General features: G+C 41.5%; 113 protein-coding genes, 7 tRNA genes and 1 pseudogene (2 of these 121 running past the window's edge). 69 read left to right on the top strand and 52 right to left on the bottom strand.

The features are described 5' to 3' along the window. Positions 1-589, top strand: partial view of an AraC family transcriptional regulator gene (locus RCZ04_RS02965; protein ID WP_460484474.1) — the 3' portion only. It extends 218 nt beyond the left edge of the window; 589 of the gene's 807 nt are visible here — the last part of the coding sequence; the start codon falls outside the window, past its left edge; the stop codon is at positions 587-589. A gap of 130 nt (positions 590-719) precedes the next feature. Further along, complete coding sequence (locus RCZ04_RS02960; protein WP_460484473.1) at positions 720-1,280, top strand: sugar O-acetyltransferase; 561 nt, start codon at positions 720-722, stop codon at positions 1,278-1,280. An 81-nt stretch (positions 1,281-1,361) separates the two neighbouring features. On the opposite strand, the gene RCZ04_RS02955 is transcribed toward RCZ04_RS02960, so the two are convergent. Further along, positions 1,362-1,811: a hypothetical protein gene (locus tag RCZ04_RS02955; RefSeq protein ID WP_460484472.1), complete on the bottom strand. Its 450-nt coding sequence runs from the start codon at positions 1,809-1,811 to the stop codon at positions 1,362-1,364. Positions 1,812-2,023: 212 nt separating this feature from the next. On the opposite strand from RCZ04_RS02955, the gene RCZ04_RS02950 reads away from it, so the two are divergent. From RCZ04_RS02950 to RCZ04_RS02935, 4 genes are all read left to right on the top strand, one after another. Next, positions 2,024-2,347 carry a DMT family transporter gene (locus RCZ04_RS02950; protein WP_460484471.1) on the top strand — a complete coding sequence of 108 codons (324 nt, stop codon included), beginning with the start codon at positions 2,024-2,026 and terminating at the stop codon, positions 2,345-2,347. Positions 2,348-2,386: 39 nt separating this feature from the next. Further along, positions 2,387-2,971 carry a Crp/Fnr family transcriptional regulator gene (locus RCZ04_RS02945; protein ID WP_460484470.1) on the top strand — a complete coding sequence of 195 codons (585 nt, stop codon included), beginning with the start codon at positions 2,387-2,389 and terminating at the stop codon, positions 2,969-2,971. Between the two features lie 94 nt (positions 2,972-3,065). After that, entirely contained in the window at positions 3,066-3,713 is a 648-nt protein-coding gene (locus tag RCZ04_RS02940) for an NADPH-dependent F420 reductase (RefSeq protein ID WP_460484469.1), read from the top strand. Between the two features lie 109 nt (positions 3,714-3,822). Continuing rightward, the gene (locus tag RCZ04_RS02935) at positions 3,823-5,016 is read left to right on the top strand and encodes a dipeptidase (protein ID WP_460484468.1); all 1,194 of its coding nucleotides are present in this window, start codon (positions 3,823-3,825) and stop codon (positions 5,014-5,016) included. A 191-nt stretch (positions 5,017-5,207) separates the two neighbouring features. Here the strand turns inward: RCZ04_RS02935 and RCZ04_RS02930 are convergent, their stop codons facing one another. After that, entirely contained in the window at positions 5,208-6,137 is a 930-nt protein-coding gene (locus RCZ04_RS02930) for a DUF4421 family protein (protein WP_460484467.1), read from the bottom strand. Positions 6,138-6,264: 127 nt separating this feature from the next. Here RCZ04_RS02930 and RCZ04_RS02925 point away from each other — a divergent pair, with 127 nt between their 5' ends. The 8 genes from RCZ04_RS02925 (at position 6,265) to RCZ04_RS02890 (ending at position 11,921) form a co-directional block, all read left to right on the top strand. Beyond that, positions 6,265-6,588, top strand: coding sequence for a MoaF-related domain-containing protein (locus tag RCZ04_RS02925; protein ID WP_460484466.1), 324 nt, complete (start codon positions 6,265-6,267; stop codon positions 6,586-6,588). A gap of 5 nt (positions 6,589-6,593) precedes the next feature. Next, the gene (locus RCZ04_RS02920; protein ID WP_460484465.1) at positions 6,594-7,166 is read left to right on the top strand and encodes a flavin reductase family protein; all 573 of its coding nucleotides are present in this window, start codon (positions 6,594-6,596) and stop codon (positions 7,164-7,166) included. 245 nt (positions 7,167-7,411) lie between these two features. Next, entirely contained in the window at positions 7,412-8,230 is an 819-nt protein-coding gene (locus RCZ04_RS02915; RefSeq protein WP_460484464.1) for an oxidoreductase, read from the top strand. A gap of 1 nt (position 8,231) precedes the next feature. Next, positions 8,232-8,729 carry a hypothetical protein gene (locus RCZ04_RS02910; protein ID WP_460484463.1) on the top strand — a complete coding sequence of 166 codons (498 nt, stop codon included), beginning with the start codon at positions 8,232-8,234 and terminating at the stop codon, positions 8,727-8,729. A gap of 1 nt (position 8,730) precedes the next feature. Continuing rightward, entirely contained in the window at positions 8,731-9,651 is a 921-nt protein-coding gene (locus RCZ04_RS02905; protein WP_460484462.1) for a helix-turn-helix domain-containing protein, read from the top strand. 145 nt (positions 9,652-9,796) lie between these two features. Beyond that, the gene (locus RCZ04_RS02900; RefSeq protein WP_460484461.1) at positions 9,797-10,558 is read left to right on the top strand and encodes an SDR family NAD(P)-dependent oxidoreductase; all 762 of its coding nucleotides are present in this window, start codon (positions 9,797-9,799) and stop codon (positions 10,556-10,558) included. A gap of 74 nt (positions 10,559-10,632) precedes the next feature. Beyond that, a complete protein-coding gene (locus tag RCZ04_RS02895) occupies positions 10,633-11,118 on the top strand; it encodes a hypothetical protein (RefSeq protein ID WP_460484460.1) in 486 nt (161 codons plus the stop codon). Further along, the gene (locus RCZ04_RS02890; protein WP_460484459.1) at positions 11,118-11,921 is read left to right on the top strand and encodes a helix-turn-helix domain-containing protein; all 804 of its coding nucleotides are present in this window, start codon (positions 11,118-11,120) and stop codon (positions 11,919-11,921) included. Before RCZ04_RS02895 ends, RCZ04_RS02890 begins: the two co-directional genes overlap by 1 nt. A gap of 69 nt (positions 11,922-11,990) precedes the next feature. Here RCZ04_RS02890 and RCZ04_RS02885 read toward each other — a convergent pair whose 3' ends face one another. After that, complete coding sequence (locus RCZ04_RS02885; RefSeq protein ID WP_460484458.1) at positions 11,991-12,644, bottom strand: NAD(P)-dependent oxidoreductase; 654 nt, start codon at positions 12,642-12,644, stop codon at positions 11,991-11,993. 129 nt (positions 12,645-12,773) lie between these two features. On the opposite strand from RCZ04_RS02885, the gene RCZ04_RS02880 reads away from it, so the two are divergent. Beyond that, the gene (locus RCZ04_RS02880) at positions 12,774-13,592 is read left to right on the top strand and encodes an alpha/beta hydrolase family protein (protein ID WP_460484457.1); all 819 of its coding nucleotides are present in this window, start codon (positions 12,774-12,776) and stop codon (positions 13,590-13,592) included. A 40-nt stretch (positions 13,593-13,632) separates the two neighbouring features. On the opposite strand, the gene RCZ04_RS02875 is transcribed toward RCZ04_RS02880, so the two are convergent. Then, on the bottom strand, positions 13,633-14,268 hold the full coding sequence (locus RCZ04_RS02875; protein WP_460484456.1) for an NAD(P)-dependent oxidoreductase: 636 nt from the start codon (positions 14,266-14,268) through the stop codon (positions 13,633-13,635). A 115-nt stretch (positions 14,269-14,383) separates the two neighbouring features. On the opposite strand from RCZ04_RS02875, the gene RCZ04_RS02870 reads away from it, so the two are divergent. From RCZ04_RS02870 to RCZ04_RS02800, 15 genes and pseudogenes are all read left to right on the top strand, one after another. Next, complete coding sequence (locus tag RCZ04_RS02870; RefSeq protein ID WP_460484455.1) at positions 14,384-14,716, top strand: winged helix-turn-helix transcriptional regulator; 333 nt, start codon at positions 14,384-14,386, stop codon at positions 14,714-14,716. Between the two features lie 138 nt (positions 14,717-14,854). Next, positions 14,855-15,964, top strand: coding sequence for an MBL fold metallo-hydrolase (locus RCZ04_RS02865; protein WP_460484454.1), 1,110 nt, complete (start codon positions 14,855-14,857; stop codon positions 15,962-15,964). 173 nt (positions 15,965-16,137) lie between these two features. Continuing rightward, positions 16,138-16,563, top strand: coding sequence for a MarR family winged helix-turn-helix transcriptional regulator (locus tag RCZ04_RS02860; RefSeq protein WP_460484453.1), 426 nt, complete (start codon positions 16,138-16,140; stop codon positions 16,561-16,563). Between the two features lie 9 nt (positions 16,564-16,572). Beyond that, complete coding sequence (locus tag RCZ04_RS02855; RefSeq protein ID WP_460484452.1) at positions 16,573-16,995, top strand: organic hydroperoxide resistance protein; 423 nt, start codon at positions 16,573-16,575, stop codon at positions 16,993-16,995. A gap of 153 nt (positions 16,996-17,148) precedes the next feature. Then, on the top strand, positions 17,149-17,673 hold the full coding sequence (locus RCZ04_RS02850) for a TetR/AcrR family transcriptional regulator (protein ID WP_460484451.1): 525 nt from the start codon (positions 17,149-17,151) through the stop codon (positions 17,671-17,673). 9 nt (positions 17,674-17,682) lie between these two features. After that, a pseudogene (locus RCZ04_RS02845) lies at positions 17,683-18,515 on the top strand (CPBP family glutamic-type intramembrane protease). A 169-nt stretch (positions 18,516-18,684) separates the two neighbouring features. Continuing rightward, complete coding sequence (locus RCZ04_RS02840; protein WP_460484450.1) at positions 18,685-19,671, top strand: alpha/beta hydrolase; 987 nt, start codon at positions 18,685-18,687, stop codon at positions 19,669-19,671. A gap of 142 nt (positions 19,672-19,813) precedes the next feature. Beyond that, positions 19,814-20,593, top strand: a complete 780-nt coding sequence (locus tag RCZ04_RS02835; protein ID WP_460484449.1) for an AraC family transcriptional regulator — start codon at positions 19,814-19,816, stop codon at positions 20,591-20,593. A gap of 74 nt (positions 20,594-20,667) precedes the next feature. After that, complete coding sequence (locus tag RCZ04_RS02830; RefSeq protein ID WP_460484448.1) at positions 20,668-21,048, top strand: VOC family protein; 381 nt, start codon at positions 20,668-20,670, stop codon at positions 21,046-21,048. 123 nt (positions 21,049-21,171) lie between these two features. Beyond that, on the top strand, positions 21,172-21,744 hold the full coding sequence (locus tag RCZ04_RS02825) for a Crp/Fnr family transcriptional regulator (protein WP_460484447.1): 573 nt from the start codon (positions 21,172-21,174) through the stop codon (positions 21,742-21,744). A 108-nt stretch (positions 21,745-21,852) separates the two neighbouring features. Then, entirely contained in the window at positions 21,853-22,722 is an 870-nt protein-coding gene (locus RCZ04_RS02820; RefSeq protein WP_460484446.1) for a pirin family protein, read from the top strand. A 79-nt stretch (positions 22,723-22,801) separates the two neighbouring features. Further along, positions 22,802-23,299: a GNAT family N-acetyltransferase gene (locus RCZ04_RS02815; protein WP_460484445.1), complete on the top strand. Its 498-nt coding sequence runs from the start codon at positions 22,802-22,804 to the stop codon at positions 23,297-23,299. Between the two features lie 100 nt (positions 23,300-23,399). Continuing rightward, on the top strand, positions 23,400-23,714 hold the full coding sequence (locus RCZ04_RS02810) for a pirin family protein (protein WP_460484444.1): 315 nt from the start codon (positions 23,400-23,402) through the stop codon (positions 23,712-23,714). 117 nt (positions 23,715-23,831) lie between these two features. Continuing rightward, a complete protein-coding gene (locus RCZ04_RS02805; protein WP_460484443.1) occupies positions 23,832-24,254 on the top strand; it encodes a DoxX family protein in 423 nt (140 codons plus the stop codon). Positions 24,255-24,259: 5 nt separating this feature from the next. Beyond that, positions 24,260-24,910 carry an FMN-dependent NADH-azoreductase gene (locus RCZ04_RS02800; protein ID WP_460484442.1) on the top strand — a complete coding sequence of 217 codons (651 nt, stop codon included), beginning with the start codon at positions 24,260-24,262 and terminating at the stop codon, positions 24,908-24,910. Between the two features lie 74 nt (positions 24,911-24,984). On the opposite strand, the gene RCZ04_RS02795 is transcribed toward RCZ04_RS02800, so the two are convergent. Further along, positions 24,985-25,575 (bottom strand): LysE family translocator, encoded by a 591-nt coding sequence (locus RCZ04_RS02795; protein WP_460484441.1) that lies wholly within the window; start codon positions 25,573-25,575, stop codon positions 24,985-24,987. A 161-nt stretch (positions 25,576-25,736) separates the two neighbouring features. Between RCZ04_RS02795 and RCZ04_RS02790 the strand changes: the two genes are divergently transcribed. The 8 genes from RCZ04_RS02790 to RCZ04_RS02755 all read left to right on the top strand — a co-directional run bounded on the left by RCZ04_RS02790 (position 25,737) and on the right by RCZ04_RS02755 (position 32,389). Beyond that, on the top strand, positions 25,737-26,588 hold the full coding sequence (locus tag RCZ04_RS02790; RefSeq protein WP_460484440.1) for an AraC family transcriptional regulator: 852 nt from the start codon (positions 25,737-25,739) through the stop codon (positions 26,586-26,588). A gap of 105 nt (positions 26,589-26,693) precedes the next feature. Next, on the top strand, positions 26,694-26,984 hold the full coding sequence (locus RCZ04_RS02785; protein ID WP_460484439.1) for a hypothetical protein: 291 nt from the start codon (positions 26,694-26,696) through the stop codon (positions 26,982-26,984). Positions 26,985-27,068: 84 nt separating this feature from the next. After that, positions 27,069-28,160 (top strand): DoxX family protein, encoded by a 1,092-nt coding sequence (locus RCZ04_RS02780; protein ID WP_460484438.1) that lies wholly within the window; start codon positions 27,069-27,071, stop codon positions 28,158-28,160. 422 nt (positions 28,161-28,582) lie between these two features. Further along, entirely contained in the window at positions 28,583-29,092 is a 510-nt protein-coding gene (locus tag RCZ04_RS02775) for a cyclophilin-like fold protein (RefSeq protein WP_460484437.1), read from the top strand. A gap of 1 nt (position 29,093) precedes the next feature. Further along, entirely contained in the window at positions 29,094-30,236 is a 1,143-nt protein-coding gene (locus RCZ04_RS02770; RefSeq protein WP_460484436.1) for an NAD(P)-dependent alcohol dehydrogenase, read from the top strand. Between the two features lie 94 nt (positions 30,237-30,330). Further along, positions 30,331-31,170 carry an alpha/beta hydrolase family protein gene (locus RCZ04_RS02765; RefSeq protein ID WP_460484435.1) on the top strand — a complete coding sequence of 280 codons (840 nt, stop codon included), beginning with the start codon at positions 30,331-30,333 and terminating at the stop codon, positions 31,168-31,170. A 77-nt stretch (positions 31,171-31,247) separates the two neighbouring features. Then, complete coding sequence (locus tag RCZ04_RS02760; RefSeq protein WP_460484434.1) at positions 31,248-31,376, top strand: hypothetical protein; 129 nt, start codon at positions 31,248-31,250, stop codon at positions 31,374-31,376. Positions 31,377-31,414: 38 nt separating this feature from the next. After that, on the top strand, positions 31,415-32,389 hold the full coding sequence (locus tag RCZ04_RS02755; protein ID WP_460484433.1) for an alpha/beta hydrolase: 975 nt from the start codon (positions 31,415-31,417) through the stop codon (positions 32,387-32,389). 221 nt (positions 32,390-32,610) lie between these two features. On the opposite strand, the gene RCZ04_RS02750 is transcribed toward RCZ04_RS02755, so the two are convergent. The 4 genes from RCZ04_RS02750 to RCZ04_RS02735 form a co-directional block, all read right to left on the bottom strand. Next, entirely contained in the window at positions 32,611-32,796 is a 186-nt protein-coding gene (locus RCZ04_RS02750) for a hypothetical protein (RefSeq protein WP_460484432.1), read from the bottom strand. A gap of 51 nt (positions 32,797-32,847) precedes the next feature. After that, positions 32,848-33,354: a 3'-5' exonuclease gene (locus RCZ04_RS02745; RefSeq protein ID WP_460484431.1), complete on the bottom strand. Its 507-nt coding sequence runs from the start codon at positions 33,352-33,354 to the stop codon at positions 32,848-32,850. A 55-nt stretch (positions 33,355-33,409) separates the two neighbouring features. Beyond that, positions 33,410-33,643 (bottom strand): hypothetical protein, encoded by a 234-nt coding sequence (locus tag RCZ04_RS02740; protein ID WP_460484430.1) that lies wholly within the window; start codon positions 33,641-33,643, stop codon positions 33,410-33,412. 472 nt (positions 33,644-34,115) lie between these two features. Beyond that, complete coding sequence (locus tag RCZ04_RS02735) at positions 34,116-34,892, bottom strand: SDR family NAD(P)-dependent oxidoreductase (RefSeq protein WP_460484429.1); 777 nt, start codon at positions 34,890-34,892, stop codon at positions 34,116-34,118. Positions 34,893-35,215: 323 nt separating this feature from the next. Between RCZ04_RS02735 and RCZ04_RS02730 the strand changes: the two genes are divergently transcribed. The 3 genes from RCZ04_RS02730 to RCZ04_RS02720 all read left to right on the top strand — a co-directional run bounded on the left by RCZ04_RS02730 (position 35,216) and on the right by RCZ04_RS02720 (position 37,877). Continuing rightward, positions 35,216-35,536, top strand: a complete 321-nt coding sequence (locus tag RCZ04_RS02730) for a MerR family transcriptional regulator (RefSeq protein ID WP_460484428.1) — start codon at positions 35,216-35,218, stop codon at positions 35,534-35,536. 12 nt (positions 35,537-35,548) lie between these two features. Then, the gene (locus RCZ04_RS02725) at positions 35,549-36,619 is read left to right on the top strand and encodes a winged helix DNA-binding domain-containing protein (protein ID WP_460484427.1); all 1,071 of its coding nucleotides are present in this window, start codon (positions 35,549-35,551) and stop codon (positions 36,617-36,619) included. Between the two features lie 286 nt (positions 36,620-36,905). After that, a complete protein-coding gene (locus RCZ04_RS02720) occupies positions 36,906-37,877 on the top strand; it encodes a ketopantoate reductase family protein (RefSeq protein WP_460484426.1) in 972 nt (323 codons plus the stop codon). Positions 37,878-38,333: 456 nt separating this feature from the next. On the opposite strand, the gene RCZ04_RS02715 is transcribed toward RCZ04_RS02720, so the two are convergent. The 4 genes from RCZ04_RS02715 to RCZ04_RS02700 form a co-directional block, all read right to left on the bottom strand. Then, the gene (locus RCZ04_RS02715; RefSeq protein WP_460484425.1) at positions 38,334-39,266 is read right to left on the bottom strand and encodes a hypothetical protein; all 933 of its coding nucleotides are present in this window, start codon (positions 39,264-39,266) and stop codon (positions 38,334-38,336) included. A 17-nt stretch (positions 39,267-39,283) separates the two neighbouring features. Next, complete coding sequence (locus tag RCZ04_RS02710) at positions 39,284-40,231, bottom strand: hypothetical protein (protein ID WP_460484424.1); 948 nt, start codon at positions 40,229-40,231, stop codon at positions 39,284-39,286. Positions 40,232-40,248: 17 nt separating this feature from the next. Continuing rightward, positions 40,249-41,169: a hypothetical protein gene (locus RCZ04_RS02705; protein ID WP_460484423.1), complete on the bottom strand. Its 921-nt coding sequence runs from the start codon at positions 41,167-41,169 to the stop codon at positions 40,249-40,251. 464 nt (positions 41,170-41,633) lie between these two features. Further along, the gene (locus RCZ04_RS02700) at positions 41,634-41,873 is read right to left on the bottom strand and encodes a MoaF-related domain-containing protein (RefSeq protein ID WP_460484572.1); all 240 of its coding nucleotides are present in this window, start codon (positions 41,871-41,873) and stop codon (positions 41,634-41,636) included. Positions 41,874-42,356: 483 nt separating this feature from the next. Between RCZ04_RS02700 and RCZ04_RS02695 the strand changes: the two genes are divergently transcribed. The 10 genes from RCZ04_RS02695 (at position 42,357) to purL (ending at position 60,055) form a co-directional block, all read left to right on the top strand. Continuing rightward, positions 42,357-43,352: a porin family protein gene (locus RCZ04_RS02695; RefSeq protein ID WP_460484422.1), complete on the top strand. Its 996-nt coding sequence runs from the start codon at positions 42,357-42,359 to the stop codon at positions 43,350-43,352. 6 nt (positions 43,353-43,358) lie between these two features. Further along, the gene (locus RCZ04_RS02690) at positions 43,359-44,177 is read left to right on the top strand and encodes a carboxypeptidase-like regulatory domain-containing protein (protein WP_460484421.1); all 819 of its coding nucleotides are present in this window, start codon (positions 43,359-43,361) and stop codon (positions 44,175-44,177) included. Positions 44,178-44,318: 141 nt separating this feature from the next. Next, a complete protein-coding gene (locus tag RCZ04_RS02685) occupies positions 44,319-44,858 on the top strand; it encodes an RNA polymerase sigma factor (RefSeq protein WP_460484420.1) in 540 nt (179 codons plus the stop codon). Between the two features lie 2 nt (positions 44,859-44,860). Then, positions 44,861-45,541: an anti-sigma factor gene (locus RCZ04_RS02680; protein ID WP_460484419.1), complete on the top strand. Its 681-nt coding sequence runs from the start codon at positions 44,861-44,863 to the stop codon at positions 45,539-45,541. Between the two features lie 14 nt (positions 45,542-45,555). Next, positions 45,556-46,623, top strand: a complete 1,068-nt coding sequence (locus RCZ04_RS02675) for a TonB-dependent receptor (protein WP_460484418.1) — start codon at positions 45,556-45,558, stop codon at positions 46,621-46,623. A 780-nt stretch (positions 46,624-47,403) separates the two neighbouring features. Next, the gene (gene glgP / locus RCZ04_RS02670; RefSeq protein WP_460484417.1) at positions 47,404-51,645 is read left to right on the top strand and encodes a glycosyltransferase family protein; all 4,242 of its coding nucleotides are present in this window, start codon (positions 47,404-47,406) and stop codon (positions 51,643-51,645) included. Positions 51,646-51,849: 204 nt separating this feature from the next. After that, the gene (locus RCZ04_RS02665) at positions 51,850-53,220 is read left to right on the top strand and encodes an OmpA family protein (RefSeq protein WP_111972921.1); all 1,371 of its coding nucleotides are present in this window, start codon (positions 51,850-51,852) and stop codon (positions 53,218-53,220) included. A gap of 91 nt (positions 53,221-53,311) precedes the next feature. After that, complete coding sequence (gene uvrC, locus RCZ04_RS02660; protein WP_460484416.1) at positions 53,312-55,102, top strand: excinuclease ABC subunit UvrC; 1,791 nt, start codon at positions 53,312-53,314, stop codon at positions 55,100-55,102. A 467-nt stretch (positions 55,103-55,569) separates the two neighbouring features. Next, complete coding sequence (locus tag RCZ04_RS02655; RefSeq protein ID WP_460484415.1) at positions 55,570-56,358, top strand: Fic family protein; 789 nt, start codon at positions 55,570-55,572, stop codon at positions 56,356-56,358. Between the two features lie 31 nt (positions 56,359-56,389). After that, on the top strand, positions 56,390-60,055 hold the full coding sequence (gene purL / locus RCZ04_RS02650; protein ID WP_460484414.1) for a phosphoribosylformylglycinamidine synthase: 3,666 nt from the start codon (positions 56,390-56,392) through the stop codon (positions 60,053-60,055). A gap of 1,309 nt (positions 60,056-61,364) precedes the next feature. On the opposite strand, the gene RCZ04_RS02645 is transcribed toward purL, so the two are convergent. From RCZ04_RS02645 to RCZ04_RS02625, 5 genes are all read right to left on the bottom strand, one after another. After that, positions 61,365-62,615, bottom strand: coding sequence for a hemolysin family protein (locus tag RCZ04_RS02645; protein ID WP_460484413.1), 1,251 nt, complete (start codon positions 62,613-62,615; stop codon positions 61,365-61,367). 59 nt (positions 62,616-62,674) lie between these two features. Next, the gene (locus RCZ04_RS02640; RefSeq protein ID WP_460484412.1) at positions 62,675-63,346 is read right to left on the bottom strand and encodes a YceI family protein; all 672 of its coding nucleotides are present in this window, start codon (positions 63,344-63,346) and stop codon (positions 62,675-62,677) included. A 68-nt stretch (positions 63,347-63,414) separates the two neighbouring features. After that, positions 63,415-63,915, bottom strand: coding sequence for a c-type cytochrome (locus tag RCZ04_RS02635; RefSeq protein WP_460484411.1), 501 nt, complete (start codon positions 63,913-63,915; stop codon positions 63,415-63,417). A gap of 8 nt (positions 63,916-63,923) precedes the next feature. Continuing rightward, positions 63,924-64,910, bottom strand: coding sequence for a porphobilinogen synthase (gene hemB, locus RCZ04_RS02630; protein WP_460484410.1), 987 nt, complete (start codon positions 64,908-64,910; stop codon positions 63,924-63,926). A 14-nt stretch (positions 64,911-64,924) separates the two neighbouring features. Further along, positions 64,925-65,431 carry a YqiA/YcfP family alpha/beta fold hydrolase gene (locus tag RCZ04_RS02625; protein WP_460484571.1) on the bottom strand — a complete coding sequence of 169 codons (507 nt, stop codon included), beginning with the start codon at positions 65,429-65,431 and terminating at the stop codon, positions 64,925-64,927. Positions 65,432-65,794: 363 nt separating this feature from the next. Between RCZ04_RS02625 and RCZ04_RS02620 the strand changes: the two genes are divergently transcribed. Beyond that, positions 65,795-67,756 carry a M3 family metallopeptidase gene (locus tag RCZ04_RS02620; protein WP_460484409.1) on the top strand — a complete coding sequence of 654 codons (1,962 nt, stop codon included), beginning with the start codon at positions 65,795-65,797 and terminating at the stop codon, positions 67,754-67,756. Between the two features lie 118 nt (positions 67,757-67,874). Next, complete coding sequence (locus RCZ04_RS02615; protein WP_460484408.1) at positions 67,875-68,411, top strand: hydrolase; 537 nt, start codon at positions 67,875-67,877, stop codon at positions 68,409-68,411. A gap of 56 nt (positions 68,412-68,467) precedes the next feature. Here RCZ04_RS02615 and RCZ04_RS02610 read toward each other — a convergent pair whose 3' ends face one another. Next, the gene (locus RCZ04_RS02610) at positions 68,468-69,295 is read right to left on the bottom strand and encodes a universal stress protein (protein WP_460484407.1); all 828 of its coding nucleotides are present in this window, start codon (positions 69,293-69,295) and stop codon (positions 68,468-68,470) included. Positions 69,296-69,764: 469 nt separating this feature from the next. On the opposite strand from RCZ04_RS02610, the gene rimP reads away from it, so the two are divergent. The 3 genes from rimP (at position 69,765) to infB (ending at position 74,430) form a co-directional block, all read left to right on the top strand. Then, positions 69,765-70,232 carry a ribosome assembly cofactor RimP gene (gene rimP, locus RCZ04_RS02605; RefSeq protein ID WP_460484406.1) on the top strand — a complete coding sequence of 156 codons (468 nt, stop codon included), beginning with the start codon at positions 69,765-69,767 and terminating at the stop codon, positions 70,230-70,232. 10 nt (positions 70,233-70,242) lie between these two features. After that, positions 70,243-71,475, top strand: a complete 1,233-nt coding sequence (gene nusA, locus RCZ04_RS02600; protein ID WP_460484405.1) for a transcription termination/antitermination protein NusA — start codon at positions 70,243-70,245, stop codon at positions 71,473-71,475. 132 nt (positions 71,476-71,607) lie between these two features. Then, the gene (infB, locus tag RCZ04_RS02595) at positions 71,608-74,430 is read left to right on the top strand and encodes a translation initiation factor IF-2 (protein ID WP_460484404.1); all 2,823 of its coding nucleotides are present in this window, start codon (positions 71,608-71,610) and stop codon (positions 74,428-74,430) included. A 53-nt stretch (positions 74,431-74,483) separates the two neighbouring features. On the opposite strand, the gene RCZ04_RS02590 is transcribed toward infB, so the two are convergent. The 5 genes from RCZ04_RS02590 to RCZ04_RS02570 all read right to left on the bottom strand — a co-directional run bounded on the left by RCZ04_RS02590 (position 74,484) and on the right by RCZ04_RS02570 (position 77,939). After that, entirely contained in the window at positions 74,484-74,648 is a 165-nt protein-coding gene (locus RCZ04_RS02590; protein ID WP_460484403.1) for a hypothetical protein, read from the bottom strand. Between the two features lie 272 nt (positions 74,649-74,920). Beyond that, positions 74,921-74,996, bottom strand: a tRNA-His gene (locus RCZ04_RS02585). Between the two features lie 237 nt (positions 74,997-75,233). After that, positions 75,234-75,794, bottom strand: a complete 561-nt coding sequence (rfbC, locus tag RCZ04_RS02580) for a dTDP-4-dehydrorhamnose 3,5-epimerase family protein (protein ID WP_460484401.1) — start codon at positions 75,792-75,794, stop codon at positions 75,234-75,236. After that, entirely contained in the window at positions 75,775-77,019 is a 1,245-nt protein-coding gene (locus tag RCZ04_RS02575; RefSeq protein ID WP_460484399.1) for an alpha/beta hydrolase-fold protein, read from the bottom strand. Before RCZ04_RS02575 ends, rfbC begins: the two co-directional genes overlap by 20 nt. Before the next feature lie 95 nt (positions 77,020-77,114). Continuing rightward, positions 77,115-77,939, bottom strand: coding sequence for a thymidylate synthase (locus tag RCZ04_RS02570; protein WP_460484397.1), 825 nt, complete (start codon positions 77,937-77,939; stop codon positions 77,115-77,117). Between the two features lie 1,198 nt (positions 77,940-79,137). Here RCZ04_RS02570 and RCZ04_RS02565 point away from each other — a divergent pair. From RCZ04_RS02565 to purB, 5 genes are all read left to right on the top strand, one after another. Beyond that, positions 79,138-79,797, top strand: a complete 660-nt coding sequence (locus tag RCZ04_RS02565) for a porin family protein (RefSeq protein ID WP_460484395.1) — start codon at positions 79,138-79,140, stop codon at positions 79,795-79,797. Between the two features lie 83 nt (positions 79,798-79,880). Continuing rightward, positions 79,881-81,743, top strand: coding sequence for a M1 family metallopeptidase (locus RCZ04_RS02560; protein ID WP_460484392.1), 1,863 nt, complete (start codon positions 79,881-79,883; stop codon positions 81,741-81,743). Between the two features lies 1 nt (position 81,744). After that, positions 81,745-82,116 (top strand): hypothetical protein, encoded by a 372-nt coding sequence (locus RCZ04_RS02555; protein WP_460484390.1) that lies wholly within the window; start codon positions 81,745-81,747, stop codon positions 82,114-82,116. Between the two features lie 31 nt (positions 82,117-82,147). Then, entirely contained in the window at positions 82,148-83,260 is a 1,113-nt protein-coding gene (locus RCZ04_RS02550; RefSeq protein WP_460484388.1) for a DNA polymerase III subunit, read from the top strand. Between the two features lie 46 nt (positions 83,261-83,306). Continuing rightward, positions 83,307-84,638, top strand: coding sequence for an adenylosuccinate lyase (gene purB, locus RCZ04_RS02545; RefSeq protein WP_460484386.1), 1,332 nt, complete (start codon positions 83,307-83,309; stop codon positions 84,636-84,638). 79 nt (positions 84,639-84,717) lie between these two features. On the opposite strand, the gene sufD is transcribed toward purB, so the two are convergent. The 8 genes from sufD to RCZ04_RS02505 form a co-directional block, all read right to left on the bottom strand. Further along, positions 84,718-86,022, bottom strand: coding sequence for a SufB/SufD family protein (gene sufD, locus RCZ04_RS02540; protein WP_460484384.1), 1,305 nt, complete (start codon positions 86,020-86,022; stop codon positions 84,718-84,720). Between the two features lie 24 nt (positions 86,023-86,046). Continuing rightward, a complete protein-coding gene (locus RCZ04_RS02535; protein WP_460484382.1) occupies positions 86,047-86,910 on the bottom strand; it encodes a hypothetical protein in 864 nt (287 codons plus the stop codon). A 233-nt stretch (positions 86,911-87,143) separates the two neighbouring features. After that, positions 87,144-87,884 (bottom strand): ABC transporter ATP-binding protein, encoded by a 741-nt coding sequence (gene sufC / locus RCZ04_RS02530; RefSeq protein WP_460484380.1) that lies wholly within the window; start codon positions 87,882-87,884, stop codon positions 87,144-87,146. Between the two features lie 161 nt (positions 87,885-88,045). Further along, positions 88,046-88,354, bottom strand: a complete 309-nt coding sequence (locus RCZ04_RS02525; protein ID WP_460484378.1) for a hypothetical protein — start codon at positions 88,352-88,354, stop codon at positions 88,046-88,048. Further along, positions 88,351-88,680: a DUF6794 domain-containing protein gene (locus RCZ04_RS02520; protein WP_460484376.1), complete on the bottom strand. Its 330-nt coding sequence runs from the start codon at positions 88,678-88,680 to the stop codon at positions 88,351-88,353. Before RCZ04_RS02520 ends, RCZ04_RS02525 begins: the two co-directional genes overlap by 4 nt. Positions 88,681-88,853: 173 nt before the next feature. Then, entirely contained in the window at positions 88,854-89,228 is a 375-nt protein-coding gene (locus RCZ04_RS02515) for a hypothetical protein (protein WP_460484374.1), read from the bottom strand. Then, entirely contained in the window at positions 89,228-90,010 is a 783-nt protein-coding gene (locus RCZ04_RS02510; protein ID WP_460484372.1) for a Rossmann-fold NAD(P)-binding domain-containing protein, read from the bottom strand. Before RCZ04_RS02510 ends, RCZ04_RS02515 begins: the two co-directional genes overlap by 1 nt. 56 nt (positions 90,011-90,066) lie before the next feature. Next, the gene (locus RCZ04_RS02505) at positions 90,067-90,552 is read right to left on the bottom strand and encodes a hypothetical protein (protein WP_460484370.1); all 486 of its coding nucleotides are present in this window, start codon (positions 90,550-90,552) and stop codon (positions 90,067-90,069) included. An 87-nt stretch (positions 90,553-90,639) separates the two neighbouring features. Between RCZ04_RS02505 and RCZ04_RS02500 the strand changes: the two genes are divergently transcribed. Next, on the top strand, positions 90,640-91,005 hold the full coding sequence (locus RCZ04_RS02500; RefSeq protein WP_460484368.1) for a hypothetical protein: 366 nt from the start codon (positions 90,640-90,642) through the stop codon (positions 91,003-91,005). Positions 91,006-91,179: 174 nt separating this feature from the next. Here RCZ04_RS02500 and RCZ04_RS02495 read toward each other — a convergent pair whose 3' ends face one another. Genes RCZ04_RS02495 through RCZ04_RS02485 form a run of 3 tightly spaced genes read right to left on the bottom strand, consistent with a single transcriptional unit; the run spans position 91,180 to position 93,424 of the window. Further along, entirely contained in the window at positions 91,180-91,872 is a 693-nt protein-coding gene (locus tag RCZ04_RS02495; protein WP_460484366.1) for an SMI1/KNR4 family protein, read from the bottom strand. A gap of 46 nt (positions 91,873-91,918) precedes the next feature. Then, positions 91,919-92,623 carry a hypothetical protein gene (locus tag RCZ04_RS02490; RefSeq protein ID WP_460484365.1) on the bottom strand — a complete coding sequence of 235 codons (705 nt, stop codon included), beginning with the start codon at positions 92,621-92,623 and terminating at the stop codon, positions 91,919-91,921. A 15-nt stretch (positions 92,624-92,638) separates the two neighbouring features. After that, positions 92,639-93,424 carry a TerC family protein gene (locus tag RCZ04_RS02485; protein ID WP_460484364.1) on the bottom strand — a complete coding sequence of 262 codons (786 nt, stop codon included), beginning with the start codon at positions 93,422-93,424 and terminating at the stop codon, positions 92,639-92,641. A 1,051-nt stretch (positions 93,425-94,475) separates the two neighbouring features. Here RCZ04_RS02485 and RCZ04_RS02480 point away from each other — a divergent pair. The 6 genes from RCZ04_RS02480 (at position 94,476) to RCZ04_RS02455 (ending at position 98,884) form a co-directional block, all read left to right on the top strand. Continuing rightward, positions 94,476-94,547 (top strand) — tRNA-Arg (locus tag RCZ04_RS02480). Positions 94,548-94,645: 98 nt separating this feature from the next. Further along, entirely contained in the window at positions 94,646-96,016 is a 1,371-nt protein-coding gene (locus RCZ04_RS02475; protein WP_460484363.1) for an HU domain-containing protein, read from the top strand. Positions 96,017-96,019: 3 nt separating this feature from the next. Further along, positions 96,020-96,547, top strand: coding sequence for an acyl-CoA thioesterase (locus RCZ04_RS02470; protein ID WP_460484362.1), 528 nt, complete (start codon positions 96,020-96,022; stop codon positions 96,545-96,547). A 57-nt stretch (positions 96,548-96,604) separates the two neighbouring features. Next, positions 96,605-97,258, top strand: a complete 654-nt coding sequence (locus tag RCZ04_RS02465) for a metal-dependent transcriptional regulator (RefSeq protein ID WP_460484361.1) — start codon at positions 96,605-96,607, stop codon at positions 97,256-97,258. 131 nt (positions 97,259-97,389) lie between these two features. Beyond that, complete coding sequence (locus tag RCZ04_RS02460) at positions 97,390-98,175, top strand: DUF3298 and DUF4163 domain-containing protein (RefSeq protein ID WP_460484360.1); 786 nt, start codon at positions 97,390-97,392, stop codon at positions 98,173-98,175. Between the two features lie 4 nt (positions 98,176-98,179). Beyond that, on the top strand, positions 98,180-98,884 hold the full coding sequence (locus tag RCZ04_RS02455) for an adenylyl/phosphoadenylyl-sulfate reductase (RefSeq protein ID WP_460484359.1): 705 nt from the start codon (positions 98,180-98,182) through the stop codon (positions 98,882-98,884). Between the two features lie 59 nt (positions 98,885-98,943). Here the strand turns inward: RCZ04_RS02455 and RCZ04_RS02450 are convergent, their stop codons facing one another. The 5 genes from RCZ04_RS02450 to RCZ04_RS02430 all read right to left on the bottom strand — a co-directional run bounded on the left by RCZ04_RS02450 (position 98,944) and on the right by RCZ04_RS02430 (position 105,493). Then, a complete protein-coding gene (locus RCZ04_RS02450) occupies positions 98,944-99,747 on the bottom strand; it encodes a TrmH family RNA methyltransferase (protein WP_460484357.1) in 804 nt (267 codons plus the stop codon). Positions 99,748-99,783: 36 nt separating this feature from the next. Then, a complete protein-coding gene (locus tag RCZ04_RS02445) occupies positions 99,784-100,368 on the bottom strand; it encodes a sugar O-acetyltransferase (protein ID WP_460484356.1) in 585 nt (194 codons plus the stop codon). A 48-nt stretch (positions 100,369-100,416) separates the two neighbouring features. After that, positions 100,417-100,614: a hypothetical protein gene (locus RCZ04_RS02440; protein WP_460484355.1), complete on the bottom strand. Its 198-nt coding sequence runs from the start codon at positions 100,612-100,614 to the stop codon at positions 100,417-100,419. A 94-nt stretch (positions 100,615-100,708) separates the two neighbouring features. Next, positions 100,709-102,481, bottom strand: a complete 1,773-nt coding sequence (gene sppA / locus RCZ04_RS02435; protein WP_460484354.1) for a signal peptide peptidase SppA — start codon at positions 102,479-102,481, stop codon at positions 100,709-100,711. Positions 102,482-102,766: 285 nt separating this feature from the next. Beyond that, positions 102,767-105,493, bottom strand: coding sequence for a cation-translocating P-type ATPase (locus RCZ04_RS02430; protein WP_460484353.1), 2,727 nt, complete (start codon positions 105,491-105,493; stop codon positions 102,767-102,769). A gap of 909 nt (positions 105,494-106,402) precedes the next feature. On the opposite strand from RCZ04_RS02430, the gene RCZ04_RS02425 reads away from it, so the two are divergent. Continuing rightward, complete coding sequence (locus tag RCZ04_RS02425; RefSeq protein WP_460484352.1) at positions 106,403-107,119, top strand: LytR/AlgR family response regulator transcription factor; 717 nt, start codon at positions 106,403-106,405, stop codon at positions 107,117-107,119. 32 nt (positions 107,120-107,151) lie between these two features. On the opposite strand, the gene gldA is transcribed toward RCZ04_RS02425, so the two are convergent. From gldA to RCZ04_RS02365, 12 genes are all read right to left on the bottom strand, one after another. Further along, complete coding sequence (gldA, locus tag RCZ04_RS02420; RefSeq protein WP_460484350.1) at positions 107,152-108,051, bottom strand: gliding motility-associated ABC transporter ATP-binding protein; 900 nt, start codon at positions 108,049-108,051, stop codon at positions 107,152-107,154. A 129-nt stretch (positions 108,052-108,180) separates the two neighbouring features. Then, complete coding sequence (locus RCZ04_RS02415) at positions 108,181-109,950, bottom strand: aminopeptidase P family protein (RefSeq protein ID WP_460484348.1); 1,770 nt, start codon at positions 109,948-109,950, stop codon at positions 108,181-108,183. A 12-nt stretch (positions 109,951-109,962) separates the two neighbouring features. Next, positions 109,963-110,439, bottom strand: a complete 477-nt coding sequence (locus RCZ04_RS02410; protein WP_460484346.1) for an S-ribosylhomocysteine lyase — start codon at positions 110,437-110,439, stop codon at positions 109,963-109,965. A gap of 141 nt (positions 110,440-110,580) precedes the next feature. Then, positions 110,581-111,042, bottom strand: coding sequence for a hypothetical protein (locus RCZ04_RS02405; RefSeq protein ID WP_460484345.1), 462 nt, complete (start codon positions 111,040-111,042; stop codon positions 110,581-110,583). A gap of 156 nt (positions 111,043-111,198) precedes the next feature. Beyond that, positions 111,199-111,269, bottom strand: a tRNA-Trp gene (locus tag RCZ04_RS02400). Between the two features lie 79 nt (positions 111,270-111,348). After that, entirely contained in the window at positions 111,349-112,536 is a 1,188-nt protein-coding gene (gene tuf, locus RCZ04_RS02395) for an elongation factor Tu (protein WP_460484344.1), read from the bottom strand. 64 nt (positions 112,537-112,600) lie between these two features. After that, positions 112,601-112,672, bottom strand: a tRNA-Thr gene (locus RCZ04_RS02390). Between the two features lie 12 nt (positions 112,673-112,684). After that, positions 112,685-112,757: transfer RNA gene (locus tag RCZ04_RS02385), tRNA-Gly, on the bottom strand. Positions 112,758-112,778: 21 nt separating this feature from the next. Further along, positions 112,779-112,860 (bottom strand) — tRNA-Tyr (locus RCZ04_RS02380). A 40-nt stretch (positions 112,861-112,900) separates the two neighbouring features. After that, a tRNA-Thr gene (locus RCZ04_RS02375) sits at positions 112,901-112,974 on the bottom strand. 750 nt (positions 112,975-113,724) lie between these two features. Next, entirely contained in the window at positions 113,725-114,648 is a 924-nt protein-coding gene (locus RCZ04_RS02370; protein WP_460484342.1) for a M48 family metallopeptidase, read from the bottom strand. A 153-nt stretch (positions 114,649-114,801) separates the two neighbouring features. Beyond that, positions 114,802-115,343, bottom strand: partial view of a LemA family protein gene (locus tag RCZ04_RS02365; protein WP_009410846.1) — the 3' portion only. 22 nt of this gene lie beyond the right edge of the window; 542 of the gene's 564 nt are visible here — the last part of the coding sequence; its start codon lies beyond the right edge, outside the window — the gene reads right to left on this strand; the stop codon is at positions 114,802-114,804.

The raw sequence follows: 115,343 nt of genomic DNA, 5'->3' as shown, positions 1-115,343 counted from the left end.
CCCTTATAAGGGTATTAGCATTACCTTGAGTAGAGAGCTACTCAAAAAATACTTTACAGAGCACCAAAACAGCTTTCCTAAAAAGGAAATAGCCCGTACGGAGATTGACCTCTGTGCGCTACCCTTCTCTACGAATGAGGCGTTGCAAGTGCTATTTGCCGAAGCTCAAAGTTACGAAAACCGACCTCCTACTGAGGCTGAAGTACAAGCGCTATTGTACCGCACTATTAGGTTGTTACTCAATCACGACGAGGCGTTTTACCCTACGCTGTTTGATTTCTCAGCTCCTTGGAAGATTGACCTAATGGAGTTTATGAACCACAATTACCAATACCCGCTTTCGCTGACTGAGTTTGCTAAATATACAGGTAGGAGCTTAGCTTCGTTTAAACGCGATTTCGCGAAACTCAGCAACCTTACCCCCCAAAAATGGCTGATACAACGCCGGCTCAAGGAAGCCTATCACCGCATTTTTGACCGCAACGAGAAGGCTAACGAGGTGTATTTGGAAGTGGGATTTAAGGATATTGCGCACTTTTACCATTCGTTTAAAGATTTTTACGGATTTGTTCCATCAAGTAAAAGGTGAGGTGTCAGCGACACAAGGAGGAGTGAGCTACATAGGCAGGTGTCAGCGACACAAGCAGGTAAGAAGGTAAGGGGATAAATTGCTGATTATTTTATTACTTTTATCACATAAAACTTAAAATAGAAACCTTATGGAAAATATTTTTACTCGTCTTCTATCAGGGGAGACCGTCTCTTTCTTTGACCCTGATTATCATTTTATTCCAGAAGCTTGTGCCGAAAGCAAAAAGATTCTTGTGCGACTAAACACCACTGGCGACGCTACCGAAGCTAAAGAGCTGTTGCATCAGCTTTTTGGCGACAGGCTACACGAAACGGCTATGATTACCACGCCCTTGCACACTAATTACGGGCGGAATCTCAGCATAGGGGCGTATACTTTTATCAATCACGATTGCTCTTTCCTCGATTTAGGTGGTATCAGCATTGACGAGAGCGTGATGATTGCTCCGAAAGTAACTATTTCCAGCGAAGGACACCCTGTGAATGTAGCCGAGCGCCAGAGCTTGAGCGTGGGGCACGTGCATATCTGCAAAAATGTATGGATAGGAGCAGGAGCCGTGATTACGGCGGGTGTTACTATTGGGGAAAACTCGGTAGTAGCGGCGGGTGCTGTTGTGACTAAAGATGTCCCCGCCAATGTGGTAGTAGCTGGGGTACCTGCTAAGGTAATTAAAGAATTAACAAATTAGCAAATTTGAAAATCAGTAAATAAAAACTCCCCGTGTGGTAGGATTACCATACGGGGAGTTTTTGTATTTGTTTATTAGCTACTATTTCTTCAATCGTTTAAATACAAAGCGGGTGATGAAGAGCCCAGTAGAATCATCTTTACCCGAGTTGCTTTCAACGCCACTGGTAACGAAAGCTAATTCCCAACCCTCTTCACTCATCGTGTTGAGTTTAGAGGTGATAAGAGCATCGTTTGCCGCAATGTTTTGGAAGCGAATACCACCAATATTAAAGAAGTTCAGCAATTTAGTCTCGTCAAAACCTTTTACGCGAATATCATCGCGGTCACTTTTGTTGCGTTCATCGCCTTCTTCTGAGCGTGTAGTAGTAAAATCCTTATAATTGCGCTCATCGTTAGCCGAAATAAGTCGTGAACGCCCCATTCCTGAGGGGACTACCGATTCAACCGCTGTTACTACTTTAAATTCGTACGTTTGTGCTGTAGCTACAAAGCTCACAAGTACAAAACAATAAAATAAAATTCTTTTCATTTTTATACTATTTTAAAATTTCGGAGCAAAGGTATAAAAAAACTCACAAATAAAACAGAGGTTTTCTACACTAAAAGGCAAATTTTAATCGCCAACTTGCCCTCAAGGGGAGAGATGAAACAAAGCTTGAGACAGGCGTTACGCTTGTTACCTGAATTAAAACGGTGTCATTTGTATTAATTTTGTATCTTTGTCGCCCTAAACCCTAAACAATGGCTTGGATATATCTTATTTTGGCAGGGCTTTTTGAAGTCCTCTTTGTATTTAGTATGGGCAAAGCCCGTGAAACCGCAGGCAAGCAAAGTCTTGTGTGGTATGCGGTCTTTGCTTTGGCTATCACCCTGAGTATGTGGCTGATGATAAAAGCTACCAAAACCCTCCCCTTGGGCACTGCTTATGCGGTGTGGACGGGCATAGGGGCGGTAGGCTCAGTGACTATGGGAATGATTTTCTTCAAAGAACCCATCACCGTATGGCGCCTTGTGTTTATCACTACCCTTATTAGCTCCATCATCGGACTCAAACTCACACATTGATCGATTGTCATTTGGTTATACCTATATAATAACTGAAATATGCTCACCCCTCTTATCAACACCATAGAACAGATACTCCCGCTCACAGCTGAGGAGAAAGACTTATTAGCCGAGAGCTTTTCACCCCGCCTATACCGCAAGAAACAATACATACTGCAAGAAGGCGATACCTGTCATTACTCTTATTTTGTAGTCAATGGCTGCCTGCGTATGTACACTATCGACGAGAAAGGCAATCTTCATATCATTAGTTTTGCTGCCGAAAACAGTTGGATTAGCAGTATGAACAGCTTTTATACCGAAACCCCTTCCGCTTTTGCGATTGATGCCCTTGAGGATACTACCCTCTTGCGCATTCACCGCGACGATCTGTACACCTTATACCGCAAAGGCAGCAGGTTCAACCGCATCTTCCGCGTGCTTATTGAGCGCGCTTTTATGGCTTTGGAGCAACACGTAGTGCACACTGTGAGCACCTCGGTAGCACAGCGTTATGAGTACTTTGCCCAAAGCTACCCCCAACTCATCAACCGACTGCCACAAACCCAGATAGCGGCTTATTTGGGTATTACCCCCGTATCGCTCAGCAATGCCAAAGCCGATTTCTTAAGAGGAAAAAAATAAATTGCCTGTGCGGCTCGCACTTCTTAAAATATTTTATGGCAATGCCCCTGCCGTTTGTCGTACCTTTGCACCAGAATTTTAAAGGACATTAAAAATGAAAAACACACAGAAAATTGCCGTTATTGGCTTAGGAAACATTGGTAAGGCAGTAGCCGAAAATCTTAACAAAGGCGGTCGTCCTTTCATCGTTGCGGGGTGCGACCTCGCTAAAACAACTGAAACCGCTAAAGCGTGGCAAAATGCTGAGGTAGCCACTATTGATGCTGCCGTGAAAGAAGCCGACATCATTATCCCTGCTGTTTGGTTTGCAACAATAGCAGAGTTTATGGCGCAATACGCTGCCGACCTCAAAGGTAAAATCATCGTAGATGTATCCAACCCTATCGCTCCCAATGAGAATGGTGGCTTTAAGAAAATCATTGCCCCTGAGGCTTCAGCAGGCGAAATCAACGCCAGCAAACTGCCCGAAGGTGCTTATTTAGCCAAAACCTTAGGTACTTTAGGCGAAGCTTCTTTGCGCAACGAGGCCTTTGCTACCCCCCGCAAAGTACTCTTCTACGCTACCGACGAGCAAAGTATCAACCCTGCTGTAGAACAGCTCATCAAAGATTGTGGTTTTGAACCTGTACGCGTAGGCGGACTCAATCAGTCTATTCGCATTGAAGTATTCGGCGACCTTCACGAGTTTGGTGCTCTTGGCAAAACCATAACTTTAGACGAAGCAAAACAATTAGCAAATTAGCAAATCCCTGTGGTGAAGCACTCACTACGGGGATTTTTTATTTTCAAATGAGAAAATTACCAAATTATCACTATCTTTGCCCTCAGAAACTTAAAAACATATTATAGCAATGAACAAAACTTATTCAAGGCGTGAGTTCGCCAAAACACTCTTAGGGGCAGGGGTGGCTGCTACATTGCTACCTCATATTGCTTGGGCTTTGCCTGAAAAAGTAGACCCTAAAACAGCGCGCCTCGTAGCCCGCACCATAGGTATTGACACCCATAATCACGTTGATGTGCCTATGTTGGCCCAAGAAATGGCTGGCTATAACGTACCCTTAGCTGCCGAGCTACAGAAGTCAGGACTTACAGCTATCGGTATGACTTTTGCCGTTGATTACGTAAAACTTACCGAAGAAGGACAGGCTTACCAAAGATTCCTGAACGGTTTGGAAGTGATGGACAACATCCTAAAGACAAATGGTATGACCCGTGCCCTAACCCTTGCCGATATTAAAAAAGCCCACAAGCAGAAAAAGCCCACCGTTATACAGTCGGTAGAAGGGGCTCATTTCTTAGAGGGAAAGATAGAACGCCTGCAAGTAGCCTACGAGCGCGGACTGCGCCACCTTACCCTCTTGCACGACAATGATGCTTCCGTGCCCTTAGGCGATGTGTTTACCAATCCACCTCAATGGGGAGGTTTGACTACCTTTGGAGCAGAAGTGATTAAAGAGTGCGAACGCCTTGGCATATTGGTAGACCTTGCGCACGCTGCTAATAAAACGGTAGATATGGCATTGGAGGTAGCTACCAAGCCTATCATCTTTTCGCACACCAGCTCCAACAAGAGCCTGAGCAGTAACGAAATGCTGAACAAGATGATGATGCCTCGCCTTATGAGCGATGAGCAAGCTAAGAAAATAGCTCAAAAAGGAGGCGTCATAGGCGTGTGGGCAAACTTAGCCGAGAGCCCTCTTGCTTACGCCGAAAACATCAAAACCTTAGCCAATATAGTAGGGACTGACCATATTGCTATTGGCACCGATAGCAAGCTCACTCCTGAGTACAATTCGCCTAATGAAGTAAGACTCTTGCCTGAACTTCCTAAAGAAGGAGAAAAAGGCAAAGGAGATTTCCCTAAAAACGACAAACGTCTTAAAAAAGGAAAGACTACTAATGCGCTTTGGGAAGGAGAGACAGCAGGCTTTTACTACACCGTAGTAGATGCACTGCTAAAAGTAGGTTTCTCCGATAAAGACATTGCCAAGATAGGAGGCGAAAACTACTGCCGTATCTTTGATATTGCTACAAAAAAGTAAGGTTATAAAACAACAAATCCCCGTAATGCGGTTCGCACTACGGGGATTTTTCGTCATTTGTCACTCGTCATTCGTAATTATTCACTACCTTTGCTCCCGATAAACTTAAAAATAAATACCAATAAAAAAGAACATCATCATTGAAAGAAGTAACGGCCTTTATAAAGAAGCATTGATAACAAACCGACTAATTACTTTAGCGATGGTAACTTATACAGAAAGTGCTCCTTTTTCAGGTGAAAATGCTTAACGAACGACAATTGTATATCAGGTGTTATGATGCGAATAGGGGCTGCTTTATTGTTCAAATACACTGTCTTGGTATTAAAAATTGATAGCACACTCACAGCCCAATCTTTCTTTAAATAGGTAAATGAAAAACGTGTATTGATAGAAGGATATACTTTGAATTTCAACTTCTGTAAATCCTTTGTTTGATTGCCAAAGTTAAGTCCCATCATCAAAGCCCCTGTAAGTAGCCAATGCTCAGCAGGCACCCACGAGTAAGCATAACCAACATTCACCCCCCATTGTAGGTTTTCAAAATCTTTATCGGCTACACCTTCTTGGAGTATGCGATGCCAATAAAGTCCGCTACCTGAAAGCCAGCTTCCTGCTGATTTGAGTTGGCGTTCGCTCTGTTCAAAAGCAGCTTTTGCTGAGAATTTTTTAGTATTCCACACATAAGTGCCCTCTATGCCTATCTGTTGGGTTGAGAGATTAGGGAAAAGAGTGTATTGTTTTTCTTTTTTTTCAGTGTAAAAACCTGTGTATTTCTGATAGTAAAGGTCGATGAGAAAGCGATTGCCGTGGGTGTGCAATTGGAAGTCGGTGATGCTTGTTTTGAGGTTTACTTTATCTTTGAGGTGAAATAAATTTTGGGCATACTGAATGTTGAAGCCTAATACTTTGCTAAGCCCTAATCCTACCCCTAAACTGTAAGAATTATTAGGCGAATAGGTTATATCATCTTGGCTGAGCATTAGGGCTTTGGTGTCGGTAAAAACCCTAACCCATACAGGCTGTTCATAGGCTTTTACATAAGTGCTATCGCGCTCTTGTGCTAATATATTAAGGCACGAGAACAAGAAAAAGCTATATAATAACAAACGTTGATTCATTACTTTACTAATTAAAACAGTTGCAAAGGTAATAATATTTTGTTATTATTTTACTATCTTTGCCCCAACTAACACCTAAAACCTAACACCTAATGCCCACCCTGACGCTGGCGCGAGCTTGCAGCTCGTGTCGCCCCAAGTACAGCTCGTAGGCAAGCAGGCACTCCTAAAATACCCCGCCCTTACGGCAGAAGTACAGTACCTCAGCGACACTCAAATTCACTGGAAAACTACTGACGACAAAGGGCAAGTAGCCGAACAGACGAACGCTCTTACCCTCAAATCAATCAACCCAACACAGTACTTTCTCAGTTGGGTAGAGAACGACGGCACTACCGTAAGTCAGGTGGTGGATACTGAAAAAGGTACCGTTACTGCTTTTCTTACTTACGATGATAACGGCAAACGCGTAAGCCAACTCTTAGAAGGCTCTTTTGAACTGAAAAATTAAAAATTATGAGTATACAAGCTGTTGAAACACAAAAAGTCCATCGCCTTTTCAATGTAGGTCCCACTACTATGGTTTCGGCTAAACACGATGGCGTAGCAAATGTAATGTCGGTAGCGTGGGTTACTCCCTTAGAGTACGACCGACTAATGCTGATTATAAGCTACGAGAACTTCACCCGCAAGCTGATTGAGAAAAATGGTTATTTTGCGGTACAAGTACCCGTAGCCCAGCAAGCGGAGTTGGTGCTAAAAGTAGGCACTATCAGCAAGAACGACCACCCCGATAAGATTGACAACGTGCCTTTGTTCTATCAAGAAGGTTATGATGTGCCCTTGGTAGAAGGCTGTGCCGCTTGGGTGATTTGCAAACTCATCGATGAACCCGAAGTACGCGAGAAATACGACCTTGTAATGGGGCAAGTAGTAGCAGCGTGGAGCGACGACCGTATCTTCCGCAAAGGGCATTATGAGTTCGACGAAGTTCCCGATGAATTGCGCACCCTGCACTATGTAGCAGGCGGTCAGTTCTACACCATAGGTAAAGGAATGAAGTTCGACAAAGGTCTTGAATTACCTTAATCAATAGGCTACAAACTGTACAATAACAAAATCCCTGTAGATGCTATTCACATCACAGGGATTTTTTTACTCTTAAAACAGGCTATCTATGATTTGTATACAAATTTCTGTAATTTGTATTCTTCTGTTTTACAAAACCGCCGTACTTTTGCCCCCGAAATCAGATGTTAGGTTTTAGGTCATAGGCATCAGGCCACAGATTATAGCTTTTAGAATAATAACTAAACACTAAAAATAAATCAAATATGAAAAAAGTAATTGTAATTACAGGAGCAAGCTCTGGAATGGGCAAAGAAACAGCTAAAAAACTTATTGGCGAAGGGCATACCGTTTATACCCTTGCTCGTCGCGTAGAACAAATGGACGACCTCAAGGCCTTGGGCGGACATCCTATCAAAATGGATATTGCTAACGAAGAAGAGGTGAGCCAAGCAGTACAGACAATCATCAACAAAGAAGGCAAAATAGATGTGTTGTGGAACAACGCTGGCTTTGGGCTCTACGGTTCAGTAGAAGATGTGCCTTTAGAGGAAGCACGCAAACAAATGGAAGTGAACGTGTTCGGTCTTGCCTTGATGACGCAAAAAGTAGTACCTTATATGCGCGAAAAGCAATCGGGACTCATCATCAACACCTCGTCAATGGGCGGTAAAATGTACTTCCCGATGGGGGCTTGGTACCACGCCAGCAAGCACGCTGTTGAGGGACTGTCCGACTGTTTGCGTTTGGAACTCAAACCTTTTGGTATCAACGTAGTAGTACTTGAACCTGGCTTTATCGCTACTGAGTTTGGCAGTGTGCTATTAGAGCAATTCGGCAAAATCAAACAAGATTCAGCCTATCGCCCTATAATGGACAAGATTGTAGAGGGTACTAAAAAATCAGCAGAAGCAGGAGGCTCGTCTTCCCCCGAAGTTATTGCTGAAGCAGTGTCAAAAATCATCCGCAGCAACAAACCCAAAACCCGTTACCGTGTGGGTAAATTCGCCAAACCTATGGTGTGGATGCGCACTTACTTAGGCGATGAACTATTCGATAAAATTGTAATGTCTCAAATGAAATAATATGAATCTATTTGAATACACACAAAACTGGCTTAAAGGCGAGCTTTTTGAAGGAAAGCTCGTCCTTGCCTTTGCTATTATTACAGCCCTCTTGGGGGTAGCTTTTTGGAAATTCGGCAATACCCCTACTGCCAAAGCTCTTTTGTTGCCCTTACTCGTCATAGGGGCTATTTACGCAGCTGTGGGTACTACCCTTATCACTTCCAACGGTAAATATCGCACTACTTTCGAGGCACAATACCAAGAGAGCCCTACTGCTTTTGCCGAAAGCGAAAAAGCACGCGTAGAAGGCTTCCAATATCAGTATGTAATTTCAAAAGCAGTGGCTACCGCTTGCTTTATCATTACCTTACTCATCTTTTGGTTTAGCAAAAGCTATATGTGGCAAGGGGTGGGCATAGGGCTTACCTATTTCGGCTTAGTGGGCTTAGTGGTTGATTATTTCTCACAACACCGCGCCGAGAGCTATTACCAGCATATTTTACAAGCGTTGAATTAATATGAACAATATCATTCATTTAGACCGTATCAGTCAAATTTACCAGTGGTTGCCCAAAGACTCTATGCAGCACCCTTTGGTAGCGGTAATTGATTTCTCTAAATACCAAGAACCTTTCCCTCAGCATTTGGAATTTACCTTTGGTTTTTACGCCTTGCTTTTCAAAAACCACTGCACTAACCGAATGAAATACGGGCAGCAGTCGTGTGATTTTGACAGTGGTAACCTGGTATGTATTGCCCCTAACCAAGTAGTGAGTTCTGGCGAAGCCAACATTTCATTAGCTGAAGAAGTATCGGGCTGGGGACTCTTCTTCCACCCAGACCTGCTCAAAGGTACCCCCTTGAGTCGCACTATGCGCGAATACACTTTCTTTGACTACGAGATAAATGAAGCGCTCCATCTCTCAGACAAAGAGAAAAACCGACTTAACAGCATAGTAGCCCAGATTACAGGCGAGCTTTCCGAGAATATCGACAAACACAGTCAGCGGCTTATAGTGAGTAACATAGAGCTACTGTTGAACTACTGCAACCGCTATTACGACCGTCAGTTTATTACCCGCAAGGTAACCAATAGCGATACCGTTAGCAAGGTGGAAGAGCTGCTCAGCACTTATTTTGCTACACCAGAACTATCAAGTAAAGGCTTGCCTACCGTAAAATACCTCGCTGCTGAGGTATGCCTATCGCCCAATTACCTCAGCGACCTGCTGAAAAAAGAGACAGGAATGAGTGCGCAAGACTACATCCATCATCATCTCATCAACGAAGCCAAACACCTGCTCACCACTACCAATAGGACGGTAAGCGAGTTAGCTTTTGATTTGGGGTTTGAGTACCCTCAGTATTTCTCACGTCTCTTCAAACAAAAAGCAGGCGTAAGCCCTAATGAGTTTAGGAGTCTGCAACATCAAGCATAAAACTAAAACAAAATCCCCGTAGTGAGAGCCATACCTACGGGGATTTTTATTGCTTTTTCGTCAGAACAATTATTTGAACCTTACAGAAAAACAAGCTGACCCAAATCGGCGTAATTTTGCACCCAGAAATTTAAATATAAAGAAAATGAGTAAAACAGCTCTTATTACAGGCGGTGCTACTGGCATCGGAAAACAAACCGCTATCAGGTTATTACAAAAAGGTATCAACGTGGTGATTACAGGCAGACGTAAAGAAGTAGGCGAAAAAGCTGCTGCCGAATTGGCTCCTATCGCTACCAATGGTGCCAAAATTAAATTCGTACAGAACGATGTGAGAGACGAACAAGCTGTAAAACAACTTATCGCCGACATCGTTAGCGAGTTCGGTTCATTAGATTATGCTGTGAACAACGCGGCTGTTCCTTTAGAAACTGCACAGCTCCCTCAATCAAATACCGATTTGTACAAGGAGATGGTAGACATCAACATCTTAGGGGTGTATTACTGTATGAAGTACGAAATCGCCCAAATGCAACAACAAGGGGGTGGAGCGATTGTGAACCTTTGTTCTATTGCAGGACTTAACGGCATTCCTTACGCCAATACCTACGCTTCTACTAAGCACGCCGTTGTAGGACTTACCAAATCGTGCGCTCTCGACCACGCTACTGAAGGTATTCGCATCAATGGGGTAGCCCCAGGTGCTACGCGTACCGAGATTATCGCTAAGCAAATTTCAGGTGAAGACGAAAATATTGACCCTGAAGAACTCAATCGTATGCACCCTATGAACCGTATGGGGCTACCTGAAGAAATAGCTGGCGGTATCGCTTGGCTCCTTTCTGATGAAGCTTCATTTGTAACAGGTCATATCCTCAGCATTGACGGCGGTTTCCAAGCTAAATAATCTTAAATAAAACAACAGATTGCCAAAATAATCGGCAGTCTGTTGTATCTTTGCACTTTAAAAACAATTAAAAAATGATACAAAACACATTAAACTGGTACAATGGCGAGCTTTTTGAAAGCAAATTTATCTTCGGCACAGGCGTTGTCCTTATCGTTATCGCCTTATTATTTTATTATTTAGGCACTACTCAAGGGGCTAAAGCTCTCCTTATTCCCTTAGTAGCTTTAGGTTTGCTATTTGGAGTGATAGGTGCTTCAGGATATATTGGCAACTCCAAACGTATAGTAGTAGCCCAAGAACAATACCAAGAAAACCCCAAAGCTTTTCAGCAAGCCGAAATCAAGCGCGTAGAAGGCTTTATGTACCTCTACCCTATGTCGGTAACCATTAGTTTGGTTTGCTTCCTTATAGCGGTAGGACTATTGTATTTCGTAAAAAATATCCATTGGCAAGCTGTTGCTATGGCTCTCATTATCTTAGGCAGTGGTTTTGCAGTGATTGATTACTTCTCCAAAGAAAGAGCCCTACACTATTACGAAACCTTAAAAAGTAACTAATGCTTACCGATAGAACTCGCAGTAAAATTCTTTTCTCTTGCACTGGTAGTCCCGAAAAGAACTATGACAGTTTTGTGGAAGACCACGCCATTTGCTATGTACTCAACGGAATGATGACCATACACGACGGCGTTGAAACTACCGATTTTCGTACCGGTGAAATTGCCTTTATTGCTAAAAATCAACTGCTAAAAGTACAAAAGCACCCCGATAACAACCAGCCTTTTATGTCGGTTACGGTGTTTTTGCCTAAGGAAATGCTCTTTTCTTACAGCAAAGAAAACAACTTACAGCGACAAGGTATTTATACGGGAAAACCAAATTTTGTACTGCAACGCAATCCTTTTTTAAAAGGCTATTTTCAGTCGATGACTCCTTATTTTGAAGATGAAAAGGCACTCAATGAGCGATTGGAGAAACTCAAAACCTTTGAGCTTATTGAGCTGCTTATCCGAGACATTCCTCTGCAAAATCTTTTGTTCAACTTTGAGGATACTTATAAAATAGACCTTGAAGCCTATATGAACCGCTATTATGCACATAATATTCCCTTAGAGAAATTCGCTCAACTTACGGGCAGAAGTCTCTCTACCTTTAAGCGTGATTTTCAAGAGATTTTTGGTGAAACGCCTAATAAATGGTTAGTAAAAAAACGATTAGAATTGGCTTACTATCTCCTTTCTTCACAAAAGGCAAAACCTTCTGATGTGTATTTAGACGCAGGCTTTGTAAACTTCTCACATTTCTCGCGTATTTTCAAAGAAACCTTTGGTAAAACGCCTTCTGAAGTAGTAAATAATTAAACACAGCAAACTCCCCGTAGGAGTGTGCCGCTCCTACGGGGAGTTTTTTATTTGCTTGTGCGGCTCGCACTATTCTGCGGCGGTAAAGCGTTCAAATAGGTGTGCTTTTTGCTCAGTAACATCAGCTAATACTATCGCTAAATCGGGTACTGAAATATTAGCAGGACTACCATCGGCGTTGGTAAGCACATCGTCTTTGCCTATGCGATATTTACCAGTCTTTTCAAAAGTTAAAGGCGCTACGGCAAACATCGCAGCAGGCGAGAAGAACGCCCAGTTTACATCACGACGCGGTTTGAGTTCATTGAGCAATACACGCGCTGCATTGGCACCAGGGTACACCTCTTTAGGAAATTCAGGAGTGTCTACCAACTGCACTCCTGGGGCTATGTATAGGCTACCTGCACCGCCTACTACCAATAGATAAGGCACTTGCGCCTCCTTACTCGCTTTGAGGATTGCCTGGTAACCTTTGGTGAAATCTTCAGCAAGGTTAGGGTTCGTCCACCCTGCATTGAAAGCTGAAACAACCGCATCACAACCTTTAAGCGTTTCGGCAAAAGCGGGTGAATGCACATCAGTCGCTACTGCTTTTACGTTAGGGGCTGAAAACACTTTTTCAACATTGCGGGCTACGGCAATCACTTCGTGTCCTCTGCTTGACAATTCTTTTACGGTAGCGTCACCTACCAAGCCTGTGGCTCCTATGACTACAATTTTCATATTTTTGTTCTTTTAAAAATTAAACTCGGTGGCAAAGGTAGAAATAAATCAGCAAATTAGCAAATTGGTTGATTGACAAATTATCACTACCTTTGCCCCGAGAAACTTAAAAATCTTATTAGTTTTATTATGCAAAAAAACATTATCACTTTAGTAATCGCTTGTATGACACTTATGTACACTGCCAACGCACAAACTACTGAGAACCTTACCCTTGAGGGGAGTAAAGGCAAACTGGCTGCTACCTTGCAAATGCCTAAAATAGAAAAAGGCAAAAAGGTGCGAATGGTCATCATCTGTCACGGCTTTAAGGCAGATAGAGAACGCTCCCTATTGCGCGCTATTGCCGATGAACTGCAACAGGCAGGTATCGCCAGTATCCGCTTTGACTTCAATGGTTGCGGTGAAAGTGAGGGTAGGTTTGAAGATATGACGGTACTGAACGAAATTGAAGATGCTAAAAAGGTTATCGCCTACGCCCAGCAACTGCCTTGGGTAAGCGGTATTAGTCTTGTAGGGCACTCGCAAGGAGGGGTAGTAGCCTCAATGGTTGCGGGCGAACTGAAGAAAACGATTAAAAGTTTGGTGCTCTGTGCTCCCGCTGCGGTATTACGCGACGATGCTTTGCGCGGCAATACCCAAGGGGCTATTTACGACCCGCACAATATCCCTGAGTATGTAGATCTCATCCAAGGTTATCGTATGGGGCGCGACTATGTAGCTACGGCACAAACCCTCCCTATTTACGAAACGGCACGCCAGTACAAAGGTGCTGCCCTCGTGATTCACGGCACTTACGATGTGGTAGTGCCTTACACTTATGGCGAGCGTTACCACCAAGGGTACAAAAACAGTCAGCTGATTTTGCTACCTAAAGTAGATCACGGTTTTAGAGGTGCAGAAGCTACCACTGCCAAAGAAGTAACCGCCTTTATAAAGAAACACTAAATAATTTGCTAATTGGCTAATTTGCCAATTGGCAAATTAACTAACTCCCTATAATCGGCATTCGGTGGATGTATTTTTTGTTCTCTACTTGTGCCACCATAAAAGCTGCAATGTCTTCACGTGAAATAGCAAACCTTATAGAACGCTCGCCAAAAGTTACTTTTACCTTTCCTTTGTAGGGTGAGTTTTTAGGAGCAAGGAACCGAACTATCGTCCAATCGGTATGGGATTCTTGTATGAGTTTGCCAATGGCTATCAATTGCTTTTTGCCTTTAGGAAAGAGTATTCCTGCCATAAAAGCAGGCAACACTGTAGCAACCGACCTTTTGTCTTCTTGGGTTTTAACACTTGGCGTAGCCCAATCTACAAGGCGTTTTATCCCATTGGCACGCATCGCACGGAGCAAGATTTCGTGTCCTCTTAGCTCTTCATCGCCTACAAGGCTATCTTTCATACTAATGCCTACGCACCATATCACTGCATCAACGCCTTTAAGCGCAGTAGTCATAGCAGCTTCGTCTAAAATTTCACCTTTTACCACTTCTAAGCGTTCGTGTTTTTCTTGTATTTTCTGCGGGTTACGCACGTAGGCTGTTACTTCATAACCCTTTGCTAAGGCGTGCTTTACTGCCCATTTGCCGATGCCTCCTGTGGCACCAAATATAACTACTTTCATTGTTTTTTACGTTTAAATTAGGGCGCAAAGATAAAACCTTTTTCAGCAGAAAATTAGCAAGTTACCTCAATGTAAGTATTTTTGCGTATCTTTGCACCGAAAAAAACAATACCTAATGACTTCAACTGCCAGGTGTAACCTATCTCTTTTGCAAGTGCGCGATGCCTTAGATATTATCGGAGGGAAATGGCGCATCCCTATCTTAATGGCAATAGCCGATGGCAACTATAGGTTTAAAGATATTTTAAACGCTATCCCCAAGCTCTCAGCTAAAGTACTTACTGAAGAACTAAAAGTGTTAGAAATCAACTTACTTGTAGAGCGTGTTTACGACGACAATACCTCTGTAACCACCTATCATACTACCGAACACGCTCGCAGTTTATCAGCAGTAACCCAAGCCCTTGAGCACTGGGGCAACATTCACCGCGAGAAGATAACACAATAGTGTTGAAAAGCAAAAACTCCCCATAATGAAAGCCGCATTTATGGGATTTTTATTAACTGCTTGTGCGGCTCGCACTTAATCACTACCTTTGCCCCCCCAATCCAATTTGCTAATTAGCAAATTTACAAATTTAAAAGAATGCTTAAACTTAAAAAAATCCTCAAGCGTATGCTTTACACTATCCTTATTCTCGTTGCTATAATAGGCATTGGGGCTGCTATTGTGCTCAATCTGCCTAACTTTGGGGCTATCCCTTCGGGCGAACGCTTGGCACGCATTGAGCAATCACCTAACTACCGCGATGGGCAATTCCAAAACTTAGAGCACACTCCACAACTCACCTCCCGCAACTCATTTTGGCAAACACTGTACGAATACTTTTTCCCCGATGTAAAAGATCTATCGCCTGCTGAGGTGTTGCCCGCCGTACAAACCGACCTCAGTACCCTGCCCGACAACAGTATGGTATGGTTTGGGCATTCTTCTTATCTGCTCAATCTCAACCAGAAAAAGATATTAGTAGACCCTGTTTTTTACTCAGGTTCGCCTTTTTGGTTTATGGTAAAACCTTTTAAGGCGACTTACAACTATTCCTCAGCCGATATGCCTGCTGTTATTGATATACTTGTGCTCACCCACGACCATTGGGATCACCTTGATTATACCGTGATGAAAGAACTAAAAGACCGTGTGCAACACGTGGTTTGTCCGCTGGGCGCAGGAGCTCATTTGGAGTATTGGGGCTTTGACCCTGCTAAGATTACCGAACTCGATTGGCAAGACGAAACTACAGTGGATAGTCTCAAATTCACCTGCCTGCCTACTCGCCACTTCTCAGGTCGTGGCTTGCGTCGCGCCAAAAGCCTTTGGGGGTCGTTTATGGTGGAAACAGGTACCTATACCGTCTACATAGGCGGCGATGGGGGGTATGGCAAGCACATCGCTGAAATAGGCAAACGCTTCCCTCACATCGATTTAGCTTTGATGGAAAACGGACAGTACAACGAGAATTGGAAATACATTCACTTCCTACCCGAAGACCTCCGCAAAGCCCTGAACGAGATAGGTGCCAAACGCTATTTCACAGGGCACAACAGCAAGTTTGTTTTGGCACAACACCCTTGGTATGAGCCTATGCGCAACGTGCAGGCATACGCCAAAGAGGACAGCCTCAATGTCATTACCCCCAAAATAGGCGAAGTCGTTCACATCGACCAACCCGATGAGCAGTTTGAAGTGTGGTTTTAGATTAGGTAAGAGATAAGAGATAACAAAATCCCTGTAGTGCATTCGCACTACGGGGATTTTTTTATTATACAACCTCCTCATTCCTAACACCTAAAACCTAATGCGAAATTATATTGTGCAAAATTTGTTAGTTTAAAATAAAGTTGTACCTTTGCACCCGAAATACAACAACAATGGCAAACGATCTTTTGAAATTAGAAGCCCAAGTATGCTTCCCGCTATATGCTGCCTCGCGTGAGATTACCCAGCAGTACGCTAAGTACCTCACACCTTTAGACCTTACCTATCCGCAGTACTTAGTGTTGATGGTGCTGTGGGAAACCGATAACCTTACGGTGAACACCATAGGCGAAAAACTGTATTTGGACAGCGGTACGCTCACGCCCCTGCTCAAGCGTATGGAAGCCAAAGAGCTCATCACCCGCACCCGCAGCAAAGACGATGAGCGTGTGGTGCTGGTAAGTCTCACCGAGGCGGGCAAGAAGCTCAAGCGTAAAGCTAAAGCTATCCCTACCCAGTTGCGCGCCGAAACCGCCCTTACCGATGAGGAGCTGGATACCCTTAGAACCCTTGCAAATAAATTATTAAATCACAAATAAAAGAAGACAATGACACCAATGTACACAGCAGTTGCCACCGCCAATGGTGGCCGTAACGGAAAAGTAGTTTCCGATAATGGCGTATTAAGCCTTGAAGTGCGCACCCCTAAAGCCTTAGGCGGCGCCAATGACGATTACACTAACCCCGAACAGCTATTCGCTGCAGGTTATGCTGCTTGTTTTGACAGCGCGCTGAACTTAGTAGCCAAACAAGCTAAAGCCCCTATAGGCGAAACGACTGTAACAGCCCACGTATCTATAGGGAAGAATGACAATGGTGGTTTTGGTTTAGCCGTAACCCTACAAGTGAACGTGCCTGGCGTATCACAACAAGAAGCCGAAGCCCTTGTAGCCAAAGCTCACCAAGTATGTCCGTATTCCAACGCTACCCGCGGCAACGTAGAAGTAAAATTAGAAGTAACGAACAATTAGCAGATTAGAAAATTAGCAAATCCCCGTAGGTGCGGCACGTACCTACGGGGATTTTTTTATTACTTTTTCTCAACAAAACTTGTAGGTTTAAAAAAATATACTATCTTTGCACTACAATATAACAGGTGTTATACAAACAATTGATTAGAGAATATGGCAAAACTGACAACGATAACCCAAGAAGTGATTGTAGCAACTGCTTTTGAAATGGTGCGAAAAGAAGGTTTTGGAGTGCTTTCTGCCCGAAATATCGCCAAACAAATAGGTTGTTCTACCCAACCTATTTATTGGTGCTATAAAAATATGGACGACCTTAAAGCCGAAATCTGCAAAAAGGCGCTCGTATATCTTCAAAACTTGATACTCAACTACTCAAAAACGGGCGATATGCTTTTAGATTTGGGACTGGGGTATGTGCGTACGGCGCATACGGAACCTGCCTTATTTAAAGCCTTTTATATGGATAATATCACCAATGCAAAGCTGAATGATATTTTCCCCGAAAGCAAAAAGGTAATTGAAATTATGAAAAGTAGCGAGGAATACCAACAGTTATCAGAACAAGAAATAAAAAATGCTATCGCCAAAGCTTGGATGTTAGTTCACGGTATCGCTTCGTTAGTAGCTGTAGATATGTTAGTTTACAACGAAGAGAAAATTTTAGAGATTTTAAAATGATTGAATCTTATGAAAACAAACAAAAAAAACTTCGGAATGTCCTCTTATTTAGCTTGGTAGCCATCGGATGTGGATGGGCAGGCATTGGGGTAAACCAATTGCTTGGCGAACCTTCTAACTTAGAGTCGTTAGGCTCAGGGATTTTTATTGCGACTCCGATGCTATGTATGATTTTGCTTCGCCTTTTTGGGGGCGATGGGTGGAGAGATTTCCCTCTAAAACCTCGTTTCAAGCAAAATACGCGTTGGTATCTCTTTGCCATTGCTGTCTACCCCATAGTGGTTGGCACAACGCTATTGATTGGCAAGCTATTAGGTTGGGTAGATATGAGCAAGTTTAGTGTTGGTGCCTGTTTGCCTGTACTTATGGTAGCTTTTTTACCCAGTTTTATCAAAAATATCTTTGAAGAGTCGGCGTTTAGGGGGTATCTCACGGTAAAAATGGAGCAGCTCACTGAAAACGAATGGGTGGTTTATTTGGTGGTGGCAGTGGTGGCGCAAATATGGCACCTGCCCTACAACCTCGTTTTCTTGGACGATGCTTACCAAGCAACTTTTTTCCCTTATAGCAAAGGGTTATTTGTTTTAGTGAGCTTGGCAGTGATTGCTGTTTGGACGATAATGTACACCGAGATTTTCTTCCTCTCGCGTTCGCTCTTATTGGTAGTTTTGTTGCACACGATGAAAGACGTTTTCAATCCTCTTATTTCAGAAGGATTTGTCGTGATTTCGCCCGATAAAACGCTGTTAGTATCGCCTCTTTTTGGGCTTATCCCCACACTGATGTACTTAGCGATAGGGTTGTATTTGAGGCGTGTACGGAAGAAAAATATCATAAAATAACGTGAGTTCTACGTAATCAATTATTTGATAATCAAAAATATTATTAAAAATTTCTCCCGCGAATCTCACGAATTTTCACCTGCCGGTGAATATCTTATGATAAAATGTAAGATACAATTGTTAATCAGTAGTTTATTATATCGAACTCACGTTAAAATAAATAAGTAATATGTATTCAAGCAAAGAAAACCCCGTAAATGCAGCTTCTTGGGACAAGACTTTCCCGAAAAGCAACAAAGTAGAACACAAAAAAGTATCGTTCAAAAACCGCTATGGTTTTACTCTTATCGGCGATTTGTATTTCCCAAAAAACGCTGAAAATAAACAGCTTGCTGCCCTTGCCATTTGTGGAGGATTTGGAGCTGTAAAAGAACAAGCCTCAGGATTTTACGCTCAAACTATGGCTGAAAGAGGCTTTGTAACCCTCGCCTTTGACCCTTCGTATACGGGCGAGAGCAGCGGTGAGCCTCGCAATGTAGCTTCGCCTGAAATCAATACCGAAGACTTTTCGGCAGCGGTAGATTGCTTAGGATTGCAACCTTTTATTGATAGAGAAAAAATAGGTGTGATAGGCATCTGTGGTTGGGGAGGTTTTGCCTTAAGTGCTACGGCTATCGATACGCGCATCAAGGCTGTAGCAACAATGGTAATGTACGATATGACCCGCGTTTTTAGCAAAGGTTATTTTGATGCCAATACCCCCGAAATGCGCAAGGAAATGAAACGTTCGCTCAATGCTACGCGTTGGACGGATGCCGAAACTGGAACCCCTACGCCAGGTTACCCTATGCCCGACAAGCCTTCGGATAAAGTTCCTGAGTTCTTGAATGACTATATTCAGTTTTACAAAACTCCAAGAGGTTTTCACGAGCGTTCGGTTTCCAATAATGTTTGGACAGCAACCACCCTGCTTTCATTTATGAATTTCCCGCTACTTTCGTATGCCGATGAAATTGAGGTGCCTACGCTTATCATTGCAGGCGAAAACGCCCATTCTCGCTATATGAGTGAAGATGCCTACAAATTAGTGGGGAGTGATAAAAAAGAACTGTTGATTGTCCCCAATGCCCGCCACACCGATTTTTACGACAATCAAGCAGGAGTCATTCCGTTTGATAAATTAGAGGCATTTTTTAAAGAAAGTTTAGCAAATTAGAGAATTAGCAAATTAGCAAATTCGTAAATGAAAAATCCCCGCAGTGCGTGCCTCACAGGCAGTTACTACGGGGATTTTTCCTCATTCGCAACTCGTCATTCGTAATTATTTACTATCTTTGCCCCGATAAATAAAAAAACTGATGTTCCCTCTTCACCCTTACTATCACCCCGTACAAGCTCGCATACCTCACACTCAAAGTGAGGTAAGCTATAGAGAGTTTGTGCCTACTGAAGCGTTACAACCCTTCATTTACTGTTATTGGGAACTAAAAACAAATACAAACCTCGCTACTACATTTACTTATCGCGTTATTGCCGATGGTTGTGTCGATATCTTTTTTAATCTCACTAACCCCCAAGAAAGCTCACTAATGGGGTTCTGTAAAAACTACACCGAATTTCCTATGGAGGGAGAGTTTCATTACATAGGTATCCGCTTTTTGCCTGCAGTCTTCCCTTTGTTGTTTGAGCAAGATGCTTCGGAAGTACGCCAGCAAGAAATTCCTTTGCGAGATATTGTCCCCTCATTGGCAACTTTTATTGTGCAGCACTGTTACCAGCATTCGGCTAAAGAGATACGAGAGCAGTTAGACCATTATTTTATAAACTATCTCGCAGGAAAAAATTTGCGTATTGACAATCGCTTCTTTGTAGCATTGAAGACTATTTTGCAGCACAAAGGAACAACTCCTATTCACACTTTAAACACAGGCATCAGTAACCGACAGTTGCGCCGCTTGTTTGATTATTACATAGGCGACAGTCCGAAGACTTTTAGCAAAATCGTACGCTTTCAGCATATCCTAAGTGAAAAAGCCTATCACAATCACTCTTTTTTAGACACTTATTACGACCAAGCGCATTTCATTAAAGACTTTAAAACTTTTTACGGCGATACACCAAGCAAGGTGATTGTTTAAAGAATGTCCGTTTTTTACAATCACAATTGCCAAGCCCATTGTACTTTTGCCCCCAAATTTAAAAGTACATTAAAATGAAATTAAACGCGGGTATTATCACCGAAAAATTAGCAGAAAGCAAAGCATTCTATACTGAAGTATTAGGCTTTGGAGTAAGTTTTGAAAACGACTTTTACTTATTGTTACACACCCCTAATGGGACAGCAGAAATCAGTTTTTTATTACCTCATCACTCTTCTCAGCAACCGCTTTTTCAACCTCCTTTTCAAGGACAAGGGGTTTATCTCACTATAGAAGTTGAAAATGTAGATGAAGTGTACCAATCGCTAAAAGCCAAAGGCGTACCTATCGCTATAGAATTGCGTGATGAACCTTGGGGCGACCGCCATTTCGCTATCACCGACCCTAATGGTATAGGTATTGACATCGTAACCTATTCCGCTCCTGAAAATTAATTATTGACAACAACAAATCCCCGTAGTGAGAGCCTCACAGGCAATTACTACGGGGATTTTTCTCATTGGCAAATTAGCTAATTAGCAAATTATCACTATCTTTGTCGCTTTCAATCCTAATATATGCTTATATCCTATTTTAATCGTCTTTGTCCTCTTACTGAGGAAGAAACAGCTCTTGTGAATCGTCTTTTTACCACTCGCACCTACCGCAAACGTTATTTTGTATTGCAAGAAGGCGATATAGCTACACACTTCCATTTTATAGAAAAAGGTTGCCTCAAGCTCTACAAAACTGATGACAAAGGCAATGAACACATCATTCAGTTTGCTACTGAAAACCATTGGATTACCGATATAAACAGTTTTCAGAACCACACTCCTGCGCGTTTGGCTATCGAAGCCTTAGAAGACACTACTGTGTGGCAAATTACCCACGAAAAATTAGAACAACTTTACACCGAAGTGCCTAAGTTCAACCTCATTTTCCGCAAACTTTCTGAACGCAACCAGCAGGTGCTACAAAGTAGGATTTTGGAGATGCTCAGCGGCAATGCACAGGATTGTTACACCTCGTTTGCCCAGCGTTATCCCGAACTGCTTTTGCGATTGCCACAAACCCAAATAGCCTCATTTATAGGCATTACCCCTGAATTTTTGAGCAAAATGAAAGCTAAAATGCTACGAGAATCTTAATCTACATTAAGTTCATTTCTTAATTTGTTTCAATGCACAAGGTGCCAAACCGCCGTACCTTTGCACCCAGAAAAACAAAGTATTATTTTAAAGAAAGGAAATAAAAAAATGAACACAAAAACTGTAGAATTAGTAGCAATGCCTCGTGAACCTCATTTTGTAGGCGATGGCTTCCGTGTACACAACTTCATCCCCAGCGGTTTCCGTATGGATATGGAGCGTATGAACCCATTTATCCTTTTGGATTACAACTCTAAATACGTATTCCCCGCCAGCGACAAACCCAAAGGCGTAGATGTACACCCTCACCGTGGTTTTGAAACCGTAACTATCGCTTATAAAGGTCGGGGAGCTCACAACGACAGCAATGGCGGGGGTGGTGTGATTGGCGAAGGCGATGTACAATGGATGACCGCCGCCAGTGGCGTACTCCACAAAGAGTTCCACGAAGCTGAATGGAGCAAAACAGGTGGCGTATTCCAAATGGTACAATTATGGGTGAACTTGCCTGCCAAATACAAAATGTCGGCTCCTAAATACCAAGCTATCAAAAATGCCGAGATAGCCCGTTACACTGAAGAGGGTGTGGAAGTGGAAGTCATCGCGGGCGAATACAAGGGCGTAAAAGGCACCGCCAGCACTTTCAGTCCAGTGAATATGCTCAATGTGAAATTGCGCAAAGGGACAAAAGCAACCTTCAGATTCCCAGCTCATTACAACACAGGTGTGTTGGTAGTAGAAGGCAGCGTAAATGTAAACGGCACCGACGATGCTCCTACCGATAACTTCGTGTTAATGGCAAACGATGGTGAAACCTTTACCGTAGAAGCTACCAGCGACGCCGTAGTATTAGTACTTAGTGGCGAACCACTTAACGAACCCATTGCCGCTTATGGGCCTTTTGTAATGAACACTGAAGAAGAGCTTGTTCAAGCCTTTGAAGATTTCAAAAAAGGCAAATTCGGACACTTAGATTGATTGTAAATTAGCCAATTAGCCCAGTTGTTAATTGGCTAATTATTCGTACTTTTGCCTCCGAACACTAAAAATAAAAACAATGAAAGAACACTATTATGCCAACGATGATATTACCATCGTTTGGCGACCTGAACTCTGTACGCACGCAGGTTTGTGTGTAAAAACGCTGCCACAGGTGTACAACCCCAAGGAACGTCCTTGGGTGAAGATTGAAAACGCTACAACGGAACAGCTTATTCACCAAATAGGCTTATGTCCGTCAAAAGCACTCACTTTTAAATACAACAGCGAAATGACAAGATTAGACCAAGAAGACAACGGTAAAAAAGGACGCTTCATCATTTATGAAGGCGACACTTTTGCAGGCGAAATGACCTACGTATGGGCAGGCGAAAACAAAATCATCATCGACCATACAGGGGTAGAACCCGCTTTTGAAGGTAAAGGTTATGGCAAAGAACTTCTTGCCAAAGCCGTAGCTTTTGCTCGTGAAAAAAACATCAAAATATTGCCCCTTTGTCCATTTGCCAAAAAAGGTTTCGACAAAGACCCTAATATTCAAGATGTAAAAGCATAATAAACTTAGTAAATATTCTTACATACCTCCTTTCTAAGAGAGTATGTAAAGAAGGAAGGAAATAAAAAAATGAAAAACATCTTACACAAAGCCGATACTCGTGGACACGCTAACCACGGTTGGCTTAACGCTTATCTACCCTCTCTCTGACGACCCTAATGATGATGGCTTGTGGGTGCATCAAAACACTTGGTTTAACTTAGCTAATTTCGCTGCTGGGAATAGTAAAGAATACCGCTTACACCATCCTGAAAATGGAGTGTACGTGTTCATAATCAGCGGGGAAGCCAAAGTAGGAGATATAGTGTTAAACACCCGCGATGGTATAGGAATCACCGAAACAGAAGCTTTTACCTTAACAGCTACTACCGATAGTGAAATCCTATTAATGGAAGTGCCAATGATAGAATTATAAAAAAATCCCCGTAGTGCGAGCCGCACAGGCAGTTACTACAGGGATTTTTCGTCATTCGTAACTCGTCATTTGTAATTATTTATTATCTTTGCCCTCAGAAACTTAAAAACAAACATTATGATGTTTCAAAAGTATATACGCGTTTGCTTGCGCCTTGCCGTAAGTACCGCAATGCTCTCAGCCGTAGCCGACCGCTTCGGGCTATGGGGAGAAGGGGCTGTTTGGGGCAATATGGATGCCTTCTTAGCCTATACCCAGCAACTGCTCTTCTTCGTACCTGCTTCTCTTGCCAATATAGGTGGTTGGGCAGCTACTATGCTGGAAATTATCTTCCCTATTTGCTTGCTCATAGGCTTTAAAACGAACCTCGTAGCCAAACTCACAGGCTGCCTCTTAGCTTCTTTTGGGCTCTCGATGGTATTAGCTTTAGGCATCAAATCCACCTTTGATTATTCGGTGTGGAATGCTGTAGCGGCTGCCTTTGCCATTGCTGCCATTAATAGCAAATACCTTGAAATTGACACCTTATTAAAGAAATAAAAACAATGGAAAAAAAGAAAATTCTTATCATTAACTGCCACCCGCTGTACCACAACAGCGAGGCTACTACTGTGAAATTAGCTCATTATGCCCACTATTTATTAGGATTGCACGCTGATGTGGAAATAGAACCCCTCGAACTTTACAACCCCAACTGTTTCCTACCGCGTGTAGATGAACAGATGTATGCCGCTTGGTTCTCACAAACCCCTACTGAAGAGCAACAACGCATTGCAGCGCGCCAAAACGAACTCATTGAGCAGTTTATCGCCGCTGATTACGTATTTATCTTCAGTCCGTTACACAATTTTAATGTAACTTCTAAGTTCAAAGACTATGTAGATAACATTTTCATAGCCAAGCGCACTTTCAAGTACACAGCCGATGGTTCGGTTGGATTGCTCAGCAACAACAAGAAAGTAGTGTATGTACAAGTAAGTGGCAGCGAGTACGAAGAAGATTTTAGGTATATTCCAATGGATTTAGCCAGTCGTTATGTACGTTCTGTGCTGAGTATGATGGGTATTACCAAGATGAAGCTCATTCGCGCCCAAGGTATGGACATTGCTGGTGCCGACCGTGAAGCAATTGTAAAAGAAGCTCAAAGCGAAATAGCACAGTATATCTCAAAAATGAGTTTATCACTTAAATCATAAGTCGTAGTATGACAAACTATAAAAATCCCCGTGATGCCTTCACAGCACGGGGATTTTTTTTATGAACGAATGTCTTATTTTTTCGAGAATACTAACAGCAAACCTAAAGCGGATAGCACTCCTATTTTGCTCCATTTGGTAATATTCCAAAAGCGGTCGTTGGTTACGTATTTGGTAAGCCTACTGGCCAAAAGGGCTATTAAGTAGAAAAGCACTAAGGCTTGCAAGGCAAAGATAAACCCTAATAGCAACATCTGCACGGTAATATTAAAGCCTGTTGGACTGATAAACTGGGGTAGAAAAGCGATGAAGAACAACGCTACTTTAGGGTTGAGCACATTCATCAAAAAGCCTTTGCGCACTAAGTAGCCCGCACTTTTAGGTTGCGAGGTAGTCCCCTCAGTAAGGTGCATCTCTAACTTCTTTTCTTTATAGGCTTTGAATGCCAAGTAGAACAGATAAGCAGCTCCAACGTACTTAATCACTGCAAAAGCCGTAGCCACTGTGTGCACTAATACCCCTAACGACAAGCCAATGGCAATAAGTGTACCTTCGCGTTTGCCCTTAGTGATACTTTCGGTAAGTACAAAAAGATTGTCGGGGCCTGGCATAATACTCAAGATCACCGAAGCCATCAAAAATGATAATACAATTTCTACATTCATATTTTACAATTTTCTTTTATTAGGGCGCAAAAGTACGAAATATTTAGCAATTGACAATTAGCAATTAACCGCCTGGTAAATAATATTGATAGTTAGGAGTTTAAACGAATTGCCAATTCACCAATTAGTTGTACCTTTGCCCCAACTAAAAACTAACAACTATGCAAAAATATCACCTCCATAAAGATACGCCTACCGCTTTGCAGTTTGCGTTATTCCCCTTGGGAGAGTACCTTGCCAAGAATGGCGTACATACCCAAAGGGCTCATACTCATAGTTTTTACCAAATACTGTGGTTCACTAAGGGTACGGGGAAACATTTCGTTGATTTTAAGGCGTATAAAGTAGCCCCACAGCAGCTGTTTTTTATCGGGAAAGGACAAATACACGCCTTTGATAGGCAACCTTATGAGGGGTTTATTATTCATTTTAACGAAATCTTCTTGGCAGATAATACGGATGTGATCAATACCTTTCTCAAGCACAATGTGTTCGACAGCTTTTCACAACTGCCTTATTTGCAACTAAGTGAGGCGGAAGTGCCAGTTATTGAAAACCTATTCCATCAGCTGCAAACTGAAATGCAAGTGCCCGACAGCTTTGCACACAGCGAGTATCTCAAGCACTTGTTGCACCTCTTGCTCATCAGTGCACAACGCTTTACACTCAAAGCTAACCGACCCCAACTCTCAATAAGCAACCCCAAGCACCTGCTCTTTGTGCGTTTTCGGGAGGCTATAGAACAGCATTTCAAAGAGGAGCACCAAGTAGCTGCTTATGCCGAGATGCTGAACGTATCGGCTAAAACGCTCACCAACTGCACCAATGAACTCGTACAGCAAACGCCTTTAGAAATCATCAACGAACGGCTTTCGCTCGAAGCCAAACGCCTGCTTACCCATAGCGATAAACCTGTAAGTGAGATTGCTTATACCCTTGGTTTTGAAGATCCTTCTTATTTTATCCGCTTTTTTAAGAGGCTGAATGGGATAGTACCTACTAAATTTAGGTAAGAGGTAAGAGGTAAGAAATGTACCATTTGTTTTCTGTTTTGTGCAGGGGGTGATGCGCAAAACCGCCGTACCTTTGCAGCGTCAAACTTAAACAATATTTAAACGATGAATGCAAAAGCTTTTTTACAAATCACTATGTATGTGAACAACGCCAATCGCCCTGCTGCCGCTGGGGTGTACAACAAGTACAAAGCTCCTTTCTTGAAGGATATTAAAGGAGCCCTATCCAAAGACCTTTTGGTACGCGATGAAGATGTGCAAGTGCTTCACGGTTTTGACAGCGTAGAGAACGCTAAAGCTTACCTCAGCACCGAGCTTTTTAACAACGATGTAGTGAAAGAACTCGCTCCCCTATTCGACAAAGCTCCTGAAGTAAAAATCTACGCAGTAGCTTAACAAATTAGCTAATTAGTCAATGTGTCAATGAGCCAATTGACACATTGGCTAAAACCTAAAACCTAACACCTAAAACCTAACACAATGAAATATCTTATCAATACCCTCCGTATAATCGTTGGGGTTATCTTTATCATCAGCGGGAGTATTAAGCTGAACGACCCCTTTGGATTTTCGTATAAATTAGACGATTACTTTGCCCCCGAAGTGTTGAATATGCCTTTCTTTGTGCCTTATTCTTTGGCATTGGCTATCGTCATCTGTATAGTTGAAATACTATCGGGCGTAATGCTATTGGTAGGCTATAAAAAGAAATTCACCTTGTGGCTACTACTGGCAATGATGGTGTTCTTCGCTTTCCTCACTTTCTACTCGGCTTTCTTTGATAAAGTGAGAGACTGTGGCTGTTTTGGTGATGCTATCAAATTCACCCCTTGGCAGTCGTTTACTAAAGACATTGTGCTGCTGCTACTTACCTTGCCTATTTTCTTTTTCCAAGAGTACGTGCAGCCTATCGGCAAGGGCAACCTACCGCTATATCTCACTTCCGGAGCCTTAGTACTCTGTCTCATAGGGGTGTATATAGTGTATAACCACCTGCCATTTGTTGATTTTCGTCCGTATAAAATAGGGGTACATATCCCCACCGCTATGGCGGTGCCCAATGATGCCCCCAAACCTGTGTACAACTACTATTGGAAGATAAAAGAAGGCGACCAAATAAAAGAATACACCACTCAAGGGCGTTACCCTGATACCCAAGGTGAGTTTGTTGATTTTACTACCGAACTCGTAGAAAAAGGATTTCAGCCTGATATCGTAGATTTTGACATCAACCGCAACGATGAGAGTTTCCTCGAAGAATTTATGCAGCTCGACAAGCTCGTGCTTATCATTGCCTATCGCATTGATAAAGCCGATGTAAAAGCCTTTGAAAAAGTAAAACCTTTTGCCGAAAAAGCGATGGCACAAGGCTATAAAGTTATCGGACTCACCTCTACACTCGATGAAGCCGACAAAGTGAAAACCGCCTACCACCTGCCCTTTGATTTCTATCTGAACGATGGCACCACCCTAAAAACAGTGATTCGTTCCAATCCAGGGATTGTAGTGATTCACAAGGGCACTATCGTCGATAAAAAACACTATAACGATATTGAAAAAGTGAAATTATAAAGTGTATTTAGCGATTTTTCTTGCCAAAAATCCCCGTGATGCGAGCCGCATCACAGGGATTTTTTGTAGCTTATAATTCGTAATTATTCAGTATCTTTGCGCCACACTTATTAACAAATCTCCGTGCAGTAGGCACTGCACAGAGATTTGTTATCCGTATCTACACCGAATCTATAGCGAACCTACACCGAAGGGAGAGTTGCTCATCTGTGGCTCAATACCGAACACTAAGCGAACCTAAATCGAAGCTAAAGTGACTTATATTGGTACTTAGGCAAGCAAACAAATTACTATTTAAAATAATCATTACAAGAGAAAATAAAAATCTTGAAAGCCACAACAATAATTTTTGAGCCTCTCAGACAATAGTATTTTGTAAAGTTGCCGTACCTTTGCAGCGTGAAACTTAAAGATTGAATGATATGAAAAAAATCCTTTTACTTTTAAGCCTTGCTTTTATCACTACAGCAATGGCGTGCAGCAAACAAGAACAGCAGTCTGCTAATCATCAAAACAATGAGCAACCCGCTCCTAAACCGGACGACAACAATACCTCAGGAACAAGTACTAACACCACAAATCAAACAACAAACACTATGAAAATCACCATTGGAAATACTGTTTTTAAAGTAGCCTTAGCCGATAACGAAACGGCTAAGGCTTTCAAAACCAAACTACCCCTTACCCTACAAATGAATGATTACGGCGGGTTCGAGAAAATAGCCAACATCGGTAACCTTACCCGTAACGACAAATTGGAAGCCTCACTCAGCGCTGGCGACCTGATGCTGTACAGCGGTAATACCTTAGTGCTCTTCTATGGCAATCACGGTGGCTACTCCTATACCCGCATCGGGAAGGTGGAAAACGCTGCTGCCCTGCGCAACGCCTTAGGCAGTGGTTCTGTAACTGTAAAATTTGAATTAGAATAATATGAAAAAGAATGCTTTAACATCTGTATTAGCACTTTGCATTGTAACCCTTAGTGCTCAAGAAAACCGCGTGCCTGCCAAAGGTTTAGCCGTTTCAGAAAAAGGAGGTCATTTCCACCACCACAATTTTACTCGCCACGAAGTAGGCGATAATGATATTTTAATTGATATTCTCTACAGCGGGATTTGCCATACCGACCTTCATCAAATAAACAACGATTGGTTCGACAATAAATTCCCAATGGTTCCTGGTCACGAAATTGCAGGTAAGGTAGTGAAAGTAGGTAAGAATGTGAAGAAATTCAAAGTAGGCGACTTTGCTGGAGTGGGCTGTATGGTGAACTCTTGCGGCGAATGTAATAATTGCAAGAACGACCGTGAAATGTTCTGCGAAAGGCAACAAACGGTATTTACCTATGCCTCCGACGATGTATTTCACAACAACGAAAATACAATGGGCGGTTATTCCGATAACATTGTCGTATCCGAGCGTTTTGCTGTGAAAATACCTAAAAATGCCGATATGAAACGCGTAGCACCACTACTTTGTGCGGGGATTACTACCTATTCGCCTATATATTACAGCAAGATTAAAAAAGGTGATAAAGTGGGAGTCGCTGGTTTTGGAGGTTTGGGTCATATGGCAGTACAATACCTCAAAGCTAAGGGGGCTGAGGTTACTGTTTTTGAAATTACAGACGACAAACGCCCTGAAGCTCAAAAACTCGGTGCTGCAAAATACGTGAATATCCATAATGCCAACGAGTTGAAAGAAGCACAAAACACTTTGAGCTTTATTCTCATCACTGTAGCTACTCAATATGACCCACAAATGTATCTAACTACCCTTAAAGAAGATGGTGAAATGGCTATCGTAGGGCAACCTGCTTTGAACGCTCAATCCCCTACACTGAACCTCGTAACTTTGCCTTTTTCAGCACGCCGAAAAGTATATGGCTCACTCATTGGCGGAATGAAAGAAACACAACAAATGTTAGACTATTCGGTGAAACACAACATCTACCCTATGGTAGAGGTTATCAATGCCGACCCCACAGCTATTGAAAATGCTTACAATAATGTAAGAGATGGTAAGGTAAAATTCCGCTATGTGATTGATATGAAAACACTGAAAGATAAATAATTACCTGTACGACTCACTCTTTGAGCCTCTCAGACAATAGTCTTTCACCAAACCGCCGTACCTTTGCAGCGTGAAACTTAAAAACTAAAATTGTATGAAAAAAATCGCACTCTCATTATCACTTATCGTCCTAACGATGACCTCAGCGGCTTGCTCCTCACAAAACGAAGATAACCCTAACCCTGCCGAAGGGGCTACTTATAGTGTAACTACCGAAGAATTAAACACCTCACGCGACGGACTCAATATTTATGGCGTATTGCACCGCCCTCAAGGCGCACAAGGAAAATTGCCCTTGGTGATTGTAAGTCACGGTTTTGGAGGTAATCACCGCGAAGGTGAAACCTACGCACAATTATTAGCAGGTATGGGCTATTTGGCGTATGCTTTTGATTTTGTAGGGGGCTCATCAGGCTCTCGCAGTGATGGTCGCACTACCGATATGTCGGTACTTACTGAAAAAGCCGACCTTGAAGCTATCCTCGCTACCCTGAAAACGCGCCCCGATGTAGACCCCGATCGCATCACCCTATTAGGTGTTAGTCAAGGAGGATTTGTCTCAACTATTACCGCTGCCGATCACCTCAGCGAAATTAAGAACCTTATCCTTATATACCCCGCTTTTAGCTTGGTAGACGACGCTCACAACCGCTTCAACAACAATTACAACAGCATACCTGCTACTTCATCACTTTTTGGCACTACCATAAGTGCAAAATACTACCAAGATGCGTGGAATATCAACATCTACGATATTATCAGAAGTGTTACCAAGCCCGTACTGCTCTTGCACGGCGACCGTGATAATATAGTGAACATCTCTTATGCTGAGCGCACTTCGCAAACCTTTCCCAATGTTACTTATCACCCTATTGCAGGAGGCTCTCACGGCTTTTCAGGCAACGCCCTCCGCAACGCTCATAACTATATATAAGAGAATTTGTAAACTTACAGAAATAAATTTGATAATTAGCAAAATATTTGTATTTTTGCCCCTAAAAATAAAACTATATGAAAAAAATAACTTTAACACTCGCAACCGTTTTGGCTATCGTTTCTTGCCAAAACCCTCAACAGGAAAACAATACGAACACGCAAACAGAAACGCAAACCCCTAACACCGAAAACACTAGACCTTAACACAAGAATGGGACAAGATTTTTCCGCAATCCGATAAAGTGAACCACCGCAAAGTAACCTTCAAAAACCGCTACGGCATTACCCTTGCAGCCGACCTCTATACCCCTAAAAACGCCGAAGGCAAATTAGTTGCTATAGCCGTATCAGGTCCTTTTGGAGCGGTAAAAGAACAAAGCTCTGGCTTGTACGCCCAAACACTTGCTGAGCGCGGCTTTGTAACTTTGGCTTTCGACCCTTCTTATACAGGCGAAAGCTCTGGAGAACCCCGCAATATGCCCAGCCCCGAAATCAATACCGAAGACTTTTCAGCTGCGGTTGATTTCTTAGGCTCTTTGGACAATGTAGACCGTAACCGTATCGGTATCCTCGGTATCTGCGGTTGGGGTGGTTTTGCCTTGAACGCTGCCCTTTCTGATACACGTATCAAAGCCGTAGGCACCAGCACTATGTACGATATGACCCGCGTATCAGCCAATGGGTACGAGATTAAAATGACCCCTAATGCGCAAGGCACTTACGACCGCGCTCCTGGCAATACTCCTGAAGCACGCCGTGCAATGAAAGAGCAAATTAACAATCTCCGCTGGGAAAGCAGCAAAAAAGGTTATGCTACCTACCTCCCCGCTGGCAATATCGACCCTAAAACTATTACTGCTGAAACACCTCAGTTTATTGCCGAATATGCTCAGTTCTACCGTACCCCACGCGGTTTCCACCCACGAGCTGTAAACTCAAACCCCGATGCGTTTTGGGCAGAAACAGGCTCGTTAGCCCTTATCAATATGCCTATTTTGCACTATGCAGCCGAGATGCAAACCCCAGCCCTATTAGTACACGGTGAAAAAGCCCATTCACGCTATTTTGCTGAAGATGCTTACAAACAAATAGGTAGCAAAGACAAAGAGCTTTACATAGTCCCTGATGCCACTCACGTAGATTTGTACGACAACAAAGCAGGTAAAATACCTTACGACAAGTTCGAGGAGTTCTTTAAAAAACACCTAAACAATTAAGAGTTGACAATTAAAAATCCCCGTGCAGTAATTATCGCACGGGGATTTTTTTTGTTTCTACTTAAAGCAAATTTATACTGAACCTATACCGAAGGGACAGTAGCTCATCAGTGAACACTAAGCGAACCTAAACCGAAAGAGCGTTAGTCTTAAAGCAGAAAACAAGAAGGTCAAAGCATTGTTAAAACTATAATATAACCTTTATCTTTTAAATCCTATACTTATCCTAAATCGTCTAAGACTCCCGAAGTTAATAGGGAATTCATCCCATTAATAGCTGCGAGAAAACCTGCATAGATGGTCATTAGGAGCATCCCTTCGGGGTCGGGAGTTTCCTCAAAAATGCCTACGTGTAAGCTGGTATGCGCAGGGGTGCTTAATATGTCGGTGATGTGATAAGTTTGCATTTATATAAACTTTCCGGTGGGAGATAAATTTTCTTTTTTCATTTCTTTGGATTATTCAGTATATTCTGTAAAAACTCTTAAGGCAATAGCAGCACAGGCTTCGGCATCAGCTAAGGCGTGGTGGTGGTTCGTTAAATCAAAGCCTATATGTGCAGCTACAGTCCCTAACTTGTGGTTGGGGAGCGTTCTAAATACCTTGCGAGACTGACGACAGGTGCAGAGAAACTTCTGAGGGTAAGGTGGCAGTCCGTAATAAGCTAAGACTTCACGCAGGCAACCTTCGTCGAACGGGCTGTTGTGTGCTACTATGGGGAGGTTACCTATGCGCGGCAAAAGCTCTTTCCATATTTCGGGAAACTCACGCGCGTTATCAGTATCGGCACGTGTGAGTCCGTGAATTTGAGTGTTGATAGCGTTGTAATAATTGGGTACGGGCTTGATGAGTTCGTAATAGGAATCGACGACAGTGCCGTTTTCTACAAACACAAGCCCTATACTGCACACGCTACTCCAATGGTAGTTGGCGGTTTCAAAGTCTAAAGCAACGAAAGAGGTCATATTAATTTGTCAATTTGCTAATGTGTTAATTCGTTAATGAGATGCGGTTTTCGGTCTAATCAACTAAATCAAAGGAGTTGCGCGAGGTGATTTGCGGGGTGTGTTCTAAATTGTGGAACTTCCCATTACGGTAGTTAGGCGACTGCTCAATGCGCGCCAAGTGTTCGCCCGAAGGTACTTTGCCAAAGTTAGACAAGTTCACTACAATAGCAGTGCCGATACCAATTACGGCAAGAATTATAAGGATAGTGTATAACATACGCTTGAGGATTTTTTTAGTTTTTGACATTTTCTTTTCTATTATTCTGGGGCAAAAATACAAAATAATTACCAATGACAAATGACGAAAATAGCACGAGTTGAGTCGATACTGAGTCTTAAAGGCTATATTCATAAATTCTATTTGCTAATTAACCAATTTGTCAATTGATTTCGGGAGTAAAAGTACGGCTAAAAAGAACATACTTACTTGCTATACGACTTAATTTTATTTGCTGATAGGCTCTTTTCAATTGGCAATTAACAGAAAAACAGGGGCTCTCCGATCGTGTTAGTAGAGGTTTTAGATTCGATGTAACTTCGGTTAAGGTTCGCTTTAGATTCGCTTAGTGTTCGATGTAGAGCCGATGTAGAGCCGATGATAGTTCAGTGTAGGTTCAGTGTAGGTTCGGTATAGGTAGAGATAAACAATCCCGTACAATAACTGCCTATGTGGCTCGCATCGTACGGGAATTTTCCATTTATTGTGCACCGTGCTATCACTAATTTGTAGTGAGCCCTCCGTCAACGGCAATTACTGTGCCCGTAATCCACGAAGCGCGGTCGCTGGCTAAGAACACACAAGCCTCGGCTATATCTTCTGGCGTACCGATGTGCTGTAACGGATAAATTTCTTTTACCATAGTCTCAAAAGCTTCTTGCTTTTCGGGGGTAAGTGCCTGCAAATTGCGATTGAACTGAGGGGTAGAGATACTGCCCGGCGCCACGGCATTCACACGCACGCCCAAATGTCCTACCTCAAAGGCTAAGGCTTTGGTAAAGGAATTCAACGCTCCTTTAGTTGCTGAATAGATGGTAGTAGCACGGTTAGGAAGCATACGATGTGCAAAATACGACGAGATGTTAATTACATTGCCTTTGCTCTTGATAAGTGCTAGTAAGAGCTGTTGTGTAAGAAAATAAGGTGCCTTCACATTCAAGTTAAAATGTGCGTCATATAGGGTGTTATCCACCTGCTCAAAAGGCACAAACTTCCCTAACCCCGCGTTGTTTACCAAAATATCGACTGTAGGCAGTAGCTTTTCAATATTTTTTACTACCTCAGTTAGCGTTTCTGTTTCTGATAAATCGGCAGAGAGGGTATACACCTGCACCGCAAACTCATTGAGAAGTTCCTTTTGGGCTTTTTCTAATTTTTCGGGGTCTTTACCTATCAGTAATAGGTTTGCACCCTCACGAGCAAAGGCTTTGGCGATTCCTAAGCCTATGCCATCACTTCCGCCAGTAATCACGGCGTTCTTGTTGTTTAAGTCTTTCATTTTTATATTTATTTATTGATTTTACATTTTCTTCTCTTATACCATTTTACCAAAGAAACATAGAGTACTGCCTGAGGAAATGATATTGCGTAAGAGGTTAAAAACTTTGTACTCCAATCACTCCAAAGGTTTAACTTATCGCTTGTGATAAAGCTATTTACCAAACAAAGCGGTGTAGCTATAAAAAAGACAAATTGTAGGGTTTGTTTGAGTTCTGTATTCATTTGTTAATAATTGACTGTAATTGTAGATTATTTACAAAATGCAAAAGTAGTATTTTTATTTGTATATTTGCAACCTAATTCGTAATTTATTTACAATTTATGGCTAAAGAAGCACAAAAAGAGTTATTGTTAGACTTTGAATTTCTGCGGAAATTGGTAGTGGGCATAGGGGAAGTATCGCAAATTACGGGTATTCCTACACGGCAAATACGCTATTGGGAAGAGAAGGGTATCCTCACGAGCTTAACAGAAGAGGAAGGCAAAAACCGCCGGTATGATTACCTGAATATCAAAAAAATACTCCTCATCAAGGAACTGCTTGACGAGGGGTATACTTTAGACGCTTCAGTAGAGAAGGTAAAGAAGCGTATGGCAATGATTGAGGAAACACTCAGTAAGATTAGCAAATTAGGTAATTAGATAATTAGAACTATGACTCAACAAGAAGCTATCACTTACCGATTGGTACACCAGCACCTTATCGCTCCTCTGCACAATACCCCTGAGGCAATTGTGGCGTGGCAAGGCGCTATGCAAGCGCAGGATTACAACTATTTCCGCTGGGCAATAGGCATACGCCAATGTGTGCCACAACTAAATCTGCTACAAGAGGCTTTTGCTAACGCACAACTCTTGCGCCTGCACCTCTTGCGCTGTACAGTACAGGTGGTAGCTGCTGATGATATCGCTTGGCTTACTGCGCTCTGCAAAGACCGCAATTTGCGCACCTTGCAATCGTGGTTAAGCACTATAAAGGCACAATTCTCTGAAGCACATTTTGCCGAAGTAGCCGTAGCCTTGCAAGAAATGTTACAAGGAGGCAAATCATTAGCTAAAAAGTCTATTGCCAATGAATTGAGTGCTTTAGGTCTTTTACCTGATGAAAAACATCTCACCTCTTTATTGCTGCGCGCTGAAATTGAAGGTGTTATAGCTTCGGGAGAAATGAACGGCAAGAATGCCACGTGGGCATTGGTGAGCGAGCGCGTACCTGCCACTCCCACACTTATTTATGAAGATAGTTTGACGCTTTTGGCAAGGAAATACTTCAGAAGTCATTCGCCCGCTACGGTAGAAGACTTTGCGTGGTGGTCGGGTTTGCCACTCACCCAATGCAAGAAAGCTATTGAGAATATTGCCACCGAATTAGAAGAAATTTTAGTGGAGAATATCTCAATGTACCTGTATCGCAATAATTTTAAACTGCCTGATTACTCAAAGGCAGTACATTTGCTACCGCCGTACGACGAGTATCTCATAGGGTATAAAAGCCGATGGATAGCCCTTCAGGAGCAGCACGAGGCAAAGGCACATAACAAGAACGGACTGTTCTATCCTGTGCTACTGCACGAAGGCAGAGTCGTAGGCAAATGGAAAGGCTCTATCGACAAACAAAACACTCCTCTTACTACTGAACTCTTTGCTGAAAAAAGCAAAATAAAGAAAACCGCTCTCCGAGAAGCCGAAAAGCGGTTTGAACAATTTAAAACAATTGACAATTGACAATTAGTACTGTTGCATTGTTTTCCTTATAAAGATAAAATAACTTTTTTATGTGGAATTAACATCTATAAATCAATTGCTTAAAAATAGTATCAAACAAATTGATGTTTAGTGTCAATTCAAATGTCAAAAAATAAATTGAGCTAAAAGCTGTTGATTATCAATTATATATGGTTGAAATTTAAAAATCAACGCAACAGCAATAATTGACAATGAACAATTGACAAATAAAAACCTCCCATTTTTAGGAATTATTTTTACTTTTGCATTTGAAAATTAAAATATTATGAACATTTTAGTAATTGGCTTAGGAGTGATAGGCTCTATTTACGGCTATGCGTTTGCTAAAGCAGGACACACAGTAACCCATTATCTCAGAAAAGATAGTAAAAAGAATGCTATAAACGCCTTAAACATCAATATGTTGGACGGACGTACGCACAAGAAGGGACTTTCGTATACCGATACTTACCCTATTGGGCACGCTACTCAAAAGGAATACGACTTTATTTTTGTGGCGGTACCTTCGGGGAAGTTAGGCAGTGTGATTCAAGAACTTAACCGAGAGGGAATTACGGGCTCTTTGCTTATCGCTTGTGGTATTTGGGAAGAAAGAGCCGAAGTAAAGAAGATTTTAGGCAATCGCCCTTACGTGCTGGGCTACCCCGTAGCAGGCGGCAATTTACAAGGCAAAACGCTGAATGCTTGTTTGTTTGACCATTTTATGTTAGAAGGGAAAGCCAAAGCTGGCATTCCTAATTACGATGATTTGGCAAAGCTATTCGCCAGTTGCCAAATACAGCTGGAACACCCTTACGATATGCTGGAATGGATATGGTTGCACATCGCTATTAATGCAGGCGTTATCTCGGTAGCAAGCACTGCAATAGATAGTTATACCAATAACACTCAAACTACTCAGGCAGCCGAGAAACTAATGCAATCTACCCCGTTATTGAGGCAATCCGTACGCTCAATACGCGAAACAGTGAAGATAGTAGCCTCACGTGGGGTAGTACTTAAGCATTACAACAACGAGTTGTTGCCTTACAAAATCCCTACTTTTCTTTCAGCCCCATTAATGAAACGAATGTTTGCCCGCAATATCCTCACCCAAAAGATAATGACCCTCCACAACAACCTCCCCGACTTGCTTTATGTATGCCGCTGCGTATATGAACAAGGCAAACAGAACAACATTCCCGCTCCTTTATTCTACGCAAATTATGAAAAAGTAAAGGCACAACTCAACTTTTAGAACTTAAAAAGCCCTTTCCCCAAGTGAAGAAGGGGGCTTATTTGTTAATTTGTCAATTTGCTATAGCGTCAGTTCTTCGATAGTGGCGGTCAGTAGCGATAGTGGTAACAGTTGTCCCCACAAGCACAGGAAGTAAAGCTTGGGTGTGGTACTGCCACAAGTCATCTACAAGAGTAGCTTCGCCTTCCTCAAGTATTTCGCCCTTACTTAGTAAGTTAATTCAACTTTTGATTTGTATTAATAAATAATATGAATCAAGAGTTGAAAAATAATCATCACTGATATACAGTATATTGTCGCCTTTGCGTCACATCTCCCCCTTTTAAGGGGGCTGGGGGGATGTTTATATTTAGTAAGTTAATTCAACTTTTGATTTGTATTAATAAATAATCAAGTAATAAGAAAAGTAAAAAGCAAACAGTATTTTCACTATTTGCTTTTCATTATATTCTTCACTTATTGATATTCATATTTTTCAGTAAAACTATCATATCTTCCTTCTATTTTGGTAATTTTAGTAGCATACCCTTGCGGATTATTAGCTTCATTTTTATATTCAGCCCTTAAATATATTGCTGTAGTAAGTCCTGAGTTGGGGTCGTTAGCATCTTTTTGTTGTTGGGTTTGTTCAGCTTCTTTCACTACAAGGTTTTTACTGTTAGTAGCTTCATAAAGCTCATAAAAATTGAAATCTTTAGAAGAGTTAGCTAATGTGATAAGTTGTATTTGCAAGTTCCTCTTGGGGTTTTTCTTCTGTAAATCATACTCATATACATAGGTCTTACTAAAAGAAAGTACCCCTTTAGAGAAATATTCATATACTTTCTTTATCAAGTTACCTTCTGGACTAAAAGTATAGATAAATCTATCGTATCCAGATTTACCCTTTGCCACCACAGTATGAGTATCAGGGTGAGTAAGATTGTAAACTTTTGAAGGAATAGGGGCAAATTGGCTTAGCTTCCCATCTTTATAGCCAAAAGTAACAACCTTAGAGATATTTCCATCTTTCATAATTTCAGTAACTTGGTCTTGGTCATTGAATTTAAATGACACAGTTCTTTGATATATACCATCTTTCTCAATATCTATTCTTGCAGGAAGTTTTTTACCTTTTACAGGTTTAATAATCAAACGCTTGACTTCCTTCCGCTCTGTACGAGAGACTTTGAACTCTCTCGCTTCCTTGATAAACCCGTCCTCTATGGTGTAAACCATTTCAGTAATATCATCCTCTGAACGCTCAATGATGTACTTAGTAGGCAATAATGTCTCCTCTTCCCACGGGTCAGGAATGTTATTGTTATTATTGTTATTATTGTCATCATCACTTTTACAGCAAGCAACCCCCATAAGGGCAAGACTTGCTAAAATTAACAGCTTTCTCATAACGGTTTTTTTATTATTTAATATTCGTATTTTTCAGTAAAACTATCATATCCTGCTTCTATTTTGGTAATTTTAGTAGCATAACTTTGCGGATTATTAGCTTCATTTTTATATTCAACTCTTAAATATGGAGTGCCTGTATCAAGTCCTAAACTGGGGTTGTTAGGGTCTTTTAGTTTTTGAGTTAGTTCAGTTTGTTTCACTACAAGGTTTTTGCTATTAGTGGCTTCATAAAGCTCATAAAAAAGGTAGTCTTCTAAAGGAGTGTTTGCTAACGTGACAAGTTGTATTTGCAAGTTTCTCTTAGGGCTTTTCTTCTGTAAGTCATACTCATATACATAAGTCTTTCTAAAAAAAACTACTCCTTCGGCATTGAGTTGATCTATTACTTTCTTTATCAAATTGCCTTCTGGACTAAAAGTATAGGTAATTCTGTCGCGTCCAGATTTACCCATTGCTACCACAGTATAGGCATCTGGGTGAGTAAGATTGTAAACTTTTGAAGGAATAGGAGAAAATTCACTTAGCTTCCCATCTTTGTAGCCAAAAGTAATAGACATAGGAAGCTTTCCTATTTTACCTTTTTTAATTTCAGTAACTTGGTCTTGGTCATTGAAGCTAAATACCACAGTTTCTTGGCGTATACCGTCTTTCTCAATATGTATTCTGGCAGGAAGCTTTTTACCCTCCACAGGTGTAATAATCAAATGTTTCACTTCCTTTCGCTCTGTACGAGAGACTTTGAACTCTCTTGCCTCCTTGATAAACCCATCCTCTATGGTGTAAACCATTTCGGTGATATTACCCCCTGAACGCTCAATGATGTACTTAGTAGGCAATAATACCTCTTCTTCCCACGGGTCAGGGGTGTTGTTATTGTTATTGTTGTTATTATTGCCATCATCACTTTTAGAGCAAGCAACTCCCATAAGAGCAAGACTTGATAAAATTAACAGCTTTCTCATAACATTTTATTTATTATTTAATATTCGTATTTTTCAACTGATCCTTCATATCCACTAATCATTTGGGTAATTTTAGTAGCATTACCTTGAGCATCAGCTTCATTTTTATATTCAGTCTCAAGAGTTTCCCCTTTAAGGAACCCAGCTTTCGGGTCCGAAAAGTCTTTTAATTGCTCACTATGCTGGAGCTCTTTCACTACAAGGTTTCTGCTATTAGTGGCTTCATAAAGCTCATAATAAGAGTACTGATCACTATCTGTAAGCGCCAAAGAGATAAAACGCATTTGCAAGTTACTCTTTGGGTTTTTCTTCTGCAAGTCATACTCATACGTATAAGTCTCTTTAGAAAAAAGTGCCCCGTCAGAAAACTCCTCGTGTACTTTCTTTATCAAATTACCTTCACGACTAAGCGTATAAGTGTATTTACTGTATTCAGGATCCCTTACCACTACAGTACGAGCATCAGGATAGCTAACCTTATAGACTCTTGAAGAAGTGGAAGAGCCATATTGGCTTACTTTCCCATCTTTGTAGTCAAGAATAATCGCATTTGAGAGCCCTCCTAATTGAGCTTTTTTTATTTCCGTAACTTGGTCTTGGTCATTGTAACTAAATTCGATGCGATAATCAAGATACTCCCCCTTCAATATATCTATTTTCGCAGGGAGTTTTTTACCCTCTACAGGAGTGATTTTCAAACGTCTCTCTTCTTTTCGCTCCGAACCTGAGACTCTGTACTCTATTACTTCCTTAATAAATCCGTCCTCTATGGTGTAAACCATTTCAATCATATCATCTGTGGCAGTACTGGCAATGTATTTAGTAGGTAATGCCACCTCTCCTGTATCAGGAGCAGGAGGATTGTTGTTGTCATCATCACTTTTGCAGCAAGCAACTCCCATAAGGGCAAGGCTTGCTAAAACTAACAGCTTTCTCATAACGGTTTTTTTTATTTTTAGAATATGATTCAAAAGTTAAAAATTGATACCACTCGTTTTATAGTTATTTATAATGACCTCCGCCAATCCCTCCTCAGAGAGGTTGTCCGCAACTGCCGAGTAACTCATTAAAAAAAAGAAATCTATAATCAACAAATGAACTCAATCCCTATTTTTGAGTGCAAAGATAGTCCTTTTTAGCGTAATAAACAAAAATAAAAATAAAATCACCCCAACAAATCTCCTCCCTCACTAAAAGTTGTATACTGCATTAAAACGCTTTAGATTCGGTTTAGGTTCGCTTAGTGTTCGGTGTAGAGCCGATGTAGAGCCGATATAGAGCCGATGTATCTTCGGTATAGCTTCGGTGCAAGTTCGTTTTAGATAGTAACAAAAAATCCCTGTGGTGCAAGCCACACAGGGTCTTAGCACCACAGAGATTTTTATCTTTTACTTTTTACCTTTTACCTAAATTCAAAGCTTCCTTCTAAAAGTTGCGCTACGCGTTTGCCACTGCCATCGTCATAAGTAAGAAAAGCAGTAACAGAGCCTTTTTCAGTGTCAATCACCTGACTTACGGTAGTGCCATCGTCTTCCACCCAATTGAGGAAATACTGCGTTGGATTCATTGATTTTAATGTAAGAGCGTTGGTCTGCTCCGCTACTTGCCCTTTATCGTCGGTAGTTTTCCAAAGGAAATCTATATTGATAGTTTATATAATCATATTTTGATAGAATGCATAATTAAATTACATTGCATTTTTTCTGTTAAAATCGCTATTTCACTGCTTTTTGTTCAATAATTTAAAAAGCGCTTATCTCCCATTGAGGTTCAGCTTATTAACACCTTTCCTTCGTCTTAGATTCGTCTTACCTTCGTCTTAGGTTCGTCTTACCTTCGGTTAAAGTTCGGTAAAAGTAAAAGATAAGAAATTATAACATTCATTGATTATCAATGCTTTGTATTTTTAAAGAAGATAAAAGATATAACCATATTATTTTGAATAAAAAACAGCTGTTTAACAAAAATTAGTAATTAAAATAAAGTAATTGCTAATCTACCAATACACAAATCTGCTAATTTTTCTTCGTTTAAAATTCCTAATTTGTAATTATTTCGTACCTTTGCCCTTGTTTTTAATAACTTTTTATCACCTTATTCATTAATTAGCAAGTCGAAATATCCTATGAAACAACTTTTATCATTTGTGATGTTACTTTCAGCACTAAATCTCTTAGCGCAAAATCCTTTTGAAAAAGAAATTTTACAATCGAAGTATGCCATTGATTCTATCGTAGCTACCGAAAAACTACTACTTTACAAAAAAGAAACCGCTATCCAGCAGTTGCTCACTGACAATAGGATTACCAAAGAGCAAAGCACAAAAATGCTCAAGGAGCTCAATGACGCTGTAAAGCTCAGCATTCAGCAGAAAACTTATAAAGAAGGTTTGCGGCTCTCAGCTCTTATCCAGCAAAAAGCACCTGAATTTAAAATAGACACTCTGCAAAAAACTTCAATTCTCGATACGCTTATGCCCACTGAAGCCAAAGAGAGCTATAAGGAGACCGTCAAACTCTTGGATTCGTTGCCCGAAACTTCATTAAAAAGAGAGGCTAAAACCTCTATAAACTTAGGCTTAGGCTTAGGCTTGCGCGCCGCTACTGATGGCAAAGGTAATTTTAACCCTGCTACTTCTGTTGAATTAGCCTTTATTTTCAATACGCGTGTACACGCTACCAAACGCTTATACCTTCAATATGGCTTTTCAGCTGTAGGTGAAGGACTCAATATCAAAGGCGATAAGTACTTTACTCTTGAGAATGATAAATCAACGCTCACTCCTTACGGTCGTTCTTTAGACGTATCTCGCCTGCGCACTGGCTATTTTACAGGCATTGTGGGAGTAGAAAGAAAGTTCCCTTCCAAAATACGCATAGGGGCAGGAGGCTACTTTGGTGCTATTATTTCAGCTAAACAAAGAATAAAATATAAAGAAGGCGACAATGACTATGATATATGGCTAAAACACGATGTAAAGGTAAATCCGATTACTTATGGGGTTTCTGCCCATATAGGTTATGGAATTATAGCCCTTTACGCCAAGTACAGCTTAGCTCCTCTGTTTAAAGATAGTCCTACGAATGTACATCCATTCGTTATTGGTCTCAAACTCTGGTAATATACAATGAAAATTTACTTCTTCCTATTATCAATACTTCTTGCGCTCCCTTGTTTGGCACAACAAAGGGTGGTAAACAAGCATCACGAACCCGTTGAATACGTGAATATAGGGATTGTAGGCACTAATAAAGGAATCATCAGTGATGAAAACGGCTATTTTTCGCTCGAAAAGCTCGGTGCAAAGCCTACTGATAGCATTTACTTTTCACATTTGAGCTATCAGCATAAGGTATTAGCCCATAGCGATGTCAAAAAAGAAGTGCAACTCACCGAAGCCGTGATTAACCTTCCCACTACTACCCTAACAATGAAAAAGCCTAAAATACGCGATGTAAAAAGTAAGGGAGTAACTACCCCTTTCACGCTTTACGGTGAAATGAAACAGTATTTCCAGCAAGAGGGGGGCATCCTTTCGGAATTAGGTGATTTTATCACTCTTGCTAATGATACTCAGCTCACCGAATTTAGTATAGAGGTGAAAGAAAGCACTTTTTATATGGCAGTGTTGCGCGTGGTAGTATACCAAACCGATAAAGAGCACAAAACCTTTACCCCACTCATCAAAGAACCTATTTACATCAATTTATTTGCTTCAGATAAACCACAAACATTCACTCATAAGCTATCAGTATTAGCCCCTAAAGGCGAACTGTGGGTAGGGATACAATTTGTAGAAATGCGTGGTAAAGATGACGCAACCCTTACCTTCAACGCTACTACCAATACCTGCTGGTTGCGCTTCCCCGATAATACCATTAGGAAAGTAAATTTAGGTTTTGGGATTCCTTTTGTAGTAAAGGGCTACGACATCATCAAACAATAAAGGGCAACTTTGCCAAAGTTAAATAATTTGCTAATTGACAAATTTTCTAATAATTTTCCAACCTTTTTATTTTTTCTTCGTTTATAAGGGCAAAAGAGCCAATTATTCACCTTTTATCATTCATCATTTATCGTTAAAAGAATGCAAATCGACCATCGTATTATAGAGAAAGCACGACATAACGACCGCTTAGCGCAAAAGCAGTTGTACGACCAGTACGCTCCTGCTTTGCTGAGTGTGTGCAGGCTGTACATTAGTGATTTGCAATTCGCCGAAGATGCCTTACTGAAAGCCTTTTTCAAGATATTTACCAATATCAATACGTATCAAGAACAAGAGCACTTTTACGCTTGGATACGGCGCATTACCGTGAATGAGTGTATTGATTCTCTCAGAAGCAAAGCCCATAAGCTATCTTTTGCTGAGTGGAGTGACACTTATGACACTATCGATAACGATACCTTAGACAATGAATCTTTTAGCGATGACGAGATACAAACCTTTGTAGATAAGCTCCCGCCAGCTTGCCGTACCGTTTTTAATCTTTACGTGTTTGAAGACTGTTCGCACAAACAAATTGCCGAAAAGCTATCTATCAGCGAAGGAACTTCTAAATCGCAATTGGCGTATGCCAAGAAACTATTACAACAACACGTTACAAACTACAAAAAAAGAGCTTAGAAATGTGGAAAGACCGTATACAAAATCTATTTAGATACCGAAAAATCAATCCTTCGCCTGCTTTGTGGGAACAATTAGAATCTCAATTAGCAGCGCACGAGGCTCAGCAAAGCCAGCACAAAAGACGCAGAGTGTGGTACTACGCTATAGCTGCCTCGCTGCTACTATGCTTAGGGATAGGATATGTATTACAACAACTTGCTGTAGAAAAGGAGTTTCAACCGCAGGAAGCGGTAGCTGTAACTACAGAAAGAGAAAAAGTATTGCCAGCTGATACTACTTTCACTCCTACTGTAATAGCCGAAACTCCCACAGTACCCATAGCCCCCAAGAGTTTCACCGCTTCACCAGCGCTCAAGAGTCCTGTAGCTTCGCCTGCCTTCTTTGATATCAACGAGGTAGATAGCCTTTTTGCTGAGTATTCTGCCAATGCTATTGAAAGCAGAATTACCAAAGAAATAGAAAAGCAAATGACAGCTGATTTACAAGAGCTCTCACCTGAAGATTTAGCCCTTGTAGCTACTACTCAAGCGCAACTTAACCAATATGTAACCCAAAAATATGAGCAAGATGCTACTTTCAACAATATTGAAAGAGACTTACTTAGGAACAGGGTAAAGCTATTAGCCGGAAAGTTACTAAAAGAAGTAGGAACACGCGTTGTTTTAAATAATAAAAACTAAAAACAAATATCAAAATGAGAACATTACACCTTTTATTGATGAGCTGCTTGTTGGCTACAAGCGTCATCACCGCACAAGAGCATTCTAAAGAAACTATCAAAAAATCTAAATATACGATAGACTCGATTGTTTTTGCAGAAAAGGAAACGCTTAAGAAGAAGCTTTCAGCCGTGAATCAGTTACTTAAAGAGAAGAAAATTAGTGAGGAATTGAGTCAGCAAATGAAAGAAGAACTCACAGCGACTACCGAAAAGAACATTAAGGAAAAGACCGCCACTGAAGCTGAGCATTTAGCGAAACTTATACGCGAGCAAGCTACATCAACCTCGACAGGAACTGAAAGCAATACGCTCACTACAACGGGAAAATCGGAGGCGTACAAGCGTGCTATGGAGGAATTAGAGAACATTTTCCAGAAGAAAGAAGAGAAAAAAGTGAATACTAATCGTGCTTTAGACGAAATAGGACTTTATATGGCTATAGGGTTTCACAACCTAAACAGCAGCAATGGTTTTGGTGACAATCGGTTTAAACCTTTGGGCTCTAAATCGTTTGAAATAGGTTTTACTTCAGGATTTCGTTTACTTAAAACGAACAATCTGTTGCACATTAATTACGGCATTGCGTGGATGCACGATGGGCTTAAATTTAAAGATAGCGAATACTTTGTAAGAGAAAACGAGGTAACAAAATCGGTGGCGTATACTGCTAATAACTTAAACAAATCGAAATTGCGGACTAATTACCTTATTGTGCCTATAGACTTTGAATTTGATTTCACTTCTCCTAAAACTAAGAATGGGGTTACTACTTATCCTGTTCACGACAGTTTTAGAGTAGGTTTTGGGGGTTATGTGGGAGTATCAATAGGCAACAGCCAGAAGATAAGGTATGACGATGGGAGCATTCATAAAAATGTTTTGAGAAACGATTTAAATATCAGTCCTTGGATATATGGACTTTCAGCACATTTAGGATATAAGAATTATGCGATTTACGCTCGTTATAATCTTACCCCTCTTTTCCGGAATAATCCTGTGAATGAATATCCTTTTTCAATTGGGATACGCATTGGGGATTAAACGGCAGGTTTTAGGTGGGTGTGTGTTTCTCACTTAAAATTTCTGATAAAAATATTTAGTAAAATAGTATCCTAATCAAAAAAAACTTTGTACCTTTGCAACGTTGCTTGTAAAGGTACTTTTTGTTTGGGACAAAAATAGTTATTTGACTGGTTGGACTTGCAGGACGAGCTGGACAAATCGGATGGAAACGAAAAATATCAGAAGAGGTTTTTTAGGTGAAAGATAAAAGGTAAAGGGTAAAAAGGGTATGCTTAGCTTATACAAAGCTTATACGAACCTTATACGAATCTTGGACGATTGTTATACAAAGGGTATATAACTAATTGATTCATACTGTAATACAATAATACTAAAAATGCCAATAATAGGGTTTCGAGGCGAAAGAAAGAGGAAGAGGTGTTAGTCCTTAGGCAATAGGCATTAGGGGAAAAACGGTGCGAGCCGCACGGGCAAAGGACGAAGAAAAGGTGGGATAACATCCCCCCTACCCCCCTTCAAAGGGGGAGATGTGATGGAAAAGTGAAAGAGACATCCCCCCTAACCCCCTTCAAAGGGGGAGTGTAGCGATGGAAAAGCGGTGCGAGCCGCACGGGCAGAGAGGAAGGGACTAAGGTAAGGTGAAGAAATGAGGAAGGAAACCTCCCCCTGCCCCCCTCGGAGAGGGGGAACTGTAGCGACGGGAGAGGGGGAATGTAGCAACGGAAAATAGTATTGTATTGAATTGATGATAAATATAACATCTAAAAATTGACAACTAACGGCTAAACACTAAATATAATGAGTAGTACAAAGAAATTTAATCCTGACTATGTGTTTGAAACCAGTTGGGAAGTATGTAACAAAGTGGGGGGCATTCATACGGTGATTGCTACAAAAGCCCCAAGTATTGCAAGACAATTCAGGAGTAAGTATATTTTGATTGGTCCTGATATTTGGCAACACAACGAAAACAAAGAATTTGTAGAAAACCGCGAACTTTTTAAATCGTGGCGTGCTAAAGCAGCTTCTGAAGGCTTGCGTGTGCGTGTAGGAAACTGGAAAATAGAAGGGAATCCGATTGTAATACTTGTTGATTTTTCTCATTATGTGAGTGCTAAAAACGACGTATTGCGTTATTATTGGGATAACTACAAGCTGGATTCTTATAACAGTCCGTGGGATTATGTAGAGTCGGTGCTTTTTGGGTATGCAGTAGGGAAAGTGATTGAGAGCTTTGTGAAGTTCAATACCGCTTCACGCGAAAATGTGATTTGCCAATTCCACGAATGGATGACGGGTAGTGCGCTACTGTATTTGGAAGAGGAAATGCCTAAAATAGGTTCGGTATTTACTACTCACGCTACCGTAGTAGGTCGCGCCATTGCAGGTAACGGCTATCCGCTTTACAACGATATGAAGAGCTACAACCCAGAAGAGATGGCTTATCGCTTTGGGGTACAACACAAACACTTCCTCGAAAAAGAAACGACTAAAGTAGCAGACTGTTTCACGACTGTGAGTGAAATTACTGCCCAAGAAGCACAGCACTTCCTCAGTAGAAAGACTGATATTATCACGCCTAACGGTTTTAACCATAATATTGTGCCTGACGAAAAAGACTTTGATAAGAAACGTGCTGTTGCGAAAGAGCGTCTTATGAGCGTGGCTCAGGCTTTGGTGACTCAACCTATTAGCAAGGATACCAAAATTGTAGCTATCAGCGGTAGATATGAGTTCCGCAACAAGGGTATTGATGCTTTTATTGATGCGTTGGGGGCACTGAACCGCAATCCTAAGAACAAGAAAGAGCTTTTGGCTTATATCTTAATCCCAACGGCTCACGATGCGCCTAACCAAGGATTGCTAAATAATTTGCACAACCCTCAGCAAACTACGGAGAACGAACAAAAGCACCTTACGCATATTCTGCCTGATGTGTATCACGATGCGATAATGACTCGTATTTATGAGCAACAGCTCTTTAACCGCAAGGAAGATAAGGTGAAAGTGATTTTCTGTGCAAGCTACCTCAACGGTAACGATGGGGTGTTCAATCTTCCGTATTACGATTTGCTCATCGGGTTGGACGGTACGGCTTTCCCATCGTACTATGAGCCTTGGGGCTATACACCCCTTGAAAGTTTAGCTTTCAAAGTGCCTACTATTACTACTACTTTGGCTGGGTTTGGCAAATGGGTAAACGATTATTACCCCGAAAAACAAAAAGCGATAGAAGTAGTATCGCGCACTGATAGCAATTACGGTGAAGTAGTAGGGGCGATTGCTAAAAATATTCAGAATTTATTAGACAGCAAAGAGCCAGACTTCCAAGCGCTTCGAGAAACAGCGGGCAAAGTATCGGAAATTGCTCTGTGGAAGAACTTGGTACAATATTACATTAAGTGCTATGAACTCACCCTTGAAAACATAGAAGATAGGGTAGAGAGTTTGCCACCGGTAGAAACTGATGGAGTAGCCTATTTAGAGAAATCGAAAGTGGTGAACACGCCTAACTGGCGAAGTGTGATTATCCACCGTGCCATTCCTGAAGCGTTGCAACCGCTTGAAGAGCTTGCTAAGAACCTTTGGTGGTGCTGGAATGACGAGGCTTATGAGGTGTTTAAATATATCGATAAAGCTAAGTGGATAGAAGTGCGTAAGAACCCTATTGCGCTTTTGGACAGCATCTCACTTACTCGATATAAGGAATTGGAGCAAGATGCGGTGTTTATGCGCAATCTCTCTAAAGTATACGCCGATTTTCAAGACTATATGGCTAAAAAATCGGAGATGGTAAGTCCTTCAATCTCGTATTTTAGTATGGAATACGGTTTACATTCTTCTTTGAAGATTTATTCAGGAGGTTTGGGCATCTTGGCGGGGGATTACCTAAAAGAAGCGAGCGACAAGGCAACCAAAATTACTGGGGTAGGTTTGTTATACCGCTACGGTTATTTCACTCAAAAACTATCATCAGCAGGAAACCAAGAAGCTGATTACGAAGCACAAGATTTTTCTAAAATACCGGTAACGCCTGTTATTGATGAGAGTGGCAAGTGGGTGATTGTATCAATAGATTTACCGGATAGGACGCTGTACGCACGTGTTTGGCGTGTGGACGTAGGTCGTATAGAATTGTACCTGCTTGATACTGATTTTGAGAACAACCGCGAGGACGACCGCTCTATCACTCACCACTTGTACGGTGGCGACTGGGAAAACCGACTTAAACAGGAAATGTTGTTAGGTTTAGGAGGTATTAAGATGTTGCGCAAATTGGGTATCGACAGCGATATTTACCACTGCAACGAAGGACACGCTGCTTTTATAGGGTTGGAACGCTTGAGCGAGTATATTGAAAACAACAACCTCACTTTCTCAGAAGCGATGGAAGTAGTACGCGCTTCGTCACTCTTTACTACGCACACGCCAGTACCGGCAGGACACGATGCTTTTGAAGAAGGGTTATTGCGTGCTTATTTAGGTGGTTATGCCGATAAGTTACACGTGAATTGGGAACAAATGCTGGCTTTGGGTAAGATAAACTTACAGAACCCACACGAAAAATTCTCGATGAGTAACCTTGCTGCCAACCTTTCACAGGAAGTAAATGGTGTGAGCTGGTTACACGGTGAGGTAAGTAAAGAAATCCTAAAAGACTTGTGGCCAGGTTATATGCCTGAGGAACTACACATTAGCTATGTAACTAACGGGGTGCACCAACCTACTTGGACAGCAGGCTTGTGGAAGGAAGTGGAAAACGAAGTATTTGGCAAAGACTACAAAACACACCACTACGACCCTAAGAGCTTTGAGGGTATCTATAAGGTATCTGACCAACGCGTATGGGAAATCAAAACGGCACTGCGCTCTAAACTCTTGCGCCGTGTGGAACAAAAACTGCGTTTAGAGAAGAATACACCTTATTTCTCACCGCGCCAGTTGGTGGAAATCAAAGAGAACTTGCGCGAAGATATCCTTACTATAGGTTTCGCACGCCGTTTTGCTACTTACAAACGCGCTCACTTACTATTTACAAATATAGAGCGATTAGATAAAATAGTAAACAATCCTGAGCGCCCTGTGCAGTTTATCTTTGCTGGAAAAGCTCACCCTGCCGATAAAGCAGGGCAAGATTTGATTAAGAATATTGTGGAAATTTCTAAATTACCACAGTTCTTAGGCAAAATATTGTTTATTCCTAACTACGATATGGAGCTTGCGCGCCATATGGTACAAGGGGTAGACGTGTGGATGAACACGCCTACACGCCCATTGGAAGCCTCAGGAACCAGTGGAGAAAAAGCTGCAATGAACGGTACTATGCACTTTAGTGTGCTTGATGGTTGGTGGGTAGAAGGGTATCGTGAAGATGCTGGTTGGGCTCTCCCTATGGAACGCTCTTACGAAAACCAACAGTATCAAGATGAGATGGACGCTGAGACGATTTACAATATTATAGAAGACGAGATAGCTCCTATATTCTATGACAAGAATAAAGACGGTATTTCATCACGCTGGTGTGCACTCATTAAGAACACTATTGCGAAAGTAGCCGTGAATTTTACGACTACCCGTATGCTTACCGATTACGAAAACCAATACTATTACCCAATGACTGAGCGGGTAAGCAAGATTAAAGACAATGGTTTTGCTATTGCGATTGAGCTTTCGAACTGGAAGCGCAAAGTAACTCAAGAGTGGGATAATATTAAAGTGGCTAATTTTAAAGTGCCCAATCGGAACGAGCAACTCATTTCTATTGGCAAAATATACAAAGGTGAAATTACCTTAGAATTGGGAGAATTACGCCCTGAAGACATAGGAGTAGAATTGGTAGTAGCCCAACATAAAGACGATAAGTTTAAAGTACTCTCGACAAGTGAGTTTACAGTAGTGGCTCAAGAAGGCAACAAAGCTACCTATCAATTGGAAATTGCCTCAGAATATCCAGGTGCTTTGCACTTAGCAATAAGAATTTTCCCAAAAAATAATTTATTGCCACACCGCCAGGATTTCGCTTTGGTAAAATGGCTATAACAAATAAATAAGTATTTCATTTTAAAGTATATACAAAGGAAATAAGCAAATATATAAAGGTTAAAAAAGCCTCTATTTTGGAGAGATTAAAAGAATAAGAAATGTTAAAATTAATAAAAAAATATCTCTAAAATGATTTTGTATTAAAATAATACTTATATTTGCACCAAAATTAAAATAGTAATCAAAATTCATTTTTTAAGTATGAAGAAAATCAAAGTAACTTTATTTGCTTTGGCTGCTGCTTTCTCGGTAGCAGTTCAAGCACAAGATGAAGACAGTCCTTGGCAAATAGGATTTGGAGTGAACTCCGTTGATATTCGTACCCCTGATGCATTCGGGGACTTAATGAAAGACTGGGGAGGGCCAAGCGATATCAATATCCTTCCAGCAGTTTCTCGTCTTTCAGTAGGTAGATATATCGGAGCTGGTTTTTCTGCTGAATTATCAGGTTCTTTAAACAAAATCGAAAAAGGATTCGGTTATGACAAAGATCTTGATAACAAAGTAGATTTTTCTTTCTGGTCTGCAGACTTAGCGTTGCAATACCACTTTAAATCTCTTTGGAACAAAGAGAAAGTAAAATGGTTTGACCCATTCTTACAAGTGGGTGGTGGTTATGCCGCTATTGACAACGAAGGTAAATTCCGCGCCTTAGGTGGTGGTGGTGTAAACTTTTGGTTTACCGAAAACATCGGTATTAACTTGCAGACAGCTTACCACCCTACTTTCCAATCTGATTCAGAAGTGGACTACTTCCAACATGCTGCCGGTATTACCATTAAATTTGGTAAAAAAGACCGCGATAAAGACGGTGTAGCTGACAAAGATGACCTTTGCCCAGATGAACCAGGTAAACCAGAATTAAAAGGTTGCCCAGACCGCGATAATGACGGTGTAGCTGATAAAGACGACGCTTGTCCTGATGAAGCTGGTAAACCAGAATTGAAAGGTTGCCCAGACAGAGACAATGATGGTATCGCTGATAAAGATGATGCTTGTCCTGATGAAGCTGGTCCAGCTGAATTTAACGGATGCCCTGATACTGATGGTGATGGTGTGCCAGATAACGTAGACCAATGTAAAGATGTAGCTGGTCCTAAAGAAAACAACGGTTGTCCTTGGCCTGATACTGATGGTGACGGTGTTCTTGATAAAGATGACCAATGCGTAGATGTACCTGGTCCTGCTTCAAACAACGGTTGTCCTGAAGTAACTGAAGAAGTTCAAAAGAAATTGAACGACTTTGCACGCACTATCTTGTTTGACGTAAACAAAGCTACTATCAAACCTCAATCAGCAACTGTATTGAACCAAATCGTTGACGTATTGAACCAATACAAGAATTCTAAATTCTCTATTGAGGGTTACACTGATATCAGTGGTAAGAGAGCTAAGAACCAAAAATTATCAGAAGATAGAGCTTATGCTGTTAAAGCTTATTTGATTGAAAAAGGTATCGATGAAGGTCGTTTGACTGCAAAAGGTTTCGGTCCTGATAAACCAATCGCTTCTAACAAAACTAAGAAAGGTAGAGAGCTCAACCGTCGTGTTGAAATCAACTTAGTAAAATAGTTGTTTCTCTAACCCTTTTGTTACACATAAAAAGAGGTTGCCCGTAAGGACAACCTCTTTTTAATTATTAATTATCAATTACTAATTGTTTATGCTCTCTTCTATCGAAATTCAGTTGCAAACCCTTCCTACTAACCCTGGTGTTTATCAGTTTTATGATGATAGTAACACGCTTATTTACGTAGGGAAAGCGGTTAATTTGAAAAAGCGCGTTTCTTCTTATTTTCAAAAAGAACACGACAATGCTAAAACACGTATTTTGGTGAGGAAAATTGCGCGCATTGAACACATAGTTGTAGCCACTGAAAGCGATGCTTTACTACTTGAAAACAATCTTATTAAGAAATATCAACCGCGCTATAACATTTTGCTGAAAGACGACAAGAGTTATCCGTGGATATGCGTGAAGAAAGAGCGTTTTCCACGTGTGTTCTCTACGCGTAGGGTAGTGAAGGACGGGTCGCTGTACTTTGGTCCTTATACCAGTATGAAAACCGTGCACACGCTTTTAGATTTGATAAAAGAGCTCTTTGCTTTACGTAATTGCAATTATGATTTATCGCCACAGAACATTGCCAACCACAAGTTTAAAGTGTGCTTGGAATATCATCTAAAAAATTGCAAAGGACCCTGTGAAGGTTACCAAAGTGAGGAAGATTACAACCACAATATTCAGCAAATTGTAGAAATTCTCAAAGGGAACTTTAAAGATGCCTTACATCAGTTTAAGGAGGAGATGATGGCTTTGGCTGCCGAAATGCGTTTTGAAGAGGCACATCTTATCAAGCAAAAGATACAGAGCTTAGAAAATTATCAGGCAAAATCTACTATTGTGAGTAGTAAAATCACGAATGTAGATGTATTTTCAATTGTTTCGGACGAGGAGTACGGTTATGTAAACTTTCTGCAAGTAGCCTATGGGGCTATTGTGAGAGCGCATACTTTGGAGATTAAGAAAAAATTAGAAGAGACTGATAGAGAGCTCTTGGAATACGCCATTATCGATATTCGAGAGCGCTTCTTCTCTAATTCAAAAGAGATTATCGTGCCTTTTGAAGTAACTCTTTCCGAAGGCTTGCAAGCGACTATCCCTAAGGCGGGCGAAAAGAAACAGCTCTTAGACCTCTCGATGCGCAATGCAAAACACTTCCGACAAGAAAGGTTTAAGCAGGAAAAAATAGTAGACCCTGAGCGCCATACGAACCGCATTCTCACCCAGATGCAACGAGACTTGCACCTATCGGTACCGCCTGCGCATATTGAGTGCTTTGACAACTCTAACATTCAGGGTACGAATCCCGTATCGGCGTGTGTGGTGTTTAAGAATGCGAAGCCGAGCAAGAAAGACTATCGACATTTTAACGTAAAGACCGTAGAAGGTCCTAATGATTTTGCCTCGATGGAAGAAGCTGTATATCGACGTTATCGGAGGTTGTTAGACGAAGACCAACCCTTGCCTCAGCTCATTGTAATAGATGGAGGCAAAGGACAATTGTCATCGGCATTGAAAGCCTTAGAGCAATTAGAACTGCGCGGAAAGATTGCTATTATTGGCATTGCGAAGCGTTTGGAGGAGATTTATTTCCCTGAGGACAGTATTCCACTATATTTAGACAAGCGTTCGGAAACCTTGCGAGTGATACAGCAGTTGCGCGATGAGGCTCACCGTTTTGGAATTACCTTCCACCGACAAAAACGCAGTAAATCGGCTATCATATCGGAACTTGATAAGGTAGAGGGAATTGGAGAAAAGACTAAAGAAACGCTTTTGCAACATTTTAAATCGGTGAAGCGCATACGTGAGGCTTCGTTAGAGGAGCTTACTCAAGTGGCAGGTTTCAGAGGGAAGAAAGTATTTGAATATTTTCAGGATCATCAATAGAAACAAACGCTTCATTTGTTAGTAATGACAATTTATTTTATAGCTTTGTTGTATGTTTCTATTATAGAAATTATCTATGATAAAACAGGATACAGTTCAACTGTAAGAGCTTTATAATCAAACGTTATTCGAAGCTTAGACGAAGGTAAGACGAACCTAAGGCGAAGGTAAGACGAAGAACAGAGGTAGAAAGGTGGTCTCTTAGATACCCATAATAAGCACTTCTGCTATAAAAATAATCTATACTTTTAAATAGAAAGTTTTTGATATATTATTCATAATTATTTCGTATCTTTGTCGCAAGTTTAAACTTCAAAAGAAAATTACAATGAAAAAGCTAAGTATGTTAGCCTTCGTGGCTATTACAATGACGGCTTGCAACAACAACATTAGTACAACACGAACCATTGAAAAAGAAAATATGAGCATATGATAAAGTAGCGTAGAAAGAGAAAAAACAAATAACAATGAAAGTTTCTGAAGCACTTCATATCACCAATAAACTATTTGAACTGTATAAAGAAAAAATGAGGGTAGGCCTACCTCTATCCTTTTCAAAAATAGAGGAAATACCTCTTACAGAAGAGAGTTTTCAGTTTTATACAGCAGTTTCGTCTATAGCTTCTTCTAAAATTGAAGGAGAGGAATTGGATATCGATAGCTATTTGAAACACAAATTAGACGGGGTGGCTTACCAAAAGAGTTTAGTGGAAAAACCTAACGATGTATTTAATGCTTATACTTTTGCCCAAGACAATCGGCTTACACCCACAAACTTACTAAAAGCGCATACTATTATCACAAAGAATTTATTAGGTGTTCATTCACAAGGCAAAGTGCGCACTTCGGATATGATTATACGTGATGTAGCAAAAGGAACTGTAATTTATGAGGCTTGCCCAAAAGAGGAAGTGGAAAGTGAGTTTAACGTATTTTGTAAGTTCTTAGAACAGCTTATAAAGCGAAAATTAACTGTAGAAGAAACTTTCTTCTATGCCTCTTTACTGCACTTGTTTTTAGTAAAAATACACCCTTTTGACGATGGCAACGGGTGTACAGCACGGTTGCTTGAAAAATGGTTCTTAGCTGAAAAAATAGGCTCTACTTGCTGGTTTATACCCTCTGAACTCAACTATTGGAAACAACGAGAAACTTACTATCACAATATTGCCTTGTTAGGTTTCTTTTACGAAAAACTGAATTACAACAACAGCATAGCTTTTTTACTGATGTTACCTAACTTTCTAAACACTTAATTATTAATTGCTAATTGTCAATTGAAAAAAGATGATACTCTTCTTTAAAAACCCTAAAAACACCCTTTACGCGGTAGCTACCGAGGCTGCCCTGAGCGAACAAAACCTCAACAAACTGAAATGGCTCTTTGGCAACGCCGAGCAACTCCCCTCCCCTACTCTCACGGGCACTTTCATCGGGCCTCGCGCCGCGATGATTACCCCTTGGAGTACCAATGCAGTGGAAATTACCCAAAATATGGATATCCACGGCATCACTCGCATCGAGGAATTTCACGAGGTAACCGACCCCAACACGGCTTTCGACCCTATGCTCTTTGAGCGTTACGAGGGTCTAAACCAAGAGAGCTTTACTATCGACATCAAACCGCAAACTACGGTTGAAATTGACGATATCGAAGCCTATAACCAACAAGAAGGATTATCGTTAAGCAAAGAAGAAGTAGCTTATTTAGAGAAACTATCCCAACAATTAGGCAGAAAACTTACGGATTCGGAAGTGTTTGGCTTCTCGCAAATCAACTCCGAACACTGCCGTCACAAGATATTCAACGGCACTTTTATCATCGATGGGGAAGAAAAACCATCGACTCTCTTCAAACTCATTAAAAAAACTTCAGAAGCACACCCTAATAGCATCGTATCGGCTTATAAAGACAATGTAGCGTTCATCAAAGGCGCTACAGCCGACCAGTTTGCGCCTAAAACTGCCGATAAACCCGATTTCTACGAAGTAAAACCTTTTGAAGCGGTGCTTTCGCTGAAAGCGGAAACTCACAATTTCCCTACAACCGTCGAACCTTTTAACGGGGCTGCTACGGGCTCTGGTGGCGAAATACGCGACCGTTTGGCAGGCGGACAAGGGTCTTTGCCTTTGGCGGGCACTGCGGTATATATGACGGCTTACCCACGATTGGAAGAAGACCGCCCTTGGGAGCAGGCTATGGCTGAACGCAAATGGCTGTACCAAACCCCTATGGATATCCTCATCAAAGCGTCTAACGGAGCTACTGATTTTGGTAACAAATTTGGGCAACCGCTGATTGCAGGCTCTCTCTTCACTTTTGAACACGAAGAGGGCGGTCGCAAATTGGGCTTCGACAAAGTGATTATGCAAGCTGGGGGCGTAGGCTATGCCAAAGCCTCTCAAGCGATCAAACATACCCCTAAAGAAGGTGACAAAATAGTGGTGCTTGGTGGTGAAAACTACCGCATCGGTATGGGGGGTGCTGCGGTATCGTCAGCCAATACAGGGGCTTTTGGGGCAGGTATCGAGCTCAATGCGGTACAACGCTCTAACCCCGAAATGCAAAAACGCACTGCGAATGCCATTCGTGCAATGGTGGAATCAGACGAAAACCCTATTGTTTCTATCCACGACCACGGAGCTGGCGGTCATCTCAATTGCCTCTCTGAACTCATTGAGGAAACCGGCGGTAAGATTGATTTGGACAAACTGCCCGTAGGTGACCCAACCCTTTCGGATAAAGAAATCATCGGCAACGAATCACAAGAGCGTATGGGCTTGGTATTGCCCGACAGTGCAATTGACCAACTCAAAGCCGTAGCCGACCGTGAGCGCGCGCCTATGTACGAAGTGGGCGTGGTAACTAACGATAAGCACTTTAGCATTGCTTCCGAAAAGAAGGGTACCCACCCTATGGACTTAGACCTCAGTGCGCTCTTTGGCAGTTCGCCTAAAACCATTATGGAAGACACTACCAGTCCGATTACTTACGAAGGTCTTACTTATTACGAAAGCAACCTCCGTCAGTATCTCACTCAAGTACTACAGTTGGAGAGCGTGGCTTGTAAAGACTGGCTTACCAACAAAGTAGACCGTTGTGTAGGGGGCAAGGTTGCCAAACAGCAATGTGCTGGCGCTTTGCAACTCCCTCTAAACGACGTGGGCGTAATGGCATTGGATTACAACGGCAAAGAGGGCATCGCTACCAGCATTGGGCATTCACCGCTTACCGCCTTGATTAGTCCCACAGCAGGTAGCCGCAACGCCATTGCTGAAGCTCTTACCAATATCGTATGGGCACCGCTCAAAGATGGTTTGCAAAGCGTATCACTCTCAGCCAACTGGATGTGGGCTTGCCGTAACCAAGGGGAAGATGCTCGCTTATACGAAGCTGTACAAGCCGCTTCCGATTTTGCTATCGAACTCGGTATCAATATCCCTACCGGTAAGGATTCCCTTTCGATGAAACAAAAATACCCCGATGGCGATGTGATAGCACCTGGTACGGTGATCATCTCGGCCATAGGGCATTGCAACGATATACAAAAAGTAGTAGAACCTGTGCTTCAAAAAGGCGGTGGTAATATTTACTATATCAACCTCTCAGCCGATCACTTCAAATTAGGCGGTTCGGCTTTTGCCCAAATCTTGAACAAAATAGGCGACGAGGCTCCTACCATCAAAGATACTGAAAACTTCAAAACAGCCTTTAACGTACTCCAATCGCTCGTACAAGACGGCAAAATACAAGCAGGACACGACATTAGCAGTGGCGGATTGATTACTGCGCTTTTGGAAATGTGTTTTGCTGAAAACAATTTAGGGGCAACTATCGACCTCAGCGGACTCTCTGCTGATGAAGACCTTGTCAAAACCCTCTTTGCTGAAAATGCGGGCGTACTTATCCAAGCTGATAGTAGCATGGAAGCCATACTCGAAGCACACGGTTTAGAATGGGCAAATATAGGCGAAGTCACCGAAGGCGAAGAACTTATCATCTCTCATTTCGGCAAAACTCACCACTTTAACATTCCTGAATTGTGCGATGTGTGGTTCCTCACTTCTTACCTTTTAGACAAACAACAAACCCAAAACGACAAGGCTACCGAGCGTTACCAAAACTACTCCGAGCAGCCTTTGCAATACACCTTCCCTACACACTTTACAGGCGAAAAACCCATACGACCCGCAGGCAAACGCCCTGTAGCAGCAGTGATTCGCGAGAAAGGTAGCAACTCTGAGCGCGAAATGGCAAATGCCCTTTACTTAGCCGGCTTTGATGTGAAGGACGTCCACACTACCGACCTTATCAGCGGACGTGAAACTTTGGAAGATGTACAGTTTATCGGGGCTGTAGGCGGTTTCTCCAACTCCGATGTGTTGGGCAGTGCCAAAGGTTGGGCAGGGGCTTTACTCTACAACGAAAAAGCTAAAAAAGCCCTCGATAACTTCTTTGCCCGTCCTGATACGCTTTCCGTAGGTATCTGCAATGGCTGTCAGCTCTTTATGGAATTGGAGGTGATTAACCCTGAGCATAAGGAGCACGGCAAGATGTGGCATAACGACAGTGGTAAGCACGAAAGCAACTTTGTATCGGTTACCATTCCTGAGAACAACTCGGTAATGCTTTCCTCTTTGGCAGGCAGTACCTTAGGGGTATGGATTTCGCACGGCGAAGGTAAATTCCACTTGCCTTTGACCGAAAGTGAGTACAACATCGTAGGCAAATACGCTTACGAAGGTTATCCTGCTAACCCCAATGGCTCCGACTACAATACCGCTATGTTGTGCGATAAATCTGGACGCCATTTGGTAACGATGCCCCACATTGAACGCTCTGTTTTTCCTTGGCAATGGGCGTACTATCCTGAGGCAAAACCTGCAGTTACCCCTTGGTTAGAGGCCTTTATCAATGCCCGCAAGTGGATTGAAGCGAAGAATGCCCAATAAAAATGGTAAATAAAATCTTAAAATAGGCCGTATTACAACTTTTAAAATTATGCTAAAACGGGCATTTCAACCCCCTTTTGTATTAAACTTTTGTTAAACTTGAATTTTTGCTTGACAAGTACGATTTTATTCGTACCTTTGCATCGCAATGAGGGTGGTAGCTCATTGTAAACTTCAAATAATAGTTTTCATAATTTAAAGTTTTGGTTGGTTAATGAAGAAGTCCGATAAATTCTTTTATCGGGCTTTCTTTTTTAGGTGTTGTAACACTTCTTCTAAATTAATTCTATGCTTGGGGAGACCTGAAGGAGCTCTAAGGTATAAGTTCTTCAAAAAAGGTTTCGAAATAATTCAAAAGTAGTTTAAGATGATTTTTAGCTAAATAAGGCTGTTGGGAGCATATGCTTAGCTTATACAAAGCTTATAGGAAGCTTATACGAATCTTGGACGATTGTTATACAAAGGGTATGTAAAAGGCTAAGAATAAGGAGTTAAGAGCAGGCGTTAATTAGTAGTTTTGAGGGTAATAAAACGACGAATAAAGAAAGGTGCGATGAAGATAGGACAATGATATCAAAGGTTTAGAAGAGAAGAGAATATTAGTTATTTTGTTTAGTAGCAATTTTAATTTTATTTCTTTTTTGTACAGAAGAAAACTGAAAAAGAGTCGTATAAAATGAGAATATTATACAGATGAATCGTGTAGTGTATACACAAAATGAAGTTTTTTGGCATATTGAAGAAAAAAGCACAAAAGATTATTAAATGCTGATAATAAGCTATTTGAGCGTAAAATAGATTACTTTATCATTTTTGGCACGCTATTTTCAATATAGATAGTGTAAGTTTGGCAGACGGGATGTTAGTGAAACTTGCAAGTGCATTTAAATCATAATAAATGATGACACTAAAAATTGCTTGAAAAAACTGAATTAAACAAAATTACTGAAAAATTGCTATAAGAAACATTGTTAGATAAAAATTATTCATTGAAACGAGATTTTGAGAAGACACAGAGATTGCTAAAATAAACATTGTTAATCAAAATTACTATAAGAAACATTGAGTCATTAAAGCAAGAACTGAAGAAACTAAATTACAAAGTCATTTATTAGGCTATTAAAAGACAAAATTTTATGAGAAAAAACAAATACTTTTAAGTTCATAAAATTTTTATTAGCTTAAAAGTATTCATTTTGGAGTTAGTAGTAGTATTTATATGCATTGTGAAAAAAGACTCTTCCGAAAGGGAGGGTCTTTTTTTATGGTTAATGATTAGTGGTTAATGGTTCATTAACTAATGATTTTGCTATTCGTTATTGAGGGTAAGCCTTACGATTTCAATTTTAGTTTGTGAGCAGGCTTCGATAGTGAAGGTAAAAGGAGGAATGGTTATGACTTCGCCTTGAGTGGGAATTTCTTCGTTGTGAAGGACGATAAAACCGCCGAGTGTTTCGTATTCTTCACTTTCTGGGATATCCAAATGATAGGTTTCATTGAGGTATTCTACCTCTAAACGGGCTGAAAATAGATATTCTGTGTCGGAAATTTGTTCTTCTATAAACTTATCTTTGTCGTGTTCATCTTCTATTTCGCCAAAGAGTTCTTCAACAATATCTTCTAAGGTTACAATTCCAGAAGTACCACCGTATTCATCGAGCACGACTGCCATACTTTTGCGCTTACGGGTGAGAATGTTTAGTACTTCGTTTATCTGAATGGTCTCAGGGATATTCACAATGGGGATCAATACTTCTTTGATGGTTTTAGGCTTTTTGAACATATCAAAAGAGTGCACGTAACCCAGAATATCGTCTATATTTTCATTGTATATCAATATTTTAGAAAATCCTGAAGAGACAAAGGTTGCTATAAGATTTTCAATAGACTCATTGAGTTCCACAGCTACTATTTCGGTACGAGGAATCATTATCTCTCGTGCCTTTACTCCTGAAAATTCCAAGGCATTTTGGAACATCTGCACTTCACTATCTACCTCTTCTTTTTTTGGAGCGTTTTCCATCTGTTCGGAGATATAATCTACCAGCTCTACTTTTGAGAATGAAAGAGGGACATAATCGCCTTTTGTTTTGAAGAATACGCGCAAAACAAAGTCGGAAATCCACATTACAAAACTGGAAAACGGGTAGAATAGCCAATAGAAGAAGTAAGCTGGGATAGCAAATACTTTTAGGAGTTGGTTTGCGTAAATCTGGAAGAATACTTTAGGCATAAACTCTGCCGTAATGAGAATAATGAGCGTAGATATAATGGTATGCCAAAGCACATTTTGGAAGAAAGGAGGCAAGAGAGCGGTCATCACCTTACCCATTTCAAACCCGTAGACTACAAGGGCTACGTTATTGCCCACAAGCATAGTAGCTAACAGTTTAGAAGGTTTTCGGGTGAGCTTAGTAAGCACATTAGCTATTACTCCTTCTTGCTTTTTAAGGATTTCTACGTGTACCTTATTGGAAGATACGTAAGCGATTTCAAAGCCTGAAAAAAAGGCTGAAAGCACGAGTGTAGTAAGAATAATAATTACAGAAATAGGTTCCATAAAAGTATAATAGAAAAAGGCAGTCGCTACCAACTGCCTTTTATATATGAAAAGATTATTTATTTGGTAGCCTTAGCTTTTACAACTAACTCTACGTCATCGTTGATGAATTTGTCTTTCAAGTTATCGAATACTGACTTAGAACCGTAGTTTACCCCAAAATCTACACGGTTGATTTTGAAAGGTTGAGAAGTGATGTTCACTTCATTATCGGTTATAGTAACAGTAGCAGGGAAAGTTACGTCTTTAGTTTTGCCTTTGATAGTAAGTGCACCAGTAAGGTTTTTACCGTTAAAACTTTTAAACACAAAAGTAGCTGTAGGGTACTCCTTCACGTTGAAGAAGTGGTCTACTTGCTCTGGGTCAGTACCTTTAAGGTGGGCTTCGAGGTCTTCTTTGCCTTTACCAGCCTGAAGGTCGAGTACTGTAACGGTATTCATATCTAATACAAATTCTGCATTAGTGATAGCACCGTTCTCTACATTCACGCCTCCTTTGGTTACATTTATAGTGCCATTGTGTTTGCCAGCAGGTTTAGAACCCACCCATTCCACTACTGAAAGTGGGTCTACCGAATAGGCAAAAACAGGCGCTTCCTGTATGTCCTCCCTTACAAACGCTTGTTCGGTAGTAGGGGTAGTGGTTTCAGCGTTTTGCTGAGTGTTAGTGTTGTTGCAACTAGTAAGTGCAACACTTGCTATAACAGCTAAGCTAAGTGTGATTTTTTTCATTAGTGATTTCTATTTTAAGTTATTTAATGGTGCAAAGATAAGAAAAAAATAACAATATACAATTTTTCTTATTTTATCGTTCTGAGGTATTCCAGTACTTCACGTGCTTGCTGAGGAGTGAGGTTTTGGTTGAGCATTAAGCTCTGATACTCTTGTACCAACTTTTGTGCGATGGGGTCTTGTTTTTCCATCACATCGGGATAGAGGATCATATTCATCACCCACTCGGGCGTACGGCGCTCCATCAAGCCTACCATTGCAGGACCTGTAAGTCGCTTTTTAGGGCGATGACAAGTGATACAGTAGCTATTGAAAATCTCCTCACCTTTGGCTGCCATTGCCGCATCGGGGGTATCAGCAAGTGGCGGGTTGAACGTGATAGGCTTTACTCCTTTTTGGTTTTGCCAATCGGGGAAATCGGGTTTAGGAATATCGGTAGTACTCGCCTGAGGTGCCGTAGTTTCAGGAGTGGTAGAGTTATCGGTGGTGTTGCTGTTATTGTTATTCGTTCCGCCACCACAAGCGGTCAAAAGTGCCATAGTGGCAAGTGTTAAAAAGTGTTTTTTCATTAGTGTTTTTATAAAAGTTTTACGACTTCTTTAGCAAAATAGGAAGCGATGAGGTCGGCACCGGCACGCTTGATGCTCACGATTTGTTCCATCATCACGGCATCGTGGTCTAGCCAACCATTAGCAGCCGCAGCTTTCAGCATTGCGTATTCGCCCGATACTTGGTATACAGCTACAGGCACTTCGCTCATATTCTTCACTTCGCGCACGATATCCAAATAGCAAAGCCCTGGTTTTACCATTACAATATCAGCACCTTCCTCAATATCCATACGGGTTTCGCGCAGGGCTTCAAGGCGGTTATGATAGTCCATTTGGTAAGTTTTCTTGTCTTTAGGAATATTCTGTGCATCTACGGGGGCACTGTCGAGCGCATCGCGGAAAGGACCATAGAACGCTGAAGCGTATTTAGCACTATAAGCCATAATACCTACGTTTTCAAAGTTGTTAGCCTCAAGGGTTTCGCGCAAGGCGAGAATGCGACCGTCCATCATATCGCTGGGCGCAATAAAGTCGGCACCAGCCTGAGCGTGTGAGAGCGCCATTTCGCAGAGAGCCTCGACAGTAGCATCGTTCTCAATGCGACCGTTTTCCACTATGCCGTCGTGTCCGTAGATAGAGTAAGGGTCAAGCGCCACATCAGTCATTACGAGCATTTGGGGTACCGTTTCTTTCACGGTTTTAATGGCGCGTTGCATTAAGCCATTAGGGTTGGCTGCTTCTACGCCCTTGTTGTCTTTAAGGTTATCGGGCACTTTCACAAACAAGAGCACCGATTTGAGCCCTAAGCTCCAAAGCTCTTTTACTTCTTTTGCCAATAGGTCGAGACTATAGCGGTAATAGCCAGGCATAGAGGCAATTTCTTCTTTTACGCCTGTGCCTTCAACTACAAAGAGGGGCACAAGGAAATCATCAGGGGTAACGATAGTTTCTTTTACCAAACTACGTACCGTATCGTTCACGCGCAAACGGCGGTTTCTTCTCAGTGGGAACATATATCAATTAATAATTAACAATTAGCAAAAAAATATTGTACTTCTTTTTCAAAAATCTCTATGGGATAGGTGTGCGCCATCGTGTTGCGCAAGTGAATTTCAGTAGGGTGAGAGGGTGTCATATCCTCACGAATTACGAACAACGATTCCCACGGGGTGATGACATCGTCTTGTAACCCGATAACTACCTGCCTATAAGCCGAATAATCGGTGTTTAGCCGTGGGCTAAAAGGCAGTTCGTGTTTATAAGTAAGGGCGGGGTTGAACAACAAGCAAGGTTTGTTAAGCACTTGTGCGAGATAATACACCACTAATCCTCCCAAACTTGAACCGATGAACACGTCCACTTCGGCATACTCTTTCTGCAATTGCTCAAAGAGCTTAGGGGCATTACGGTAATCAATCGTTGGGGCAAATATTTCACCGTAGGACGAAAGCACAGCGCGCCTGTCGTCTTGCAAATAGCTATCAAGCCCGTGTAAATAAAGTATTGTCATAATGAGGGCAAAGATACAAATAATTTCTTAAATGGCAAAATTGTCTTTTATTACCTATAATCAAAAATGTTTCGTTTAGAAAATTAGCTTTAACAATTTTTAAAATTTCAATAATTTGAAAATTGCTAAAAATCCATTTCTTACCCCCTCAAAATCAACTTAAAAACCTCTTTCCTTCATCTTAGCTTCGCCTTACCTTCGCCTTAGGTTCGCTTTAGCTTCGTCTCAGGAGGCTCAAAACCCTATTTTCTTTTTTATTTTCTAATTTTTCAATATTTTTCGTTTTTCTTAAAAATTATCACCCTTTGTCAATCTTCTCATTTTGCTAATTTGCCAAATCCCCTATAAAGATGTATATTTGCACTCTCATAATAAAAGACAACCTATATGTTCCAAACACTCTATCAATCAGCACCTTTTTCGCGCTTCGCCCCTACCGACTATCTACCAGCTATCCAAAAAGCTATTGCTGAGGCTCTTGCCGAAATCAACGCCATTGCTCACAATCCTGCCCCCGCTACTTTTGAAAATACCATAGAGGCTTTAGCGTATGTAGGCTTAGACCTCGACCGACTTACGGCGATGTTCTTCAACCTCAACAGTGCCGAGACCAACGATACCCTCCAAGCCGAAGCTCAGCATATTTCTCCGCTTCTCACCGACTATAGCAATGATATTCGCCAGAACGAGGCACTCTTTCAGCGTGTAAAATCGATATACGAAAGGCGTAAGAGCCTCTCGCTTTTGCCTGAACAACACACCCTTCTGGAGAAGACTTACAAAGGTTTTACGCGCAATGGGGCAAATCTTTCATTGAATGATAAAGCACGTTTGCGCCACATCGATAAGGAGTTAGCGCGCCTCAAACTGAAGTTTTCAGAGAATGTATTGGCTGAAACCCAGCACTATCAATGGAATATCACCAATAAAAATCAGCTCAGTGGGTTACCTGATTTTGTATTGGATATGCTTTCAGCAGAAGCCAAAAAGCGCAACAAAGAGGGCTATGTCATTACGCTTGACCTGCCTATCTACACCGCAGTAATGAAATACGCCGATGACCGCAGCTTGCGCCAAAAACTCTTTACTGATTACCACAGCCGTTGTGCAGGTGAGAGTGCTTATAGCAACGAAACCAATGTGTTGCGTATCGCTGAACTTAGGCAAGCGCGTGCTTCCCTTTTAGGTTATGAAAATTACGCTGTTTTTGCTTTGGAAGAGCGTATGGCAGAAACGCCTGCTACCGTAATGGATTTTCTCAACAAACAATTAGCTAAAGACAAGCCTCAGGCGCTCAAGGAATTGGAAGACCTGAAAGCCTTTTCAGAAATAGACGATTTTCAGCAATGGGACTTTGCGTATTACGCCGAAAAACTCAAGCAACAGCGTTACCAGATAGACGATTCACTGTTGAAACCTTATTTAGCATTAGACAAAGCAGTGGAAGGAATGTTTACAGTAGCTAAAAAACTCTACGGTTTGCAGTTCATCCTTACCGATAAAGTAGAAAAGTACCACCCCGAGGTACAAACTTACGTAGTAACCGACGAGAACGGTGAGTATCTCGCCCTTTTCTATACCGATTTCTTCCCACGTGCGGGCAAACGCAACGGTGCGTGGATGACTACCTACAAAGAGCAGTATATTGATAAGGAAGGTAACGATTCACGTCCGCATATCTCCATTGTATGCAACTTCACCCGCCCTACAGATAGCACGCCTTCTCTGCTCACTTTCAACGAACTGACGACTCTCTTTCACGAGTTTGGGCACGCACTGCACGGTATGCTTTCCAAGGTTACCTACCCATCGCTCAGTGGCACTAATGTTGCCCGCGATTTTGTAGAACTCCCCAGCCAGCTGATGGAGAACTGGTGTTATGAAGAGGAAACCCTGCGCCTTTTCGCAACTCACTATCAAACGGGGGAAGCCCTGCCTATAGAATGGGTAAAGAAAGTGAAGTCTGTCGAAGATTTTATGCAAGGGATACTCAATGTGCGTCAGCTTAATTTTGGTTTCTTGGATATGGCGTGGCACACCTACCCTCATTTGGAACGCCTTGAAAGTGTGCGCACTTTTGAACAAACCGCTACTGAAGCCACGCAACTCTACCCGTCAATTGAAACGATGTGCATCTCGCCCGCCTTTTCTCATATCTTCAGCGGAGGTTATGCCGCAGGGTATTACAGCTACAAATGGTCAGAAGCCTTAGAAGACGAAGCCTTGGAAGTTTTTAAGCAGGTCGGCTTTTTCAATAAAGAAGTCGCTACCCGCTTTCGCGACACAATCCTCAGCAAAGGTAGCAGCGAAAAAGAGACGACGCTTTTTAGAAACTTTATTTTCAAGTAAAGTCAGCGTTTCCGTCATCAAATGCGTTACGTGAAATTAATACAAGCAACCTGCTAACTGACAGATTTGCTAATCTGCTAATTAATCCTTACTTTTGTCCAAAATATTCACCTTTTTTATGACAACAGAAAATACACAATTAGTTATCCTTGATATTCAAGGGAAGTTATCTCAAATTGTTTCAGAATCAGCAGAAGTGTTGCGCAACAGCAGGATACTTATTGAAGGGGGCAAACTCTTAGACCTTCCTATCGTTTGGGTAGAGCAAATGCCCGATAAGTTAGGGTCTACGAATCCCGTTATTGCTGAGTTATTAGAAGGGTACACTCCCGTAAAGAAAAGTAGTTTTTCGGCTTGGGGCAATGCCGAATTTCGCGAAGAGCTTAAGGCAAACAAGCGCAAACACGTATTGCTCATAGGCATTGAAACTCATATCTGCATTTATCAAACGGCTGTTGATTTGCTTGCTGAAGGTTATGAAGTATCAGTAATTGCTGATGCGGTATCATCACGCACTGAGAGCAACAAGCGCATAGGTCTTACAATGTTGCGAGATGCAGGGGCAAAGGTTTTAAGTACTGAAGCGGTACTCTTTGCACTCTTGCGAACTGCTGAACACCCAAGATTTAAGGAAATAGCGAGGTTAGTGAAATAAGAATATAAAAAAGGCTGTAAGAAAATTCTTACAGCCTTTTTTACATTATCTTACTCCTACTTTTCTACTTTGATAGTGAGCACAGGTGTGCTGGAGTGGTTTACGAGGTCGCTACTGATACTACCGTTAAAGAAGTGCGCAATACCCTTACGTCCGTTAGGAAACATACAGATAAGATCTATCTTGTTTTCCTTTACGTAATTCAAAATACCTGTTTCTACACGAATATCATTATAAACGTGAGTTTCAAAATGCTGATGAGCGTGTTCAGCTTCTTTAAGGAATTCTTCCATACGTTTGTTTATTTCGGAAGTAGTAAGAAACTGATAAGGGGTATTCACATACACCAAATCGACCTTTGCTCCAAATATTTTGGCGAGTTTTAACGCCTTTTCGAAAGGTTTTAAAAAGCGCTTAGAGAAGTCGCAACCAAACATCATATGTTTAATTTTGAGCTTTTCGTGTGGGTTTTTAATCACCAATACAGGCACAGAGGAAGAGCGAATTACCTTTTCAGCATTAGAACCTATAAAGAGTTCTTTAGCTCCTGAAGCACCATTTGAGCCCATAAACACGAGGTTGATGTGGTGTTTTTTCACTACTTCTTCGACAGCTTCGGGCAGTGGAGCGGTTTCTACAAGGTCAATCACTTCAACAGTGGTATCAATTTCCTTTTTAAGGTCGTTAAAACGCTGTTTGGTGAGATTGAGGAAATACATCGCTTCGGGCACTGAAACTTGACTTTCGGTCATTAAACGGATAGGAAGTTCAATAGCGTGCAACACATAGACTTTGGCTTTGTGTTGTTTGGCTAAGTTAATCGCAACGTGTAGTGAAGCGATTGACTTTTCTGAAAAATCGGTGGTTACTAAAATGTTTTTCATAAGAATCTATTTTTTTAGTTAAAAGTTCTGAATTAAAAATTATGAGTTCATCATTTAGGTTTTAGTTAAAGTGACTTACTTCCAAAATTAGGTTTAGCTTATACAAAGCTTATAGGAAGCTTATACGAATCTTGGACGATTGTTATACAAAGGGTATATAAACATTTTATTTACAACAGTTTACAATTAGTATTTTTCTCGAGGAAAAACGGTGCTATAACAGCTATTAGTTATGACTCTACTGCACTTAACCGATAGTATTTCAACATTTTAAATAGCATTTTAGGCTATCTACGCGAGTATTGATGACTTGGTGTGATAGTTAAATTTCACGTGGTAAAAGTAGTGCTTATTTTTATAACTTCCAAACTTTTTTTACTTTTTTTCTTGTTATTTCAAAAAATCGTCGTACCTTTGCACCGAAAAGTAATACTTGAGGGGACATTTAAGTCCCCTCTTTTTATAGCAAATGAATTTTAAAGACCAAGTTAAAGAGTTAGTTGATAAGGCTTTGAGCGAACGTCCTGAACTCTTTCTCACTGATTTAAGCGTAGGAACGGACAATACCATTCGCGTGACTATTGATGGCGATAAGGGTGTGGGCATTGAGGATTGTATTGAACTGAGCCGTGCTATTGAGGGCTCTTTAGACCGTGAGGCGGTGGATTTTGCCTTAGAGGTTACGTCTTTCGGTGCTACTGAACCCTTTGTAATGGAACGCCAATATAGTAAGAACGCAGGCAGAACTGTGCAAATCACTACACTTGACGGCAAAACTCACGAAGGAGTGTTGAAAGGAATCAGTGAGGGCAAGGCGGTACTTGAGACTGAAACTCGCGAACCGAAACCCGTGGGCAAAGGTAAAATCACTGTAAAAAAAGAGCACTTTTTTGGGCTCACTGATATAAAAGAAACTAAAGTAATCATTAAATTTTAATTAAACGTATATGAATAGTCTTGAATTAATCGAATCATTCTCGGAGTTTAAAGATGATAAACTCATCAACCGCGAAACCTTAATGGCTATTTTGGAAGAGGTTTTCCGCAATACCCTAAAAAAGAAATACGGCTCTGACGATAATTTCGATATTATTATCAACCCCGATAAAGGCGACCTACAAATCTTCCGCAACCGTGTAGTGGTGGAAGACGGAGCTGTAACGAATGACAATCAGCAAATTGAACTTTCGGTAGCTCGCAAAATTGAACCCGACTTTGAGGTGGGGGAAGACGTTTCAGAGGAAATTAAAATTAATGATTTGGGTAGACGTGCTATCTTAGCATTGCGTCAGAACTTGATTTCTAAAATTCACGAGTACGATAGTATGACTATCTATCAGCGTTTCAAAGATTTGATTGGTCAGCTATACGTAGCCGAAATTCACCATATTCGCCACAAAGCTATTGTACTTTTGGACGATGAAGGCAACGAAATTATTCTGCCTAAAGAAAAACAAATTCCTTCGGATTTCTTTAAAAAAGGCGAACACGTACGGGGTATTATCGAATCGGTAGAGCTTAAAAGCACTAAACCTACTATTATTATGTCGCGTACCTCTCCCCTATTTTTGGAGCGTTTGTTTGAACAAGAAATCCCTGAGATTGCGGACGGGCTTATCACCATTAACAAGGTGGTGCGCATCCCTGGCGAAAAAGCCAAAGTAGCTGTTGATTCGTTCGACGAGCGGATTGATGCGGTAGGGGCTTGCGTAGGGGTACGCGGGGCTCGCATTCACGGCATTGTGCGCGAGTTGGGCAATGAAAATATCGACGTGTTGCCTTTTACTAATAATCCACAATTGCTAATCACTCGTGCTTTGGCTCCTGCACGCGTATCATCGGTGATTATCAACGAAGAAGAAAAGCGTGCCGATGTGTATTTGGCTAATGAAGAGGTATCGAAAGCTATTGGTAAGTCGGGTTATAACATTCGCTTAGCAAGTCAGCTCTCAGGTTATGAAATCGATGTATACCGCGAAGGAGTAACCGAAGAAGATATCGAACTCACCGAGTTCAACGACGAAATTGAAGAATGGGTGATTGAAGAACTGCAAAAAGCAGGACTTGACACGGCTAAGAGTGTGTTAGAACTTTCTGCTGACGAATTAATGCAACGCACTGATCTTGAAGAGGAGACTGTAAATGAAGTGTTACGCGTATTGGCAGAAGAGTTTGAATAGTGATTAGTGAAGCGTGAAAAAATGAAAATCTGTGAGAGCAGAGTATGTGAGGGAAGGAAGATTCTCTACAACTTAAACGAAGAATAATATATCCTATCTTCTTGCAAGGAGAATGGATTTTAATAAACATATATGAGCGAGGGAAAAAAAATAAGATTAAGCAAAGTTTTAAAGGAGTTCAATATCTCTATGGTAACTGCCGTAGAATATTTGAAGAAGGAGAAAGGGATAGAGATAGAATCTAACCCTAATACTTCTATTACAGAAGATATAGTGAAGTTCCTTTCGAACAAATTTAACGCTGACAAGAGTAAGCGTGAGGTTTCTAAAGAGATAGTGGAAGACAAGCGCAAAGAGCGTGAGGCTATCCGTATGGAGCAAGAGAAAGAGAACCAAGAGAAGCGCAAACAGCAGGAACAAGAGGTGATAAAAGCTAAAGTTCAACTGGCTGGACTCAAAACTGTGGGCAAAATAGATCTTGAGAAAGATAATAATAAAAAAGAAGAGGTAGCTTCTAAAACAGAAATTACTGAGCCTAAAGAAGTGATAACAGCAACTAAACAAGAAGCAAATTCTGCGGTAGCACAACCACAACTATCTGCTAAGGACAGTAAAGAAAAAGATAAGAAGAAAGACAACAATAAACCCGACGCTCAAAAGAATAAATCAGTTTATCAAAATCCATTGGCACAAACCGCTACTGTACAGAAGAAGAAGGAACAGTCCAACCATAAAACTAAGGAGGAACCTGCTTCTGAGACTTCAGCAGGAGTGATTGAAACTCAATACCAAAAGCTTACAGGTCCTAAGGTAGTGGGTGAGAAAATAGACCTTAGTCAGTTTGAGAAAAAGAAGAAAAAGCGCAAGCGCAACCGTAACAAGGATAAAGACAAAGAGGAGCAAACTACCCCTAATAACACTACTGGTACTACTAGCGACAGCGAAAAACGCAAACGCAAACGCATCCGCAAAGATGAAGTTAATTTAACTAAGAGTGGCAGTGAGACTGCTAAAAAAGAAAAGAAGAACAAGATTATTGCCAAAATAGAACCTACTGAAGAAGAGGTTCAAAAACAAGTGCGTGAAACCCTCGAACGCTTGCAAGGCAAAGGTGCTAAATCTAAAGGCGCTAAATATCGTAAAGAAAAACGCGAAACGCACCGCCAAAAAGTAGAGCAAGAACTCGCTGAACAAGAACAACAAGAAAAGATACTCAAAGTAACTGAGTTTGTTACAGTAAACGAGCTCGCTACGATGATGGACGTGCCTATCAACAAGGTTATCGGCGCTTGTATGTCGCTCGGCATAATGGTAACGATGAACCAACGCCTCGATGCCGAAACCCTTTCAATCGTAGCCGACGAATTTGGTTATGAGGTAGAATTTGCAACCGCTAACATTGAAGAGGCTATCCATACTGAAGAAGATAAACCTGAAGATTTAGTACCTCGCGCGCCTATCGTAACCGTAATGGGTCACGTAGACCACGGTAAAACTTCACTCCTCGACTATATTCGTAAAGAAAACGTAATCGCTGGTGAAAGCGGGGGTATTACCCAACACATTGGGGCTTACGGGGTGAAACTTGAAAGCGGCGAACGCATCACTTTCCTCGATACTCCTGGTCACGAAGCCTTTACCGCTATGCGTGCCCGCGGTACCAAAGTAACCGACATCGCCATTATCGTAGTTGCTGCTGACGACGATGTGATGCCTCAAACCAAAGAGGCTATCAGCCACGCACAAGCTGCTGGCGTGCCTATCATCTTTGCAATCAACAAAATTGATAAACCTAACGCCAACCCGGATAAGATTAAAGAACGATTAGCAAGTATGAACCTCCTCGTAGAAGAATGGGGCGGTAAAATCCAGTCGCAAGACATCTCGGCTAAACAAGGTATAGGTGTACAAGAATTGCTTGAAAAAGTGCTCTTAGAAGCTGAGATTCTCGAACTCAAAGCCAATCCTAACAAACCTGCTGTAGGTACTGTGGTAGAAGCTGCTCTCGACAAAGGTCGTGGCTATGTGTCTACTATACTTGTAGAATCAGGAACGTTGCGCATAGGTGACTACGTATTAGCAGGTACCAACTCGGGCAAAATACGTGCTATGCACGATGAGCGGGGCAAGAAAGTAAAAGAAGCAGGTCCCTCTACCCCTATTTCTATCTTAGGTTTGGACGGGGCACCTCAAGCTGGTGATAAGTTCTACGTATTTGAGGATGAGAAAGAAGCTAAACAAATAGTAGCTAAACGCGCTCAGTTGCAACGCGAACAATCGGTACGTACACAACGCCATATTACGCTTGACGAGATAGGTCGACGCATTGCCCTTGGAGACTTCAAGCAGCTCAACATCATCCTCAAAGGTGATGTGGACGGCTCGGTAGAAGCGCTTACCGATTCCTTCCAAAAGCTTTCAACCGAAGAAATCCAAGTATCGATTATCCACAAAGGTGTGGGGGCGATTACCGAATCGGATGTGTTGTTAGCCTCAGCTTCCGATGCGATCATCATCGGTTTCAACGTACGCCCAATGACCAATGCCCGCGCTTTGGCAGAGAAAGAATCTATTGATATCCGTACTTATTCTATCATCTACGATGCTATCAATGATCTGAAAGACGCTATGGAAGGTATGCTTTCACCAGTATTCAAAGAAGAGGTTACAGGTACTGTTGAGATACGCGAACTCTTCAAGATCTCGAAAGTAGGTACTATTGCCGGCTGTATGGTAACCGATGGTAAGATTTACCGCAACTCAAAAATACGCCTATTACGCGACAACGTAGTGATTTACACCGGCGAACTCTCCTCACTCAAACGCTTTAAAGACGATGTAAAAGAAGTGAGCAAAGGTTACGATTGCGGTTTGCAAATCAAGAACTACAACGATATTCGCGAGGGCGACGTCATAGAAGCCTTCCAAGAAGTAGCTGTAAAGAAGAAACTGTAAAAAGTAATATATAAAAGAAAGCGCCTTTAAGGGCGCTTTTTTATATCACTAAGCTAATTACTATCATTATTAGAAAAGGCTTTATGGTAAAAATCAGCTAATCGCACTGAGATAGCATCCATTTTTTGCTGAGGCGATAGTTTTTGAGCAATCGTTTGATAAATCTCTTCTTTGTGTTGCTCAGCAAAGCTACTTAGTAGTCCTTTTTCTTCTGTCATATTCTGAAATAGTAATATATAACCAACGTTTGTGCTTTTTTAGAATTTCTTCTTTTTCTCTTTCAGAAAAAGCTGAAAGTCGCTTTTCAGAAATGATTTTAGGGTAGATTTTGGGACAGAATATTTCTTCTTCTCCATAAGTTCTTTCATTTTTGTATACTCGGAAATATACTCGGAAATATACTCGGTTTTATACTCGCTTTGTATAAGTTCATAAAGTGTAGACATAAAAAAATACGCTCTAAGGCGTATTTTTATTAGGTTTTTCACTTGGGTGGAATATGGGGCTCGAACCCACGACCTTCGGAACCACAATCCGACGCTCTAACCAACTGAGCTAAAACCACCGTCTGTATTTTCAGGTGCAAAAGTAATACCTTTTTCCTAATCCACCAAATATTTAGATAACTATTTTTTAGTTGAGAGGTAAGAGTTAAGCGTTAAGAATATTTAGCCCTTTGATTTTCAATCTCTTTTTACTTCTTAATTACTTTACTTCCCTATTTTCTAATTCTCAAACCTGTTAATTTGCTAATTACATCTGCCCGTGTGACTCGAACCCATCTTTTGTTCGTTCAAACTTTATCATTTGCTTGTCGTGCTACGACCTTTTACCTCTACCAGCAATGGCGCTTTCTTGTCTTTCTCCGAAAGTTGTATCACCTCAGCTGGTAGTCGCCAATCAATACCTATGGTAGGGTCGTTCCAGCGCACACTACCCTCACTCTCGGGAGCGTAGTAATTGTCGCATTTGTATTGAAAAATAGCTTCTTCGCTCAGTACAGCAAAACCGTGAGCAAAACCTCTCGGGATAAAAAACTGGCGCTTGTTTTCTTCGTTTAGTATCACAGACTCATACTGCCCAAAGGTAGGTGAGTCTTTTCGCAAATCCACTGCTACATCAAGTACTTCTCCTTTTACCACTCTCACCAATTTAGCCTGTGCAAAAGGTGGTTTCTGAAAGTGTAATCCGCGCAATACCCCATAGGTCGATTGCGATTCGTTGTCTTGTACAAATACAGTGGGACTTACTAACTCATTAAATCGCTGTTGCGAAAACGATTCAAAAAAGTAACCTCTTCCGTCAAAAAACACCTGTGGCTCAATAATCACCACGCCTTCTATCTTAGTTCTGATTACTTTCATCGGTAGGATTTTGTTCTTCTTGTGCAGGTGCCACTTCTTCTGCTGGCTCTATAGGTTCTACTACTTTTGTGCGTTTACTCTTGCGTTTGGTAGCTTGCAAATGCGTGATACGTTCATTTATCAAGTCTCCTGTGATGAAATCTATATTAGGCTCAGTATACGCTTTCTGATACGTTTTCAGTGCCTTTTTATCATCGCCCATCTTTTCGTAATATTCAGCTAAAAAGAAGTTTGGCATCGCTGTTTTTAGGTAACCGTTATCCTCTACGTATTTCGCCAATTTCTTCAGCGATTCCCAGTCTTGCGACGAATTAATAGCCGTATAAGTAGCCATCACATCGTTTAGTATAGGCACTTTCTTTACGCCCAACTGTTTGTAAATAGTGTTGTATTTGTTCTCCAAATATTCGTAAATCCCCGTTTCAAGGGTCTCCATTTGGGTCTTAAACTCCTTACCTCCTATCGGCTTATAAATATCAAAACTCATATCAAATGCCTGTGCTATCCCTTGCAATTTAGCAGCGTTCACTGAGCTTCCTTTAAAATCCACAAAGTAATATTCTACTGATTCGTGCACAGGCGCCGAGCGCATCGCTCTTTCAAACTGAATTGCCTTGTCATACACCACTTTGTTTTCCACATCGGCAGTAGCCATATAGTAAAACAAACGGTTAGGCACTCCCGCTGCCAAAGCGTGCGAAAACTCCTCTCCCATACGCGGTAGAGCCACAGGGTTAAGGCTTACTATCATATTAAAAGTAGGGTTCTTCTCGGCAAGCATATAGTAATTAGCCAAAAAGCCCGCCTCTTCCGATGCTACCACCGCTTTTAGGTCGGCTATCGGGTATTTCCCTTGTATGTAAGGTACCAATTCCGCCGATACAAACTCAAAGAAACGAGCCGACTCATTAATAGGGCGACCCACCTCTTCTACTACCGTTACATCTTCTTGTTTGGGCTCAAACACACCCACTACTATGCACTTAGGCATTTCACCAAACTGTTCGTAATAACGCACTGTCGAAACAACGGGCTCCATCAGCGTTTCCGCATTGAGCACCACTATCAGCGGATACGCCTGTCTATCCGTGTACTTTTCAGGTTTGTAGATGCCTATCTTCTGTTTCCTGTTGAGCCTCCCTGACGAAAAAGTCTCCGAAATAATCTGTGAAAACGCGCTTTGTAAGGTTACTAAAGCGATAACAATTGTAAGAAATTTCTTCATTATTTTATAGTATTTACTTTAATTTTAAACGCACAAATGAAGCAAAAATGCTCCATATAGCAAAATTTTAAGCATCTTTTAACGAAATTTTAACTTTATACCGATACCTGCGCTTTAATCGTAGGGTAAGGGTCATAGCCTTCTAAACGAAAATCGTCATAATCAAAGGCAAACAAATCCTTCACTGCCCGATTCAAGTGCATCGTAGGCAAAGGGCGTGGCGTCCTGCTGAGCTGTAAAGCTACCTGCTCACGATGATTGTTATAGATGTGCACATCACCAAAAGTATGCACAAAATCTCCTAATTGCAAATCGCATACTTGCGCAAGCATCATCGTGAGTAACGCATATGAAGCAATGTTAAAAGGCACCCCTAAAAACACATCGGCACTGCGTTGGTATAACTGACAAGACAATTTCCCATCGGCTACGTAAAACTGAAACAGTGCGTGACAAGGAGGCAATGCCGCTTTACCATTGGCTACGTTCTCCGCAAACGATTTTCCTGTATCAGGCAATACCGACGGATTCCAAGCCGAAACGATAATCCGTCGGCTTTCAGGATTTTGTTTAAGGGTCTCTACCACCGTTTTTATCTGGTCAATCGCCTCGCCATTCCAGTGGCGCCATTGCGCTCCATAAACAGGACCGAGGTCGCCGTTCTCATCTGCCCATTCGTTCCAAATGCGCACACCGTGGTCAGTGAGATATTTAATATTCGTATCGCCTTTTAAAAACCAAAGCAATTCATAAATCACCGATTTTAAGTGTATCTTTTTAGTCGTTACCAGCGGGAAACCCTTATTAAGGTCAAAGCGCATTTGGTAACCAAATACACTGGTCGTACCCGTGCCGGTACGGTCGTCTTTAGAATAGCCATTACTCAGAATATGGCGCAAAAGGTCGTGATATGTTTGCATTTTTAATGTGATTCAAGATTTGAAAAAATTAATAATATCTGGTTTATTGAGAGTTATCTTCTTCGTACATAATGACCGCCTCTACCTCCCCCTTTGAAGGTAGTCCGCGAGAGCGGAGTATGTGAATAAGGGGGATGTTTATAATCAATAAGTTAATCCAACTTTTCATTAGTCTTTTTAGTTCAGTATTAAACCTAAAGAGTTAAATCGGCGCAAAGATACAACAATAATAAAGAAAACCAATACCCCAACCCCACCTATTCTATCAACTCACTTATTCCCAAATTTTTATATATCTCACCTTCACCATACTCCCCCTCTCTGAGGCTGTTGGCAGTTGCCAAGTAAGTGAATAGAGAGGTTTTATCTCTTTTACTTATGAACTTTGCCAAAGTTTGGAACTTTGGCAAAGTTGAAAAAGAAGCAGGCTTCTCTCACTTTTCCATCACTACATTCCCCCTTTGAAGGGGGTTAGGGGGATGTTTCTCTCACTTTTCCGTCGCCATATTCCCCCTCTCCAAGGTAGTCTGCGAAAGCAGAGTATGTGAATAGGGGGTATGTTTCTTTCGCTTTTCCGTCGCATCTCCCCCTTTGAAGGGGGAAGGGGGGATGTTTTCTTCGTCATTCGTTCCTCGTCCATTTCTCCCTAATGCCTATTGCCTAATGCCTATTGCCTCTTCTCTTTCTTTCGTCTCGAAACCCCATTTTTGGCATTTTTAGTATTATTGTATTACAGTATGAATCAACCACTTATACACCCTTTGTATAACAATCGTCCAAGATTCGTATAAGGTTCCTATAAGCTTCCTATAAGCTCAGCATACCCATTTTACCTTTTACCTTTTATCTTTTACCTAAAAACCCCTTCCGAAACGCTTTGTTTTTTTTCTACAACACCAATATCCCATTTTCCATCACATATTCCCCCTCAGAGAGGGTTGTCCGCGATAGCGGAGTAAGTGAATTAGGGGGAGGTTATCTCTTTCAGCCTCCTCAAAGTTTTGAGACTTTCTTCAATAAGTCCGACTCGTCCTAACAAGTCTAACCAATCTCCCTATTACTGCCCGTGCGGCTCGCACCTGTCGTGCTACGACCTTGGGCAAAGTTGATTTTTTGGTATTATTGGCATTATTGGTATTAAAAAATTATTTCGTACCTTTGCAACGCACTTATGTTTAACCTTTATATTACAAATTTTATGAAACGTTTATTTATGATTACTATGTTACTGCTAAGCATTTCAGCAGTAAGTTGGTCACAAGTGACTGTAGGAATACGATTTTCGCATCTTCCTGTCTTTCAGTGGATAAGTGGTTATACCAGCCCACCAGAAGCCAATGTAGAATTTGGTAAATTTGTTACCTATTTCAATGCAGGAGGCTTTCTTCACTTTCAGTTGCAAGAGCATTGGGCATTACAAGTGGAAGGAATTTATAGTATAGGAGAGCTCCCTTTTAGCGCTAATTACCCCAATAGCCCAATAAACTCCTCGTACCTAATTTCTTATTTAGATTTTCCCATATTATTGCAATACGAGGGTAAAAAACCTATTAGAGGCTTTGTGCAGTTAGGCATATCACCTAAGGTTTTAGCGCTTCGTGAGCCCTCATCAGATTTTGATTTTTATCGGTCTGATATGGTTTTTGGTACAGTGCGAGATTTTAAACATACCATAGCAATGGGGCATATAGGAGGTGGCGTGCTCTTTGAACGCCGACATTGGCTCTTTACAGCCGATGCGCGGTTTTCAGCAAGTTTGAATACCATAGCCAACTATAAACCTAAGTACCTTGTCGATATGAGTACTGCACATTTGTATTCTTTTAGCATTTCATCAGCAATAGGCTATAAGTTTTAGTCCTAAGGTATTATTGGCATTTTTGGTATTATCAGTATTATTCCCTATCTTTGCACTTTCTAAAGATTAAATCAATTCATTCAATGAAAAAAATACTTTTAGCCCTCTCTGTTTTTGCTTTTACGCTGAATATAACAGCCCAAGATAACCCTTGGCAACAACAAGCTGATTACCAAATGAACGTAACGATGGACGTGAAAACCTTCCAGTACAAAGGCACCCAAAAACTCACGTACACGAACAACTCCCCCGATACGTTGCGCACAGTGTTCTATCATCTCTATTTCAATGCTTTTCAACCTAATAGCGAAATGGATAGCAACCTGCAAACCCTCCCCGACCCCGATAGACGTATGGTAAATAATCTTGGCACTGCCAAAAAACCAATATACGAAAGCCGTATTGCTAAGCTTTCACCTTCCGAAATCGGCTCTCTGCGCATTACCGCTATGAGTCAAGACGGACAAAAAGCTACTTTCTCTCACGAGAGTACCATTCTAAAGGTAACCCTCCCCTCCCCTATCCTCCCTCATAGTAAGACGGTTTTAGATATGACCTTCGAAGGGCAAGTGCCCGTGATGATACGCCGTGCAGGTCGCAATAACCCCGATGGCGTAGCCCTTTCAATGGCACAATGGTACCCAAAAATGGTAGCTTACGACCATCAAGGTTGGCATACTACCGAATACATAGGTCGAGAGTTCTACGGCGTATGGGGTAACTTCGATGTGAAAATTACCCTCGATAAAACCTATGTAGTAGCAGGTTCAGGCGTGCTCCAAAATCCTAATGAAATGGGCTTCGGTTATGAAGATAAGGGCGTAAAAGTACCTAAAACCAAAGGAAAAACTAAAACGTGGCACTTTGTAGCCGAACGTGTACACGATTTCACTTGGGCTGCCGACCCTCAGTTTACTCACGATAAACACACCCTTACCGACGGTAAAACCATACATTTCTTTTACAAAAAGTACCCAGAGAATTGGAAGCGTATTCAGCCCGATATGCTTAAAGTATTCGATTATTTCAATACGCTTATAGGCAAATATCCTTGGCCTCAATACTCTTTCATTCAAGGAGGCGATGGCGGTATGGAGTACGCAATGTGTACCCTTATGGTAGGCGGTGAAAAATACGAGAGCTTAGTAGGTACTGCCACACACGAGCTGGCTCACGCTTGGTTTCAGCACCTCTTAGCCACCGATGAAGCAGCTTATCCGTGGATGGACGAAGGTTTTACCTCCTACATACAGTCGCTTGCCGAACAGCAAGTGTTACACCTCATTCCAGCAACCAACTATCCTTTTGCAAAAGCTTATAACGGTTACCTAAACTTAGTGAAGTCAGGTCTACAAGAACCCACCATCACTCATTCCGACCGTTATGCGACGAATTACGCCTATAGCATTGCCGCTTACTACAAAGGGCAGCTCTTCCTCACTCAGTTAGATTATCTAATGGGTAACGAAGCACTGATGAAAACCCTCCGTCGCTATTACCAAGAGTATGCTTTCAAGAACCCAACCCCTAATGATTTTATCCGTATAGCCGAAAAGGTATCAGGTATGCAATTGCAATGGTTCCTCAACGAATTTATGCAAACTGACCACACCGCCGATTACGCTATTGATAAGGTAGAAACCAAAGGTGATAAAACAGCAGTTACCCTCAAACGCTTAGGGCGCTTACCCCTTTCCATCGACCTTTTCGTCACCGACAAAGCAGGTAAAACTGAATACGTATATGTGCCTTTACGAATGACTTACGGCGAAAAAACCAACACCTACCCCGAGTACTCACGCACCGTAGTTCCTGCTTGGGGTTGGGGTAACCTTACCTACACTTTTGAACTCAATATGCCGTTAGACAATATCCAAAGTATAGTATTAGACCCTAATAACAGAAGTGTAGATATCAACAGAGAGAATAACGTTTATAAGAAATAATATGTACACTGTTATTATCTTTTTAGGATTTTATAATTTGCTTTTTGCTGTCTTCCATTTATTGTTTTGGAGACTTTTTAAATGGAAAGAAGAAGTGCGCAAACTCAGTTTTGCTAATCGCGGAATTATCCAAATCCTCAATGTACAAATAGTCTATTATTTTATAGCAGTTGCATTAGTTTGTTTCTGTTTTACTAACGAACTTCTCACTACTGACTTAGGTAAAGTTTTCCTACTCGGCAACTCGTTGTTTTGGGCAATACGTTTGGTGCAACAATATATATTCTTGAGAAAAAATAGTTTTGTAATTCACTTTTTGGCAGTACTATTTTTGTTAGGGGCAGTATTATTTTTCTTACCCTTGCTTTACTAAATTAGTATTTTCTAACACCTAATACTTGATAATGAATTTCAACTCCACCATATATGGCTATTTAGAAAATAGCGTTACTGCAGGTCGTATTCCGCACGCTCAGCTTTTTATTGCGGGAGAAGGACAAGGAGGTCTACAAATGACTATTGCTTACGCAACCCTTATCCTATCGCAAGATAACCCTAAAGCAAAAGCCCAATGCGCTCAGCTCGCTCACCCCGATTTGCACTTCGCTTTCCCCACAGCTATTAATGACAAGGTAAAAAAAGACCCTGTGAGCTCACTATTTATGGACGAATGGCGCACATTTGTAAAAGAACAACCCTACGGCTCGCTCTTCGATTGGTTGGTGTTTTTAGGTATTGAGAAGAAACAAGCCAATATAGGAGTGAACGAAGCTAAGGAAATCACCAATAAATTAGCACTCAAATCATTTGAAGGTGGTTATAAAGTGATGATTATCTGGATGGCTGAGAAGATGAACACCGAAGCGTCTAACAAGCTCCTCAAACTCCTCGAAGAACCCGCCGATAAAACAGTCTTTCTCTTAGTAGTAGAAGATGAAAATGCGCTCTTAGACACTATCAAATCTCGTTGCCAAATCTTGCGCTTCCCTCCGCTGAGTGAGAACGCTATCAAAGATGCATTAGTAGAAAAAGGATTAGTGGATGCCGAAGCGACCAAAATAGCCCTACGCGCTCAAGGAAACTTCAACAAAGCCCTCCAACTGATGAACAACAAAGAAAGCGAAGAAGCCATTTTTGAGCGTTGGTTTATTGCGTGGGTGCGCACAGCCTACCGCGCGCGTGGTAACAAAGCCTCTATACAAGGACTCTTGCAGTGGAGTGACGAAATCAATACCGTAGGGCGGGAGGCGCAAAAACAGTTTTTGCAATACTGCGCTGAAGTATTCCGTCAGGCGTTCCTACTGAACTATACCGCCTCTGGTTTGGTATATATACAATTCACCGACCCTACTTTTCAACTTGCCAAATTTGCCCCTTTTATTCACGGTGGTAATATCGAGGCAATACACAACCTCCTCGAAGAAGCCCAATTACACGTAGAGCGCAATGGCAATGGCAAAGTTATTTTCACCGATTTAGCCATTAAACTCACAAGATTGTTACACACTAAGCAATGAGAAAATTTTCTAATTTTCTAATCTGCTAATTTTCTAATTTGAAATTATGTTAACCGCAATTTCCCCCATCGATGGTCGTTATGCCGATAAAACGACCTCCCTTGTGCCTTTCTTCTCCGAAATGGCACTCATTCGTTATCGCGTGCAAGTGGAAGTAGAGTATTTTATTGCTCTATGTGAACTTCCCTTGCCTCAACTCTCTGATTTCCCTAAAGAAAAATATGCCAAACTGAGAAAAATCTATCAGAATTTCTCTGAGAAGGAAGCAGTGAAAGTAAAAGAAATCGAGCAAACCACTAATCACGATGTGAAAGCGGTGGAGTACTTTATCAAAGAAGCATTTGATTACTTGAAATTAGAAAAGTACAAAGAGTTTATCCACTTTGGACTCACTTCTCAAGACATCAACAATACGGCTATCCCGCTCAGTGTAAAAAAGGCAGTACAACAAGTGTATTTGCCTGCTTTAAAACAACTGCTCAGTAAGCTTAGAGGTTTAGTAATCGAATGGAAAGATGTGCCCTTATTAGCACGCACCCACGGTCAGCCAGCTTCTCCTACACGTCTGGGCAAGGAGTTTGACGTGTTTGTAGTGCGTATAGAGCAACAACTGAATAGTTTGATGGAAGTGCCTTATGCGGCTAAGTTCGGGGGGGCTACAGGTAATTACAACGCTCATAAAGTGGCTTATCCTAACATCGATTGGAAGGCTTTCGGCACTCGCTTCGTAAAAGAAATACTGGGTTTGCACCACTCTTTCCCCACCACTCAAATTGAACATTACGACCACTTAGCGGCACTCTTCGATGCCCTCAAGCGTATCAATACGATTCTCATCGATTTAAATCGCGATGTTTGGACATATATCTCTATGGATTACTTCAAGCAACAGATAAAAGCTGGCGAGGTAGGCTCTTCGGCTATGCCTCATAAAGTAAACCCTATTGATTTTGAAAACTCCGAAGGTAATTTAGGCATAGCCAACGCTGTTTTAGAGCATTTATCGGCAAAATTACCTATTTCCCGTCTACAACGCGACCTCACCGATAGTACTGTATTGCGCAATGTAGGGGTACCTTTTGGTCATATACTCATAGCCCTACAATCTACCCTCAAAGGACTCAATAAACTCCTTTTAAATGAGGATAAAATCCGTGAAGACTTGCAAGACCATTGGGCAGTAGTAGCCGAGGCTATCCAAACGATTTTGCGTCGTGAAGGCTATCCTAACCCCTATGAAGCCCTCAAAGCCCTCACGCGCACCAATACCGCTATCACTGCCGAGACTATCAGCAGTTTTATCGATACTTTGGAAGTAAGTGAAGATGTGAAGGCAGAACTAAAAATCATCACTCCCGAGAACTATACGGGCGTTTAAAACAACTGCCACAATATCCAATAAAAAAGCCTACTTGAAATTTCAAGTAGGCTTTTCTTTTTTATAAATACTTCATCTATTAAAAATCCACTTCTACCCCTAATTTTTTAGCAATAATCGCATTGATATACTCCGAAAGGGCTGGAATACTTACGCTCTCCAATACGGTATTTGCAAAAGCATAGGTGAGTAAGGCAGAGGCTTCTTTCTTGCCGATCCCGCGGGTTTGCAAGTAAAACAGTGATTCATCGCTCAAAGAGCCTACGGTACAGCCGTGTGAGCACTTCACATCGTCGGCGAAGATTTCCAACTGAGGTTTGGTGTATACCGTCGCTTTATCCGATAACAAAACATTGTCGTTCTGCTGGTAAGCATTCGTTTTTTGGGCGATTTGCTCTACCATTATCTTCCCGTTGAACACATTGGTAGCGGCATCATTCACAATGCTCTTATAATCCTGATGACTCTCGCAATTAGGGTGTGCGTGGTTCACCAAAGTGTAATGATCGGTGTGCTGGGTGCCTTTGAGAATGCTCAAACCTTTCAAAGTAGATTCCAAATATTCGCCTTGATGATAAAAATTCAAGTTGTTGCGCGCAAGCGTACCGCCAAATGAGAAAGTGTGCACGCTGGCGTGGCTGTTGGCTTCTTGTGAGATATAAGTATTGTCAATCAGCGAAGCCGTTAAGCTATCGTTTTGGAGTTTGTAGTAATCCAAGAAAGCGTTTTTAGCTACAAACACTTCGGTTACCGCATTGGTAAGGATAGCGGTTGCTGTTTCCGATAAATTTTGGTGTTTCTCAATGATTTTTACTTGTGCATTCTCGCCTACCGCAATAATGTTGCGCGGTTGGTAGCAAAGGTTTTCATTGCTGTCGTTCAAATACAGCAACTCAATAGGTTTTTCTATTACTTTTCCTTTGGGCACTTCAATATATACTCCTTCACAGGCAAAAGCCGTATTGAGGGCAGTAAATACATCTCCTTTTTCGGTAGTAGTGTTAAAGTACTTTTTGATAAACGCTTCTCCGCCCTTATGTAAGGCTTCGAGCAAAGGGGTAACCGTAACACCTGCGAGCTCTTTGTCGCTCGTTTCAGGGATGTAATAGCCATTTACAAACACCAATACGTGGCTACCCTCAATAGCGTGCTCGTACAACACTTCAGGTGAAAGGGTTGTTTTGCTGCGCACTGGTTGCCACAAGTGGTAATCAGTGGCTTGTAGCTCAGTGAGGGAAGTGTATTTCCACGCTTCTACTTTTTGGTGCGGGAAGCCTTTTTCGGCAAAGAAACTGAGGGCTTCCTTGCGAATCTCTTTTAGTATATCGTTTTTATGAGGGAACTGCTCAAAAGCAGCTACCCATTTGTCTTTTAAATTAGTCATTAGTTGTTAGTCGTTAGACGTTAGTCATTTAGTTGTTAGCGATAAGCCAATGGTATATAGGGTTACGATGTTATCAACTTCAGTGTATTCACCTATCCACTGCCCATTATGGTAATGTAGGCTATCTATATCAGTTACTTTGTCAGTATCAGAATAAGGTTCGTAGATGTAAGGTTCAAAACCTTTGAATACGATTTCTTCTTCAATAGTCATCGTGCTGATATTAAAGAGGTAATGCCTATCGCAACTGATGTTGGTTACCAAAAATTTTGCACCTTCAAAAGGAGTTAACATAACTGACCACTCCTTGGGGAATTGGTGTTCTTTGAGCGTTTGTAGTGATGGATAGGCTACTACATAGAGTTTACTACTGTAGAAATCAGTGAGTACCGCTTCTTTTTCATTGAGCATACAGCAGAAATCTACATCATCAGGGAGTTCTTTAGCTACACTTAATTTCCCTTTTTCAAAAGATAGCAAATAGCTTACACAACCATCCTGTCCGCCATGAAAAGCAATCGCTATACCGTTGTTAGGTAAAAGCTTCATCTCTATACCTGCCTCGTAGATTTCGTCCTCCATTGGCAAAGAAGCTATTGCATTTCCTTGCAGGTCGTGTACCCATACGGTGATATGCTCAGCATCGTTGCGTTCGGCGAGCCAAATTTGCTGGCGTTCTACAGCTAATAAAGCTCCGCATATCGGTTTATCCACTTGCCACAACAGTTCTTTTTCAAAAGTGTAGAGCGAAAAACCTTTAGTTTCATTACAAACACCTATTTGCTGATGTGTGTAGTCAATCGCAAAGAGGTCTCGCCTTTTTAAAGACTGAAATGCTTTGGGCAATAGCGGGTTTTCTAAGGTGTCGGTGAATTTTTCAATAACCATTTGTTTCTATAATTGATTATCAACTTAGGGGTTGCTAAAAATCGCATTTGCGTCGCTACAATTCCCCCTCTTTGAGGGGGGTAGGGGGAGGTTATGTTATATTTATTTTGATTATCAACCTCCCCCGTTCCCCCTCCAAAGGGGGACAATCCGCAAATATACCTTTTTAAGACTTTTCGGACAGTCCCCAAAGTTTTGTGACGCATTCGTAATTTGTCATTCGTAACTCGTCATTAGTTTTTCAGCCAATCGTAGCCTTTTTCTTCGAGTTCTAAGGCGAGGTTTTTATCGCCTGTTTTTACGATTTTACCTTCTGAAAGTACGTGTACATAGTCGGGTACGATGTAATCCAACAAGCGTTGGTAGTGGGTAATCACAATCACAGCGTTGTCTTGGCTTTTGAGTTTGTTTACCCCATTGGCTACTATGCGAAGAGCATCGATATCCAGCCCTGAATCGGTTTCGTCCAAGATAGCGATTTTAGGTTCGAGCATTGCCATTTGGAAGATTTCATTGCGTTTTTTCTCACCGCCAGAAAAACCTTGGTTGAGGGAGCGAGAGAGAAAATCGGGGTTGATATCTAAGAGGGCTGCTTTTTCGCGTATCTTTTTGAGGAGTTCGGCAGCGGGCATTTCCGGTAATCCTTGTGCCTTGCGACTCTCGTTGATAGCCGTTTTGATGAAGTTAGTTACTGAAATACCAGGGATTTCAACAGGGTATTGGAAGGACATAAAGATGCCTTTGTGAGCACGTTCTTCGGGCGCATCTTCCAACAGACTTTCGCCGTTTAGGATTATATCACCTTCGGTAACTTCAAAGTTTTCGTTACCTGCGATCACAGAGGAGAGGGTAGATTTACCCGCTCCATTAGGACCCATAATGGCGTGTACTTCGCCAGCTTTTACTTCTAAGTCAATCCCCTTGAGGATTTCCTTACCGTCCACACCTGCGTGGAGATTTTTTATTATTAACATTCTTATTGGTTTTTAAATTGAGTTTTGAGTTTCAGGGGGCAAAGTTCCGATATTATTTTGAATTATGCAAAATTAAGTAATAAGGTATAGGGGTAGTAGTATAGATTTTTCTTATAGGGAATGCACCTAAAGGTGTAGAAATTTAAAGAAAATTAGTTTTATTATAGCATTCCTATTACCCATCCTGATAGGAATAAAGCTGAAAAACTTATAAGAACTGCTGAAAATATTTTTCCGGCTTGTGATTTTAGCAGGTGTATATACAAACCGAGTAAAGTGGAACTCGCTAAAATATACATAATCATATTTACAATATAAAAAGCATATTGCTTTGTAGTTGGGTAGTTGTAATTCTCTCCAAGGAGTTCTATTTCTCTTTCTGTGCCGTGTAGTGCATTGATTGAAAAAGAAAACTGCAATACGGCTAAGAGTTGGTATAAAATGTAGGCTATTAATATAATTTTTTTCATAGTTCTAATTGTTTGTGATATTCTTCTAATTGTCCTTCTAAATCAATATTTTTGCCCAGAAGGTGGCGGTAATAGCTGGTGAGTATGATAGCCGACATATCATCGGGGTGGCGAACGCCTTTATCTAAAAAGAAACTTACTAATTCGCCATCTCCAGCGCGAATCCACTCGTTGCGAATGGTCATTCCTAAGCTAAAATGGCTCTCCATAAAGAACTGCTCTTCGGTAAGGGTTTTGATATGCTCTTTGTCCTGCTTCTTGAGTTGATGGTCTAAGAATTGCAGACAGTCGGTTAGGGTTTTAGGTTTTTGATTAAAGTCTCGCACGGATTTCACGGATTTTTTAGGTCAAAATAATTAATTTGTATATCTTTTCACAGATTTTTCACCTAAAGCTGAAAGATTTCACCGAAATGACTTACGAACAGCAATAATAAAAAGAGTTGTTTCATACTAATGCAATTATTGTTGTTCTACTTCAAAAATGCGTTTGCTGATGTTTAAGTGCTAAAATAGTGAAATTCAAACTTAGGAAATACACTTTCTAAGTGATATACCCCTTTGACTACTGCAAAATATTCATTTGCATCATACAAAGAAGCTTCTATCCCTACGGCAGTATCGTCATTATTGAAGTTATAGACCTCCAAATTTACTTTACCTCCTACTTCCTTGTCCATTTCTTCTAAAGGAAAAAGATGTAACACGCTCTTGTTCTCTACAAAATCTAACATTTCATAGATTTCTTCTAAAAACTCGCCTGAAATATCGTATTTTTCTGATAAAACTTGAGTATCTTCCGCTTTATAAGCTTCTAAAAAATCGGTAAGACTATGGTAAATCTCTGTTTTTAGGGCTTGAGTAATCTTTTTCATTATTGTTCTTTATATATGTGTATCGCATCGGCTTGGTGGAGCGGGGTAACGGTGATGTCGGTAATCTGCACTTTGTCGGGCAGATTAACGATGTAGGCAATGGTATCGGCAATATCTTCGGCGTATAGAGGGGTGATGCCTTTGTAGACATTGTCGGCACGTTGTTGGTCGCCTTTGAAACGCACTACGCTGAAATTGGTATCTACCAAACCAGGTTTTACCGTGGTTACCTTGATTTTCTTGTCCATTAGCTCAATGCGCATTGCATCGCTGAGGGCTTTTACGGCAAACTTAGTAGCGCAATAAATACTGCCATTAGGGTAGGCGATTTCACCCGCTACTGAGCCTATATTAACAATCGTACCCACCTTGTCGGTAGCGAGCATTAGCGGAATCACGCTATTGGCAATATAGCTAAAGCCCTTGATGTTGGTATCAATCATTTGGTCGATGTCGGCAGCCTCGTAGGTGTGGAAGTGTTGCAAGCCCACGGCTAAGCCTGCGTTGTTGATAAGGATTTCAATCTGTTGCCATTTTTTGGGTAGGGATTGAATGTTTTGGGCTACTTCGGCGTAGTTGCGCACATCAAAAGCTAAAGTAAGTACCTCAACTTTATGTTCTTGCTCCAATTTGGCTTTTAGTTCGGCTAATACCTCAGCGCGACGACCGCAGAGAATGAGGTTTGCCCCCATTTGGGCGAATTTTTCGGCTACAGCCTTCCCGATGCCACTGGTAGCACCCGAGATAAAGGCGATTTTGTTGTTAATACGGTTTGTGTTCATTTTATTTAGGTATTAAGTTACTTCCAAATTTTTGCCATTACCCCCTCAACAGTGGGCTAGTGATAGTTGCCAGCTTTGTCCTTAGTGGTATTGAATACATCAGGGTTAAAATGCGGACAGTTCAAGGCTAAAAATTGATAAAAGTATTGATGTGCATAGAACATATAAGGCATAAACTTGCGCTGGAAGTCGGTTTCGCAGTCAAACTCGTTGTTGATGATAATGCGTACGATAGCTTCTATATCTTCACGGGAGAGGTCGTTGTGCTTTACGGGGTCGGGTATCGCTAAATCAAAGGCAAAAGCTTCAATGCCATTGCTTTCCCACCATTCCCATAACCAAGTGTCGGAAAGATCTTTGCCAGTGAGCTCACTGAGGTAGGTTTCCATTGCTTTGTACTCTTTGTCAAACACTTCTTCGGGAGTGTCATCAGCTTGGGCATCCCAAAAGGTTTCATAGTCTTGCAGGCGTTTGAGTACAAGCGGGTACAGCCTTTCGGCGGTTACGAAATCGGGGCGTAGTTCTTTTCTTAGGGTGTGCATTTGCTTAGGGTGTTAGAATGGGACAAAGGTAAGTAAAAATTAGCAAATTAGCAAATTATTACTATCTTTGCCTTATAATTATACGAAATGATGATCTTAGAAAATTTTATAAACCTTTTACCTGATGCAAAGATTCAGGTTATTTACTTTGATTTTGATGCAGAAAATGTAGAGCGTTCGCAGGATTTGGTAATAATAGTAAGTAAATTACGGTCTCATTTAGAGCAGTATAAATTGGTTTTTAGCAATACAAGTAGTTTCAATATTAAAATAGAAGTAGGAGAACAATCAGTTTATCCTCGCCATTATTCAGGAGATAGTATGTATATCAAGTCTGTTTTTTGTAGAGAGGAAGTAGAAAAACACCAGCATTGGCAAATAGTACTCATTGACAAAGAAGGATATATAGATATTTTTGCAGAAGAACTAAGTATTGAAAAATTAGTAATTTAGTATAAAATAACATTATAAATAAATAGTATAATCTGCTAATTAGCAAATTTACTAATAGGCATATTAGCTGTATTTCTTCTGTTTTCTCTTGGCAATAGCATTGCTTGTGTTCTTGTAATAAACCTCAGTAAAAGATAGCCTTTTAAGGTAATTGATATCTCTTTACCTGCCGTACTACTCTTCATACGAAGTGTAATCCCATTGCAACCCTAAGTTCTTTGTTGCTTCTAAAAACTTGTCAAAAAGTGTTTTCTGAGTCGTTCCTACAAAAATAGCAGTAGGTTTTGAGGTTTTGAGATGTATGGAAAGCGTTATTACAATGCTGAAATCTTTATCGCTAAAAGTGCGTTGTCCCTGCCAACTAATTTCCGTGAGCTCAGTGTAGCGCTCTTCTATATAAGCAACGGCTTTTGCAGGGACTTCAAAGTTTTCCATCTGCCAACCACCCATAGCATTCGCGTTGTAACGCAGACCTCCCATTACACCGTTGTAGATAGCCATATAAAGCCAAAAATCAGAGAGTGTAGCTGTTTCCTGTACCCAATCGGGCTCGGTTTCTGAGCCGTAATTACCCCACACAGGCGGGTTGTCAGTTGGTAAATCGTCTTTGTGAATTGCCCATAGTACTACCCCTTGATTTTCTTCACAAAAGCACAGATAGTCGCCTGCAAAGTACAACTGCTCAGGTGTAGCCAAAGAGTTAAACGATTGGTTTACGCTTTGGGTAGCACCCAACTGTAAATAATAGCCGCAAAATACCTTAGGCAAGGTGATGTTCAAGCGTTTTTCAGCTTCTAAGAGTTGAGTTTCTGAAAAGCCTTTACAGCTTTTAGGCGTTAAGTGGTATAGTTTTTTGATGTTTTCCATACTGCTATGTGTTAGTAAAGTGTCGCCCGCTAACAACTAATTCATATCATTTACAAAACAAGTTCTTAGCGGCTTTTTCACTACATTTTTGGTATTTGGCATAAGCTTTAGCAGCACGTGTGCGTATTTGTTCATTGCTTTCGCCATTCACATAGCCCGTAAGTGCATCGTGTAGCGTATAAGCTTCAGCAGCCATTAAACCCGATGTCCAAACAAGCGGATTTACCTTTGCTTGTTGCAAGTAGGGCGTAAAAAAACGTTTACTATAGCAGGCTAAAATAATTATATCACGCGTCTTGCCATCAGTGTTTTTATAAGTGGTATTTAGCTGAAAGTCCATCAGCCCATCGTGCCCCACATACGCTACTAAATCGGCATTGCCACCCGTAGCGCTTTTTAGAAAATCTTCCGTGCAAGTCTTGATATACTTACCGTCGTAAGCATCAGCAATAAGCGTATAGTCCTTAGTAGCGTGCTTAAAAGTAACCCGTTCCAAGATGATATCGCTATAAGGCTTTTCCGATTTCATAAACTTCCATTCTTTACTGCGCTTGAAGTAAGTGCGTACTCCATAACCGCACCCCCAGTACAGGTTACTATCAGCATCTTGCCCGTTGCCTATGCCTTTAGGCACAGGCACAATTCCTTGGTATTTGTTGTCGCAAAGTGCTACCAGCACGTGTATGGTTTTATTTTGTTGTGCCAAAGCAGGGGTTGCTATCAGCAAAAAGAGTAATAAAAACTGTCTCATTTTAGATGTCAATATCTATTGGTGAGGCGTACCTTTCCTCATCTTCATATTTAAGAACTCTACCCCCAATGAAAACGCTATCGCAAAGTACAAATATCCCTTAGGCACAGCGCCTACAGTCTGTCCCGCCAATACCGCTTCCGATAGGTGCATACTCTCAGTAATAAGCATAAATCCAATAAGTATCAAGAACGAAAGTGCCAATATCTGAATCGAAGGATTCCGGTTTACAAAATTGCCCACAGGGTTAGCAAAAAGCATCATTATCGCTACCGAAAGCACCACCGCTATAATCATTATATAAATCGCCCCATTAAGCCCGTTGGTCATACCCACCGCCGTAAGAATACTATCCACCGAGAAAATAAGGTCTATCAGTAGTATTTGCAGAATAGTACCCCCGAACGAAGCGTGTTGTCGCCCCTCAGGATTCTCCGAGTGCGTAACGTGCTCTATATGATTCACCTTCGCGTGAATTTCCTTCGTCGATTTATAAAGCAAGAAAATACCCCCAGCAAGCAGTATAAGTGCCTGTCCGTTGAAGTGTGCCGAAAACCACCCCCAGTTAAAGCTAATAAGCGGGTCTTTCAACCTAATGAGAAACGAAATACCCAACAAGAGCGCAATACGCATAAACATCGCTAAAAACAATCCTAAGCGTGTAGCCTTCTTGCGTTGATGTTCCGGCAATTTACCCGTAACGATAGAGATAAATATCACATTGTCAATCCCCAATACAATCTCGAGGAACGTAAGAGTAATAAGCGCCACAAGGGCATCAGCAGTAAAAAGAAATTCCATTTTATTCTTATTTTTTAAAGCGCAAAGATAAATGAAATTTTGAATATGAATACAAAACAAAGCTTAAAATGATAAAGTTCTTATTCAACTACACCTCATTCTCCCATCGCTACATTCCCCCTTTGAGGGAAGTCCGCGAGAGCAGAGTATGTGAATATGGAGAGATTTTCTCTCATCCTCTCCATCGCATCTCCCCCCTTGAGGGGGGCAGGGGGGATGTTTCTTTCGTTTTTTCGTCACTACATTCCCCCTTTGAAGGTAGTCTGCGCCAGCAGAGTATGTGAATAGGGGAAAATGTTTCTTTCGCTTTTCCGTCGCATCTCCCCCTTTGAAGGGGGCAGGGGGGATGTTTATACAGCATTAAAAAGATATTTACACAACAATAATGACCGTCACAACCCTATTGCCCATTGCTCTAATTTTCCACCTCTCCATCGCATCTCCCCCTTTGAAAGTAGTCCGCGCCAGCGGAGTAAGTGAATTAGGGGGAGGTTTCTCCCATTTTTCCGTCACTAATTCCCCCCTTGAGGGGGGCTAGGGGGATGTTTTCTTCGTCATTCGTCCCTCGTCCCTCGTCCATTTTCTCCTATTGCCTATGGCCTAATGCCTATTGCCTCTTCCCTTTCTTTCGCCTCGAAACCCTATTTTTGGCATTTTTAGCATTATTGTATTACAGTATAAATCAATTACTTATACACCCTTTGTATAACAATCGTCCAAGATTCGTATAAGGTTCCTATAAGCTTTGTATAAGCTAACCATACCCTCCCAATAGTCTTTTCTCACTAAAATTACCTCTACCTCCCTTCCGAATCCCTCCGATATCTTTCCCTCTCATCTCTCCTCTGAAATCCTCAGAGTTTCCCAGATTTTCTCCAACAAGTCTGAAATGTCCGACTTGTCCCACTCGTCCAAGCAAGTCTAACCAATCTCCCCATTAACGCCCGTGTGGCTCACACTTGCCCGTGCGGCTCGCACCTCCAAAAACTATTTTTATCACAATTTTTCGTAGTTTCAAAAAAAGTAGTACCTTTGCAAAAAATTACACTCAGGTCTTGTAGTTCAACGGATAGAATAGAAGTTTCCTAAACTTTTGATCCAAGTTCGATTCTTGGCAAGACCACTTTTTTATCAAAAAACTTGGTCGATATAAAAAATTATCGTACCTTTGTTGTTTCAAAAGGCAAATCCATCATTTTAATAACTTAAAATACCGGAATTATGAAAGACCTAAATGTATACATCGAAGAATTGCTCTACAAACACCAATGCGTGATTATCCCTAAGTTTGGAGCATTTATATCTAATAGAAAATCAGCCCAAATGGCTGATGATAAAACTTTCGACCCTCCTAAACGAGAGCTCAGTTTTAACCCAAGCCTCACCTCTAACGACGGCTTGCTCATCAAGTATATATCCGAACAAACAGGCATCGAATATAACTTGGTCGAAGATTACGTAAACTTAGCCGTTGAAGGGTGGAAACGCATCTTGCAACAAGACCAAGCCTTAAACCTTGAAAAAATCGGTACTCTCAAGTTGGTAGGCGAAGGTCGTATCTCTTTTGAAGCCGCTGACGACGTGAATTTCCTTACCGATTCCTTCGGTATGGCTCCTTTCGTACCTCACGAAGTAACCGCTTCCGATTTGAAAATAGAAGAAAATCAAGTCCGCCCTACCCTCGAGCACCCAAGCACCGATACAGGCGTTCCTAATCTTCCCCCAGAAGAAGACGCTGTGGTAACTCCTCCTGAAAGCCCTGTGAGCCAAGTAACTGCCCCTGTAGTAACTAACGCTCCTAAGACGCACAGAAGAGGCTCTACCCCACCACCTCCTAAAGAAAAGAAACCCGCTAAAATAATGCCGTATGTAAAATATACAGCAGTAGCCTCAGTAGGTTTAGCTATTTTAGCTTATGGAGCTTACCTGCTCTTTGGCGAAACAGTAGTAAACGAAGGCAATGGCGAAGATCAATTTGTAGTTACCGATAGTTTGGTGCAAGAACGTCTGAACCAAAAACTCAGCGAAGCTGCTGTGTTCACCCCACCTATTACCATTCCTGCAATCCCCTTGCAAGTAGAAAAAGTAAAGGCTAAAAAACCCGAACAAGTAAAACCTGAGCAACCTAAACCTCAGCAAACACAGCCTGCGCAAACCCCTAATCAAAGCACCGCGGTAACTACAACCAAGCCCGCTAATACACCTGCGCAAGTTGCCACTACGCCTAAACCAGCGCAAACTAACACAGCTCCTAAGCCTGCACAAACCACTACAGCACCTAAGCCCGCTCATACCAATACCTCAGGCGTAGCCTCTACCCCTGTGCGTACAAATTCAGCAATGGCAGCTAAAAAATACCAAGTAATTGCAGGCGCTTTTAAAGACGAGAGAAACGCTGAAACCCGAGTGAAACAACTCCAGAAATTAGGCTACAGAAACGCTTTCGTATTAGGGACAAACGCCAGAGGTCTTTACCAAGTAAGCTATGGCGGTTTCGACTCTATGGACGAAGCCAAACTACAACAAAAAGAAGTACAAGCCTCTAAAGAAGAGAAAAAGCTCGACGGCGGCTGGATACTCACTCAACCCTAAAAAATGATGATACACAAGAAAAAACCTTCTGACTCACGTACTGTACTCACCGACCTTGTGCTCCCAGGCGAAACCAATCATCTCAACGCTCTATTCGGAGGTGAACTGCTCGCCCGTATGGATAGAGCCGCAAGTATCGCCTCACAACGCCACTCTGGGCGTTCAACCGTTACCGTATCAGTAAACCACGTGGCTTTCACTCACAGCATACGTATAGGTAGCATCGTAACGGTAGAAGCCGCCATTTCACGCGCTTTTTCAACCTCTATGGAAGTCTATATCGATGTGTGGATGGAAAATACCTACGGCGAACGCACCAAAGCTACCGAAGCTATTTACTCTTTCGTAGCAGTAGACGAAAACGGTCGCCCTGTGAAAGTACCTGAGCTTGAGCCAGAAACCCAGCTCGAAAAAGAACGTTACAACGGAGCGCTACAACGTCGCCAACTCAGCCTTGTGCTCGCAGGCAAACTGAGCCCGCACGACGCTACCGAGCTCAAAGCTCTATTCACCGAATTAGAAAATAGTTGATGAATTAGTTAATAGAACCGCTGTAAAAGGCGGTTTTTCTCTTAAAAACAAAGTAATATGACCTTATCTGAAGAAAACCACTTAAAAGCTATCTTTCACCTTTATGACGAAAAAAAAGAAGAGGTGAACACCAATGCAATCGCCGAAGTGATGAACACCAAAGCCTCTTCAGTAACCGATATGCTTAAAAGGTTAGCCGATAAGCAACTCATCAACTATGTGAAATATCAAGGGGTAACGCTCACTAAAAAAGGAACTCAGAAGGCTATTGCTATCATTCGCAAACACCGTTTGTGGGAAGTCTTCTTAGTCGAAAAACTCAATTTCTCGTGGGACGAAGTGCACGAAATAGCCGAAGAGTTAGAACACATACAGTCAGAAAAACTCATAGAACGCCTCGATGCTTTCCTCGGATTCCCTAAGAAAGACCCCCACGGCGACCCAATCCCTGATAAAAAAGGCGTTTTCACTAATACTATTCAAACCCTATTAAGCGAACTCAAACAAGGCGACAAAGGCGTGTGTGTAGCCGTCAAAAATACCTCTAAAGAATTCCTCGTTTACCTCAACAAAATGAATATAGCTTTGGGTGACGAAATAGAAGTACTCAGCAAAGAACCTTTTGATGATTCTATGACCCTATTAGTAAACGATAAACAAATCAACCTTTCAGCAATGGTATGCCGAAACATTTATGTAAATAATAATTAACAGTTAATTGTAAATGATTAATTGTGCTGTAACTTTACCAAAGTTGAAATGCTAAAACTCCGAAAAGAAAGGATTTATATAATTAATATTCTTCATACCAAAGGGAAAGTAAGATATAAAAATAATTAAATATGAACAAGAAAAAACTAAGCCTTATTTTAGGTCTTATATTCATCATAATAAGCGGTTACTGCATTTACCGCTACTATACCTACAAACAAAAAATTAGCTTTGAAGAAAAAACACTCGAACGCAGTGATGAAAATTGCGAAGATAACTGCTTCTCAGTAAGCCTAAACTATCTATATTGTAAAGGTGATAGTGAATTTGCCAAGAACTTTAATGACGAAATAGCACTGCAACTGTCTAACTTTCTCCTTTCTAATAACGATTCTTTGCAAGTAGAAGGTATTAGTATAGAAAGAGCTTTAGATAGCCTCACTAAAGATTACTACAAACTTCACGAGCACTTCCCTGAACTCCCCGCCTTCGAGTTTATCGCTACTGATAGCATTATGTGGCAAAACAGTAAAATGCTCTCTTTGGTATCTAATCGCTATGCTTTTACTGGCGAAGCACAACCTACACAAACTAAAGTATTCACTCATTTTGCACTCGATAATGGTGAGGTGATTACCAATGAAAATCTCTTTACCGATGAACAAAAAGTAACTCAAATTGCCAAACGCTATTTCAAAAAAGCACAAGAAAACGCAACAATCACTCCTTTAGATGATAAAAAATTCGATTTTGAAGATGGAGTATTTCACCTCCCTAACCAAATGGGTATAGCCGCTGATGCGCTTATTTTGTTCTATGAACCATTTGAGATAGCTCCTTATGTAGATACTCCTTTTGAGGTGAAAGTGCCTATAAAAGAGATAATGCCTTACCTCACTTTTGCCGACAATAAATAACATTATGAAAGAACAATTAGAAACATTACATAACGCTCTCTTACAAAAAACTGAAGTAGAAGGGCTCGCCTTCTTAGCCGAGCAATTTCCAGGTGAGATAGTTTTCTCAACCAGCTTTGGATTAGAAGACCAAGCTATTACACACCTTATTCTCGCAAACCAAATCCCTATCAGTATTTTTACCTTAGACACGGGGCGTTTGTTCAACGAAACTTACTCTGTTTGGGAAAGCACCGATGAGCGCTACAACACACATATTCTGCCTTATTATCCCAAAACTCACGATATAGAAGAATATGTGCATAAAAATGGTCCTCTATCGTTTTACCGGTCGGTAGAGCTACGTAAAGAGTGTTGCCACATTCGGAAGGTAGAACCGCTTAGTCGTGCTCTTAAAGGTAAAAAAGTATGGGTAACAGGCTTGCGTGCCGACCAAAGTAATGCTCGTAAAGACCTCCCAATACTCGAATGGGACGATACTTATCAGCTTTTTAAATATAACCCTATCCTTCACTGGACGTTTGAAGATACTAAAGCCTTTATCAAAGCGCATAATATCCCTTATAACGTATTACACGATAAGGGATTTGTAAGTATAGGTTGCGCCCCTTGTACCCGCGCTATTAAAGAAGGTGAAGACTTCCGCGCAGGTCGTTGGTGGTGGGAAAGCAACAGCAAAAAAGAATGTGGACTTCACGAACACAAATAAGAATAAAAAGCCCCACTTAGCAAGCTAAGTGGGGCTTTTTGTTCTGTATAAACACTTCACTAATTAAGATTTACCCTTTGTCTCTTTGCTTCAAAGATGAGTACAGCTGCGGCGACTGATACGTTCATCGAGTCGATAACGCCTTCCATAGGGATGATGATGTTCTGGGTGCTATGAGTGAGCCATTCTTGGGTAAGTCCTTGATCTTCGGTACCTACTACAATGGCGCTGGCTTCCTCAAAAGAGGCTTCGTAATAAGATTTCGAGGCTGAGAGTGCCGCACAATAGGTGTTGATGTGTTTTTCTTTTAGGAATTGAATCACCTCTTCGGTAGTACCCGTAGCGATGGGCACTGTGAACACACAACCCACGCTGGAGCGAATGATATTCGGGTTGTACAGGTCGGTTTTAGGGTTGGCGATGATCACCGCATCGATAGCGGCCGCATCAGCGGTGCGGAGGAGTGCCCCTATATTTCCCGGTTTCTCAGGAGCTTCGGCAACTAATAGCAGGGGACGCTCGGTTTTGAACGCAAGGATGTCTAAAGTATGAGCTTTGGTTTGCACTAAGGCGATAACCCCTTCGGTAGAACTGCGATAGGTGATTTTCTCGTATACTTCCTTACTAATAGCAATAGGGGTGATTTTTTGAGAGGTGTAGCTAAGGAGTTCTTGCAACTGTACTTGTGTGAAAATATCAGACTGATACAGCAAGGTTTCGATCGTATAGCTTCCTTGCAAGGCGAGGCGTATTTCGCGTGCACCTTCTACCACGCACAAACCTTGTTTTTTGCGTTCGCGTGATTTGTCGCTCAGCAGAGCAATTTTCTTTATCAGAGGGTTTTGAGTACTGGTGATGGTCATTTTTCAGGTAAGAAGTAGAAGATAAGAGATAAGAAATTAAAAGTTTAACTTAGATTTTGAGGTAGGGCGATCTACGTTTTGATGTACTCTACAAGGGTTTCCGAAAGCTATGCTATCGGAAGGTATGTCTTTAGTAACCACACTGCCTGAGCCAATGACGGTATTATCGCCAATAGTAACACCCGGGTTAACCACTACATTGCCTCCTATCCAAACGTTGTTTCCAATGGTAATAGGGTAGGCATATTCAAGCCCTTGCACACGCTGAACGACATCTAAAGGGTGGGTTGCTGTAAAAAGGGATACATTAGGAGCGATAAGCACATTATCACCAATGGTAATAGGAGCAGCATCAAGCATTACGCAGTGAAAGTTTGCAAAAAAGTTCTCTCCAATGCTTATATTATAGCCATAATCACAATAAAAAGGAGTACGAATGGTAAAATTGCCTTTAGTGTGCCCTAAGAGTTGTTGTAACAGGTTTTGTCGTTCTGCTAAAGTTTCAGAAAGCTGATTGATTTGCCATAAAATCTCGCCTACCCGAAGTCTTTCAGCGGTAAGTACAGCATCGTTGGCATCGTATAATTGCCACGAGAGCATTTTTTGTTTTTCTGATTGCATAGTTATTTAAGTAAAAAAGGGTATCCACAAAAATGGATACCCTTTCTATTATTTATCCATAAGCACCTTGCAGTGGGTGAGTTCGGGCTTATTTTTGGTGTAGGCATCGAGCCAAACCTTGAGTTCTTCTACTTCGTAGGGCAAGAGGCGGTCAATTGCTTTTTTGAGTTCTTTATAGAACAAGTTTGGGTCAAAGCTTACCTTTGATAAAATCATCTTGGTGTATTCAAACATTGCTCGTTTCATAACAGTAGTCTTTTGATGTTTTACTGCACAAATGTACGCTATTAGAATGAAAAAAGCAAGTTTTAGGGTGTTAATCTTGTGTTAAAGTTTGTAACTATTTCAGTTTCACATCGTATTCTAAGCGGGCTTGTACACCACGCTCTTGAGAAATGCGCTTGAGCTGGCTATACACTTCATACGCTTCTTTGCCTAACTCATCGCGGAGGCTTTCACCTCTCAAATTGGCGCCAAAGTGGCGGAACATTGTTTTGAAATCCATCTCAAAAGTGGGGTAAGAAACGGTGCGGTATTCCTTGATTCCGTTTTCTTTAGCGGCGTAGGCAACAGCATCGTTGAGAGAGCCGAGTTCATCTACCAACCCCTTGGTGAGGGCTTCTCTACCACTCCACACACGACCTTGTGCGATGGAATCAATTTGAGCAACGGTTTTGTTGCGCCCTTTGGCTACGCGATCTAAGAACACCGTGTATACTTGTTCAATAGATTCGGTCATTTCTTTTTTGAACTGTTCGGTAGGTTTTTGGTAAGGGCTGTACCACTGAGCATTGGGGTGAGTGCTTACGGTTTCGGCATTGATGCCCCAATTGGTAGCCAAGGCATTCACGTTAGGAATCACCCCGAACACGCCTATAGAGCCGGTGATAGTACCCGCTTCGGCAAAGATACGGTTGGCATTACAAGCGATGTAGTAGCCGCCAGAAGCCGCATAGTTACCCATAGACACATATACTTTTTTCTTCTTTTTGGTAACTTCAATCTCGCGGTGCATCAATTCGGAGGCTAAGGCGTCGCCACCAGGGGAGTTGATACGGAGTACGATTGCTTTTATATCTTTATTATCGGCGGCTTTGCGGAGGGCGCGGATAATCGTCTCATTGCCTACTACTTCGGTGCGGCCTTCACCTTGCATAATTTCGCCATCGGCATAGATGACCGCGATTTTGTCTTTGGTTTTATGAGTAGTTGCTTTGCCTACGACAGCTTCGGCATAGTCGGCGATATTGATAAAATCAACCTTGTCGATGCTTTTGCTACCAGTTTTGTCGCAGATGATTTGCTCAAATTCATCGCGGAAGAGGATGCCGTCAATAAGGCCGTTGTCTTTGGCGAGCTGTGCATTGCGACCCCCTACTTCAGTAGCAATTGCGTTGAGTTTTTCAAGAGGAATATTGCGACTTTGGGCAATATCGGTAGCAATGACATTCCACATAGCATTGAGCAATTCGGTGATTTGCTGGCGATTGTTGTCGCTCATTTTGTTATCCAAAAAAGGCTCAACGGCACTTTTGTACTTGCCGTGGCGAATGACTTCCATTTGTACACCCGTTTTTTCTTGTAGGCCTTTGAAGAAGAGTACTTCAGACGAAAGTCCGCGCAAAGCTACACTTCCCAGCTGACTGATATAAATTTTATCGGCTACGGTTTGGAGGTAGTAGTCGAGTTGAGAGACCTCATCATTATAGGCTAAGACGAATTTGCCAGAGGATTTAAAATCCTGCAAAGCTTTGCGAAGTTCTTGAGCGAAAGCCAATCCGCCGATGTTGCCTGAGCTTTTGAGGTAAATACCTTTGATGCGCTTATCAGTTTTGGCATTCTCAATAGCTTTAAGAGTGGTATTGAGGCCGTTGTAGGATTCGGAAGTATAGTCGAAATCCTTAAAGGTAACGCGCTCGCTATAGTCGGTAAGAGGTTCGTCAAACGAGAGTTCAAGCACCGAATTGTCTTTTACGGTTACTTCATTGCCTTTGGCACCACCTACCACTGAGCTTACCATCATAGAGATGAAGACGAGGAATAAAATAAAGCATATCCCCATAGAAATAAAGAATCCGAGGATAGTGGCTAAGAGAGTTTTAAAAAAGTTCATATATTGATGTTTTAATGATTATTTTTTTAGGTTTTTGAAAAATACCTCCTCCATCACCAGAGGAGCAAGCAGTAAAGGTTACTAATAATAAGACTGTAAAATGTCTTTCTTATTTCTTTTATTTAAGTTATTACAGGGGCAAAGATAGGAGAAAATTAGCAAATCAGCAAAGTTTTAATATAAAAAAACACAATATCTAAATAATTAGGTATTGTGCTTTGTTAAGATTTTTCAACTTAGCCAAAGTTTGAAACTTTGGCTAAGTGTGTGACGCAAAAGCGACTATTATTTTTCTCTTTTTATGGCTCTGAGAATTTCTCCTATCCAGAGTACGAGGCTAGTAGCCCCAATGATGATAGCCCAGTCGATAAGCTTAAGAGGGGTAACGTTAAACATTTGTCCACCGAAGGTAGTGATAAATACTTGCCCTAATATGATAACTAAGGCGATAAGCATAAAGCCTTGACTCTTGGCAATCTCACTAAAAGCGCTCTTGCCTGTGCGATAAGCTTTGGCATTGAACATATTCCAGAATTGCAAGAATACGAATATTGAGAAGAACAAAGAGAGTTCATAGGCAGATAGCCCGTTTTTGGGTGCTCCAAAGTGAAAGAAATGACTGAAATAATCAGTAATTGAGAATTGAGTGAGACTGATGATATCTTCATTTTTAAAGTACTGAATGAAGCCAAAGAGCAACAGTACAAAGAAACCTCCTACGCCAAAAATACCTTTTGCCATTGGCTTTGTAATGATGTTAGCCCCACGCGCACGGGGTTTGTCGTTCATCACGCGATTGCTTGGTGGTAACGAAGCTAAAGCTAAGGCTGCAAAGGTGTCCATAATGAGGTTTACCCAAAGCATTTGAGTAACGGTAAGCGGTGATTCAACCCCTAAGAATGCCCCAATGAGTACGATAATACACGCTGCCACATTGATAGTCATCTGGAAGAGGATAAAGCGCTGAATATTTAAATAGAGCGAACGCCCCCACATTACCGCTTTGCCGATACTGCTGAAGGAGTTATCTAAAATAGTGATATCCGAAGCTTCTTTGGCAACCGACGTACCGTCGCCCATTGAAAGACCTACTTGTGCTGCTTTAAGGGCAGGTGCATCGTTGGTACCATCACCGGTTACGGCTACTACTTCGCCTTTTTGTTGCAACAGGTTCACGAGGCGTGCTTTATCGAGCGGACGGGCACGCGAAATCACACGTAGGTCGGTGATGCGGTCTAAGAGTTCGGCATCGCTCATAGCGGCAAATTCTACGCCGGTGATTTGATTACGGTCGGTACAAGAGTCGTCCCACAAACGGATTTGGCGGGCGATTTCACGGGCGGTGCCAGGGGTATCACCCGTTACAATTTTCACTTGAATACCCGCGTGCATACACTCTTCAATAGAAGCGGGTACATCAGGACGCACGGGATCGGAAATTGCAGTGATACCGATGAAGTTTAAGCCGTTTACCACTAACTTACCGTTTTCGGAAATGACTGTATTTGGATCATCAATTACTTTATAGGCAAAACCGATGGTGCGCATCGCTTGGTTTTGGTATTGCAAGAGTTTGGCGTCAAAATCAGCTTGAGAAATATCTGAAAGGAACTTGCCTCCTTCGTGACAGAAGGTCATCACAATTTCAGGAGCTCCTTTTACGTAGAGCACAGGTTTGCCGAGTGTAGGTGATTGTACCAAGGTTGCCATATACTTGCGTTCGGTAGAGAAAGTGAGTTGGTTTAGCACTTCGCTCTCTTCGCGAATGGGCAAGTAGTTCGTACCTTTATCGAAGAGCCACAACAAGAGCGCGCCCTCGGTAGGATTCCCCAGTACGCTTGGTTTTTCGCCTTGAGTAAAATCAAGATAAGCGGTGGAGTTCACAGCCATTGATTCGGCGATGATTTTTTCAGCTAATTGTTCATCTGTAAGACGGTTGAAATAGGTTTCGTAGATGGTCATTTGGTTTTGGGTGAGTGTACCTGTTTTATCAGTACAAATCACAGTTGTAGCCCCCATCGTCTCACAAGCGTGCATTTTGCGCACGAGGTTGTTGGTAGCCATCATACTGCGCATACTATAAGCCAAGCTAAGGGTCACGCTCATCGGCAAGCCTTCGGGCACTGCCACTACCACCACGGTAATAGCAATCATTGCGGTATTGAGGAGATAATGACCAAAATCAATCCAATCGATTTGGTTTATGTTATGAGCAGGAAGCGTAAAATATAGGATAAGGCGACCTACAATCACCAAAATTGCAATGGCGTAGCTGATTTTGGTAATCATACTTGCGAGCTTGTCTAACTGTTCGTTAAGTGGGGTTTTTACAGTGTTATCTATCTGTACGCCTTCAAACACTTTGCCGTACTCGGTAGCATCGCCTACCTTTTTCACTTCAAAGATACCGTGACCATCGGATACTGAAGTACCGCGACATACATAATTGGATGGGTAAGTTGCTTCCTCCTCAAAATCGGCTGGATTGGTAGTTTTGTGCACCAGAGGTTCTCCGGTAAGGGTAGATTCGTTGATGTGCATTGATACGGCTTCGAGGAGCTCGCCATCGGCAGGTACTTCTTCACCGGTTTCCAAAATTACTATATCGCCTACGACGATGTCGTTCTTGAGCACTTGGGTAATACGCTCGTTACGAATGACTTTGTAGTAAATCTCGTCGTTTACCTGATTGAGGATTTCGAATTGTTTATTAGCTTTATGTTCAAAATAAAAAGCGACACCTGTAGCCAAGAGGACTGCAAAAAGGATTCCTACGGGCTCTAAAAAGGCATCGAGTCCTTCGTTATGCACCATATACTCATAGGTAGATACCCCGAAAGAAAAGACGAGGGCAACGAGAAGAATGATGATAATGGGGTCAGTGAACCTTTCTAAGAATTGTTTCCAAAGCGGTTCGCCCTCAACGGATGAGAGGGAGTTTTCGCCGTATTTTTGACGGTTTTCAAGGACTTGTGCATCGGTAAGTCCTTTGTAATGGTGTTTTTCTGCCATAGTTTTTTGAGTAATTAAAGTGCAAAGATAGGGAGTAATTAGCAAATGAGCAAATGTGCGAGCCGCACGGGCAGGAGAAATTAGAAAATTAGGGAATTAGTAAATGAGGAAGTGAAATAGTTTTTGGGGTGAGTTGGATTTTTCGGGTAATTTAGATTTTTCAGATAGTGAGGTCGTAGCACGACAGGCTATAAAGGTTTGAGGATATCGGAAGGAAATGAAGGAATTCGGAAGAGAATTTTGAGGTAAAAGATAAAAGGTGAGCTGTGAGAAGAGTATGGTTAGCTTATACAAAGCTTATAGGAAGCTTATACGAATCTTGGACGATTGTTATACAAAGGGTATATAAGTGATTGATTAATACTGTAATACAATAATACCAAAAATGCCAAAAACAGGGTTTCGAGGCGAAAGAAAGGGGAATTAACGACGAATTACGAATTACGAGGGACGAATGACGAAGAAAACATCCCCCCTTCCCCCTTCAAAGGGGGAGATGCGACGGAAAAGAGAGAGAAACATCCCCCCTACCCCCCTTCAAAGGGGGAGATGCGACGGAGAGGGAGAGAAACAGACCTCTTATTCACATACTCGGCAGTTGCCGACAACCCTCGAAAAGGGGGAAATGCGACGAAAAAGCGAAAGAAACATCCCCTCTACCCCCCTTCAAAGGGGGAATTAGTGACGGGAAAGGGAGAGAAAACATTCCTCCTAATTTACTTACTCGGCAGTTGCCGACAAGCCTCGAAAAGGGGGAACTATAGCGATGTGTAAAGACGGTGTGAGCCACACGGGCAGGAAAGGAGAATTGACAGAAAAAAGGCGTGTATAGTGAAAAATATTATTACAAGGGTATGAAACAGAAAAATAAGTGTATCTTTGCGGTTGGAATTTTATACTTATGACCCTATGCAACTTACTTGTGCTATTGTAGACGATGAGCCTATGGCGCTTCAATTGCTTGAAAGCTACGTGGTGAAGACTCCTTTCTTAAAATTAGTGGGCAAATTTACTAATGCTATTGATGTGCTGACTTTCTTTTATGAAGGTACTGCGCCTGACCTTATCTATATGGACATTCAAATGCCTGAGCTTACAGGGCTTGAGCTTTCTAAAAAGATTCCTGCTTCTACTAAGATTGTTTTTACTACGGCTTTTGACCAATACGCTATTGAGGGGTATAAGGTGAACTCTATTGGGTACTTATTGAAACCTTTTGACTATGCTGAGTTTTTGGAGACTGCTCAAAAAGCTCTGCAATTAAGCACCTCTGCTACTGCTGAAAAAGCACTTGAGATAGCGCAGGATTATATGTTTGTAAAGGCTGATTACAAGCAAATAAGGGTGATGTACGACGATATTTTGTACATAGAGAGTTTAAAGGATTACGTTAAGATATACCTCAGCAGTCAGCCACAACCTATTGTAACACTGATGAGTTTGAAGAAATTAGAAGATGAACTACCGACGGAGCGGTTTATGCGAGTGCACAGGTCGTTTATAGTAGCCTTAGACAAAGTGGAAGTAGTGGAGCGCAACCAAATAATATTTGGCAAACAGCGCATTACGATTGCTGATAACTGTAGGGAGGTGTTTCTGAAGAAAATAATGCCTAATGGTCAATAAAAAAAGTTGCTTGAAAAAATCAAGCAACTTTTTTAATTATTAGTTGTTAGTTGAATGAATGTTTGTTCTAAGTCTTTATGTTTGTGATTAATTTGGAGTATCTTTAAGCCATTTTGGTTAGCAAAATCGAACACAGCGGGGCGCATATCATCTGAGGTATCGAACTGCAACTGATATAAAAAGTCGTAGACGTTATGAACCGACAGGAGATTAGGCAAAGCGCGCAAAAGGCGTTCTTCAACGCGAAAGTCAAAAGCTACTTCAATAATTTGTTCTTTGTTTTGCAGTTCGGACATTTTTTTATCCAATACAATATTGCCTTTGTGTAAGACAATTACACGGTCAGCCAAGGCTTGTATTTCTTGCATAATATGAGAAGAGAGCAAGACAGTTTTGTGCTTGCCTAATTCTTTAATGATATGGCGTATTTCTACCAACTGATTAGGATCGAGCCCTGTGGTAGGCTCGTCGAGAATAAGAATCTCGGGGTCGTGAATGAGTGCAGAAGCCAAGCCCACACGCTGGCGATAACCTTTGGAGAGGGCTTCTATTTTTTTATTACATTCAGAAGAAAGCCCTGTAAGCGCAATGACCTCCTCTACCCTATCGGAAGGGACTTTGGGGTATAGTTCAGCCATAAAGCGCAAGTATTCTCGCACGTACATTTCGGTATACAAGGGATTGTGTTCAGGCAGATAACCAATTGTTTTTTGCGCTTCAATAGGATTATTTAGCATATCAATACCATTGACGGTTATTGCGCCACTGGTGGGGGTAAGAGCCCCTGTAATCATCTTCATAGTAGTGGATTTCCCTGCACCATTAGGACCTAAAAAGCCGGTTATCTCGCCTTTTCCAAGTTGAAAACTAATTGCATTGACAGCGACTTGTTGCCCGTATATTTTTGTAAGCTGTTGAACTTCTACTGACATCTCATTTTATTTTGGGCTCAAAAGTACAAAATAATAAGCAATTAGCAAGCGTAATAATAAAAAAAGGACTACCCAAATATTCTTTGGATAGCCTTTTCTTTTTTATAAATAGTACAACAAATGAAGAATCTACAACGGTTTTACTAAAGTCAAAAACCATTCTTTTACTTCGCCTTCCAAGAGGGGAGCGAGTTTTTCTTCACAGGTTTTGTGGTAGGCATTGAGCCATTGGCGCTCTACATCGGTAAGCAAGGCTATATTGATGCCTGACGGCATAAACGGACAAAGGGTGAGGGTCTCAAAATCATAGAAAGTACCGAACTCGTTGGTGGCTACTTCGCGTACAGTAATGAGGTTCTCGTGACGAATACCGTATTGATTTTCAAGGTATACCCCTGGTTCATCGGAGCAGACCATACCGGCTAAGAGCACTTGTGGATTGAGGTCTTTGCGGATGTTCTGAGGGCCTTCGTGTACGTTCATAAAGCTACCTACACCGTGACCGGTGCCGTGACCGTAATCCTTATGGTTTTTCCAGAGTGCCATACGGGCATAAGCGTCGAGCTGTACGCCGCGGGTGCCACGGGGGAATTGTACCATTGCGAGCTGGATCATTCCTTTGAGTACGAGAGTACTATCGTCAATAAACTGCTGAGTCACTTTACCTAACGGAACAGTACGAGTAATATCGGTGGTACCTTCGAGATACTGTCCGCCAGAGTCTACCAAGATACTACCTTCAGCAAACACTTCACTGCTGCCGTGTTCGGGGGCTGAGTAGTGTACAATGGCGCCATTGCCTTGATAACCAATGATACTGCCAAAACTTTCGCCTACGAAGTTTTTACCTTCGGCGCGGAAGTCGCGTAGCTTTTTGCCGATGCTGTATTCGGTCATTGGCTCTTTGCCTACTTGGTGAGTGAGCCAATAGAGGAATTTTACCATTGCCACCCCATCGCGTACCATTACGGTGCGGAAACCTTCGAGCTCGGTAGCGTTCTTCACGGCTTTCATCAGGTTGCCAGGAGCAGGGGCTTGTACAATTTGATTGTCTTTTTGAAGCGCTTCAAATATCGCCTGATTGGTGTTAGGGGCGAGGAGTATCTTTTGACCTTTTACGGTAGCCAAATAGCTGTAGAACTCATCGTAAGCGCGCACGTTCACTTTGGCTGCAGCCAAATGAGTTTCCACTTCAGGAGTGAGTTTGGCTTTATCGACGAAAAGGGTTGCTTCACTCTCAGTAAGAGCAATATAACCGAGGAACACAGGGTTGTAAGCCACATCGCTACCGCGGAGGTTGAGCGTCCACGCTACATCGTCCAAAGCGGTGATAAGGTGGAGGGTAGTGTGGTGAGTAGCCATTGCACGGCGGATAGCGGTAAGCTTCTCGGTTACGGTTTCACCTGCCCATTTATCGGGGTGAACAAAAATGTGGTGCAAAGGGTCTTTTTCGCGGTTCGTCCAGATAAGGTCGATGAGGGGTTGGTGCACCAATTTAATATTGTGAGTGGCCAAGGTAGCTTGCAGTTTTTCCCACGCTACGTGAGAGGTAGCCAAGGCGTTGAGAGCAACAGTAGCGCCTGCAGGCAGTACGGAAACGAGCCAATCGGCATAGTCGGGTGTACCTTCTACACCGTCTTTGAAGAGGTCGATGCCAGAGCCTTTGAGTTCGATAGCCGATTGTACGAAGTAACGCGAGTCTGTCCACAAGCCGGCTTTGTCTTTGGTAACCACCACAAAGCCCGCTGAGCCTGTAAAGCCAGAGAGCCAAGCGCGTTCGAGCCATTCTTTAGGGAGATATTCGCTGAGGTGAGGGTCGGCGCTGAATACCACGAAAGCGTCGATGTGGTGTTCTTGCATTTTCGAGCGCAAGAGGGATAGTTTTTCAGGTGTATTCATTGTTTATAGTTTTTATTCTGGATAATTGAGATTTTTATCAGTGAGATGGTGTAGAGTTTCTAAGTATTTCTTAGCCTCATACTTCGCCATAGGGAGGTTGTTGTTATAGAAATTACCGCATTCCAATGCCGATGCTCCAGGGATATCGCCTTCAAAATCGGCGATGTACTCAAAAAGTTCGGTGATGAGGGGAGCGATATCCTTAGAGGTATAGTCACCTGCGAGAATGAGGTAATTACCCGTCATACAGCCCATAGGACCCCAGTAGATGATCTTATCCTTCCACTCGGGATTGTTGCGCAACCAAGTAGCCGCAAGGTGCTCAATGGTGTGGATTTCGGGACTGCCCAATACTGGCTCGCGATAAGGGAGCTTCATACGAATATCAAAAGAAGTAAGCACTTCATTGCCTACATAATCTTTACGCGATACGTAAATACCACGCTCAAGCTTGAGGTGGTCAATACAAAAACTTGCAATTCTTTCCATTTTATTTAGGTAACAGGTAAGAGATAAAAGGTAAAAACCTAAGACCACTTATGTTGTTAATTGATATTTAGTTGTTAATAAATTAGCACCGCAAAGGTATTAACTCTGTCGTTAAAAAGCAAGTGTTTTAATGATTTTGTTTTAAGAGCCTATAATTCCTTGAGAAGAGAAATTGCTTTTAAACACCATTCTTTTAGGTGTTTTAGGAGTTTTGATAATACAGAAAGGACGGCTGAGGGCTAAAGCATCTCCTGTTACTTTGCTCTCGGTAGTAATTTCTATATAATCGTTGTATTCTACAGCTGAAGTCACCTCTATTTGTGAAGGCATCGACCCTTTGATATCTCCCCAAATAAGTACTAACTGTTCGTTGTTAAAATCAAAAGGAGGAAGTGAGGTAAGTTGGTGCTCTATATCCGATATTTTAGCAATATGCTGTAATTCGGCTTCACTGTGTATGATTTCTTGTTGATGAGTAATAGAAACTGTAGAACTAGTATAACTGTTGAGCAAAGGCGTAAAAACAAAGGTTTTATCATCGTCTGAACTCTTGCTACAACTCACGAGGAGGAGCACATAAAAAAAGAAGTAAATGCGTTTCATTGGTAATGTTTTTTGGTTTAAAACCACAAAGGTACAACTTTTTTATTTATCATCAAAACTAATAATGTTATTTCAGGTAAAAGGAAAAGCAAAAAACTTTGCTAAAAGTCGTAGCACGAAAGGCTACCACTTTTGGCAAAGCTGAGAAGTTAAAAGCACGGGTGGAGGGATTCGAACCCCCATCAACGGTTTTGGAGACCGCTATTCTACCCTTGAACTACACCCGTATTTTAAAAAAGTTTTGAGAGAAAAATACGCTCAAAACTTTTTTGTATTAATTATATTTAACCTTAACCTTCAAGTTAATTAGTCAAGAATTTCAGTTACTTGACCTGCACCTACGGTACGACCACCTTCGCGGATAGCGAAACGAAGACCTACGTTCAATGCGATAGGTTGTAACAATTCTACTTCAATAGTTACGTTATCACCTGGCATAACCATATCAACACCTGGTTGCAAGTGGATAGTACCGGTTACGTCGGTAGTACGTACGTAGAATTGAGGACGGTAGTTGTTGTGGAATGGAGTGTGACGACCACCTTCTTCTTTAGAAAGGATATAGACTTCAGCTTTAAATTTAGCGTGTGGAGTTACAGAACCTGGTCTGCAGATTACCATACCACGTTTGATGTCTTTTTTGTCGATACCACGGAGCAACAAACCTACGTTGTCACCAGCTTCACCACGGTCGAGGATTTTGCGGAACATTTCAACCCCAGTGATAGTAGAGGTTAATTTTTCAGCACCCATACCGATGATTTCAACAGCTTCACCTGTTTTCGCAACACCTGTTTCGATACGACCTGTTGCTACAGTACCACGACCAGTGATAGTGAACACGTCTTCGATAGGCATCAAGAAAGGTTTATCGATGTCACGAGTTGGGAGTTCAATCCATTTATCAACAGCGTCCATAAGGGCAAGAACGCTATCAACCCATTTCTTTTCGCCGTTAAGAGCACCAAGAGCAGAACCTTGGATGATAGGAGTGTTATCACCATCGTATTGGTAAGAGCTCAAAAGCTCGCGCATTTCGAGTTCAACGAGTTCTAACAATTCAGGATCATCTACCATATCAACTTTGTTCATAAAAACAACGATACGAGGGATACCTACTTGGCGACCGAGGAGGATGTGCTCACGAGTTTGAGGCATAGGACCATCAGTTGCAGCAACTACGAGGATAGCGCCGTCCATTTGGGCAGCACCTGTAATCATATTCTTAACGTAGTCGGCGTGACCAGGACAGTCTACGTGTGCGTAGTGGCGAGTAGCTGTTTGGTATTCTACGTGAGAGGTATTAATGGTAATACCACGTTCTTTTTCTTCTGGAGCGTTATCGATTGAATCGAAGCTACGAACTTCTGAAAGACCAGCATCGGCTAATACTTTAGTAATAGCGGCTGTCAAAGTTGTTTTACCGTGATCCACGTGTCCAATAGTACCAATATTCAAGTGGGGTTTGGAACGATCAAATGTTTCTTTTGCCATTTTAAATAAATTTTAAATCTTAGTTATATAAATGAGTGTTTGATGTGTGTACAAAATACGTGAGAGCTGATGACGAGATTTGAACTCGTGACCTCTTCCTTACCAAGGAAGTGCTCTACCCCTGAGCTACATCAGCATACAAAAAAAGAGCGGGAGACGAGGTTCGAACTCGCGACATTCAGCTTGGAAGGCTGACGCTCTACCAACTGAGCTACTCCCGCAAAAAAATAAAAATATGACAGTGGGGAGAACAGGATTCGAACCTGTGAAGGTAAAACCAGCAGATTTACAGTCTGCCCTCGTTGGCCGCTTGAGTATCTCCCCTACAAATTTCAAAAACTATATAAAATATGTACTTATTTTGAGCCGGCAGAGGGATTCGAACCCACGACCCCGAGATTACAAATCACGTGCTCTGGCCAACTGAGCTATGCCGGCGTCTATCTTTTTACAGAGCGCAAAAGTATAACATATTTTTTAATTGACCAAATTTTTAGTACTTTTTTTATGAAAATATTTTAACTTCAAATACAATCAACTGAATATCAAATATTTTTATAAGTAATATCTTCTGTGTCTATTCTTATATTTTTTACTTTATGAGGGGTCTTAGCAAATTAGGCTTAGCTTATACAAAGCTTATAGGAAGCTTATACGAATCTTGGACGATTGTTATACAACAGCTTTATAAAGAGTTGAATATTAATAGTTAAGACAGAAGAATTAAAAGACAAAAGATATAATTAGCAAATTAGCAAATTTGAGAATTAGCAAATGAGAAGTGACGTTTAAAAAAAATTAGAGATAGAAAATATAATTGATAATTAAGGTTTATTCAAACCTAAGACGAACAATGAACGAACAATGAACGAACAAAACCTCCCCCTATTCACATACTCTGCTCTCGCAGACTTCCTCCAAAGGGGGAACTGTAGCGACACAAAGACGAAGGAAGAACGAACAAAAGACGAACAATGAACGAAGGAAAAGTGAAAATGAGTTAAGGCTAAGGTAGAGATGAAAAGAAGGTTATTAGTGGATTTTCAATTTTGCCAAAGTTTGAAACTTTGGCAAAAGTTCATATGTAAATGAATAATAGACAAAGAATACCCCTATGATTGATATATAGTATAAGAAGTGACGCTTATGAGCAAAAGTATTTTGGTTACATTGAGCTAAAATAAGTCTTTAAAATTGCTCTAATACTTGTATGCGTTTGCGAATAGGTGGGTGGGTGGCGAACATTGCAAAAAATCCTTCGGCTTTATAGTCGATGAAGAGCTCTTTTACCTCGTCGTTACTGATTCCTTCAATGGTAGAATGTCCTGAGATTTTCTTTAGGGCATTGGCTAATGCTAAAGAATTATGGGTCATTTCTACCGCTCCTGCATCGGCCATATATTCGCGACTGCGAGAGAGTGCTAACTTAAAGAGTATCGAAAGGAAATAGACCACGCCTGCGACCAATAACACAACTAAAACAACAGCTCCTCCCCCACCCTTTTCGTTACGCCTGTTCCGTGATGAATACAACTGACTGTTGAGCATTGTGCGGAAAGCAATATTGGCAATGGTAGCAAAAATACCTACAAACACAATGGTAATGATGAGCAAACGCACGTCGCGGTTGCGGATATGGGTAAGTTCGTGAGCTATCACTCCTTCGAGTTCCTCATCGTTAAGGGTGTTGATAATACCCCGAGTGAGAGTCACAGCGAAAGTCTTTTGGTTAATGCCCGAAGCAAAAGCGTTAAGCGCATCACTTTCTATGATATAAAGCTTAGGCATTGGCATTCCGACACTCATACAAAGATTTTCGGTAAGGTTATACACACGCATATTCTCACGGCGTTCTAACGGACGAGAGTGGGTAGCGGTTTGTATCATTTGGGTATTGAAGAGGTAAGAAATTACAAACCATATGGCTACACCTATGAGCACGAGAGGGACTACTGAAAGGAATTGTGCATTTACAGTTTCTACCTCTTGGTCGTTAATCATATACAAGACCGCATAGGTTCCCGCAAGTAGTAACAAGGGGAAGGCTAATAAATATAGAATAGACTTGGTGTTATTTCGTGCTATTTGTTGTCGGATACCGAGATATTGCATAATTATAGGTCATTATTATTGCCAAATTTTCTTTACTTACAAAGGCTGAAGTGGCAAAGATATTAGTTTTATGTGAGAATAGCAAACAATTTTAAAAAACAAATAAAGGAGACGCTATAAAACATCTCCTTTATATATCTTCTATGTATCTGATTAACTAAACGAAATCTCCGGAGCTTTGTCTAACTGCTGGCGTTGTTCTGTACCCAAATCGAAGAAAGGTTGAGGAGTCATCTTCTTGAAGCCTGCTACGATATTAGTAGGTATTGACTGGATTGCAGTGTTCAACTCTTTGGTAGTAGAATTGAAGAAGCGACGCACTGACGCCAATTTATTCTCTATATCGGCAATTTCTTGTTGAAGGTGCATAAAGTTAGTATTAGCTTTCAAATCGGGGTAAGCTTCTACTTGGATATTGAAAGCTCCCATTGCAGAGGAGAGTTCTTTCTCGGCAGCAATCTTGTCGTTAATATCAGTAGCGCTCATAGCACGACTGCGTGCTTGTGTGATTTTGGTGAGCACATCGGACTCGTGAGTCATATAGCCTTTTACAGCTGCTACGAGTTGCGGAATAAGGTCGTGACGTTGCTTGAGTTGCACGTCGATATCAGCAAAGGCATTTTCACGATTATTGGCTAATGCTACGAGTTTGTTATTGGCACTGATGTACCAAAATACTACAATTACGATGATTG

The sequence above is a fragment of the Capnocytophaga sp. HP1101 genome, assembly GCF_054772415.1.
Note: the sequence above shows the minus strand (reverse complement) of the source record. Positions and strands in the feature narration are given on the sequence as shown.

Excerpts from the sequence above, each read along its gene's own strand:
- RCZ04_RS02960 (WP_460484473.1), top strand. The coding sequence starts at position 720 with ATGGAAAATATTTTTACTCGTCTTCTATCAGGGGAGACCGTCTCTTTC.
- RCZ04_RS02955 (WP_460484472.1), bottom strand. The coding sequence starts at position 1,811 with ATGAAAAGAATTTTATTTTATTGTTTTGTACTTGTGAGCTTTGTAGCT.
- RCZ04_RS02950 (WP_460484471.1), top strand. The coding sequence starts at position 2,024 with ATGGCTTGGATATATCTTATTTTGGCAGGGCTTTTTGAAGTCCTCTTT.
- RCZ04_RS02945 (WP_460484470.1), top strand. The coding sequence starts at position 2,387 with ATGCTCACCCCTCTTATCAACACCATAGAACAGATACTCCCGCTCACA.
- RCZ04_RS02940 (WP_460484469.1), top strand. The coding sequence starts at position 3,066 with ATGAAAAACACACAGAAAATTGCCGTTATTGGCTTAGGAAACATTGGT.
- RCZ04_RS02935 (WP_460484468.1), top strand. The coding sequence starts at position 3,823 with ATGAACAAAACTTATTCAAGGCGTGAGTTCGCCAAAACACTCTTAGGG.
- RCZ04_RS02930 (WP_460484467.1), bottom strand. The coding sequence starts at position 6,137 with ATGAATCAACGTTTGTTATTATATAGCTTTTTCTTGTTCTCGTGCCTT.
- RCZ04_RS02920 (WP_460484465.1), top strand. The coding sequence starts at position 6,594 with ATGAGTATACAAGCTGTTGAAACACAAAAAGTCCATCGCCTTTTCAAT.
- RCZ04_RS02915 (WP_460484464.1), top strand. The coding sequence starts at position 7,412 with ATGAAAAAAGTAATTGTAATTACAGGAGCAAGCTCTGGAATGGGCAAA.
- RCZ04_RS02910 (WP_460484463.1), top strand. The coding sequence starts at position 8,232 with ATGAATCTATTTGAATACACACAAAACTGGCTTAAAGGCGAGCTTTTT.
- RCZ04_RS02905 (WP_460484462.1), top strand. The coding sequence starts at position 8,731 with ATGAACAATATCATTCATTTAGACCGTATCAGTCAAATTTACCAGTGG.
- RCZ04_RS02900 (WP_460484461.1), top strand. The coding sequence starts at position 9,797 with ATGAGTAAAACAGCTCTTATTACAGGCGGTGCTACTGGCATCGGAAAA.
- RCZ04_RS02895 (WP_460484460.1), top strand. The coding sequence starts at position 10,633 with ATGATACAAAACACATTAAACTGGTACAATGGCGAGCTTTTTGAAAGC.
- RCZ04_RS02890 (WP_460484459.1), top strand. The coding sequence starts at position 11,118 with ATGCTTACCGATAGAACTCGCAGTAAAATTCTTTTCTCTTGCACTGGT.
- RCZ04_RS02885 (WP_460484458.1), bottom strand. The coding sequence starts at position 12,644 with ATGAAAATTGTAGTCATAGGAGCCACAGGCTTGGTAGGTGACGCTACC.
- RCZ04_RS02880 (WP_460484457.1), top strand. The coding sequence starts at position 12,774 with ATGCAAAAAAACATTATCACTTTAGTAATCGCTTGTATGACACTTATG.
- RCZ04_RS02875 (WP_460484456.1), bottom strand. The coding sequence starts at position 14,268 with ATGAAAGTAGTTATATTTGGTGCCACAGGAGGCATCGGCAAATGGGCA.
- RCZ04_RS02870 (WP_460484455.1), top strand. The coding sequence starts at position 14,384 with ATGACTTCAACTGCCAGGTGTAACCTATCTCTTTTGCAAGTGCGCGAT.
- RCZ04_RS02865 (WP_460484454.1), top strand. The coding sequence starts at position 14,855 with ATGCTTAAACTTAAAAAAATCCTCAAGCGTATGCTTTACACTATCCTT.
- RCZ04_RS02860 (WP_460484453.1), top strand. The coding sequence starts at position 16,138 with ATGGCAAACGATCTTTTGAAATTAGAAGCCCAAGTATGCTTCCCGCTA.
- RCZ04_RS02855 (WP_460484452.1), top strand. The coding sequence starts at position 16,573 with ATGACACCAATGTACACAGCAGTTGCCACCGCCAATGGTGGCCGTAAC.
- RCZ04_RS02850 (WP_460484451.1), top strand. The coding sequence starts at position 17,149 with ATGGCAAAACTGACAACGATAACCCAAGAAGTGATTGTAGCAACTGCT.
- RCZ04_RS02840 (WP_460484450.1), top strand. The coding sequence starts at position 18,685 with ATGTATTCAAGCAAAGAAAACCCCGTAAATGCAGCTTCTTGGGACAAG.
- RCZ04_RS02835 (WP_460484449.1), top strand. The coding sequence starts at position 19,814 with ATGTTCCCTCTTCACCCTTACTATCACCCCGTACAAGCTCGCATACCT.
- RCZ04_RS02830 (WP_460484448.1), top strand. The coding sequence starts at position 20,668 with ATGAAATTAAACGCGGGTATTATCACCGAAAAATTAGCAGAAAGCAAA.
- RCZ04_RS02825 (WP_460484447.1), top strand. The coding sequence starts at position 21,172 with ATGCTTATATCCTATTTTAATCGTCTTTGTCCTCTTACTGAGGAAGAA.
- RCZ04_RS02820 (WP_460484446.1), top strand. The coding sequence starts at position 21,853 with ATGAACACAAAAACTGTAGAATTAGTAGCAATGCCTCGTGAACCTCAT.
- RCZ04_RS02815 (WP_460484445.1), top strand. The coding sequence starts at position 22,802 with ATGAAAGAACACTATTATGCCAACGATGATATTACCATCGTTTGGCGA.
- RCZ04_RS02805 (WP_460484443.1), top strand. The coding sequence starts at position 23,832 with ATGATGTTTCAAAAGTATATACGCGTTTGCTTGCGCCTTGCCGTAAGT.
- RCZ04_RS02800 (WP_460484442.1), top strand. The coding sequence starts at position 24,260 with ATGGAAAAAAAGAAAATTCTTATCATTAACTGCCACCCGCTGTACCAC.
- RCZ04_RS02795 (WP_460484441.1), bottom strand. The coding sequence starts at position 25,575 with ATGAATGTAGAAATTGTATTATCATTTTTGATGGCTTCGGTGATCTTG.
- RCZ04_RS02790 (WP_460484440.1), top strand. The coding sequence starts at position 25,737 with ATGCAAAAATATCACCTCCATAAAGATACGCCTACCGCTTTGCAGTTT.
- RCZ04_RS02785 (WP_460484439.1), top strand. The coding sequence starts at position 26,694 with ATGAATGCAAAAGCTTTTTTACAAATCACTATGTATGTGAACAACGCC.
- RCZ04_RS02780 (WP_460484438.1), top strand. The coding sequence starts at position 27,069 with ATGAAATATCTTATCAATACCCTCCGTATAATCGTTGGGGTTATCTTT.
- RCZ04_RS02775 (WP_460484437.1), top strand. The coding sequence starts at position 28,583 with ATGAAAAAAATCCTTTTACTTTTAAGCCTTGCTTTTATCACTACAGCA.
- RCZ04_RS02770 (WP_460484436.1), top strand. The coding sequence starts at position 29,094 with ATGAAAAAGAATGCTTTAACATCTGTATTAGCACTTTGCATTGTAACC.
- RCZ04_RS02765 (WP_460484435.1), top strand. The coding sequence starts at position 30,331 with ATGAAAAAAATCGCACTCTCATTATCACTTATCGTCCTAACGATGACC.
- RCZ04_RS02760 (WP_460484434.1), top strand. The coding sequence starts at position 31,248 with ATGAAAAAAATAACTTTAACACTCGCAACCGTTTTGGCTATCGTTTCT.
- RCZ04_RS02750 (WP_460484432.1), bottom strand. The coding sequence starts at position 32,796 with ATGCAAACTTATCACATCACCGACATATTAAGCACCCCTGCGCATACC.
- RCZ04_RS02745 (WP_460484431.1), bottom strand. The coding sequence starts at position 33,354 with ATGACCTCTTTCGTTGCTTTAGACTTTGAAACCGCCAACTACCATTGG.
- RCZ04_RS02740 (WP_460484430.1), bottom strand. The coding sequence starts at position 33,643 with ATGTCAAAAACTAAAAAAATCCTCAAGCGTATGTTATACACTATCCTT.
- RCZ04_RS02735 (WP_460484429.1), bottom strand. The coding sequence starts at position 34,892 with ATGAAAGACTTAAACAACAAGAACGCCGTGATTACTGGCGGAAGTGAT.
- RCZ04_RS02730 (WP_460484428.1), top strand. The coding sequence starts at position 35,216 with ATGGCTAAAGAAGCACAAAAAGAGTTATTGTTAGACTTTGAATTTCTG.
- RCZ04_RS02725 (WP_460484427.1), top strand. The coding sequence starts at position 35,549 with ATGACTCAACAAGAAGCTATCACTTACCGATTGGTACACCAGCACCTT.
- RCZ04_RS02720 (WP_460484426.1), top strand. The coding sequence starts at position 36,906 with ATGAACATTTTAGTAATTGGCTTAGGAGTGATAGGCTCTATTTACGGC.
- RCZ04_RS02715 (WP_460484425.1), bottom strand. The coding sequence starts at position 39,266 with ATGAGAAAGCTGTTAATTTTAGCAAGTCTTGCCCTTATGGGGGTTGCT.
- RCZ04_RS02710 (WP_460484424.1), bottom strand. The coding sequence starts at position 40,231 with ATGAGAAAGCTGTTAATTTTATCAAGTCTTGCTCTTATGGGAGTTGCT.
- RCZ04_RS02705 (WP_460484423.1), bottom strand. The coding sequence starts at position 41,169 with ATGAGAAAGCTGTTAGTTTTAGCAAGCCTTGCCCTTATGGGAGTTGCT.
- RCZ04_RS02695 (WP_460484422.1), top strand. The coding sequence starts at position 42,357 with ATGAAACAACTTTTATCATTTGTGATGTTACTTTCAGCACTAAATCTC.
- RCZ04_RS02690 (WP_460484421.1), top strand. The coding sequence starts at position 43,359 with ATGAAAATTTACTTCTTCCTATTATCAATACTTCTTGCGCTCCCTTGT.
- RCZ04_RS02685 (WP_460484420.1), top strand. The coding sequence starts at position 44,319 with ATGCAAATCGACCATCGTATTATAGAGAAAGCACGACATAACGACCGC.
- RCZ04_RS02680 (WP_460484419.1), top strand. The coding sequence starts at position 44,861 with ATGTGGAAAGACCGTATACAAAATCTATTTAGATACCGAAAAATCAAT.
- RCZ04_RS02675 (WP_460484418.1), top strand. The coding sequence starts at position 45,556 with ATGAGAACATTACACCTTTTATTGATGAGCTGCTTGTTGGCTACAAGC.
- glgP (WP_460484417.1), top strand. The coding sequence starts at position 47,404 with ATGAGTAGTACAAAGAAATTTAATCCTGACTATGTGTTTGAAACCAGT.
- RCZ04_RS02665 (WP_111972921.1), top strand. The coding sequence starts at position 51,850 with ATGAAGAAAATCAAAGTAACTTTATTTGCTTTGGCTGCTGCTTTCTCG.
- uvrC (WP_460484416.1), top strand. The coding sequence starts at position 53,312 with ATGCTCTCTTCTATCGAAATTCAGTTGCAAACCCTTCCTACTAACCCT.
- RCZ04_RS02655 (WP_460484415.1), top strand. The coding sequence starts at position 55,570 with ATGAAAGTTTCTGAAGCACTTCATATCACCAATAAACTATTTGAACTG.
- purL (WP_460484414.1), top strand. The coding sequence starts at position 56,390 with ATGATACTCTTCTTTAAAAACCCTAAAAACACCCTTTACGCGGTAGCT.
- RCZ04_RS02645 (WP_460484413.1), bottom strand. The coding sequence starts at position 62,615 with ATGGAACCTATTTCTGTAATTATTATTCTTACTACACTCGTGCTTTCA.
- RCZ04_RS02640 (WP_460484412.1), bottom strand. The coding sequence starts at position 63,346 with ATGAAAAAAATCACACTTAGCTTAGCTGTTATAGCAAGTGTTGCACTT.
- RCZ04_RS02635 (WP_460484411.1), bottom strand. The coding sequence starts at position 63,915 with ATGAAAAAACACTTTTTAACACTTGCCACTATGGCACTTTTGACCGCT.
- hemB (WP_460484410.1), bottom strand. The coding sequence starts at position 64,910 with ATGTTCCCACTGAGAAGAAACCGCCGTTTGCGCGTGAACGATACGGTA.
- RCZ04_RS02620 (WP_460484409.1), top strand. The coding sequence starts at position 65,795 with ATGTTCCAAACACTCTATCAATCAGCACCTTTTTCGCGCTTCGCCCCT.
- RCZ04_RS02615 (WP_460484408.1), top strand. The coding sequence starts at position 67,875 with ATGACAACAGAAAATACACAATTAGTTATCCTTGATATTCAAGGGAAG.
- RCZ04_RS02610 (WP_460484407.1), bottom strand. The coding sequence starts at position 69,295 with ATGAAAAACATTTTAGTAACCACCGATTTTTCAGAAAAGTCAATCGCT.
- rimP (WP_460484406.1), top strand. The coding sequence starts at position 69,765 with ATGAATTTTAAAGACCAAGTTAAAGAGTTAGTTGATAAGGCTTTGAGC.
- nusA (WP_460484405.1), top strand. The coding sequence starts at position 70,243 with ATGAATAGTCTTGAATTAATCGAATCATTCTCGGAGTTTAAAGATGAT.
- infB (WP_460484404.1), top strand. The coding sequence starts at position 71,608 with ATGAGCGAGGGAAAAAAAATAAGATTAAGCAAAGTTTTAAAGGAGTTC.
- RCZ04_RS02590 (WP_460484403.1), bottom strand. The coding sequence starts at position 74,648 with ATGACAGAAGAAAAAGGACTACTAAGTAGCTTTGCTGAGCAACACAAA.
- rfbC (WP_460484401.1), bottom strand. The coding sequence starts at position 75,794 with ATGAAAGTAATCAGAACTAAGATAGAAGGCGTGGTGATTATTGAGCCA.
- RCZ04_RS02575 (WP_460484399.1), bottom strand. The coding sequence starts at position 77,019 with ATGAAGAAATTTCTTACAATTGTTATCGCTTTAGTAACCTTACAAAGC.
- RCZ04_RS02570 (WP_460484397.1), bottom strand. The coding sequence starts at position 77,939 with ATGCAAACATATCACGACCTTTTGCGCCATATTCTGAGTAATGGCTAT.
- RCZ04_RS02565 (WP_460484395.1), top strand. The coding sequence starts at position 79,138 with ATGAAACGTTTATTTATGATTACTATGTTACTGCTAAGCATTTCAGCA.
- RCZ04_RS02560 (WP_460484392.1), top strand. The coding sequence starts at position 79,881 with ATGAAAAAAATACTTTTAGCCCTCTCTGTTTTTGCTTTTACGCTGAAT.
- RCZ04_RS02555 (WP_460484390.1), top strand. The coding sequence starts at position 81,745 with ATGTACACTGTTATTATCTTTTTAGGATTTTATAATTTGCTTTTTGCT.
- RCZ04_RS02550 (WP_460484388.1), top strand. The coding sequence starts at position 82,148 with ATGAATTTCAACTCCACCATATATGGCTATTTAGAAAATAGCGTTACT.
- purB (WP_460484386.1), top strand. The coding sequence starts at position 83,307 with ATGTTAACCGCAATTTCCCCCATCGATGGTCGTTATGCCGATAAAACG.
- sufD (WP_460484384.1), bottom strand. The coding sequence starts at position 86,022 with ATGACTAATTTAAAAGACAAATGGGTAGCTGCTTTTGAGCAGTTCCCT.
- RCZ04_RS02535 (WP_460484382.1), bottom strand. The coding sequence starts at position 86,910 with ATGGTTATTGAAAAATTCACCGACACCTTAGAAAACCCGCTATTGCCC.
- sufC (WP_460484380.1), bottom strand. The coding sequence starts at position 87,884 with ATGTTAATAATAAAAAATCTCCACGCAGGTGTGGACGGTAAGGAAATC.
- RCZ04_RS02525 (WP_460484378.1), bottom strand. The coding sequence starts at position 88,354 with ATGAAAAAAATTATATTAATAGCCTACATTTTATACCAACTCTTAGCC.
- RCZ04_RS02515 (WP_460484374.1), bottom strand. The coding sequence starts at position 89,228 with ATGAAAAAGATTACTCAAGCCCTAAAAACAGAGATTTACCATAGTCTT.
- RCZ04_RS02510 (WP_460484372.1), bottom strand. The coding sequence starts at position 90,010 with ATGAACACAAACCGTATTAACAACAAAATCGCCTTTATCTCGGGTGCT.
- RCZ04_RS02505 (WP_460484370.1), bottom strand. The coding sequence starts at position 90,552 with ATGCACACCCTAAGAAAAGAACTACGCCCCGATTTCGTAACCGCCGAA.
- RCZ04_RS02500 (WP_460484368.1), top strand. The coding sequence starts at position 90,640 with ATGATGATCTTAGAAAATTTTATAAACCTTTTACCTGATGCAAAGATT.
- RCZ04_RS02495 (WP_460484366.1), bottom strand. The coding sequence starts at position 91,872 with ATGGAAAACATCAAAAAACTATACCACTTAACGCCTAAAAGCTGTAAA.
- RCZ04_RS02490 (WP_460484365.1), bottom strand. The coding sequence starts at position 92,623 with ATGAGACAGTTTTTATTACTCTTTTTGCTGATAGCAACCCCTGCTTTG.
- RCZ04_RS02485 (WP_460484364.1), bottom strand. The coding sequence starts at position 93,424 with ATGGAATTTCTTTTTACTGCTGATGCCCTTGTGGCGCTTATTACTCTT.
- RCZ04_RS02475 (WP_460484363.1), top strand. The coding sequence starts at position 94,646 with ATGAAAGACCTAAATGTATACATCGAAGAATTGCTCTACAAACACCAA.
- RCZ04_RS02470 (WP_460484362.1), top strand. The coding sequence starts at position 96,020 with ATGATGATACACAAGAAAAAACCTTCTGACTCACGTACTGTACTCACC.
- RCZ04_RS02465 (WP_460484361.1), top strand. The coding sequence starts at position 96,605 with ATGACCTTATCTGAAGAAAACCACTTAAAAGCTATCTTTCACCTTTAT.
- RCZ04_RS02460 (WP_460484360.1), top strand. The coding sequence starts at position 97,390 with ATGAACAAGAAAAAACTAAGCCTTATTTTAGGTCTTATATTCATCATA.
- RCZ04_RS02455 (WP_460484359.1), top strand. The coding sequence starts at position 98,180 with ATGAAAGAACAATTAGAAACATTACATAACGCTCTCTTACAAAAAACT.
- RCZ04_RS02450 (WP_460484357.1), bottom strand. The coding sequence starts at position 99,747 with ATGACCATCACCAGTACTCAAAACCCTCTGATAAAGAAAATTGCTCTG.
- RCZ04_RS02445 (WP_460484356.1), bottom strand. The coding sequence starts at position 100,368 with ATGCAATCAGAAAAACAAAAAATGCTCTCGTGGCAATTATACGATGCC.
- RCZ04_RS02440 (WP_460484355.1), bottom strand. The coding sequence starts at position 100,614 with ATGAAACGAGCAATGTTTGAATACACCAAGATGATTTTATCAAAGGTA.
- sppA (WP_460484354.1), bottom strand. The coding sequence starts at position 102,481 with ATGAACTTTTTTAAAACTCTCTTAGCCACTATCCTCGGATTCTTTATT.
- RCZ04_RS02430 (WP_460484353.1), bottom strand. The coding sequence starts at position 105,493 with ATGGCAGAAAAACACCATTACAAAGGACTTACCGATGCACAAGTCCTT.
- RCZ04_RS02425 (WP_460484352.1), top strand. The coding sequence starts at position 106,403 with ATGCAACTTACTTGTGCTATTGTAGACGATGAGCCTATGGCGCTTCAA.
- gldA (WP_460484350.1), bottom strand. The coding sequence starts at position 108,051 with ATGTCAGTAGAAGTTCAACAGCTTACAAAAATATACGGGCAACAAGTC.
- RCZ04_RS02415 (WP_460484348.1), bottom strand. The coding sequence starts at position 109,950 with ATGAATACACCTGAAAAACTATCCCTCTTGCGCTCGAAAATGCAAGAA.
- RCZ04_RS02410 (WP_460484346.1), bottom strand. The coding sequence starts at position 110,439 with ATGGAAAGAATTGCAAGTTTTTGTATTGACCACCTCAAGCTTGAGCGT.
- RCZ04_RS02405 (WP_460484345.1), bottom strand. The coding sequence starts at position 111,042 with ATGAAACGCATTTACTTCTTTTTTTATGTGCTCCTCCTCGTGAGTTGT.
- tuf (WP_460484344.1), bottom strand. The coding sequence starts at position 112,536 with ATGGCAAAAGAAACATTTGATCGTTCCAAACCCCACTTGAATATTGGT.
- RCZ04_RS02370 (WP_460484342.1), bottom strand. The coding sequence starts at position 114,648 with ATGCAATATCTCGGTATCCGACAACAAATAGCACGAAATAACACCAAG.